We start from the raw sequence: 115343 nt of genomic DNA, 5'->3' as shown, positions 1-115343 counted from the left end.
AGCTGATGGAGCTGCGCAAGGCCGAACCGTTCGGCATTCTCGATCATCATCACCGTAGCGTTCGGCACGTTGACCCCGACCTCGATGACCGTGGTGGAGACAAGCACCTGGATCTTCCCGGCGGCAAATTCTTCCATGATCTTATTTTTCTCTTTTCCCTTCATCTTCCCGTGAAGGTACTCCACCCGGATCCCCGGCAGATTCTGCCTTAAGATCTTCGTGTAGTCCAGGACGTTTTCTGCATCGATCATCTCGCTCTCCTCCACCATCGGGCAGATCACGTAGGCCTGGCGGCCATTTTTTACCTCGTTTTCGATAAAACGGTAAGCCCGCGGGCGGTAGCTCTTGTCCACCACGCAGTTCTTGATGGGAAGACGGTTTGCCGGGAGCTCGTCGATGACGGAAATATCGAGGTCCCCGTAAAGGATGATTGCCAGAGTCCTCGGGATTGGGGTGGCGCTCATGACCAGCACATGAGGCATCTGTCCCTTGTTTCCAAACATCTCCCTCTGGGCGACACCGAACCGGTGCTGCTCGTCGGTGATGACGAGGGCAAGGTTATCATAGACTATCTTCTCCTGGATCAGGGCGTGGGTTCCGATGATGATATCCGCTTCATGGGAGGCAACTTTCTCGTAGGCGATCCGCTTTTCCTTTGCCGTCATGGAACCAGTGAGCAGGATCACCTTTTTGTCCACACCATGCTTCTCAAAAAGTTCCGTCACAGACTCGAAGTGCTGTCTCGCGAGAACTTCTGTCGGCACCATGAGAGCGCCCTGGTATCCGTTCTCGCAGGCTGCCAGGAGCGCCAGAACGGCGATGACCGTCTTACCGGAGCCAACATCACCCTGGATCAGCCGGTTCATGACGGAACCGCTCTTGAGGTCCTTCAGGACTTCCTCCAGCGTCCTCAGCTGGGCGCTCGTGAGCCTGTAAGGCAGATCCGCCAGAAGCTTCCAGCATTCATCCTGTTTTTCCATATGGAATGGGCTCTGCACATTCTGACGTTTCTCCTTTAAATGACGCACTGCCAGAAGGAAGAAGAAAAATTCATCGTACACGAGGCGCTTCCTCGCAAACTTCAGTTCTTCCTCATTCGACGGAAAATGGATGTGCTCGATAGCAAAGTTGTACTCCGCAAGCTCGTTTGCGATCCTGAGACCTGCCGGGAGATAATCCCTCTCCAACGTCCGGAACGCAAGTGCCTGCTCGACTGCGGAAGTGATCATCTTATTTCCCAGACCCTTCGTCTGGGCATAGACCGGGCGCATGCTGGATAAAAGTTCCTCGTAGGCCTCCGGCTTAAACATCTGGGGCTGTTCCATCGTGAGTCCGTTCTTTTTGCGGATCACACGGCCCCGGAAGATAAAATGACTGTCCGGCCGCAGAGTGTTCTTTAAATACGGCATGTGATACCAGACGAGACGAAGTTTTCCGGTCATATCGCTGATGGTCGCCTGGACGATGGAAAGACCGTTTACGTGGACTCCTGCGGCCCCGCTCTTTAAAAAGCCCTCCACGGTCCCGGTCTCATCCTCAGAAAGCTCCCCGATGGCTTTCGGCTCCCCGTAGGTATCATAGCCCCTCGGATAGTAGTGGAGCAGATCGTCGATGGTGCGGATCCCGACTTTTTCAAAAAGCTTTGCCGTTTTTTCTCCGATTCCTTTTAAGGTCTCTATGGATTGGTCGTTTGCCATCGTTTTCACGCTCCTTTTGTCTTATCCTGCGGCGCAGTCTGCAGCCTACTGAGAACATACCGGAAACTTTCCGCTTTTTGTCTCATGGAAAAAGCTGCCTCATCGGGTCTTCTGACCAAAGGGAGCAGCTTTTTCTATCGTTATACATTCGCCGGGGCGCCAGGCGCCTCTGGCATCTCCCCGCTTACTCTACGGAAAGCAGGTAATAATAGATCGGCTGACCGCCGTCGTTTAATTCAACTTCACAGTTCGGGAATGCCGCCTGCACTTTTTCTACAAGTGCTGCCGCATCTTCCTCCGTCACGTCCTCACCGGAGTAAACGCTGATCAGCTCGGACTCGTCATCCACCAGGTGCTTTAAGGTCTCAAGAACGGTTTCATTTACATTCTGGCCTACAGCGAGCATGCCAGAATCACCGATTCCCATGATATCACCCTCATGGATCTCCATTCCGTCGATATTTGTGTTGCGGACCGCGTAGGTGATCTGGCCTGTGTGGATCCGTCCCATCTCGGATGTCATGTTCTCAAGGTTTTCCTCCGGTGAAAGATCCGGGAGAAAGTTGATGAGAGCCGCGATACCCTGCGGTACGGTCTTGGACGGAACAACGAAGATCTTCTTATCTTCCACAAGACTCTTAGCCTGTTCAGCGGCAAGAATGATATTCTTGTTGTTTGGAAGGATGTAGATCACGTCCGCATTTACCTTCTCGATGGCATTTAGCATATCCTCGGTACTCGGGTTCATCGTCTGTCCGCCCTCGATCAGGTAGTCAGCGCCAATTCCCTTGAAGATCTCACCGAGACCTTTACCGATGGAGACAGCGATGAAGCCGTACGGTTTTCTCGGCTCGTTGGATGCCGGAGCTTCCTCTTTTTTTGCCTCAGCCGGAGTTTCCGGAGTCTGGGCAACATTGGAAGCGTTCTGGATCAGACGCTCGTGGTGCTCCTCGCGCATATTGTCGATCTTCATTCTGGAAAGGGAACCGTAAGTCAGACCTTTCTCAAATGCAAGACCCGGATGGTTCGTGTGGACATGGACTTTGATAATATCGTCATCGGAAACTACAACGACGCAGTCACCGATGGACTCCAAATATCCTTTGAATTTCTGCTCCTCATCCATATCGTAGGTTTTCTCCACGTTTACGATAAACTCGGTGCAGTAGCCGTACTTAATATCGGAAGTAGAAAGCTCATCACTTCCTGCAGCCACCTTCGGTTTTGCGGACTCTGTGTTTGCGGCTGCCGGAGCAACGGCATCAAACGGAATCCCTCTTCCTAAAAGACCGTCGAGACCGCCCTTCATGACCTGCATAAGTCCCTGTCCGCCGGAGTCAACAACACCAGCCTGTTTTAATACCGGGAGCATTTCCGGAGTCTGGCTTAATACATAGTCGCCTTCCTCGATCACCTGTGTTAAAAATTCGATCACATCATCTGTCTGTGTCGCAAGATCAACGGCCTTCTCAGCCATTCCTTTTGCCACAGTGAGGATCGTACCTTCCTTCGGCTTCATAACAGCCTTGTAGGCAGTCTCAGTTGCGCGGGTAAAGGCATTCGCCAGGCTTGTCACTGTAATTTCATTGGATTCCTTGATCTCTTTTGTGAAACCGCGGAATAACTGGGATAAGATAACGCCGGAGTTACCGCGGGCACCTCTTAAGGAACCGGATGAGAGAGCCTTCGCGATGGACTCCATTGTCGGATTCTCGATCGCAGCCACCTCTCTTGCTGCGGCCATGATCGTCATGGTCATATTCGTACCCGTATCACCGTCCGGAACCGGGAATACGTTTAATTCGTTAATCCATTCTTTTTTTGCCTCAAGGCCTTTCGCTGCGGCCAGAACCGCTTTCTGTAAGAGAGCGGCATCTACGGACTTTAATTCCATGGATTTTACTTCCTCCTTAATCTATCACTCGAACACCTTCAACAAAGATATTGATCTTTTCAACCGGCATTCCCGTGAACTCTTCTACTTTGTATTTCACACTCTCGATCAGGTTATCCGCTACGGTCGAGATGCTGACGCCATAGGATACGATTACGTGGAAGTCGATTTCAATTGCATTATCATTGATCGTAACATTGATTCCGTGAGTCAGGCTTTCTCTCTTTAATAGCTTTACCAGACCGTCTTTCATACTTACTGCAGCCATTCCCACGATTCCAAAGCATTCTACCGCTGTCGTGCCGGCATAAAGAGCGATAACATCGGTGTCGATCTGGATCTGTCCCATTTTATTGTTAATACATCCCTTCATACGCTAAGCCTCCATTCCTACTGATTATAAGCGCCGTATCCTGATAAAAAAGGCGCAAACGCCAATGATCCAGCCGTTTCATAACAAAGACCACCCGGATCATTCGCATAAAAGTTCCTTTATAATTGAACTTTAATAATCCTAATATACCATATCAAGTTTTCTCTGTCCATGGGATTCCACTTATTTTTCAAAAAAATGTGAAATTTCTAAAAATTTTGCTTGCAAAATATTTAATCTTCTGCTATGATATCCATGTTATGGATTTTTGCATCCAACCGTATGAATGATTAAGGAGGTGGAATCATGGCTAAATGTGCTATTTGCGAAAAGGCGGCTCACTTTGGTAATGGAGTAAGCCATTCCCATAGAAGATCCAATAAAATCTGGAACGCGAATGTAAAATCTGTAAAGGTTAAGGTTAACGGCGGCTCCCGCAAGATGTATGTATGCACTTCCTGCTTAAGATCCGGTCTCGTTGAGAGAGCTTAATCCTCCTTTTACAAGATAGGGAAATGAAATGAAGGCATCCTCATGTGAGGGTGCCTTTTTCATGTAACAGGAAATGCCTCGGAATTTCCTGTTACATGAAAAGGCACTGACGTGCCAAAGATGCGCACTCGCGCGAAGGTGTAGACTGTCGCAAGCGACCGCGCGAGGCGCGAGAATGTGCCAAGGCACATTCTTTTTTATGTGCCCGCATATTTTTTCATTCAAATCTGATTTTCCAACAGAATGATTCAGATACCTTTTCCAATAAAATTTCCGACCAGCTCTCCAAGCAGCGAAGCAGCCGTAAGGCCCACTACTCCTCCCACAAAAACTTTTTTCGAGATCCGCTTTGGTTCCGGCCCGTAAAACAGGGCAAAAATCAGTGAGATCATCACGATTCCCGGGAGTCTCAGTTGATCTGACAGCCAGGGAATATCCGCTAAAAGCTCCGAAACAATGATTGCTATCACACAAAACCACCCATCGCCCTCAAAATTGGTCCCATAAAAGTCCTCCTCTCCGTCTTTATGCCTCCGTGTTTACATTATATCAAAAACATTCCTATATATCAAACGTCTGCTCTGCGTCTTGATAAAAATTTTTGGCACACCTGCTCATCACGAAAGTAACAAGAATGCGGTGTGCCGTTTTTCGACTCCTTTGCCCGAAAAATCAGAATTGCAGATCCGGTATCACTCATCTGTCCTGTTTTACCCGCAAAACAGATTATATCCCACGATCATAAGCGCTGCCGCCGTAATCACAAGAAAAAAGGTTGTCGGCAATATCAAGGCCCAGGTCATGCCGAAACCCACGCAGAACAGCATGAGACCGCATAATCGCTTCATATCCATTCTCCCTAAACAAGATAGGGAATCGAAATAAAGGCATCCTCAAATGAGGGTGCCTTTATTTTTCGTATCTATAAAACTTCTGTGAGCATCTATTATTAGTAGCTCGATCTTTTTATTCATTCTTTACCAGTATTCGCGACTTTCCATCGCAAAACCTATTATATTATCCGAAGGATATATGATATACTCTTGTTTCTGCACTCATATCCGAGTTATTGTCAGGCATTCCCTTACTTTTCTTTTTTTGCTTGGAGCATTAACGGAAATATTTCTATGCAGTATACTAATAACGGAAATATTTCACACATTTTCGTTGGAAATCCTTTATAATATAATAATAAACATGCTATCGATACACCAAAAGTGAAAAACAGAAGTTTTCTTTGATATTGTAGAAGTTCTATCCATAAAAAAAGCGCTATTAATATTATAGTTGCCATATAACCACTAGGAATATCCTTATCTAAATATAGCATATATGGAATTATTGTACCAAATAATATTAGAAAATACGAAAACCATTTAGTACGATTTGCATATATCCGTTTCCATATCATCGTCTGTATAATTTCTTGAAGCAATACAATTATAATTCTCGTTATTGTGAACTTTGTTTTTGCAAGCAAGAAATGGACAATAGGTGTGATTATTAATAAAAAAAGCATGTATCACCTTCTTAATTAGATTTAGAAAAACTGATTTTTGCTTTAATAGCCTTCATAGAAAACTAATATCATATCAGTAAAACACGTCCTCCTTTATCTTTTTCATCTATATAACGTCCAAATGAGACTTTAGGGACATGTCAATTACAATAATTTATATTTTCCACAATTTTGAATACTTCATTAAATGGAAGTTCTGTGACAACGCTTATCAGCCATTCCCCTTCCTTAATCACACACATTCGGACTCCATCTTTTTCCCAATATAATACATTTTTCTCTCCGGTCATACATGACTTTATTTCTGAATTCTCCGTATTATAATTATTTGACCCATTCCCAGGTGAAACTTGTATTGTAATACTGGTATTTTCTGAATTTTTATATCTGAATTTTTTCATTAATGGGAGATTGCTCTGATATACCAATTGATATCCATCTGGAATATAGTTAATCTGGAAAGAACCTAAATTATTCCCTTCCTCTATGACATGCTTATTTTGTATACCTTCCAACCCGATTTTAGAATACTTCGGATATGTCTCCACGATCCATTCCAAAATTTTTCCACGAAATTCCGCATTTGTGACCATTGCTGTTGAAAATCCGAGAGAAATCGCAAGAAAAACAGCTGCAGCCCGCAAAATTCCACGAAATAAATGATCTGTCGGTTGTTGTGTAATATGGATTTTCCGTAATTGTTTTCTGAAACGTCTAGAATACACATGTTGGATATCCTCTGTTGTATTTATCTCAGCCATTAGCTTTGTCAGTGATATTGTGCATATCTGAGAAATGCTTTCTGGACATGCAAATATTTCTGGAGTACTTGTCCATTTTTGAAGGTAATTCAACATACTAATCCGCATTCCATGAGCATACGGAATCATGAGAATTTCATTAATCTGCGAGTCATCTAAGTGAAAAGCATAATAAAGATGAAATACAGCCTGTTCCGGGAATGGGAGTGCAAGAATTTTATTTGCTGCCTTATCCAAAATGTTTTTTCTAATTTCCCCTTCGTCAATCAATTTACTTTCTTTTGACATCACATTTTTGTAATTATCTAGACTCTTATCAGCTTGTGCCCACTCTTGATTCAATCTTTCTCGACAAACTTCTCTTAAAATACTTGTCACTTTTTACCTCTCAATTTCTTCCAGTTTTTTCTTCAGTTTTTTTATTGCCCGCTGGCTCCTCTTTTTAGCTGTCTCTTCCGAGATTCCCATCAGCACTGCGATATCTTTTAATGACATGTTACGACCAAATCGAAACATAAGAAGTGTTCGATCATTTTCTTCTAAATGTTCTAATGCCACCGCCAACTGCTCCTTCTTGAATTTTTCAAAGAAAGCTTCTTCTACTCCAGAATCCGTCCTTGTTTCATAAAACTCTTCCACCGGAATCATCTTTTTCTTCTTACGAAGAATATCATAGGATGCATTCTTTGCAATAATAACACTATAGGGAATCTGGTCGCGGCGTGGTAACTGGCTGATTTTTTCAAAATGTTCCATTATATTTAAAAATGCCTGTGCAACAGCGTCTTCCGCGTCTGTTTCTGATTGAAGCAACTGATAAGAAACTTTATATAAAAGGGTGTGATTTTCATTAAATAATTGTTCGATCCAAACCTGCTCATCTTCTGAAAAGGTGCATAATACTAAGAATAGCATAAATCCATCTCCTGTGCTTCTTGTTATTTATTTAATATATAAGGTGCAGTGCATTCAACAAGGGACAATATTTTGTTTGGTTTTTATGTCGACAAAAATAAGAATCTAATACTAACGGGCTTAATATTTTTACCCACAAAACAGATTATACCCCACGATCATCAGCGCCGCCGCCGTGAGTACAAGGAAAAATGTCGTCGGCAGCACTAACGCCCAGGTCATACCGAAACCTACGCAGAACAGCATAAGACCGCATAATCGCTTCATACCCATTCTCCCAAAAAGGAATGTCTATGACAGATTATGCGGTCTTTTAGATAATGATTCGCAACAGTTCTGTATCTTTCCAGTAATCATGAATTTCACGAGTGAATTTTCTTTACCAGACAGCGTTTCTTATAGAAAGAAATTCCATAGCAGAGAACCTGATCATAGCTGTCTTTAAACTCTTTTGCATACATGCGTTCATCGATCTGGCGCAATGCCGTTTCACAGCTTTCTTCCATTTTCTCAAGTGCGGCAGAACACTTAACCTCAAAGACAGCGAGCCGTCCGTTTTCCGAATCGCATACGATCACATCACTCCGTCCCTCACCGTGTTCTCGGTTGGATTCCACCATATACCCCGCACCGGCGAAGATTCCGGCAAGGAATGCATGATAAAAATCTTCTTTATAATCATGATAGATGATGGTCATTCTGAGCAGCGTGCTCATCTCACGCGTCAAAAGTTCACTGTCACCATTCCATACTGCATGGAACAGAGTTCTTCGGTCAGTTCCTTTCGCTTTGTCCTGAAACCACTTTACGACAGTCGACTCGAAGATCTCCCGGATCTCCGCGTTCGGAATCATAAGTTTTGTAGTCTGATCTTCTCCGCGAACCCCTGTCAGATAGCCGGTCAGATAAAGAATGCTCCACAAATTTTCTTCTGAGGAGTGCAGAAGATCGTATGTGAGGTTTTCTTCAACCTTCTGTGAGATCGTTCCTCCCGCTAACAATGTTTCCAGTTTTCCGGTAATACTGCTCCCCGAATAATCGATAAAGGAGCGGATGATTGCGTTATCGCTCGTATTCTTCCAGTAACTCGCAGGTCTTGCCTTCGGATCGTTCGAAAGATCAAACAGGTAATTCATCACATCCCACGGACAATATACATCAAAATCGCCAAAATGATATCCGTCATACCAGTATTTCATCGCCTCTGCATGATCTTTGGCATCCGCATCCTGTAAAATCCTGTCTACATCATCTTGCGTAAATCCAAAGTATTCATTCAGCCTGGAAGAAGTGATCGTATCTGACACGAAATTATTTGTTCCGGTGAAAATACTCTCTTTCGCGATCTTCAGGCAGCCGGTAATGATTGCAAATTGAAGGGCATTGTTGTCTTTTAATGCAGTGCTCATCATTGCTTTCACTACTTCTAACATTTCCTGATAATAATGGTGATTGCTCGCCTTGGCCACAGGAACATCATACTCATCCAGCAACAGCACCACTTGTTTTCCATAATGATCACTCAGCATTCGTATGAGAAGAGAGAGACTTTTCTTGATTCCGGTCGTACCGGCTTCGCCTTTTAAGATACGGCGAAAAGCTTCTTTGTCATAATCATTTACATTTTCGCTGTCCAGAAGGTCTGTATATTTTCGAAATAATTCAGCAATCGTTGCTTCCAACATTCCGTAGGCACTATCGAAAGTCAGGCCATCCACATCTTTAAACGAAAGGAAGATCGTCGGACACTGATTCATCCATTTCTGACAGAGCGCCGAAGCATTCATGATCCCCAGTCCCTGAAACAATACCGCACTGTCTTTTCGGATACTAAAGAAATTTTCCAGAGTACTCATCCCCAATGTCTTTCCGAATCTCCTTGGACGGGTAATCAGTGTCACTTTTACTGCCTGAGCCTTTAATACCTCGGCAATAAGGCCTGTCTTATCGACATAATAATATCCGTTCTGCCGGATCTCAGCAAAATCAGAAATTCCTACCGGGATATTTAAATGTGTCACGCTTATTCCCTCCTCTCATACCCCGAAATCGTTAAAACCATTTTATCATAAATGGCGTTCAGATACAACAATTCCCCGGATCACTCCGAGGAATTGTGTTCATTTCTCTTTCTCCATCTCAGCTGCCATCTTCTCCGCTTTTGCCGCCGCGTCCGGAGTAATATCATTGCCGCCGGTGAAGCGGTTTACGATATCCGGGACCATGTCGAGGACTTTGGTGACTGCATCCTGATGTTTGATATTGACGAGCTTTGTCATGCCGTTCTGGATCACAAGGATAGCGCTGGGGCTCATCTTCGCGCTCATACCGCCGCCGCCATTTGTCTTTGCTGATTGTGCAAAGGAACCGGCTGCCATGCCGCAGGTCACATCCACAAGCGGGATGATCGTCGTGTTCTCATCCACCTTCACAGGCTCGCCCACAACGGTTTTTGATGTAATGAAATGATCCATCCCCTTAAACAGTGCGTCCACGGTAGATGGAAACTGATTTTCTGCCATACCGATTCCTCCTAAATCTATGCTTTTTTCGTCCCAGAATCTCTTTTCCTCAAGAAACGAAGTAATCTTCTGAAATCTTTACTGATAAACAGTCTTGCTGCCGTCCAGAGCGGATACCACAGGGCGATCCGCCCCTTAAAATGAAGTTCTCCGTCAAGCGCCGTTCCGGTGAAATCCGGCTCCAGAGTCAGCGTTCTGGCGTATAAGCCGTAAAACGGACTGACCGCCGCGAGAACCTGCCCCGTATCGTAGGGATCATCGAAACCGAAGCGAATCCGTCCCTGCACCTTTTTCGGAAGAACGTAGCGGACAAGTTTTTTTGTGCGCTTCCAGACAAGGTGAAACGCTTTCTGGTTCTGCCCGTCGTGCCAGAACATCGAGATGCTGTTCCAGGTCTTTTCCAGAGAAATTTTCTTCTTTGATATCCCATCGGCCAGCTTCCGGATCTTTCCGGGCAGTTCCCGGATTCTATTCCAAAGAGTTCGGGCTTTTTTTATAAGCCGAGCCAATTTTTCTTTGATCTTCGCACCGAAACAGTTCTTAACCTTCTCCACACGCTCCTCTTTCTCAAAGGGTTCCTTAAAATTTTCCTTTGAGGAGTTTTTCAAAGCACCCGCCGGCAGTGCGCTGGGAGAAGAAGATTCATTCGATCCTGAAACAAGCTCCGTTGCATGGACAACAAGTTCATCATCTTCCGCAGGGACAGCCGTCCTGTCATCCCCGGCAGTTTTTTTCTCTTCCGCTTTCGATGTCTCCGCAACTGTTTCCAAAGGTATTTCCTGCTGCTCGTTTTCAGTTAAAACAGATACCTCTGTGTTTCTGATTTCAGAATCATTTTCTGACAGTACCGGTGTTTTTTCAAAGTCCGCAAAAACCGGCTCCGTTTCTGATTTTGTTTTTTGTTCTTCCTCATCCTCCGGCGGCCACAATCTCACATCAAACAGCTTAAACCACAGCACCCGCCCGGATACATCCGCGTGTTCGTGATAACTCACCCGGATCCGCACGAGATGTAGAAGCCAGCTCACCGCCGCCTCCCCGTCCGGTTTTCCTTCAAATAAGACATCCGCCCGGTACCGGACCGGAACAAACAGGATGAGCAGAACTGCTGTGAGCAGCAGTGCCAGGATCACCAACAGGATGATCCCGATGACCTTTAAGATCATCAGCAATATATGGATCACTCGCAGCACCCCTTTCCGAAAAGAAAGGAGTTCACATCATACCCGCCGGTCTTTTTGTATGCCTCGCAGATGATCCGCCCCGCAAGCGCCGCCGCATCCTCAAAATCCGCAGCGATCCCTACGATCAGAAGATCCTGCTTTTCATAGTAAGGAAGCTTTAATGTCAGCGCCGGATAGATATCTAAAAGGTTCCGCTCCCCAGCCGCCGGAGTCAGGACATAAAAGCCCATTGGTCTTCCATTTCGGACCGCCTGGATCGTTTCGTATCTGTGCTTTTTCGCTTTTTCCCCGACATACAGTTTTTCATACCAGCGCATGATTCACCTGCTCATCCCTTAATATTTATGACCAGGTCACGCCTGGACCCGGTCTACTGTCTGGATCTGATGATCATTCTTCTCAAAAGGTCCAGCGCCGTGACCGCGGCATGTTCCCGGATCTCCTGTCTTGTACCGTTGAAGTGGCATTCCTCCACAATCACTTCGTCCTTCATGCAGCAGGAAACGTATACGAGTCCCACCGGCTTCTCCTCTGTTCCACCGTCCGGACCAGCAAGCCCCGTTACAGCAACACAGGCATCCGCATCAGCCGCGAGAACACCGCCGAGTGCCATCTCCCTTGCAGTCTGCTCACTGACTGCCCCGTATTTTTTTAAAGTTGCCTTGCTGACATCGAGGATCTTTCTCTTTGATTTGTTCGAATATGTGATATAACCCTGATCAAATACGTCAGACGCACCTGGCACGTTGATGATCTTTGCAGCCACCATGCCGCCGGTGCAGGACTCCGCCGTTGTCACCGTGAGTCCGTACTTTGTGAGGAGGCGCACAACGGTCTCTTCCATCGTCTCATTCTCTTTCGTGGAATAATACATGTCGCCCAGTGCCTTTTTGATCTCCTTGGCAACAGGTTTTAACGCCGCCTTGGCGGACTCCTCATCCTCCGCCTGTGTCTCCGCGAGAACATGGACATCTTTTCCGCGGCGTCTCGTGTAGATCACGACAGCGCCGCCGCACTTTAAGAGGTCCTGAAGCTTTTCCTTTACTTCCGTCTCGCTTTTTCCGTAAATTTTAAATATCTGGGCATAACCCTGTTCTGTTCGAATCATCACATTTTTCCTTCCGTAAGAACGCCGGCGTTCTTCACAATGTAGTCAACAAGTGAAATTACTGTCAATGCAAGAGCGATCCAGACAATGATCGTCGTCAAAGTTGACAACGCCGGAATATTAAAGATCAGAAGAACCACCCCGATCATCTGGAATGTGGTCTTAAATTTTCCCCAGTAGCTCGCTGCGATGACAACACCGTTGTCGGATGCCACCAGACGGAAGCCGCTGATAATGAACTCACGGCTGATAATGATGATGACCATCCAGGCCGGAAGCTGACGAAGCTCGATCATACAGATCAGTGCGGAGCAGACAAGCAGTTTATCCGCCAACGGATCCATAAATTTTCCAAAATTTGTTACCAGATTATACTTTCTCGCGATCTTTCCGTCCAGCATATCGGTCAGGCTCGCGATGATAAAGAGCGCCGCCGCCACATAACGCATGTTCTGGTTTGCGCCGCCGTCATAAAGAAGCGCGGCTACGAAAAACGGGATCATGATCACTCGTAATATTGTCAGTTTATTCGGTAAATTCATCCTCTGCCTCCCCTATCAGATCGTATTCGGACGCGCCTGTGACGCGTACCTTAAGGAAATCTCCGGACATCAGGGAAAGTCCGGTGTTTACAAAGATAAGCCCATCCACGTTCGGACTGTCCATATAGGTACGTCCAACGTAGGCATTCTCGTCAGCAACCTTGCCCTCGATCATCACTTCCAGGGTACGTCCCTTCATCGCCTCGGACTTCTCGAAAGCGATCTCCTGCTGGAGTTCCATGATCTCATCGCGGCGATCCTGTTTTACCTCCTCCGGAACCTGGTTCTCAAAGCTGAAAGCCGGAGTATCTTCCTCCGGGGAGTAAGCAAATACGCCGAGACGGTCAAATTCCATATCATCGACAAACTGCATCAGGATCTCGTGGTCTTCCTCCGTCTCACCCGGGAATCCGGAAATCAGGGTGGTGCGGAGCGCGATGTCCGGGATCTCTTTTCTGAGTTTCGCGATCAGCCCTCGGATCTCTTTGTTGTTGGTTCTTCTGCCCATCCTCTTCAACACAGCATCGCTTGCGTGCTGGATCGGGATATCCAGATAGTTACAGACTTTTTCTTCAGTTTTGATCGTCTCGATGAGCTCGTCGGTGATCTCCTCCGGGTAGCAGTACTGGAGGCGGATCCACTGGATACCGGACACGGCCGCCAGACGTCTTAAAAGCTCTGGAAGCTTCTTCTCGCCGTAAAGGTCTTTTCCGTAAAGGGTGGTCTCCTGCGCAACAAGGATCAGCTCTTTCACACCTTTCTCCGCGAGTTCTTCCGCCTCTCTTACAAGCTGTTCCATCGGAACACTGCGGTATTTTCCGCGAAGATACGGGATAATACAGTAGGTGCAGCGCTTGTCGCAGCCCTCCGCGATCTTTAAGAACGCATAGTGCCCACCTGTTGTGATAAGGCGCTCCGTAGCCGTGCTCACCGGTGCATCGATGCTTTCAAAGATTTCCGGTGTCTCGCCGTCCATAACCTCCCTGATCGCTGCTCCTACAGCCTCATAGGATGTCGTTCCGAGTATCGCGTCTACCTCCGGGATCTCATCGATGATCTCCTGCTTGTAGCGCTGCGCGAGACAGCCTGTGACGATCAGTGCCTTTAAACGACCGTTTTTCTTTAACTCCGCCATCTGGAGGATCGTGTTGATGCTCTCCTCTTTTGCGTCTCCGATAAAGCAGCAGGTGTTTACAACAACGATATCTGCCTCATTCTCGTCATCGACAAAGGAATATCCCTCTTTTCCGAGGATTCCCAGCATTTTTTCCGTATCCACAAGGTTTTTATCACAGCCCAGTGATATGAAAAGTAAATTCATTCTGTTCGTATTTCCTTTCTGTGCGTAACTGCCGCCAGAACCGACCGGCTCATAAACTCCGGACTGCCAGCGAAAAAAAGAGGAAACTTAAGCCCGATTCAGCCGTTTTCCTCCTTTTCTTTCATATTTCCGGCCATGGCCGGACTGAAAGCCGGACCACAACCGGGAACCTGTTTATTCCTCAGCGTACTCTTCTTCTTTTTTGATCTCTTCCGGAGTTCTGTCTTTTACTTCGAAATCTGTCTCGATCTCCGGCTCCTCATCCTCTGTGAGGATCTTTACCTTCTGCTCATAGAGCTCCTGAACAGCGGTGGAGAGCGGTTTCTTTCCTGCAGCGCCTGCAACTAACGGCTCGTCACCTGCGATGAGCTGTCTCGCACGCTTGGATGCTGCGATAACGATGGAATAGCGGCTCTGGACTACCGGCTGCTCGCCCGGCTCAACGTCGCTGTTTACGGCTTCAATTAAGTCTGTATAAGACGGATGTAACATAAAATATGCCCCTTTCAGATCATGAAATTAAAAAGTTCTTAAATATCTGAAGTATCCGGTTTTACACATGGTATTTTTCGGATACATTCTTTTATTTTGTCATATCGTGCAGCTCCTGCTTCATTCTCGCCACAAGGTCTGTGTTCGCGGACTCTTTAAAGTGGCTGGAACGGATCAGGCTGTGAAGGTCTTCCACACAGGTGTCCACATCATCGTTGACAACGATATAGTCGTAGGAATCCATTCCATCGGACTCCTCCGCGGCACGGCGGAGACGTTTCTCGATCACTTCCGCACTTTCCGTTCCGCGTCCGATCAGGCGTTTCTTTAAGTCTTCTGCGGTCGGAGGAACGATAAATACGAGAAGGGCGTCCGGGAATTTCTTCTTGATATTCAACGCCCCCTGAATCTCGATCTCAAGGATCACGTCTTTTCCCGCAGCCATCTTTTCTTCCACATACTTCTTCGGTGTTCCATAGTAATGGTCCACATAGCGCGCGTGCTCGATCAGCTCGTCGTTTCTGATCATATCCTCAAACTGGGATTCTGTGAGGAAGAAATACTCTCTTCCGTTTTCCTCACCCGGTCTCGGGCTTCTTGTTGTGGCCGATACAGATAGCGCGTAGTTATCATATTTTTCTAAAAGCGCCTTCATCACGGTTCCTTTTCCGGCTCCTGAGAACCCGGAAACTACAACAAGGACTCCTTTTGTCTGCATTACAAATGCCCCCTGATCATTCAATATTCTGGATCTGCTCTCTTACCTTTTCGACCTCAGTCTTTAAGAGGATCGCGCGGTCAGAGATCTCAAGATCCGTAGATTTCGAGAGGATCGTATTTGCCTCCCGGTTCATCTCCTGGGCGATAAAATCGAGCTTTCTTCCGACACTGCCGCCGGCCAAAAGTTCTTTCTTCATTCCCTCGATGTGGCTTCTCAAGCGGACGGTCTCCTCATCCACACAGATCTTATCGGCAAAGATCGTAACCTCTGTCGCGATCCTGGAATCGTCCACAGAGGCGGAAGCGAGAAGTTCTTTCACCTTGTCCTCTAACTTCTGGCGGTACTCCGCGATCACCTTTGGGGAACGCTCCTCGATAAAATCAACTAATTCCAGCATATGGTCAAGCTTTCCGATCAGGTCGTTCTTTAAATTCTCTCCCTCGCGGATCCTGGACTCCACAAAGCCCTCGCAGGCCTTAAGTAAAGCATTCTTTAAGAGTTCCCACATATGCTCTTCGTCCTCCGGAACCTCCTCCATCGTGAGGACCTCCGGACACCTTGCCAGCATAGACACTTTTACGTCGTTGTCGATGCCGAAATCATCGGACATCTTTTTAAAGCTGTCCATATATTCCTGCGCAAGGGATCTGTTATATTTGAGGAATACCTTCGCATCGGTATAATCCTCGTAGGTTACAAATATATCTACTTTTCCCCTCTGGATATGATCCTTTAAGAGGGTACGCATGGATGCCTCGAAGTAATTGAATTTCTTCGGCATCTTAATTCCCAGATCCAGATACCGGTGGTTTACCGCCTTTATCTCTACTGAAATCTTACACTCGTCCGTCACCATCTCGTGGCGGCCGAATCCGGTCATGCTCTTAATCATCAGACATGCCTCGCTTTCCCATAGATAACTTTTATTATACGGCAAATAAAAAATACAGTCAACCAGATTCTGTAAATCAAAAGATTTATGAACGGGGACCTTATGAACAGGAAAACACCCCGGAGATCCGATCGAAGCTCCGGGGTGTTTGAAAAGAGGGTAGTTTGCAGCCGTCTGTGGGGTAAGAAGAGCGGCCGCTCAATTCTATCTGAATTCAAGAAAATTGTCGTTTATAACGGAAGGATTCCGATCAGTACTGCAAACAGCATGCAAAGGATCGAGAAGATCCATACATAACCGAAGCTGGACTTGATGTGATCCTTGATGTCCACATCGGCAAGTCCGATACCAAGCAGAGTTGCCGGTACCATCGGGCTGATGAAGGTTGCGCAGTTACGGCAAACAACCATTGCAACGGCGATCGGGAATGCCTCAACTCCGAAGGAAGCACCGATTGCGATCATGACCGGAAGCATTCCATAGAAATAGGAATCGGTATCAAAGCAAAGTGCAAGCGGAACGGAAAGGATACCAATCACAAGCGGTAAGTGCTGTCCAAGTGCTGCTGGGAGGATCATGGAAATGATGCTGGCCATGTTAGATACAACGGAGGTCTTTATCATCTCTACGCCCGGCTTTGCGATCGCAGCGGCACCGCTTGCGTTAAAGCCATATACAAGGACACCCATAAGGACTGCAGCGCCCATCAGAGTGGAACACATCATAAGCGCCGGACCCGCATGGCGGTTGATCATCTTCTTCTGAAGCTTGATCGGTGTATAATTTACAAGAAGAGCTGCCGCTACACCGAGCATGAACGGGAAATAGCTTGGGAACTGATCCCATACAAGCATAGCGATAACTGCGATGGTCAGGCAGATATTGAAAGCGAAAAGCTTCGGTCTTGCGTACTCATTCTCGTCCTTCTGATGCTGTACTTCTTCTGTAGCGTCCTCAGAAGCTGCTTCCATTGCAAGCTTTCCGTTCAGACCGGCTCCTCTCTTTTTCTCCTGAATACCTGCAAACACCGCATGTGCCAGGCAGAGAATGATTCCAAAGATCTGGATCGGGATCAGACCGCCCCAGAGCTGTCCTGCCTCCATACCGAGAACAGATGCTGCACGCATGGTCGGACCGGCCCATGGCATCAGGTTTAATACACCCATTGCAAGAACAGCTACGCGAAGGAGTGTTGTCGGTCTCATATGCATCTTTTTGTAGACCGGAAGCATGGACGGAACAACGATCAGGAATGTGGATGCTCCGCCGCCGTCAAGATGACCGATCAGGGCAATAACCGCTGTCATGACGGTCACACCGATCACATTGTCACCGACGTACTTCATAAGCTTGTCGATAATTACATCAAACATACCGGCATCTGTCATGATTCCGAAGAACAGGACAGAGAACACAAACAGGGCTGCGGTCGGGCCGGTGCTTTTAAATCCCCCTTTGATTAGGTCTCCGATCTCTCCGATGGTATAATATCCACCAAGGACAAGAATGAGACCAAGGATCGAAGGGAAAATGATAAATGCCATACTTGGCATGGTCTTGCTCTTAAAAAGGGTTATAACAATCGCAACGATACAGACAAACCCTAAAATACCTACTGTTAATTCTGACATATATATGATCCTTTATATTATTATTATTATTTGTCCGGCCGGAATCTGAAGCTTCCGGCCGATGTTCCACAGGCTGCAAAGTGTTCCCCCACGCTTTCCAGTCAGAGCAAGCTGACAGATCGCTCTCTGAGTCACTCTACATCTGTTGTAAACTCATAATCCTTAATCTTTCTGACTACATCAATGATGGTGCCGTCACGGGCCTCGATGACACCGACCACGCGGTCATCAAACTGTACCGGATCCGGAGTTCCGACCATGGCGTATGCCTTGTCACGAAGCTCCTCGATCGTACAGAACGGAAGATCAACATCCTTCATGCACTCGATGAGGTCCTGTCTTCTCGGGTTGATGGCGATTCCGTAGTCTGTGATGACAACGTCAACGGACTCACCAGGGGTCGTTACCGTCGTAACATTTGTACAGATTGCCGGGATTCTTCCCTGAAGCAGCGGAGCAATGACGATCGTACACTTCGCTCCCGCTGCCGTATCCGGATGTCCGCCCTGGGCACCTGTGATCATGCCGTCGGAACCGACAACGACGTTACAGTTAAAGTTTACGTCAACCTCAAGAGACGCAAGGATCACGAAATCCAGCTTATTGACATAAGCGCCCTTGTTGAACGGGTTCGCGTACTCGGACGCGGAGATCTCGAAGTGGTTCGGATTTGTCTTGATGGACTCGATGGCACCCTGATCAAAATCCTGGGTATCAACGAGCTTGTTTACGAGGCCTTTCGCCAACAGCTCACACATCGGAGTTGTGATTCCGCCGAGGCCAAGTCCCATATGGATGCCTCTCTCTTCCATGATCTTTCCGAGGGAGATCGTGGAGGCGATGGAAGCTCCGCCGACACCTGTCTGGTAGGAGAAACCTTCCTTGAAATACGGGGTATTGACAACAAACTTTGTGCAGTAATCCGCCATCATGATCTTTCTGACATCCGTCGTCGGTTTTGCAGCACCTGTCGCGATCTTTGCCGGATTTCCAATCTCATCTACGACACAAACGTAATCCACATCTACCATGGAGATGCTTGCCGGAATGTTCGGGAACGGAACGAGACAGTCTGTCACAGCAACAACCTTATCTGCATACCGGGCGTCGACCATCGCGTAGGATAATACGCCGCAGTCGCTCTTTCCGCCGTTTGCGCGCATGTTTCCGTACTCATCACATGTCGGAGCGCCGATGAAGGCGATATCGATATGGACTTCGCCAGACTCAATGGCGCGGACACGTCCGCCGTGGGAGCGCATGATCGCAAGGTTTTTTAACCGTCCTGTGGAGATCGCCTCACCAATCTTTCCGCGGACACCGGAGGACTGGATTCCTGTGATGGTGCCATCCTCAATGTACGGAACGATCGGATCGTGAGCTTTTCCTAAGGAGCTTGCACAGATCGTGATGTCCTTGATGCCCATCTTATGGACCTCTTCCATGACCATATTTACCACATAGTCACCCTCGCGGAAATGATGATGGAAGGAAAGGACCATGCCGTCCTTAATGCCGCATTTTACGAGGGCATCATGGATGTTCTCGACAAGCTTGCTTCTTGTCGGCTCGTTTAATGTACGGACGGTCGGAGCCGCCTTTGTATATTCGTAATTATCGTAGGCATAGACGCCCTTAAACGGCTCCTTGCCTGTTGCTTTTAAGACCTCTTCGGGAATTTCTCTTCCAACTGCATTGATCATCTTATAAATCCCCCTTATAAACGCCTGCTGCTTTCGCCATGGCGAGTGTTCTCTTTGCTCCGTCGTAGAATGCGATGTCGATCATCTTTCCGTCAACGGTGAAGACTCCGATTCCCTTTGCCTTCTTGTCATCGATCTCGCGGACAACCTTCTCCGCAAAGATGATCTCTTTTTCCGACGGTGTGAAGACCTTATGGACGATGGCGATCTGTCTCGGGTTTACGAGAGACTTTCCGTCGAAGCCCATCATCTTGATCATTCTTGTCTCATTCTCGAAACCTTCCATGTCGTCAAGGTTTGTGAACACTGTATCCCAGCACTGGACACCTGCCGCTCTCGCCGCCATGATCATGTGCTGTCTCGCTCCCATAAGCTCCACTCCGGTACCGGTGATCGTTGTCTGAAGGTCCTTTGTGTAATCGCCGCCGGATAAAGCGATTCCGATAAGTCTGTCAGAGGACTGACATACCTCCAAGGCATTTAAAACACCTTTGCAGGACTCTAAGGCTGCCATTAGGAGTGTGCTTCCCTCCGGGCGTCCAAACTCTTTCTCTGCCGCAAGGACATGTTCCTCAACGGTCTTAACATCCTGTGCTGTCTCGGTCTTTGCGATACGGATCGTATCAGCACCTCCGGCAACACAGACACGGATATCCTCTTTCCAGTGCGGGGTATCAAGACCATTGATTCTTACGACTCTCTCAACACCGCGGTAATCGATCTCCTGAAGTGCATGATATAAGGAATATCTTGCTGCGTCCTTCTGGTTCTCGGCAACTGCGTCCTCAAGGTCCAACATGATGGAGTCCGGTTTATAGATGTACGGATCCTTGATGAGACCCGGCTTCTGACAGTTTAAAAACATCATGGATCTTCTTAAGCGTTTTTTATTCGGATGCATTATTTGATGACACCTCCCCACGGAAGATTTTCGGTGATGCCGTTGGAACGGTAGACCGCACACTCAACTCTCGCCTTTAAGGTACAGTCGAGAGCTCCTTTATCGAAGATCGTGACCTTCGCGTTGTCAACACCGAGACGGTCCAGTGTCTCTAATGTGACTTTTCTGATCTGTCTGCCGTACTGGTGGATCACGCTGCTCTCGATCGTGAGCTCGATCTTTCCTTCGCCCGGCTCCACGGTTACCTGGGCGTCACTGGATTCCAGTGTGCCGGCCATGGCTGTCTTCTTGATTTCCATTTAATCCCCTCCTGTGATCATTCACGGTCGGCAGCCATTTTTCAGACGGCCGCATGGTCCGCTGTTGTCATTCCTATGTATATCCCGCTGCCGGACCTTCCGTTTTTCTTTTTATGCAGGATACACAAAATCACTTTTGTTTCCTGCCTTAGTTCTATGACTTTCTATGGCTTTACTATATCACTTGTATTTTTTTTAATCCAATACATATCCGTCTATAAGGAATATAGGAGAATTCTTATGGGGAGATACGTGTCTTTTTCCGTGCGTTGAATTTTTAAGGAAGATATGTTAAAATATAGGGACGCAAACGATCCCGTATCGTTCCGGTTCTGGAAAGGAGTGCCCCACATGAATGAAAAACATATGCAGTATGTACTGACCGTCTTAAAAGAAGGCAGCTTTACGAATGCGGCAAAGAAGCTCTATGTCTCCCAGCCCTCTTTGAGCCAGATCATAAAGACGGCAGAAAGCAATCTCGGCGCTCCGATCTTTAACCGTTCTACCGATCCGATCACCCTGACGCCCGCGGGACAGCTCTATGTGGAAGCAGCAAGACAGGTCACAACGATCTCCACGAATCTTGTAAAGCAGGTCGAAGAACTCAGTAATGAGGAATTCGGAAAGATCCGTCTTGGTATCTCTGTTCAGCGCGGCATGGAGCTTTTACCGGAATTATATCCGCGTTTTAAAAAACGATTCCCCCATGTGGAGATCGAGCTTCACGAGCAGGGGTCCGCGACGATGGAAAAAAGTGTTCTGGAGGGGGAGGTCGGAATCGCACTCCTGACCACGTTTCCGAAGCATGCGGATCTATATTATGACCTGATCCAGGAGGAACAGCTCGTTCTCATCGTGAACAGAGACTGCGCACTCGCAAAACGGATCCGGCCCGGAACGCCTATCGATATTATAGAGGCAAAGGATGAGACCTTTGTCTCCAGCCGCCCCGGACACTCTGTCCGGTCGATTCAGGACACTCTCTTCATCACAAGAGATATGAAGCCGAAGATCGATCTTGAGACGATCAGCATTGAGATTGGAAAGCATGTAGTAGCGTCGAGCCCCGTTGTTATGGCGTGTCCGGACGCCTATGTGGATACGTCCAACTCCGCAGAATCCCCTTACTTTTCCTATCCGATCCTCGGAGTAGAGAATCCACGGCACTTTTATGCCTGCTACCGGAAGGACATGTATCTGACAAAATATATGAAGGGATTTCTCGAGATCCTGCACACGCTCCGCAATCCGGCAAAAAACACTTAACGGATCCTGCACGGAGTCTCCGCATTTTCAGAATTTGAGGTTTTTATGGAACATTTTTTATTGAGTGATACAGAAAAAGAAGAATTAAAACAGTTTATCGGTGCGGAGGCAGAACTGCCGGATATGCTGAATGCCAGAGAGCGGCGTGTCTGGGTACAGGAGAAACTTCTCGCGGAATATTCAGGAGTTCTCGTCTCCTTCACCCTGAATATTCCGGGTCCTGTGAAGGTCCTGCCCTATGTGCCGGAGACCTTTGAGCTTGCGTTGAAGGAGATCCTTCAGGCGTTATCCGATTCCGGTATCCCGGTCTTAAAGCGCAGTCTGATCCTGGATCGGACAGGTCCGGAGGCCTTCTTATGCGTGGACGCGGATGCCCTTGATGTAAAGCGTCTGCTGGTGCCGTTGGAGGACGCGTCAAAGCTTGGACGTCTTTACGATATCGACATCATCGGACGGGATGGGAAAAAGATCTCCCGAAGTGATATCGGAAAACCGGGACGGACCTGTCTTCTCTGCGGACGCCCTGCGAGGGAGTGTTCCAGAAGCCGGACACATTCCGTGGCGGAACTGACAGCCGCGATCGAGAAGATTTTTAAGGAAAACTTTGCCGGATAATGTTCCACCAGAAATCGGTTAAGGCCTTATCTCCTTCCTTGTCCGGCATTCCATATTTTGTACAAAATCGTAACTATTCAGTACCTTCATAGTTACACGCAAAAATCCATTCCAGATCAGCTTCGCTGATGGGATTTTTGCCCTCAAGCCTATGTTTTCTTACGGTCAGCGCAGCAAGTGCGCAGACCTACTGAACAGTTACACAAAATCTATATTGAGACAGCAGATTCCACAGTCACGGCTTTTGACATTTCAGACGGAGCTGTTGTCAGAAAGGAACCACCACAACAATGGCATTTGACGGAATTGTGATCGCGAATCTGGTCCGCGATCTGAACGATAAGATCGTCTCCGGCAGGATCTCAAAGATCGCCCAGCCGGAAAAGGACGAATTACTTTTTACGATAAAAGGAAACCGGGAGAACGTGCGGCTGCTCGTCTCAGCCAACGCCAGTCTCCCGCTTCTCTATTTTACGGCAAACAATAAACCGAGCCCCATGACGGCCCCGAACTTCTGTATGCTCTTAAGAAAGCATATCGCAAATGGCAGGATTATCTCTGTCACCCAGCCAGGGCTGGAGCGGATCGTCCGGATCGAGGTGGAGCATCTTGATGAGATGGGCGACCTCAGAAGAAAGTTCATCGTGATCGAGCTCATGGGAAAACACAGCAATATCATCTTCTGCGATGAGAATAACGTGATCTTAGACAGCATCAAACATATCTCAGCTCAGGTAAGCTCTGTCCGGGAAGTACTCCCGGGAAGAGATTATTTTATCCCCCACTCCGGTGAGAAGAAGAATCCGCTTACGATCACGGAAACGGAATTTAAAGAGCTTCTGCACAGCACACCGCAGAATCTTTCCAAAGCGCTCTACATGGATCTTACCGGCTTAAGTCCCGTGGTTGCCGCTGAGATCTGCCATCTGGCATCCTTAGACGGTGATATCTCCGCAAAAGAATTTTCTGACGCGGAACTCACCCACCTCTTCCACGCGTTCAACTGGATCATGGACGATATCCGCGAGGGCAATTTCACCCCGAATATTATCTACGAGGGAGAAAAACCCATCGAATTTGCCGCTGTCCCGCTGACGATGATGGAAGGTGGAAATTACAGGACTGTGAAGTTTGATTCCATCAGTGAACTCCTCGAGCGTTACTACGCGGAAAAGAATACGGTATCACGGATCCACCAGAAGTCCACGGATCTCAGAAAGATCATCTCCAATGCGCTGGAGCGCAGTGTGCGAAAGCTGGATCTTCAGACAAAGCAGCTCAAAGACACTGAAAAGCGGGAAAAATACCGGATCTACGGAGAACTTTTGAATACCTACGGATATGGTCTCTCCGGCGGTGAAAAAAGTTTCAAATGTTTAAATTATTACGACAATACGGAAATTACGATCCCGCTGGATCCAACGATGACGGCGCAGGAAAACGCGAAGCGGTATTTCGATAAGTACAATAAACAGAAACGTACCTACGAGGCCGTCACGGAACAGCTTTCGCAGACGAAGGCGGAGATCGACCATCTGGAATCCATCAGTACCTCCATGGATATCGCAAGGCTGGAGGAGGACCTTGTACAGATCAAGGAAGAACTTACGGAGTACGGCTATATCAAACGCCATTACACCGGCGGGAAAAAGGTAAAGATCACAAGCCGCCCGTTCCACTACCTTTCCAGCGACGGATTCCATATCTATGTCGGAAAAAACAACTACCAGAACGAAGAACTCGACTTCAAGTTTGCCAACGGCGGTGACTGGTGGTTCCACGCAAAGGGGATCCCGGGCTCCCATGTCATCGTAAAGACCGAGGGAAAGGAGCTGCCGGACCGCGTCTTTGAGGAAGCCGGAGCGCTGGCCGCCTATTACTCCAAGGGACGGGGAAACGAGAAGGTGGAAGTCGATTATATCCAGAGAAAGAATCTGAAAAAAGTTCCCGGAGCTGCTCCCGGTTTCGTTGTGTATCACACGAACTACTCCTTGATGGCTGTACCGGGGATCACGGTGCAGGAAGTATAATTTTATCGTACAAATAGAAAATGCCCCAGAGCAGCACCGAATGTGCAAAGCTCTCAGGCATTTTTCTATATCTGTATTCCATCGTATATTCTTTTATCTTCCGCCAGCTTCATACAATAGCGCATTGCAGATCGCCGCCGCGATATTGCTGCCGCCTTTCCGCCCTCTCGCGACGATGGCCGGAACATCTGTCCTTAAGATCAACTCTTTTGCTTCCACCACATTGACAAATCCCACCGGGACTCCGATAATGAGCGCCGGGCGGATCTTTTTCTCTTCGATCAGCTCATAAAGGCGCATCAGGGCCGTCGGTGCGTTGCCCACCGCGTAGATGCATTCCGGATAACATTCTGCGGCTTTTTCGACACTGACCGCCGATCTCGTCATGCCGCTCTCCTTCGCTTTTACCTTCACATCCTCATCTCCGATAAAACAGTGCACCTCGATCCCGAATTTTCCTGCCGCCGTTTTATTGATCCCGGATGCAGCCATCGTGGTGTCCGTGATGATCGGAAGTCCGCGTCGGATCGCTTCCTTTGCCTTTTCGACAGCTCCGTCGGTGATCGTCAGGGTGTCCCTGTAGGAAAAATCCGCCGTCGTGTGGATCACCCTGCAGAGGAGCGGCAGTGCATCCGCCGGATAAGAGGAAACGAACTCGTCCCCCAGCTCTCCCTTTATGATCTCAAAGCTCTTCTTTTCGATCTCCATCGGGCGGGTCGTCAAAAAATCGATGCCCGTCCGCTTCTTTAATTCTTCTGTCCAGTCGAGTCCGCTCATCCTCTCACATCCTCTCGCTCTAAGATCCGGTAGATCATATCCATATCGAGATTTTCCCGGATGATCTTTGCCATTTTATCGTACTGTTCCTCTTTGTATTTCGCCATGGAAAAGGTCACTCCGCTCTCATATTCTTCCGGACGGACACCTTTCTGTTTTGCAAGGAAGTTACGAACTGCCGTCTGCATCTCCTCCGTATCGAAAACGCCGTGGACGTAGGTTCCGAACACATTTTTGTATATGCAGCCATCCTCTTTTGTATCGGCTGTGTGTCCGCCAGTTCCATCACTGCAACAGATTTCCGAGAAATTCCTTCCACCATCCCGGATCGTCTCACCCATATGGATCTCGTAGCCGGAGATTTTAACCGGTTCGCCGTCCTCCGAAAATCTCGCCGTGCCGGTTACTCTCGTTCTCGTTTTCTTCTCCGCGAAGATCGTCCGGATCGGTAAGAGCTCCATTCCCCGCATGGTCCCGCCCTCCTCGACCCCATGAGGATCGTCGAGACTCGTTCCGAGCATCTGGAATCCACCACACACACCGATAACAGGAGTTCCCTTTCCTGCCATCCGTGTGATCACTGCCTCCAGCCCGTTCTGGCGGATCCATTTGAGATCACCCATCGTATTCTTTGTTCCGGGTATGATAATGAGATCGGATCCTGTCAGTTCTTCGGGCCGGCTCACATAGGAAAGAGCGATTCCCGGAAGGCGCTCAAGGGAATTGAAGTCCGTGAAGTTTGAGATCCGCGGAAGTTTTACCACCGTGACCTTTGCAAACGCCTCATGGCCGGATCGGTCGAGAAGCGGCCCTGAGCAACATTTTCCGGTCAGTCGCTCCGAGAGACTGTCCTCATCGTCCACATCCACATCCATATATGGGATCACACCCGCGAACGGGATCCGGATCCGCTCATAGAGCATGGCAAGGCCCGGTTTTAAGATCTCCTTATCGCCGCGGAATTTGTTGATCACAAAGGCCCGGATCCGCCTTCTCTCCTCCTCTGTCAAAAGTGCCGCGGTTCCGTAAAGCTGGGCGAAGACCCCGCCCCGGTCGATATCTCCCGCAAGAAGGACCGGTGCGTCGAGCATCTCTGCCAGTCCCATGTTCACGATATCGTTCTCCCTGAGATTGATCTCTGCCGGACTTCCGGCACCCTCCACGACGATCACATCGTACCTGGATGCCAGAGTGTTGTAAGCGTCCATGATGTCCGGAATCAGGCTCTTTTTCATCTTAAAATATTCCGCCGCCGGATAATTTCCCCTGACTTCTCCGTTTACGATGAGCTGGGAGCCCATGTTGGAGGTGGGCTTTAGGAGGATCGGATTCATCGCCGCCTCCGGTTCGATTCCCGCCGCCTCCGCCTGCATGACCTGAGCACGGCCCATCTCAAGACCGTCCTTTGTGATGTAGGAATTTAATGCCATATTCTGGGATTTGAACGGGGCGGTCCTGAGTCCGTCCTGTTTAAAGATCCGGCAGAGCCCCGCCGCGAGAAAGCTTTTCCCAGCATTCGACATCGTTCCCTGGATCATGATTACTTTTGCCAATTTGATTCCTCCGTAGTGCTGCAGCCGTTTTAACACAATTTATAATCGTATATACTCTGCATTACGACTGCTGCCATATCCTGTTTTTATGCCTCTAAACCATCTTTACAATAAATTGAGAACCGTTTCTACCACTGCACAGAGTCCCATAAGGGTCCATGATGTCCGGTAAAGAAGCTTATTCGCCCGCGGAATATCCTCGATCTCTACCGGCCGCAGATCATCCCCAATGTATTTCTTCTTCACAAGTTTTCCGAAATACCAGGCATCTCCCGCAAGGCGGATCCTGAGTGATCCGGCGCAGACCGATTCCGTCTGGGCGGAATTTGGGCTCGCGTGGTTGAAACGGTCCCTTAAAAAGATCTCCTTCGCATGGGAACCGTCAAATTCATGATCTTTTGATGGCAGATAGGAGGCGAAGATCATGACCCAGGCGCAGAGTCTCGCCGGTATAAAGTTCAGGAGATCGTCAAGCTTTGCCGCCGCCCTTCCAAGATAAAGATACTTGTCGTTCTTATATCCCACCATGGAATCCATGGTATTGACCGCTTTGTAGACCCAGCCGAGGACCGGGCCGCCGAGAGCCATATAAAAAAGCGGGGCTGCGACACCATCCGAAGTATTTTCCGCTACCGTTTCCACCGCCGCTTTCGTGACTCCCGTCATGTCGAGACGTTCCGTATCACGGCCCACGATCATGGAGACCGCGTACCGGGCTGCCGGTAGATCATCTTTTTTCAATTCCCGGTAGACCTTCATGCTCTCAACTTTTAAGGATCTCACCGCAAAGAGCTGATAGCAGAGGATCACCGAGACCAGAAATTTAAGCCCCGGGGAGATCCTCCCGCAGGCATAAAGAATGCCGCCGGATATGACCGCCGTCGTCCCCGTCACAAAAAGAACAAGTACGACGCCGCCCGCAAGCAGCGCCCGTTCCCCGTCTCCGAAGATCTTCCGTATTCCTTTTTCCAGAAAACTGATATATGCCCCGATCAGCCGCACCGGGTGATACAGCCAGTGCGGATCGCCAAGGACCTGATCCATCAGAAAGCCAAGCGCGATCACCGCCAGAAGTTCCATTCTGTCTATCATGTAAATTCTTCCTTACCTGCCGTAATTTTCCTGTTTTCAGCTGCACAAACGAAACTATATTTCCATACGCATGTGAGCCTGTCGTTCTTTTCTCCCGCAGACAAAAAATTCAGGAATCATCACAACCTCTATTTCAAATATTTTCCGTTATTCTTATATGCCATGATGATAATAACCACCGTCAGTACAAGAAATGCCGCCAGCCATAAAACTGCCGGAAATACGCTGCATCGGTACATGACAAAGAATGCCAGATCCAGCCCCCAGAGCATCTTTGTGACTCCCTCTGTGTGGCACCATTTTGCCCGCTCTTCGTCCTCCACAAGGATCTTTGAGCTGATCGGCGTGTAGATGCCGCTTACAACCAGCGCACCGTAGATCAGAAATCCGATGCTGCATACAGATAATAAAAGTATCATGTTTTTGTTCTCCCTTCATCTTTTCCTTTACACGTTTCGTTATCGGTTATTTAGCTTTAATGATCCGCGCGTTGCGGATCTGTCCATCTGACGCATCCATTTTTCCCAAAACGCCTTCCCCGTTCCCAACCTGCCAATCATAGTAACTTTTCTTTTCCTCCGAAAACGCCTCCATGACTGCCATGATCGTTCCTCCATGAACGACAAAAACGAGTGTCCGGTCAGCCCCCTGTTCAGTCTGAGAAGAAATTTCCTTCCATACTTCCTGAAATGCCTCCACTGTCCGGGCTTTAAACGCCTCCGTGGTCTCCCCGCCGGGAAATCCCTCTCTCCCCAGCGTGTCGATAAAATGCTGATACTCCGCATCCCCGGAAAGTTCCAGATAATTCTTATACTCAAAGGTTCCAAAATCACACTCGGAGAGTCCGGCTTTCTGGATTCTCGGAACATGTTCATATAGCTTCTCCGGGAACAGAATTTCTGCCGTCTCAAGACACCGCTTCATCGGGCTTGTGATGATCGCTGCCACGTTTCCTGAAATCTCCCGAAGCTTCAGTGCTTCTTCCTTCAGATCCGACACTGCCTGTTCCGTCAGTCCCTCATCAGTCCGGCCCACATACCGTTTTTCCAGATTCCCGGCCGTTGCCCCATGCCGGATCATGAAAAGTTTCATCCGATCACCGCCTTCCCGATCACGGTCGCAAGGAGGATCCCAAGCTCACAGATCTGCAGGAAAAATCCCGCCAGATCTCCCGTGACCCCACCGAACTCCTTCACTGCCATATGCCGGTAGTAGAAAAAGATCAGGATCGATGCTGATAGAATGATTCCCCCAATTCTGCCACCCAGAAAAAGTTCCAGAACTGCTGCCGCAAGGAACAGGATGACCATCCAGACCGCCACCGTCTTCTTTTTCGCGTCCTTCATAAAATCTGCCAGCATCCCATGTTTTCTCGCCTCCGGGAATGTCACCGTGGAGAGTCCGCTTAAGGATCTTGAAATCACAAAACCGATCGAGACAAGCACCGCCGTCTCCCGGTCAAGCTCCATACACGCCGCCGCATAAAGGATCAGATACAGTGCGCCAAAGATCACAGCGAACGCCCCCGTGTGGGTATCCTTTAAGATCGCGAGTTTCTTCTCCCTGTCTCCGTAGGACGCCCTTGCATCACACGTATCCATAAATCCATCCATGTGGATTCCGCCTGTTATGAAGATCGGAACTGCGAGAAGGATTCCCGCTGCCAGAAAGCTTCCCGGAAGAAGCCATGAGAGCAGCAGGAACATCCCGTAAAATACTGCCCCGATCACCATGCCGATGGCCGGGAAGAAACACATGGCATATTTCATGTCCTCCTCTTTCCATTCGAACATCGGCATCGGGATCCTGGAATACATGGAAAAAGCGATAATTGCCGCCCTCATGGCCGCTCTCCTTTCTCCTGATAGTCCACGTACTGTTCCACAGAGATATCAGAAAATGTGCTCATCTCCTCATATACCTTTGCACCCATCCTGAGAAGCGGGATCATGGCAACCGCCCCGCTTCCCTCGCCGAGATGCATTCCCATGTTAAGAGGTGCCGGAAGATCCAGCATCTGAAGGATCGCCGCCCCGGCCGGTTCTGTGGAGATATGGGACGCGAGCATATAGTCCTTCGCCTCTTTCCTGATGAGAACCGCCATAAGGCCAGAGACGGTGGAGAGGAATCCATCCATCAAAACCGGGATCTTTGCCGCCGCTCCGCCGAGGAATAGCCCCGTCATTCCAGCGAGATCGAAACCGCCAAGCTCTGCAAGCACCGTCACAGCGGACAGCTCTCCACTCTCATATTGTTCTTTTGTTCCATTCCGGTATTCCGGATATTTCTCATAGAAACGGGAAACTGCCATCTCCACTGCCTTTTTTTTCTTCTCAAGTCCCGCGTCAGAGAGTCCGGCGCCCCGGCCGGTCGCCTCTTCAGGTGAGAGCCCCGTGAGCACTGCGCTCATGGCGGCAGCAGGAGTCGTATTTCCGATTCCCATCTCCCCGGCGGCAAGAATTTCGTATCCCATCTCTTTCAACCGGAATGCGAGATCTATGCCGGAAAGAAGTGCCTGAAGACACCCGGTTCTGCTCATCGCCGGTTCCCTCGCGATATTTCCGGATCCTCTTGCCACTTTCCGGTCCAAAATCCGGTGCATGTCAGGCTCTTTCTGCCCGGTCGGCTCACAATCCATTCCCATATCCACCGGATAGAGGTCAGTTCCAGAGATCCGGCACATCTTGGAGGTGGATGTCTCGCCTTTCGTGAAGTTTTCCGCAACGATCCTCGTCACATCTTTACCTGTCTGGGAAACCCCTTCCGCAACGACACCATGATCCGCGCACATGACTGCCAGTGCGGACCGGTCCAGTTTCATTCCCGATGCGTTCCCGCGGATCCCCGCGATCTTTATAATATCCTCCTCCAGAATTCCGAGACTTCCGATGGGTTTTGCCACAGAATTCCAACGCTTTTTCGCAAGCTCCATGGCAGTTCGATCTGCCGGTTCAATCTTATTCAGATATGCTTTCCAGGTCTTTTCTACTGAAGTTTTTTCTGTCATATTTATTTTCATTCTGCTGTCATATTTCATTTCACTACTAGATTTTTCTTTTTCCACGTTTCTGCACATTTAATAAAATTCTCAGCAATTTTCACATTACTGTAAAAATACAAGTGCGGGAAGCCTGCATAAAAGCTCTCCGTTGTATATCCGCAGTCCCAGCCCCGTGTTCCCACCGGCTTTTTTGCTGCGAAATCCGTCCCGTTCTCCTCCGAATCCCAGTGGTGGAACTCATGGGCGCGGAATTCAATTCCCGCAGGTCCTAACAGTCCCTCTTTCTTTGAGGTAACAGTAATATACCCAAATCTCCCAAGCTTCCCCGTGTCACGGCTGCTGCCCGGCAGCACACCTGCCATTGGCCATTCCACGCCGTCTGGATCCACGATCGAATCCTTCAGGTACAGATATCCGCCGCACTCCGCGATACACGGCACCTCTTCCATCATCGCCTGACGGATCGCATTCCGCATACTGATATTTCCTGAAAGTGCTTTCGCGTGAAGCTCCGGATAACCGCCGCCAAGATAGACTGCGCAGGTTCCCTCCGGAAGGTTTCTGTCGTGGATCGGGGAAAAATACTGTATTTCCGCTCCAAGTTTTCTCAGAATATCCAGATTATCCTCGTAATAAAAGCAAAAAGCTTCATCTTTGGCGACTGCAACTACTGTTTTCTTAATACCTGTCCCGCAATCCACATTACAAAACTGCCTTACAGCTCCTGGCAATTTCACTTCTATCTCTGCCGCTCTCCCAGCCTCCTCAATAATCCCATCCAGATTGATTCCCACTCGAACCTTTTCTTTGATCAGATCCAGCCGCTCCCGGATCCCCAAAATCTCCTCTGGCATCACAAGCCCCAGATGGCGGGATTTCAGAGTCAGATCCTTTAACTCCGGCACATACCCGAATACCCGGATTCCAAGCTCCCGCTCTGCCCGCTCCTTTAATCCCGGATACAGCATCGGTGACAGCCGGTTAAAGACTACCCCTGTCACATGGCTCTTCTCCTTATAATCAAGAAATCCCTTGATCGACGCCAATGCCGAAAGACTCCGCCCCTTCATATCCACCAGAAGGATCACCGGCGTATCCGTAAGGTCCGCCACCTCCCAGGCACTGGACCGCTCCGAGACACCGCCAAGCCCGTCATAAAAGCCCATGACGCCCTCCAGTACAGCGATCCGGCTTTCCGGAATTTTCTTCATTTCGAGGACTTCCCTGCCGAGCAGATATCTCAGCGTATCCCCGTCCGCAAAAAAGCTGTCCAGATTTCTCGACGGGATCTCCAGCACCGTCCGGTGAAACATCGGATCGATATAATCCGGCCCGCACTTAATCGCCCGCACCGCCTGGACCCTCTCCTTCAAAAGCGAAAGCAGTGCACAGGTAAACAACGTCTTCCCCCCGCCGCTCTTTTCTGCCGCGATCATGATCCGGGGAAGGTGGACGGAAACTGCCTGAGAATCCTGATCCCAACACTTCATTCGACCCTTATCCATATTTTCCACTCCTTCATAATCGCTACATTCTGCTGACACAGATTTTTCCCTCAAACGTCACGATCCACACCGGATTCTGCCCCATCATCAGATGACTGGAGCCGACTTTTTTAGACCTCGCGGCAGTCAGCGTCACAAGATCCGGTTCTGTCACCGGGAGAGTCTTTGCGGCCTCAAGGACTGCTGCCAGAGACTCAGGAGTGATGAGGTTTACAACAAATCGTGTTTTAGGATTTTTCTTAAGGCATAATGCGATAACCTCTTCCATCTGTCCTCCGCTTCCGCCAATGAAGACATGGGTTGGCGCCGGAAGATCTTCTAACGCCTCCGGCGCTGTTCCCGCTATGATCTTCACATTTGTGAGGGCGAATTTTTTCCGGTTTTCATAGAGAAGCTCCACGGCCTCCGGATTCTTCTCGATAGCGTAGACTTTCACCGAATCAGAAAGGCCTGCACACTCCACAGAGACAGATCCTGTCCCCGCCCCCACATCGTAGAGGACTGAGTGTTCCGTGAGTTCCAGCTTTGCCACGGACACGGTGCGGACTTCCATCTTCGTCATCGGAACCTTCCCGCGGGTGAACGCCTCATCGGCAATACCGTGGGATAAAGGTCTTCGGGGCCCGGTCCATTCCGCATAGAGGACGGCCAGTGAAGGTGCTTTCCTGCCCTTTATTTCCTCTGGAGTGGAGGTGAAGATCTGTTCGTCTTCAAGTGTCAGGTTTTCCCCGGCAAAGAGCTTTGTCTCCTGCATCCCAAGATCGATGAGCTGTCCGCAGATCTTTTCATAAAAATCCGCTCCGCCTCCTAAGACAAAGGCACTGCCAGAGCGCTTTAACTCTGAGGCAAAATTTGCCGCCTGCCCGTGCATGCTGAAGAGTTTCGCGTGATCCCAGGGACGCCGGATCTTCGCGAAAAAATATCCAACGGAAGAGATCCCCGGAATTACTTCCACGGTATAGTTTCCGCGGCGTTCCAGCACTGCACCGAGTTTTTCCGCTGCGCTGTAAAATCCGGTATCACCGGACATGGCTCCACAGATCACCTGTACCTCCGGGTGGGCATCCAGATAGTCCGCAATTTTTTCCGGCTGGTATGCCTCAAAAACAGGTTTGTGGAAACTTTCCAGCTGTCTCACACAGCGGCTTGCGCCGACGATCAGATCACATTTATCGAGGCGTTTTTTTGCCTCACCGGTTAGATAGGATTCGCTTCCGGGTCCTGTGCCGATAAGGAATACCTGGCGTTTCCCGGAATTTTTAACTGACCTTCCCAGAGCAAAATGCTCCTCCAGATAAGCAATTCCTTCTTCTAACGAGATTCCTTCTTCCACCGGTCTTCCGATCACGACAAGACCGACACCTGCTTTTTTCGCCGCGCTGACCTTTTCCTCGAATCCGCCCGCCTTTCCGGACTCCTTCGTCACCATCCACTTCGCATGGACCGCTTTCATCATTGCAACATTTAAGTCTTCCGCAAAGGGTCCCTGCATTGCGATCAGATGGCTGCCGTAAAAGCCCATATCGGCGCAGGTCTTTACCACCTCCGGCATGGAAAGAACTCTCGCGTAGATTCTCGTCTCCCAGTCCGGGAGAGCTAAAAATGCGGAGAGCTCCTTACTTCCCGTCGTGACGAATACCGGACCTTCCGTGGTCTTTAAAAAGTCCACTGCCGACTGAATATTCTCCACCGTGATGATCCGGCAGTCTGAACCGTCTGAAATGCCTTCCGTTTCTGTCCAAGCACTTTCTCCGGGCATTTCCATATCTGCTTTTGTGTTCTTTTTCTTCTGGTTGTCATCTTCAAAAGTACGGGGTCCGTTTTCAGCAGTGAAAACATTTGTTCTCTCACCGTTTTTATCCCGCAGGATCCTTAAAAGCGGGGTCCCTGTCTTTTCTGCCGCCTCCCTGATATTTGCCGTGACCACCACCGCAAAAGGATGGGTTGCATCAAGGATCAAGTCATACTTCTTTTCCTGAAACAGTTTCTCCATCTGGATCTCATCGACACGCCCGTCATGGACCTGAAGATTCTCAGCCTTCGGGATCTCCTCTTTTCCATATTCCGTCGCAACAAACACATCAGCCGCTACCTGACTTCCGGCAAGGCGGGATGCCAGAACCCGTCCTTCCGTTGTCCCCGCAAAAACCGCAATTTTCCCTTCCGCTATCTTCATATCCGGTATCCTCTCGGTGTGACCATCCAGTTCTGTCCGCCAAGGACGGACTTTTCGGTCCGGCTGTTTCCAATAAACACGGTGGTGAACATGTCCGCCTCGTAATCTTTCAATTCCGCTAACGTCATGACCTTCTTCGTCTCCCCGTCTCTTCCGATGTTCTTTACAATGCCGCAGACGGTATTCGAGCTCTTGTACCGTAAAAAGATCTCACACGCACGCTTTAAATAGTCCGCCCGCTTCCTGCTGGACGGATTATAGAGGCAGATGGAAAAATCAGTCTTCGCCGCCGCGTCCAGGCGATTCTCAATGGTCTCCCAGGGTGTTAAAAGATCACTTAAGCTGATCACCGCAAAATCATGCATCAGCGGTGCCCCGAGGACAGCGCCGCCGGAGAGAGCCGCCGTGATCCCCGGGATCACCTCGATCTCCACCTCCGGGTACTTTTCCCCCAGTTCCAGGATCGGTCCCGCCATTCCGTAGATTCCTGCGTCCCCGCTGCAGATCATCACGACAGATCTTCCTTTTTCCGCCTCCGCAAAAGCCATCTCGCAGCGCTCGATCTCCCGTTTCATGGGGGTCGTCAGAAATTCCTTATCTGGAAAGTACGGCTTCGCGAGATCCACATAGACCGTGTATCCCACGATCACATCGCAGGTGTTAAGCGCCTTTACGGCACGGAGCGTCATGGATTCATATTCTCCAGGTCCCATGCCGACCACTGTCAGCTTCTTCATATGTCCGTCCCCTTTCTGAATTCCGTGGAGAAGTCCGGCGCATAGAGTCTTGACTCCTCGTAACCGTTTGCCTCTCTCGTGCCGAATACATCACCGATAAAGATCATTGCCGTCTTCTTAATTCCGTTCTCCTCTGCGGACTTCGCCAGCGTAGAGACGGTGCAGCGGACGATCTTCTCCTCCGGCCATGTCGCCTTGTAGATGATCACCGCCGGCGTGTCCGACTCATATCCGGCTTCCGCAAGTTCCTTTTCCATCTGTGACAACAGTCCCGTGCTTAAGAACACCGCCATGGTCGCATGGTGAGCCGCCAAGGAACGGAAACTCTCCCGCTCCGGGACTCCGGTCCGCCCCGCCATTCTCGTGATGATCACGGACTGGGACACGCCAGGCAGCGTGAGTTCCGCATGGAGACTCGATGCAGCGCCGCAGAAGGAGCTGACCCCCGGGCATACATCGTAAGCAATCTTTTTCTCATCCAGCCGGTCCATCTGCTCCCGGATCGCGCCGTAGATCGCCGGATCACCGGTGTGAAGCCGCACCATCATTTTTCCCTCACGCTCCGCTTTCTCCATGGCACGGATCACCTCGTCAAGAGTCATGTAGGCACTGTTTAAGATCTCACACCCCGGCTTCGTCTCCTTTAAAAGCTCCGGATTCACAAGGGATCCCGCATAGATCACCACGTCCGCCTCCCGAAGGAATTTCTGTCCCCGGACCGTGATCAAGTCCGGCGCTCCGCTTCCGGCTCCCACAAAATGTATCATGATGGTTTTCCTCCTGTTTTTCGAATCTTCATGACCGTCCATGCATGGTCTCTCATGTCATACTCCCGCTTGCAGTACGGGCAGTGACGGATCTTCATCGCGTCAAAGCTTGCCCCGCAGCTTTCACAGGAGACCTGATGGATCGAGTATCCCGGGTCCTGCGGGATCTGGATATTCTTTCCGACGATCATCCGGATCCTGTCGTTTTTCTCCTTCATCGAACTTCCCCTGTCATATGTATCGCAGAAGTACAGATCGATATCCGCATACACATACGGGCCTTCCTGCCAGCAGTTCCCCACCGACATAGCTCCCCTGTATACAATGTCCGTGATGTTCTGGAAACTTTCCCCATCCCAGGGACCGCGGATAATAGAAAGGTCCTCTCCCGGCTCGGAAAAGATAATATTTTTTGCCAGAGCAATGACCTGGTTTGCAAAGTTTTCATAGCCAAAATCCGGCTCGTAATTCTTCATGAACCGGATCAGCCTGTTTTTGCTGCCAGAAGTGGCAAACAGAAGTCCAAGGCTCTGCATCGCCCGCCAGAAAGTATACCCAAGTGTTTTTAAGGCAAACAGCATATATCCGCCGAAGGCTCCGATCACTGGACACCCGATCAGCGGGCAGATCATGGAATATAGTGTCAGAGGATCACCGGTCTTTGCCCTCTCCCATGCCAGGTATGACAGCATGAACACCGTGAAGATGACTGCCCCTCCGCCGCACCAGGGAGTTAATGTTCTCTTGATCTCTTCCGTGGAATAGCTGAGGTCTTCAATGGAATAAAAATTCGCGACCTTCGGATACAGATCCTGCATCAGAAATCTTGTGTGGCAGTATGGGCAGCCTTCAAACAGCGCCTTGATCTGGCTCACCGCTCCGCAGGACGGGCAGGTACATGGCTCCGTTCCGTCTACCGTCGCCTCATTCGCGAAGGTGATCGTCTGGTATAAGATCTCTTTCTTCCGGAATTTTCCGATGATCCGTCCACCCCTGGAATATGTCGTATTTCTCTGCGCCGTGCGGAATTCTATCACATTCGTATATTTCTTTCCGACCTTCGGCGGGATCGCGCCGGCTGAGGCCAGAAGACCCCGAAGTTCTATGGATGAATCTCTGTGAAGTCCGCGTTTTTCCAACCGCTTCCGCTGCTGGCCCAGAAAATACTTTATATCCTGATTTCCGGTATCCGGGATCGGTCCGCCGGAAAGCCACTCGTTGTATTGTTTCAGGAAGCGGTTATACATCATGGATGCCTTTGTGTCATGGACGCTCCCGTAATTTTTCTGCCTGTTTTCCATAGTGTTTCCTTTAATTTCGATGAATGATCAGAGACCGTAACTTTCATGCGTTGTTCCAAAACTTATTGTTTCAGTTCTTTCAGCGCTAAGTGGAAGCTTATTGATCCAGCTCTTTCAACGCTGACCGCAGAATCGCGTCCGCGCCTTCCGTCTCTCCCAGATACTCCCCCTTTGTCCCGAAGACGATCATTCCCGTCCTCACCTCGTCCCTGGATCGATGGGTAAGGTGCCAATCGGCACGCTTTAAGAATACGTTTATCGTGTCCTCTATGATTCCCGCCTGTTTTAAGTGATCCATCGCCTCATCCGTCGTGTTGGATCTCTGGATCTTTCTAAGGAGTTCCAGGTCCTCGGTTCCGGCAGATAACGCGCAGGACAGCATCGTGTCCATGCGACCATCCGCCTCCCTGGAGTGGGTGTTCATGATCCCGTTTCCGATCTTCACGAGTTTTCCCATGTGACCGGCGATCAGGATACCGGAAAAGCCCAGTTCCGCGGCAAGGTCAATGGTCTTGCCGACGAAGTTGCTCATGGTGACGAGGGAATTCATAAATCCTTCCAGAAGTGATGGTTCTGTTCCCGTTGATAATTCTCCATAAGCCATCTGTTCTGCCTCAACAGCAGCATCCGTGTCCGCCGCGTTACTCCCTTGATGAGCATCGGTACAGAATTTACCATGTTCTACGAGATACCTCTCTAAAAATCCCGCGCCCATATTTCCAGGCACTGCGATCACCCATTTTCTGCCCTCTGCCTTTAAGACATTTAGATGGGTGCGGATCGTCTCGACAAGCGCTTCCTCACTCATGGGCTCCACAATCCCGCTGGTCCCGAGAACGGAGATCCCGCCCTCGATTCCCAGAACCGGGTTGAAGGTCTTCTTCGCGGCTTCTACGCCTGCAGGAACCGATATTGTGATCGATACCAGGCGAAGCTCTCCGGCTTCCTCCAAAAGCTCGTAGACAGCGTCCTGGATCATCTTACGCGGCACAGAATTGATCGCTGCAGCGCCTACTGGCTGATCCAGACCGGATTTTGTGATGCGACCGATGCCGATGCCGCCGTCGATTCTGACAAGCGACTCAGGAAGTGCCTCTTTCTGATGAGCGGCATTCGCTTTTTTCTGCTGTTTCTGGTTTTCTGGACTCAGACCAGGTTTTTCTCCTGCAGCTCCGAACCCGGAACTTTCCAGATGTGACATCTGAACCTTTTCATAAAAGTTTTTATCTTTCACAAACTCCGCCCGCGCATACACCAGGATCCCGTTCGTCACATCATAATCGTCCCCTGCGTCCTTCCTGACCGCGCACTCCGCCCAACTATCCCCGGAAGTTTTCTCTTCCAGCGATACGCACACCGGAATCCCCTTCGGGGTCATGATCTCCTCCGTCTCCTTCCAGGATCCTGTGAGCAGAAATCGCACCGCCCCCTGAGCCGCCAGAGCCGCGCAGGTTCCTGTGGTGTATCCGCATCTTAACTTTTTATGGTCTTTGTATACAAAGGTATCCATGTTTACCTCGCGATCTCGTTTCTGTCCGCCAGCAGCACCTCTAAAATTCCGTCCGCTGTATAGTCGGAAGCTGTCAGGGCATTCTTCACTCCGTATTCCGCAAGGACTGCCGCTGTCACCTTTCCGATGCAGACTGGTCTCACCGTCTCAAACAGAGATGCCGCTTCCGCCTCACGTCCCGCGAAGAATCCTCGGACGCCGGAGCCGCTCTCAAACGTGATATAGTCGGCAGTTTTAAGTCTCGCAAGCTCCGTCTGCTCCACCAGGATATCATAGATTGGAATATCCTCAAACGCATATCCCTGTTCCGCCAGTGTCTCCGTGAGGACCTTCGAGCCCTGCTTTGCCCGCGGGATCAGAAATTTTTCTGCCTCTGCACACGGACAGACATTTTCTGAACTGGAAATGCTGTAGGCTACATTGGCGGCAGCAGTTTTTGCCCCAGAAGTCTCTCCATTCTCCTTCAGGTATTTGACAAGTCCATCCGCCAGCGCTTTCGTCGTGTATTCCTCCGGGATAAAGTCCGGCGTGATTCCGACACTCTCCAGATACTCTCCTGTTCCGCGCCCGACGGCAGCAAACTTAAGTGAGCCGAGTTTTCTGAGATCCACACGTCTCTCTCGCATCCGGTCAAAGAAGATCCGGACTGCATTCCGGCTCGTAAAAATCACCCATCTGTAACGGGAAAGGTCCGCAAACGCCTGATCCAGCCGTTCCATGGACTCCCGTACCACAAGGGATTCCCCCGCGCGGACCGTCTTCGCACCCTCATCGGACAGGCGGCTTATGATCCGTCCTCTAACGGCCTCTGTTCCGGTGACTCCCACCGTGATTCCGGTAAGCACGCCCGGCACCATAGATGTAAAGTGGAAGGCACAGACCTCACCCACAGCGATGATTCCGGGAGGCGTAAGTCCCGCTTTTCTTACAGCCTCAGGCAGATCCTTTAAGGATGCCCGGACAACGCGCATTCGGGACAGTGTTCCGTCCGTCACAACGGCTGCAGGCGTCTCCCCGTCTTTTCCGCCATCTATGAGACGTTTCACGATCTCCTCAAGGTTCGAGAGTCCCATAAGGAAGATCAGGGTTCCCGGAAGCTTCGCGTACAGGCTGTAATCCCCGGAGAGTCCCTCACCGCCTTCGTGGGAGATATGTCCCGTAAAGACATGGAAATCTCTCGCGATATTCCGGTGGGTGACAGGGATTCCAGCTGCCTCCAGTGCCCCGATGGCTGAGGTAACGCCGGGGATCACTTCATAGGGGATTCCTGCTTCTGTGAGCGCCTGGATCTCCTCTCCGCCGCGCCCGAACACAAAGGGATCTCCACCCTTTAACCGGATGACGCGCTTTCCTTCCAGTGCCTTCTCCACCAGGATCCGGTTGATCTCCGACTGCTTTTTGATGTGGTGCCCGGCCTCTTTTCCAACATAGATCCGCTCACAGTCCTCCGGCACCAGAGTCAGCAGTTCCTCGGAGCCAAGACGGTCGTAGACAAGGACCTCCGCAGCCTTTAAGATCTGCTGTCCTTTTACCGTGATAAGTCCGCCGTTTCCGGGGCCTGCTCCCACAAGATAAGCTTTCCCTGCCGGAAGCTCCCCTTCGGTCCCCTTCTTTACGAGAAGCTCCGCGAGTTTCATGGAATCCTCCGGCGCTCCGGAGATCTTCCTGCGGATGAGTCCATTTTTTGTCTCCCGCATGAGTCCCATCCAAAATGTTCCATTCTCTTCCTTCGCGTACACGCCTACCGCTGCGGTACAGCCTGCACCTAAAAGGCGCAGCACTTTTCTCTCCGCGAACAATGCCCGCTCCGCTTCTTTATCATTCAGTTTTTTGAGGATCTTTAATACCTCACTGCCCTTTTTCGCTTCCACTGCGATGATCCCCTGACCTCCTGCCGGGATAAACATTTCCGGTTCCAGAAACTCAAAGGAAAATCTCGGATCATTAAAAAGACCCAGACGATTAAGACCAGCCGCAGCCAGAATGATCCCATCGTACTCTCCCTGATACAGCTTTTCCAGTCTCGTATCAACGTTTCCGCGGAGCAGGCGGCATTCCACATCCCCGTGCTCCATGATCTGCACCTGACGTCTCGGACTTCCCGTTCCGATGATCCTGGGACTCCGCTCCGGAGTACGACCCTTTACCGTCACAAAGACATCCCTCGGATCTTCCCGCTTTAAGACGGCACCGATACAGAGCCCGTCGCTCAGATCCATCGGCATGTCCTTCGCGCTGTGGACCGCTAGATCAATATCCCCGTTTAAAATGGACTGCTCAAACTCCTCCACAAAGGCCCCTTTTCCTCCAAAAGCAACAAGAGAGGTCTTTAAGATCTTATCGCCCTTTGTCATCAGGGGAACCAACTCACATTTTACCTCCGGGCATGCGGCCTCGATTGCCTCCGCCACCATGTTTGTCTGCACAAGCGCCAGCCTGCTCTTTCGCGTTCCGATCCGGACCGTCCGGCGTTTTATTGCTCCCATCCTTTACCGTTCCTCCCTGTCTTTTGCGATAATAAGGGAATAATATCCCGCGTCCTCCGGGATATCCGCGGCACTCCGTATCAGCCGCTCACCCTCCATCCCACAATTTTCCACCATCCAGGCAGGACACTCCGTGAGAAGAAGCTCCCGCTTCACATCCGCGATCTTTTTCCCGGATTTCATCAAGATCTTTGTCCCTGAAAGCTTCAGCCCATCCTTCACCGGATAGGAGCCCGGCAGGATATGGATGGACTCCGCCTTCTCCCCCAGAGAGATCCCGAGCTTTGCCGCCGCCGCGCAGAAAGACGGGACTCCGTTAATCAGGACAGACTCGTATCCCAGAGCCAGAAGCTTTTTATGGACATAGCCATATGTGGAATAGACCGTCACATCCCCCAGTGTCAAAAACGCCACGGTCTTTCCCTGATCCATGAGGGCTGACAGGCTCTTCACCGCCGCCTCATGGCTCTCCTTCAGCACCGACTCGTTCTTCGTCATCGGGAATACCACAGGGATGATCTCCTTTTCATCGATCTCAGGGACCGCCCCCAGAGCGATCTGATATGCGGTACATGTCTCCTTTTCTTTTCCAGGAATCGCGATCACATCCGCCTCCCGGAGCAGGCGCGCTGCCTTTAATGTCATGAGTTCCGGGTCCCCCGGTCCCACTCCGATTCCATAGATCTTTCCCTGCATGTTGTTCTCCTTTATGTCCTGTTTCTTCAATTCTGTGCAGCCTTACCAGCCTTTCCGGCTGACATGCAATCTGCCTTCAGATTCTGCCGCACATCTCTATTCTCCGTTAAAATTCCCCTGAAAGATTTCCGGCATCGGTCCTTTTCCTCTCAGGTATGTAAGCAGATCGCTTAAAAGTTCTGCTCCTTTAGGGACTGCCTCATTAAATTCACGCTCCAGGTGGTCTGTGATGGCCTCACAGCCCGGCGTTGGCTGTTTCCTCATAAACATGCCGTGAATGACCCCATAGCTTCCTGTAAAACGCAGGAGGAAGCAGCAGAGCCTTTTCGTCCTCTCACTCGAGTTGATAAACAGACGGTTCATGGTCCGAAAACTCATGATCGCCTTTGCCACCTTGATGGGATCTTCATCGAAAAGCCTCGATGAGGCCCGCACGGTCTGGGCTGTGATCTTTAAATGACAGGTGAGGTTCGAGTGCAGCGGGCGCATATGTTCCCGCTCCAAAAGTCTTCGCTCCAGTTCCGTCTCGATCTCCGCGTGGGTGATCCCGGTCCGTTTCTCCTCTGCATTCACGTAAGCGTGGACGCGGTTGTCGAGGCTGAAATGGCAGGCGACACCCATGAGATACGCGATCATCTCGTCTCTCTCGTCCTTTGTCTCGGCCTCTCGTACCAGCATCCGGCCACGTTCCATGAGCTTTGCAGCAGGTTCGCCGTGCATCCGCACGCCTTTCTGGTTTACCTTGTTTTTTCCAAGTGCCTTGTAAAAGAACAGGATATCCGGCCCGTGGACCCCTAAAAGGAAGCAGTACCGCTCCTTCTTTATGATCCGTTTAATGACCGGATCAGCCTCCATATATACTTTTCTCCCGTATAGATCATGCGCAAATGCTGCCGGCATGGATCTCATCTCCTTCGTAATATGCTCTGCGTGACAAAAATCCCGGTTATTCTGTCAGTTTCCGGATCTGTCCTGCAACTGAAAAAGCTGTGACAATATGAATCGCCACAGCTTTACAAATCCTTATTTATTTGATCTCTGTCTTTCCGCCCATATACGGTCTTAATACTTCCGGAATTCTTACAGAACCGTCTGCCTGTAAGTTGTTCTCAAGGAAAGCGATTAACATTCTCGGCGGGGCTACAACTGTGTTATTTAAGGTATGTGCGAAATATTTCTTTCCATCCGGTCCGTTTACACGGATTCTTAAACGTCTTGCCTGAGCGTCACCAAGGTTGGAGCAGCTTCCTACCTCAAAGTACTTCTTCTGTCTCGGAGACCAGGCCTCAACGTCAACAGATTTAACCTTCAGGTCAGCAAGGTCACCGGAGCAGCACTCTAAGGTACGAACCGGGATATCCATGGAACGGAACAGATCTACCGTGTTCTGCCATAACTTGTCGAACCACATCTTGGATTCTTCCGGCTTGCAGACAACGATCATCTCCTGCTTCTCAAACTGGTGGATACGGTATACGCCGCGCTCCTCGATGCCGTGCGCACCCTTCTCCTTACGGAAGCACGGAGAATAGCTTGTTAAGGTCTTCGGAAGTTCCTCTTCCGGAATGATCTGGTCGATGAATTTACCGATCATGGAGTGCTCACTTGTACCGATCAGGTAGAGATCCTCACCCTCGATCTTGTACATCATAGCGTCCATCTCAGCGAAGCTCATAACACCTGTAACAACATCACTGCGGATCATAAACGGCGGTACACAGTACGTGAATCCACGGTCGATCATGAAATCTCGCGCGTATGCGATCACTGCAGAGTGAAGTCTCGCGATATCACCCATTAAATAGTAGAAACCATTGCCGGCAACTCTTCTTGCGGAATCAAGATCGATGCCGTTAAATTTCTCCATGATCTCTGTGTGGTACGGGATCTCAAAATCCGGAACGACCGGATCACCGTACTTCTGAACTTCTACGTTCTCGCTGTCATCTTTGCCGATCGGTACGGACGGGTCGATGATATTCGGGATCGTCATCATGATCTTCTTGATGCGCTCCTCGAGATCTTTTTCTTTCTCCTCCAGCTCAGCAAGGTGGTCGGAAGCTGCTGTAACCTGTTTCTTAACTTCCTCAGCTTCTTCCTTCTTGCCCTGTCCCATCAATGCACCGATCTGCTTGGAGATCTTATTTCTGCTCGCGCGGAGGTCATCAGCCTCCTTCTTTACTTTTCTGTTCTCCTCGTCCAGTTCGATCACTTCGTCTACTAACGGAAGCTTCGCGTCCTGGAATTTATTCCGGATATTCTGCTTTACGATTTCCGGATTTTCTCTTACAAATCTTAAATCTAACATGAGCTTTTCTCCTTATTGCCGTGTAAAAACACGCTTTGGTAAAAATATATCATATTTTGCTGAGAAAAGGAAGGGGATTTCTCCTACTTTTTTATCAGTTTACCAAGAATCTTCTCAAAACAAACACCGTTCGCGTGAGGGATCTGCTCCTCATCGGAGACTTTTATGCACTCTTTTACGAATCCTGCTGCCTGGCTCACCGCCTCCGGGAGGGACTTCCCGTTTAATAACGCGCCCGCCACAACAGAGGAAAATACATCTCCGGTTCCCGGACGCTCTCCACCGGAGGACCTTGTCCGGATAAATTTTGCATCGTACTGTCCCTGCTCCAGAACCACATTGGTGTAGCAGCTTCCCTCCCGCACTCCTGTGATGACCACAGATTTCGCGCCCATGAGCCGCAGCATCATCGCCATATTTAAGAGTTCTTTTCTCGTCCAGTTTTCCTCCCTGTATGGAGTATCCGTGAGGATACAGCACTCCGTCACATTCGGAAGAACAACATCCGCCATGCAGACAAGTTCCTTCATCTGCTCGCACATCTCCGGTGTATAAGTCTCATAGGCATGTCCATGGTCTCCCATCACCGGATCCACAACAACAAACGTTTTCTCTGCCTTTAATTTCTGAACGATCTCCATGACGATCCCGATCTGGGCCTCCGACCCAAGAAATCCCGTTGCGATCGCGTCAAAGGAAAGTCCAAGTTCTTTCCATTTGTCCGTATACGTGGTCATTTTTTCCGTATAGTCATCGAAAAAGTAAACCGGAAATTCCGTATGGTTTGAAAGGATCGCCGTCGGTATCGGACAGCACTGATGACCCATCGCGGATAAAACAGGAATAGCCACTGTTAATGAACAGCGGCCATAACCTGAAAGATCATTGATCACAGCAATTTTCTTCTGCATGAATTTATCTTCCAATCTTCCTGCTTCCGCAGTATATTTGCTGCTCACAAGTAGAATTTTTTATTGTCCACATGCGATACAGCAACATCTATGTTACACTGCAGAATTTATTTTTCTTAGTTTTAAAATCCATCCCAAATCGACTGCGTCGATGGGATTTTTGACTTCCAGCCTATTCTTTTTTTACGGTCAGCGCAACAAGTGTGCAGACCTACTGAGCAGCTAAAAAACCAGCTCGTTTTAACGCCGGGCGAAGCGCCGCATAAAGGACGACTGCAATCACGGAGTTGATCACCGCGTTGATGATCGTGGTGTACGTTGTGATCGCTATCAGCGCTTTGATCGCAGATGCTGCTTTATCAGCGTTCGGGAATAATAAGGTATACCATACATACTTTAATGCCGGCTCAAAGAAGCAGTTAAAACCGAGACCACAGACAGCCGCGATCGCAGACCAGCGGATCACATAGGCATGGTCATGTTCATCGGAAAGCTTTGCGATCCTGTGGGCAACGAAGCCTACGATGAGACCGATCACAAGCTTTGTGATAAAAGTTCTCGGTGCAGATGCCGCATAGCCGCCAACGATATCAGCAATGGATAAGCCAACAGCACCGGAAAGTCCACCGTAAACGCCGCCGAGAAGATATGCGGAAAGCACAACAAATGCGTTTCCGATATGGATCTTCGTTCCGCTGGCTGAGATCGCCGGGAACACGGCATATCCGATATAGCAGAGCGCCGCCATCAGGCCAGCCTGCGCAATTTTCATTAACTGCCCATTCTTTTCTTTCATAAGTAAAATCTCCCCTCGTGTGTTATTGACAGGCAGAACCGTTCATATTTTCATAATCGGTTCAAGGATTTCTGAATGGATCATCCGGAAAGCCTTTCCGTCATCCTGATACCCATGGTAGCATGCGAGTGGATTGTATGAAATGTCCAGTTTTGTTTTTTTTATACAGTCCAGTCTGTTTTCCTCGCCGCAACATTGCAGACTGCAACGTATATCATCCTTCTTTTTTGCTTTTTCACGCTGATATTTTCACGCGGTGTTCTCTTTAATCTCTTGACTCCACGCAGATCAGGATCCCTTTCCGGAATGTGATCTTTGCCCGCTCCCCTGGAATCTCATTGCTGACACAGAGACTGGGATCCTTTAAGATCGAGATGTCCTTATTGTGCAGCGGATATTTAAATCCATCCAGCGTGATTCCAAGAACGGTCTCCGTAAGCGGAAGAAAGGAGACATATTTCCCGTAGATCCGGTCTTTCAAAAAAACGGAATATTCCTCATCATCCGGTGTCAGGAGAAAGATACGGTTTTTTGCATCATAGATCTCCATGAAAAGTCCTGCATCCTTCGCCGCCCGCATCAGATGGATATTGGAAAGCTCATGATCCAGCCTGCCCCCTGTGGCTCCCAGAACATGGGCGGTATGAAACCCTGCCCGGAGTGCGGAGCGGACCGCAAGATCCGTGTCCGTCTCATCCTTCTCCGGCTTATGGACATCCGTCGCCCATCCCTCTTTCTTTCTGAGTTCTTCCATCCGTTCCAGCCCGAAGGTATCAAAATCGCCCACCGCAAGGTCCGGCACAAGCCCCAGCTCCTCGCAGACGGCAAGACCCGCGTCCACTGCGATCACATAGGGATATTTCCGATTTTTCACGAATTCCGCAGCAAATTTCCGGTCCGTCGGTCCGCCCGACACGATCAGGCAGGTATCCGTCATTTCTCTTCTGTCTGCATTCATATTATCTGCCTCTCCCCTATCCATGGCACATCCTCACGCCGGGTGCGGTCCCTTATCTTGCGGAATACTCCTCAAAGATCTTCAGGAACTCCTTCGTATTCGCTGCCGCATCGTTCTTAAACACCGCGGAACCCGCAACGATCACGTTCGCGCCTGCATCGAGAACCTCTCTGACATTTGCCGCATTCACGCCGCCGTCCACCTCAATATCGGTGGTGAGTCCGGCCTCATCTAACATGCCGCGGAGCTTTTTGATCTTCTCTAACGTATACGGGATAAACTTCTGTCCTCCGAATCCCGGATTTACGGACATAATCAGAAACATATCTGCTTCTTTTAAGATACAGGAAAGTGTCTCGACCGGAGTTGCCGGGTTTAACGCAACAGCTGCTCTGGCACCGGTCTCCTTGATCTGGTTGATGGTACGGTCCAGATGAAGACAGGCTTCCTGATGGACACAGATGATATCCGCGCCGGCCTTTCTGACATCATTTACATATCTTCCCGGCTCCTCCACCATCATATGGACATCAAACACACGGTCTGTTGTCTTTCTGAGGGATGAGATCACCGGCATACCGAAGGAAATGCTCGGGACAAACGCTCCATCCATCACATCCAGATGGATGTACTGCGCTCCCGCGTCAGAAACTGTCTTTACATCTTCACCAAGTTTTGAAAAGTCTGCTGAAAGAATCGATGGCGCTAATATATACATGATCTTAATATCTCCTTTTACTCTTCAGTTCTTCATAGATCAGCCGATAATTTTCATACCGGGAATCCGCAATCTTTCCTGCTTTTACGGCCTCCTTGACGCCGCACTCCCGTTCTCCCACATGGACACAGCCCAAAAACCGGCATTCCGGCTCGTAGGCCTCAAATTCCGGAAAGAAATCCTTTAACTCTTCCGGCTTCATATTGTCGACAAAGATGGAGCTGAAGCCCGGCGTGTCCATCACGAAGGTCTCCTTCTCGACGAAGAACAGCTCCGAATGTCTTGTGGTATGGCGACCCCTGCGGATCTTCTCACTGACGGCCCCCGTCTCCATCTCCGCCTCCGGCTGGATTCGGTTTGTCAGGGATGATTTTCCAACACCGGACGGGCCGGCAAGTGCCGTTGTCTTCCCCCTTAAGAGGTCATGGATCGCCTCGATCCCTTCCCCCGCCAGAGCACAGGACAGATGGACATCATATCCGGCATCCCGATAGATTCCAGCAAGTCGTTCTGCCTCACCCTCTTTTCCGAGATCTGTCTTATTAAAGCAGATCACCACCGGAACATTCTGGGCTTCCATCGTAACCAGAAAGCGGTCCAGAAGGTTTAAATTCGGTTCCGGGTCAGCGACGGCAAACACGATCATTGCCTGATCGATGTTCGCCACTGCCGGACGGATCAGGGAGTTCTCCCTCGGAAGGATCTCCACGATGTTTCCGAGGCTCTGCTCCTCAGAAAGCACGTCGAACTCCACATTGTCGCCCACAAGGGGCTTGATCTTCCGGTTCCGGAATACGCCCTTTGCCTTACACTCGTATACTTTGGAAACGCCGTCATGTACGTAATAGAATCCGGCAATTCCCTTTATGATCTTTCCAGTCAACCGTCAACCTCCGTAAATGTCACATTATAGGATGTCAGTACCACGTTGTTCGTGAGGTCCACGATCTCCACCTCACCGGTCTGTACGCCGTCCGCGCCGCGGATCCTGTCTAACTTGATATTCAGGGTTGTGTCCGCGCTGTAAGACTTTGGCTCCGCAAGCTTCGTATAGGTCACTTTGCCGTTCACCGTCTGCTTTAAACGGATCAGGATCTGGATCTCGGAGGATGCTGCCCCCGGTCCATAGGAGACCTGAAGCGGATAGCTTGCATCCAGAGACGCGATAAACTGTTTTTTCGGAGCTTCCGGCCCAAGGCTCAGAGTGTAATCCACGGTATCCCCAGGTGCTACCTGAGTTCCTGCCTCAACGCCCTGACTGATGACGTGACCGGCCGAGATCGTGCTGTCGTACTCCTTTGAAACCTCTCCGGTCACAAGTCCTGCCGCGGAAAGAAGTGCTGCCGCCTCCGCGTCCGTCTTTCCATAAAGATTCGGTACAGGAACGAATTCCTCCTCCGGTCCCGTACTCACATATAAGGTTACGGTACTTCCGAGGGCCACTTTTTCCTCCGGTTCATAGCGGATGATCGTTCCGGAAGCCACCTCCTCGCTGGCTTCCTCCCGAACATCTGCTTTTAAATTCTTTCCCTCCAACAGGCGGACCGCCGTTTCCAGTGTCATTCCGGAAAGGCCAAGTTCTGAGAGATCAACCTTATCAGAACCCGCGCTGATGACAACGGTTACCTTGGAGAAACGCGGAATCACGGTATCGGGCTCTTCCTTCTGTGAGATGACGATGCCTTTTTCCACTTCATCCGAGTTTTTCTGCTCTACCTGCATGGTGAGATCGAGTCCCTGTAAGATCTTCTCGGCTTCCTCCTCGGAGTGGCCCACAAGCTTCGGCATATAGACTTCCTTCTGGCTGATAACAGTCTCCGATGCCGCAGTTGTCTTCGCTTCTTCCGTCATAGATTCCTCAGAAACGGTTTTTGTCGGATCCTCCGGAGTGCTGCTTCTGAACAGACCACCAAGCTTCAGGACAAACACGATCACAACCGCGACAATGACGATGGCTGCCGCCACGCCCAGGCCTGTCAGGATCTTTTCCAGTCCTGTGGCTTCATCATCCACTTTATTCTTTTTCGGTTCCTTCTTCGCGTTGTCCGTCTGATCATACCGCTTTTCCAGATCCCGCCGTTCCCTGCGCTCACGGATCTCTTTTACCGGCTTTGACTCCCGGATCCGTTCCCCACTTCTCGTCTTGATCAGATTCAGTTCTTTTGGGCTGATGACGATGGTATCGGAGCTGTGGTCTTCCTCTTTAACGGCGCCGATAGTCGGGTCATCATCATTTAAGAGTGCTCTTCTCAGGTCACTGATCACAGCCGCCGCGTTCGGGTATCGGCGCTCCGGTCTCTTTTCCGTACATTTTAAGATGATCCTCGCAAGACTTGGGGACACATCCGGATTCAACATTCTGGGATCCGGCATCGGTTCTTCCAGATGTGCCAGCGCGACCGTCACCGTGTTGTCCCCCTCAAACGGAACATGGCCGGTGACCATCTCAAACATGGTGATACCTAAGGAATACAGGTCGCTCCGCTCATCGCTGTATCCGCCTCTCGCCTGTTCGGGGGAGATATAGTGGACAGATCCCACAACTGTCGCCGCATTCATGGTCTGGGACGACACAGCTCTCGCAATTCCGAAGTCCGCTACCTTCACCTTTCCATCCATGGAGATCAGCATATTCTGAGGCTTGATATCACGGTGAATGATATGCTGTTCATGGGCTGCTTCGATTCCGGAGGCTACCTGGATCGCGATCCCGATGGCTTCCTTTACATCCAGATGACCTTTTTTCGTGATATAGCTCTTTAAGGTGATTCCCTCTACGAGCTCCATAACGATAAAGTGGATATCTCCCTCATCCACGACATCATATATATTGACAATATTCGGGTGTGAAAGTCCGGCCGCTGCCTGAGCTTCCATCTTAAATTTACTGACAAAGGTCGCGTCGGAAGTAAACTCCGATTTCAGTACCTTGATTGCGACCAGACGGTTTAATTTATGGCATTTTGCTTTATAGACCTCTGACATTCCGCCGGAACCTATCTTTTCCAGAATCTCATATCGGTCCTGCAGCATCGTTCCAGGGTATAAAATCATAGCTTCACCTCACTTATCTGAGGTTCTACAAGGACAATCGCAATGTTGTCCTTTCCTCCGTTCCGGTTTGCCTCGTCAACCAGCGCTTCCGTCTTCTCCTTCAGCGTATCCGTTGTCTTTAAGACCCGGCTGATCTCGGCATCATCCACCATGTTCGTCAATCCGTCAGAGCAGAGCAGAATACAGTCACACTCAAGAAGCGGCACTTCAAAGAAATCCGCCTCCACCCGGTTCCCGATTCCCATGGCGCGGGTAATAATGTTCTTCTGACTTCGGTAGGACTCGCTGTCCCGCTCCATTTTTCCTCTCGCGACCATCTCTTCCACAAGGGAATGGTCTCTCGTGATCTGTGCAAGACTGTCCCGCAAAAGATAAAGTCTGCTGTCCCCCACATTTGCCACGTACATCATGTCGTCCTCGATCGTAGCGGCAACCAGAGTGGACCCCATTCCTTCCCGGTCCGGGTTTCCCTGAGCTTCCTCAAAGAGCCCCTGATTCGTCTTCTCCAGAGCTTTTCTGAGGATCATCACAGGACTGGCCAGATCAGAATTTTCAATATATTCTTTCATATGTTCCACGACATACCGGGACGCGAAATCCCCGGCCTTATGTCCGCCCATTCCGTCTGCCACGATGAACAGATTCGGAAGCGGTCCCACCGGCTGATCCGCTGCAAACAGGAAATCCTGATTGGATCTTCTCACAAGACCGGTGTCTGTCTTCGCGTAAGAGATCATGACGATTCCTCCTCACTCAGATAGCTCTTTCTAAGCTGTCCGCAGGCACCGCCGATATCGCGGCCCATCTCCCTGCGGATCGTAACGTTGATGCCGTGTTTTTCAAGATAACCCCTGAACGCGTCAATGGCATCCCGATTGGACTGTTTGAAGTCGCGTTCCTTGATCGGGTTTACCGGAATCAGGTTCACGTGCCCCTGCATATCCTTTAAAAGCGCAGTCAGGCGCTTTGCCTCGTCAAGGTTATCATTGACGCCCTGTACAAGACTGTACTCAAAGGTCAGGCGTCTTCCTGTCTTTTTATAATATTCCTTACATGCCGGAAGCACCTCCGATAAGGAGTAGCTGTTGGCGATGGGCATCAGAGTCTTTCTCGTCTCATCGTCCGGCGCATGAAGGGAAAGTGCCAGAGTAATGGAAAGACCTTCCTCCGCAAGCTTTAAGATCTTTGGTACGATCCCGCAGGTGGATACTGTGATGTTTCTCTGACTGATATTCAGACCGTTTTCATCGGAAAGAAGCCTGATAAACCGGATCAGGTTATCATAGTTATCCATCGGCTCACCACTTCCCATGACCACAACGTTGGAGACACGCTCTCCCGTGGATCTCTGGATCCGGTAGATCTGATCCAGCATCTCCGAAGGACGTAAGTTTCTTGTGAGTCCGTCCAGAGTGGACGCACAGAACCGGCAGCCCATGCGGCAGCCCACCTGAGAGGAAATACACACAGAATTTCCGTGGTGATATTTCATCAGGACACTCTCGATCACGTTTCCGTCATCGAGACCGAACAGATACTTTCTTGTCCCGTCGATCCCCGATTCCAGCATCTTTACGGTCTTAAGGGACGTGTATGTACTGTATTCCGAAAGCTTTTCCTTAAGCGACTTCGGAAGGTTCCTACATTCGTCTAAAGACTCGGCTAATTTTACATGCATCCACTGGTATAACTGTTTTGCCCGGAACGGTTTTTCACCCAGCTCCTTCACGAACTCTGTCAGTTCTTCCAGTGTCATTGATTTCAGGTCTTTCTTTTCCATTCTCGATTCTCCAAAAACCTTGGTTCTGTCATGTTTCCACATAAATCCGTTTTTAACGGATCCGCAGGCAGTCATGTCCGCGGATTCAGAACCTGCGCAGTATTATTTCTTCTTTTTGAACACAGAGATAAAGAAGCCGTCGCAGGGATGGAGTCCCGGAAGAAGCTGGATCCTGTTCTCCTCGCAGGAACTCTTAAGAGCCTCCGGCAGGAGATCTGCAATCCCCTTCTTTTCAAACGCCAGATGCTTCTCGATCCAGTCCGCGTTTTCTTCATTCTCTTCCTCAGTGATCGTACAGGTACTGTAAACAAGCGTTCCACCAGGTTTTACATACTGAGTCACCACAGAAAGGATCTCCCTCTGCAGCTTCGCGAGATTTTTGATCTCATCTCTCGTCATCCGCTCTTTGATATCCGGTTTCTTTCCGATAATTCCGAGACCGGAACATGGGAGATCTGCCAGAACCACATCTGCCTGCTCCACCATAGACGGATCCAGAACTGTCGCGTCCCAAACGTTCGTGCGAATGTTCCGGAAGCCGCAGCGCATGATATTCTCCTCAATGAGATCCGTCTTTCTCCCGCTCACATCTCTCGTTTCCACCATGCCGGTACCTTTTAAAAGATCTGCCGCATGCATGGCCTTTCCTCCCGGAGCTCCGCACACGTCAAGAACGAAATCTCCCGGGGCAATAGATGCCATCTGTGCCGCAAGGGAGGAGCTTGGATCCTGAACTGTGATCTTTCCTTCCGTGAACGCGCACACCCGGTCTAAGTAGTCGAAGCCACGGATCGAAGCGATCCCCGGAAATATCCCGGACTCCTCCACCGTAATGCCATGATCTCTCAACTCTCCGATCGTTTTCTCCGCCGGGGAGATGCTCTCATTAAAGCGCACCGTAAGGGGGCGTTCTTCTAAAAATGACGCAGCAATGGCTTCAGAAGTCTCTTTTCCATACATTTCCTCCCACATGGATAACATCCACCGGGGAATCGAATAGCGCTCCGAAGCGTCCTTCCAGACAAGTTTCTCTTTTTCTCTGGAGACCGTCCGCAGGACACCGTTCACAAATCCGGAAAGACCTTGGAATTTTCGTTTCTTTGCAAGCTTTACCGCCTCATTGCAGACCGCGGAGTCCGGTACACGCTCCATATACAGAATCTGGTAGACCGACATTCTGAGGATCTCCCGGATCACCGGCTTCATTTTTGCGGTCTTCACCTTCGAAAAGCGGTCAAGCACTGCATCGATCTGGATCCGGTACTCCAGAGTTCCCTCCACGCATCTTGTGATAAACGCGCGGTCCTGACGTTCCAGAAACAGGTACTTTTCCAGTGCCTGCTTTAAAACAATATGGCTCAAATTATGGTTTTCGAGGACTTCCAGAAGGACGTCAAGGACGACCTCCCGGATATTTGTCGTATTATCTGTCACGTCTGTTTCTTCCTCCAAAGAGAATTATGAGACGGAGAAGCTGTAGGATCGAAGTCGCTGCTGCCGCCACATAGGTCAGTGCCGCCGCGTTCAGTACTTTTCTCGTCCCGTTTACTTCCTCGCCCGCGAGAATGCCCTGTGCATCCAGAAGTCTTACCGCACGGGCAGACGCATTGTACTCTACCGGAAGTGTCACAAGCTGGAACAGCACCGCCAGAGAGAACATTAAGATTCCGATCTCCACCAGCGGAGAACCAAGTCCGCCGAACACAAGTCCTAAAAGGATCAGCGGCCAGGAAAGACTGGAGCCGAAGTTTGCCACCGGAACGAGAGCACTCCTGAACCGTAACGGTGCATATCCCTCATTGTCCTGCATCGCGTGGCCGCATTCGTGGGCGGCAACACCGATAGCCGCAACGGAAGTCGCTCCGTAAACGGACTGGGACAGGTTTACGGTCTTCGTCCGCGGATCATAGTGGTCAGTAAGTTCACCGGCGATCTGCTGGACCGTCACATCGTAGATTCCCTGCGCATTTAAAAGGCGTCTCGCCGCCTCCGCGCCTGTCATGCCAGTCATGCTGCGGACTCTGGAATATCTCGAGAACGTGGAATTTACACGTCCCTGAGCCCAGAGAGAAAGGGCAACTCCGATCAATACAAGGATGATCGTCGGATCAAGGCCATAACCATAACCGTAACCATACATTCCGTACATAAAACATCTCTCCTTTCGATCTCGTTTCTGTCGTCCCGGCAGCCGGCTTTTCAGCCGGATTTTTCAGGACCGCCCGCGGCATCACCCGCGAAGCTTACCCGCAGAAACTTCCGTCTTCCATCTGGAAACCGCGCAGGAAGGAAGCTGTATCCATCCGCTTCTTTCCCTCAAGCTGAAGCTCCTTTACATCAAGGACACCCTCTCCGGTCTCCAAAAAAAGCCGGTCCTTTGTCACATGAATCTTTCCCGGAGCTCTTTCTCCCGGAAGATCCGTAACCTCTGCTGACCAGATTTTCATCGTCTTTCCGGCATATGATGTATATGCGCTTGGCCACGGATTTAAGCCGCGGACAAGACGCTCAATGGACACCGCGTCCTTCGTCCAGTCGATATGTCCCATTTCTTTCGTGAGCATCTTCGCGTAGGAAGTACCGGACTCTCCCTGCGGAGTTCTCGTGATCGTTCCGTTTTCCAGTCCCTTTAAAGTGGATAAGATCATGGATCCACCGAGGGCAGAGAGCTTGTCAAACAGGCTTCCGCCAGTCTCTTTCTCATCTAACGGGATCGCTTTCTGTTCCAGCATATCGCCGGTATCCAGCCCCACATCCATCATCATGGTCGTCACTCCGCTCTCCTTCTCACCGTCAATGACCGCCCACTGGATCGGGGCAGCCCCGCGGTATTTCGGAAGCAGGGACGCGTGTACATTCACGCAGCCGTATTTCGGAAGATCCAGAATGGACTTCGGAAGGATCTGGCCAAATGCGACGACAACGATGGCATCCGGTGCCATCGTTTTTAAAAGCTCCACAAATTCCGGATCCCGCACCTTTACCGGCTGGTATACCGGGATTTCATACTCGATCGCTTTTTCCTTTACAGGAGTCATAAGGACGGCTTTTCCGCGCCCCTTCGGCTTATCCGGCTGTGTCACCACAGCCACAACTTCATGTCCGCCCTCAATGAGAGCAGTCAGCGTCGGAACCGCAAAGTCCGGCGTTCCCATAAAAACAATACGCATACTATTCCTCATCCTCTCCGGCTGTATCCTGAAGTTCGCCTTCTACGAGATCGACGTAAAGTTTTCCATCCAGATGGTCGCACTCGTGGAGAATGCATCTCGCGAGAAGTCCGTCTGCCTCGATCTCATACTCTTCCATATTCTCATTGAGAGCTTTTGCCTTTACATGATCCGCGCGGGTCACCTGTCCGCATTTTCCCGGAACACTTAAGCAGCCTTCCTGACCGGTCTGGCTTCCGCTCGTCTCGAGGATCTCCGGGTTGATCAGCACATACTGGTTTCCGTCCTCCACATCGATAACCACGACGCGCTTGCGGACACCCACCTGCGGTGCGGCAAGGCCGACGCCGTTATTCTCATACATTGTCTCAAACATATCTTCGATGAGCTCAAGGGTCCTCTCATTCATTTCCTTTACCGGCTTACACTCTTTTGTAAGGATCTCATCTCCGATGGTTCTGATCTGTCTGATTGCCATTTTATCTTATTTCCTCTCAATTTTTTATCGAAAACTACTAAGTCAGATCGTACTGGACGAACACATTCCGGAAAAGATCCGGGATGTTCTCCCGCTTCCGGGCGCAATTTCTGACTTTTAATAGTATATCATAACTTTCATGTTTCATATATAAAATTTTTCTGTAATTATCATTAAGTTTGTAGGGGGAATCCTCCACCGGACCGATGACCTTCAGTCCATCCAGTGCATATTCCCTCAGAATGACCCGTTTCATATCCTCTGACGCACGGATCACATCCGCCTCCCTCTTTGAGGAAAGTCCGATGGTCAAAAGTCTTACAAGGGGCGGATATCCCATCATCTTCCGGTACAGAAGCTCCTGCCGGTAAAACTGCAGATAGTCCTGCTCTGCCGCGGAGGATACTGCATAATGGTCCGGCGCATATGTCTGGATCACCACATCTCCCTGAAGCTCCCCGCGCCCGGCCCGCCCGGATGCCTGAGTCAGGAGCTCAAAGGTACGCTCTGCGCTCTTATAGTCCGGTGCATAGAGGGAGAGATCCGCTGCCATGACACCCACAAGGGTCACATTCGCGAAGTCATGACCCTTTACGATCATCTGGGTCCCAATGAGAATATCCGCCCCGCCCTCTGCGAAGGTGGCGAGGATTTCTTCATGAGCTCCTTTTTTTGCCGTGGTGTCCGCATCCATTCTTAAGATCCGGGCCTTTGGAAATTCCCTTTTTGTAAATTCTTCCAGTTTCTGGGTCCCCGTCCCAAAGGGCGCGATAAACGGGGAACCGCAGGACGGACAGCGATCCGGCAGCGGCCGTTCAAATCCGCAGTAGTGGCATTTTAACCGTCCGTTTCTGTGGTATGTAAGACTCACATCACAGTGCGGGCATTTCATCGCCTTTCCGCAGGAGCGGCAGGACACAAAGCCCGCATATCCCCGCCGGTTCATGAACAGCATCACCTGCTGCCTGTTCGCCAGCCGGTCCTCGATCAGCCCTTTTAATCTCCGGCTGAAGATCGAGCGGTTTCCCTCTGCGAGTTCTTCCCTGAGATCCACAATGTGGACCCCTGCCAGACGGCTGTTCTCCTTTGCCCTCTTTGTAAGGGTCAAAAGCTTATACTCGCCCTGCTCTGCCAGATAATAGCTCTCCACAGACGGTGTCGCAGACCCTAAGACCACGGCTGCCCCGCTCATATCAGCCCGGACCTTTGCGACCTCCCTGGCATCGTACCGCGGCGCCGTCTCACTCTTATAGGCTCCCTCATGCTCCTCGTCGATGATGACGAGTCCCAGATCCGGAAACGGCGTGAAAAGAGCGGAGCGCGGACCGATCATAATATCAATCTCCCCGTTTGCCGCCCTCTCCGACTGCTCGTAGCGCTCCCCAGCCGAAAGTCTGGAATTCATGATCCCAACCCTGTTTCCAAATCGCCGGTAAAAACGCATCACAGTCTGGTAAGTCAGGGAGATCTCCGGGATCAGGACGATGGCCTGTCGGCCTTTCCGGAGGACGTGGTCGATGAGTTCCATGTAGACCTCCGTCTTACCGCTTCCCGTGATTCCGTAGAGCAGATAGGTATTACGCTGTCCGGAATCATAGTCCCGGATCACGGTCTCTGCCGCGTTCTTCTGTTCCTGATTCAGGGCGACAGGTCCGGTCTCTGGAAATCTGTTTCCTGCTCCCGGTTCTTTTTTGACTGTTTTCAGGTCCACGATCTCTTTTTCTACTAACGGTTTCAGCATCGCGGCCGTGATGCCGAGCTTTTCGGATGTCAGCTTCAAGGGCAGCTCCCCGTTTTCAAGAAGTGCCCGGTAAAGCCTTATCCGTGCCCGGTATTTCTTCTTTTCCGCTTCTATAAGCAGCGTTTCGATCTCATTCTTCGGTTTTAAGGAAACGATCACACGTTCTTCCCTCGGCATCACCTTCGCCTTTACGGGAAGAACCGTCTTCAGTGCCTGATTCATCGTGGTGGAATAGCGGTCCTTCATCCAGAAGGCGAGGCAGATCATCTGAGTACGGATCGGGACAGCGCCTGTCTCCACATCCAGGAGCTCTTTCATTTTTTCAGGGTCATAATCTGTCTCTTTTGAGAGACCTACCACGATCCCTTTCCGTTCGGTATTTCCCTTTCCGAAAGGGATATTCACCTGAACTCCGGGCTTTACAAGCTCTTTCAGATGGTCAGGGATCCGGTATTGGAAGATCCGGTCCACATTTTTTACGGAAAGATCAATGATGACATCCGCATACGGTTCCATTTCGGATCCCTCCCTTCTCAAAACTTCCGTCCATTCCTACCTTCCGGCCATCTCCACGAATTGATCTGCCACAGCAGACAGTCCCATGGAGTTGGATCCCTTAAAGAGAACGCAGTCTCCGTCCCGGATCTCCGTCTCCAGATATTTCACCATCTCCCCGCAGTCTGAAAATTCCACCACCGGGATCTCCTTTACCGCACGGACGCCTTCTGCCAGACTCCTGCATGCCTCGCCCAGCGTCACAACAAGATCCACGCCGGAATTGGCCGCGTACTCGCCCACCTCCCTGTGGTAGGCCAGATAATTCCCGCCAAGCTCCTTCATATCCGCAAGGACAGCAATATGGCGTTTTCCCGTGAGTCCCTGAAACACATCGAGAGCCGCCTTCATGGATGCCGGACTCGCGTTGTAAGAGTCATCCATCACCGTAAATCTTCCGTCGGCATAGACCTGCTGGCGGTGTTTGAATCCATGGAAAGTCAGAAGACCCTCCGCGGCTTCTTCCATCGTCATACCGCGTTCACAGCAGACCGCAATGGCTGCCAGAGCGTTCATCACATTGTGTGTGCCCATGACGTTCAAGAGGACTTTCTGGGTTTTTCCCGCATGAACAGCCGTAAACTCCGTTTTTCCGTCCATGAGGACGATGTCCACTGCGCGGTAATCACAGGTTTCCCCGGTGCCATAGTAGACTGTCTTCACACCGGCCTTTCCCCTGGTCCTGCAAAGCATATCATCGTCGCCGTTTAAGATGAGGATGCCGCCATCGGAAAGTCCGTCCTGGATCGTCAGCTTCTCCCTGTAAATATTCTCGCGGGATCCAAGCTGCTCGATGTGGGTGATCCCGATGTTTGTGATCACTGCCACATCCGGCTTCGCGATCCGTGCGATCACGGTAAGTTCACCCGGCTCGCTCATTCCAAGCTCCAGAACACCCACTTCATCTTCTTTTGTGATCTCGGACACGGTAATCGGAACTCCTACCTGACTGTTGCTGTTGCCCGGAGTCTTGTATACATGAAACCGCGCAGAGAGTGCCGCCGCGATCATTTCCCGCGTTGTGGTCTTTCCGACGCTCCCTGTGATACCGACAATGGGCAGTGTCAGACGTTTTCTGAGGTAACGGCCTACGGCCTGAAGTGCTTTTTTCGTGTCATCCACAGCGATCCAGGTACAGGAGGTCTCCGCCATTTCTTCCGTTTTTTCCTTATGCTCACTTGTAAGCACCGCACCGGCTCCCTTTTCGGCAACCTGTTCCAGAAATTTATGTGCATCTACTTTCTCGCCGATGATCGGCACGAAAAGATCTCCGGTCTCAACCTGTCTGGAATCCAGGCGGATCTTGTTTAACATGACACCGTCATCTCCGGAGAGCAGTACGCCTCCGGTGGCAAGGACGATATCCTGAACGCTTACGTTCTCCATTCCTTTCCAATCTCCTTTACTGCTGCAGTCTGCGTCCCTCTGCGGACGATCATACATTATTTACCGCCTCTTCCACGACTTCCCGATCCAGAAAATGATGTTTCACACCTTCGATCTCCTGATAATCCTCATGGCCTTTTCCGATAATGGCGATCATGTCACCCTCCTCGGCGTTCCTGATCGCGTAAAAGATTGCTTCCCGTCTGTCCGGGATCACAAGATATGTTCCGTCCGTCTTCGCAAGGCCCACCTCGATGTCCTTGATGATGTCCTCGTTTTTCTCAAAACGCGGATTGTCGGCCGTAATGATACAGAGATCCGCCATCTTTCCACCGATCTCCCCCATTGAATATCTGCGATCTCTGGCGCGGTTTCCACCACAGCCGAATACACATACGAGACGCTTCGGATGATAATCCCGGAGTGTTGTGAGCAGACTTTCCATGCTGACCGCATTGTGGGCGTAATCCACGATCACACTGCACTTTTTCGATACGTGCGCGATCTCCATGCGACCATCCACGCGGACCTTCACGAGGGATCCAAGGATTGCCTGTTTTGTATGATCATCAAGCACCCCGCTTCCACCGGAAAGCGCCAGAGTGCAGACCGCCAACGCCGCCAGAGCATTATCCGCGTTGAATTTTCCCGGCATCCCTACGCGGACTCTTCCGTCAAGCATGCCGTGGATTGTGAATTCAATTCCCACAAAATCGTGATTTGATGCATAGTGAATGTCATCACCCATGAAATCCGCGTTTCCATTCAGGGCATATGTAAGAAGTCTGCAGGTCGCATCCTTTACGACCTCATCGTAGTGGTCTGTCAGACGATTCACGATCCCCGTTTTGCAGACAGTAAGAAGCCTTGACTTATAAAAAAGATACTCTTCAAAGCTCTTGTGTTCCTTCGGCCCGATATGGTCCGGAGAAATATTTGTGAACAGACCGTAGTCGAACATGATCCCGCCGACCCTGTGAAGCATTAAAGCCTGAGAGGAGACCTCCATCACACAGCACTCACAGCCAGCTTCCACCATTTTATGGAAATAATCCTGCACCACATAGGATTCCGGTGTCGTATTGGAGGTCGGGAATTTCACATCCCCGATGACTGCGCCATTCGTTCCGATGAGACCGGTCTTCTTTCCGGCTGCCTCAAGGACCGCCTTGATCATATAGCTCGTCGTGGTCTTTCCCTTCGTGCCGGTGATCCCGATGGTGATCAGTTTCTCTGCCGGATAACCGAATCTCGCCGCAGAAAGCTCCGCCAGCGCGAGTCGTCCGCTCTCAACCCGGATCACAGTCACATCCGCCGGTACTTCCACTTCTTTTTCTACCACAAGAACTTTACAGCCAGCCCTTAATACGTCCGGAATAAACTCGTGGGAATCCCTGGTGCTGCCCTGAATGCACACGAATACGGAATCCGGTCTTGCCTTTCTCGAATCATAGATCACTTCATCTACGTTCTGGTCCAGACTGCCGCAAACCAGATCGTATTTCATGCGTTTTAACCAATCTCCAATTACCACTGTCGTCATCCTTTCTCATAACCCACACAGGCGGGAACATATGCGCCCGCCTGTGAGTTTTCTTACTGCTTTTTTAGAATAATCCTATGATCTTTCCGTTCTCGTCCACGTCAATATTGTCCGCTGCCGGTTTCTTCGGAAGTCCCGGCATAGTCATGATGGAACCGGTAAGCGCAACCACAAAGCCTGCGCCCGCGCACACATACGCATCGCGCACAGTCAGGTCAAATCCTTCCGGACGGCCAAGCTTCTTCTGGTCATCGGATAAGGAATACTGGGTCTTCGCCATGCAGACCGGAAGATCGCCAAAGCCCATCTCTGTGATCTTCGCGATCGCCTTTTTTGCCGCCGGTGAGTAGCTTACGCTGCCCGCGCCGTAGATCTCCTTCGCAATGGTCTCGATCTTATCGGAGATTCCCATCTCATCCGGATATAACGGAGCGAAATCACTCGTCTTTTTCTCCAGGGTGTTTATTACCTTCTCTGCGAGTTCAATTCCGCCGTCTCCGCCTTTTGCCCATACCTCGGACAGCGCAAACTCACAGCCCCTCTCCTCACAGAAGTTCCGGATAAATTCATACTCTGCCTCTGTGTCCGTGAGGAAGGAGTTTAAAGTAACGACAACCGGCACATGGTATTTCTGGATGTTCTCGATGTGTTTCTCAAGGTTTACGATACCTTTCTTCAATGCCTCAAGATTCTCCTCGGAGAGCTGGTCCTTCGGAACACCGCCGTTGTACTTTAACGCGCGGACAGTAGCCACGAGAACAACGGCATCCGGACGGATCCCCGCCTTGCGGCACTTAATATCAAAGAATTTCTCTGCGCCGAGATCTGCGCCGAATCCTGCCTCTGTGATCGCCACATCCGCAAGCTTTAATGCGGTTCTTGTCGCCATAACGCTGTTGCAGCCGTGGGCGATATTCGCAAACGGTCCGCCATGTACAAGAGCTCCCGTGTGCTCTAAGGTCTGTACCAGATTCGGTTTGATGGCATCCTTTAAGAGAGCTGCCATGGAGCCGACCGCGTTGAGATCCTTCGCTGTCACCGGCTCACCCGCAAAATTATACGCTACAATGATCCTTCCGAGGCGCTCCTTCAAGTCCTTCATATCCGTTGCCAGACAGAGGATCGCCATGATCTCGGAGGCAACCGTGATCACAAAATGGTCTTCGCGGACGAAACCGTCTGCCTTTGCGCCGAGTCCCACTACAATGTTTCTCAGCACACGGTCGTTCATGTCAAGACATCTCTTCCAGAGGATCTGTCTCGGGTCGATTCCAAGGGTATTTCCCTGCTGAATATGGTTGTCAAGAAGTGCTGCCAACAAGTTGTTCGCTGTCGTGATCGCATGGAAATCACCGGTAAAATGAAGGTTTAAGTCCTCCATCGGAACGACCTGGGCATATCCACCGCCGGCTGCTCCGCCCTTGATTCCAAAGCACGGTCCGAGGGATGGCTCACGGAGAGCAAGCATTGCTTTCTTTCCGCACTTTGTCATCGCCTGTGCAAGTCCGATACTGGTTGTGGTCTTTCCCTCTCCTGCCGGAGTCGGGTTGATCGCTGTCACCAGAACGAGTTTTCCATCCGGTCTGTCCTTGATCTCCTGCCAGAGCTCATTGGAGATCTTTGCCTTGTACTTTCCGTAAAGTTCCAGATCGTCCTCAGTAATTCCATACTGGGACGCAACGGTGGTAATCGGGAGCATCTTCGTCTCCTGTGCAATCTCGATATCGGTCTTCATAATCGGTATCCTCCTTTTGTAGTAGCATATCATTTCTCTGGATCTGCGGATTCCGCAGCCGGCAGCCATTTCAATTTCAACAGCCGCAGGCTTTAGTACCCCGCTTCCAGGAATTCTTCGAACTCTTCCATGGACATCAGGATCTTCCTTGGCTTCGTTCCTTCCTCTTCCCCTACAACACCGGCCTCGGCAAGCTGATCCATGATCCGGGCAGCACGGTTAAAGCCGATCTTGAACATTCTCTGAAGCATGCCGATCGACGCTTTATCCTTCTCGATAATGAACTTGCCCGCATCGGTAAACAATGCGTCCCGCTCATTCTGTCCGCCCGCTCCTCCGGCTAAGGAGGACTGGGTCAGTTTTTTCTCGATTTCCGTGTTATATCCTGTATCCTCGTTCTGTTCTTTTAAGAACTCGGTTACATTTGACACCTCGCCGTCCGATACAAAAGCGCCCTGCACACGGAGCGGCTTCGGATAACCGGACGGGTAAAACAGCATATCGCCGTTTCCTAACAGTTTCTCTGCGCCGTTCATGTCGAGGATCGTTCTCGAATCCACGCCGGACGCAACAGAGAACGCGATCCGTGACGGCACGTTCGCTTTGATCACACCTGTGATGACATTGACGGACGGACGCTGGGTCGCGATAACGAGATGAATTCCCGCTGCCCGGGCAAGCTGTGCCAGACGGCAGATCGCGTCCTCCACCTCGTTTGAGGCAACCATCATGAGATCCGCCAGCTCGTCGATAATGATCACGAGCTGCGGCAGTTTCTTCGGAATCTGGTCCGCAGGGATATCCCCGCTCTCCGCCAGAGTCTGCACCTTCGCGTTATACCCTTTCAGGTCGCGGACATTCGAGGAAGCGAACTTATTGTATCGTTCCATCATCTCTGCAACTGCCCAGTTGAGGGCACCGGCCGCCTTCTTCGGGTCGGTGACTACCGGGATCAGCAGATGTGGGATTCCGTTATAGACGGAAAGTTCAACCACCTTCGGATCGATCATAATGAGCTTCACATCATCCGGGGATGAGCGGTAGATCAGGCTCATGATCATCGTGTTGATCCCTACTGATTTACCGGAACCAGTCTGCCCGGCGATCAGAAGGTGCGGCATCTTTGCGAGGTCTGCAATGACTACCTGTCCGCCGATGTCCTTACCCACCGCAAAAGCCAGTGTCGATTTATGATTTTTAAATTCCGGGCTCTCTAAAAGGTCACGCAGATAGACCATGCTGTTGACCTTGTTCGGCACCTCGATTCCCACAGCTGCTTTTCCGGGGATCGGCGCCTCGATACGGATATCTGCCGCCGCAAGGTTTAACTTGATATCGTCCGCCAGCGACAGGATCCGGCTCACTTTTACCCCCTGCTCCGGGTGAAGTTCGTACCGGGTAACGGTCGGCCCACAGCTGATATTCGTAACAGTGACTCCGACACCAAAGTTTCTTAATGTCTGCTGGAGCTTGATCGCCGTATCCTTAAATTCCTGTTCCGACTGCCCCGTCAAGGGAGCGCCTTTCTTTAAGAGGTCAAGCGGCGGGATCATATAAGGTTTCTTCGGTTTTTCTTCCGTCTGCCGGATCTCCTTTAATACCTCGTTTCCTGCCTCTTCCCTCTCGGCTGCTTCCCGCTTTCTTATTTCCGCCTTTTTCTTTATAATCTCTTCTGTATCTGTTTCAATGACTTTTCCGGACGCGGTCACGACCTGACGGTGTTGGTGTTCTTCGGACGGTTCCTTAGCGGCAGGAGGTTCAGGGGATTTCACGTTGCTGCCGTGTGTCACCGCATACGCGCGGCTTCCCGGCTCTGCTGCCTGAATCCAGTAGTCCTCATTTTCCACATAAGGTTCTGTGTCGAGAAATTCGTCATCTGAAAGATCGCTCATGGATCCTTCTCCGGATACAGGAATTCCGGCCGTCTTTTCATTTTCTTCCGTCTCCGGGAACTCGGTTTTTTCCTCCTCTGCCGTCTTCGAAGTCTCTGCAGTTTCGTCTGGCTCTGCAATTTTGTCTGGTTTGGCATTCTCTGCACGGAGTCCGTCCGCTCTTCTCTCCGTGTCCCTTCTCATGGACTCAAAGATCTCGTCATCGTCCGCCGCGGGCTCATCTAACGGGATATCCGGGATATTGGATAAGACGGACACCTTCGGTTTTTTCTCCCAGGCCTTTGTCTCCCTTTTCTTTTCGTCCGGGAACATATCCTCATCATCAAAGGCACTCTCCCCATGACTGATAAACACGTCCTCATCCTCATGGATTCCGGCCGGGACAGCATCTTCCTCAAACGGAACGCGTTCCACATCCTTCATCGCGTCTTCTCCGGACCGGCCTTCCTTACTCTGATCCTCACTGGAAGACTCCGGATTTTCTACCGGCCTGCCTCCCATCGTGATCTTTCCTTTAAAGATATCTGCAGGATCCGGCTGCATACTTCCTGTCTCCGCCTTCGGATCCGCCGTTTCTTCTTTATATGTATCGGAAACATCTATTTCCTGTTTCGTCTCATCTGCCTCGGACACAGCCTCAGCATCCACAACGCCCATATAGCCACCGGCAATTCCACCGAAATCCGGAGTTCTCGAGAGATCGGTCGCAGCAAGATCCACGCCCTGAACGCGCTGCTCTTCCCGGAGTCTGCGTTTTTCCTCCTGACGTTCCTCGTGGAGCTCTTTTCTTCTGCTGTAGTCTTCCTTTGCATACCGATATGCCTTTCCACTTCCGCTCTTAACAGCGGACACGAAGGATTTTTCCGTGATGCACACCAGTGAGATGATCATAAATACGAGAAGGACCACATAGGCCCCGATGGTTCCCACCGCTGTGTGGAGAACCATAACAAGGACACCGCCGATCACGCCGCCGCCAAGTCCACTTACTCCGGCGGACTTATAGATGTCGAGGATCGTCTGACCTTCCCGGTATCCGCCGCCGAACACAAGCTGCGCAAGACCACAGAGCACGATCAGAAGGACTTCCACCGCGATCATCTTGTAGACTGCCCGGATATTTCCCTTATTCGAAGCGTAGAATAACAGTTCTGTGAACAACAATAACGGAGCCAGATAACCGATACAGCCGAACACGCCCAGCATGATCCGGCTGAAAAAGTCACCGAGGAATCCGCAGATATGGAAGTTGCTCAAGAATAACAGCACACATACCGCGAAGGTGCCGAGGATCACTGCCTCAGACTGTAAGAATCCGGTATCTTCCTCATACTGCGGTTTCGTTTCTCTTCTCTTTTCGGAAGCTCTCGCCCCTGTCCTTGTTGTCTTATTCTTAGGCGTCTGTGCAGATTTCTGCGTTGTCTTTGATGTGGTTTTTGTTCTCGCAGACGCCTGTGATTGTTTTGTCGTTTCTTTTTGTTTTCTGGTTCCAGCCAAGTGCTTTTCCCCCTTTAACTTTACGGGGCAAGTACCCCAAAATATAGTATACAAAAAAAAATGCCAAAATGCAACCGTAAGAAATTATAAGCCGAACATATTTTCGGTCAGTCGTTTTTTATCAGCGCATTCAGCTTTTCGATGGCGTCCCTGATTCCGCCTTCTCCGTCGATCAGTCCGCACTCCACCGCCTCTTTTCCGACCAGAACCGTCCCGAGATCCTTCGTCAGCATCTTCGTATTGTGCATGAGCCGTTTCAGTTTTTCCCGATCGATCCTGCTGTGCTCTGATACAAAGCTTATGATCCGTTCCTCGATCATTTCAAAATATTCGTAGGTCTGTGCCGTCCCGATCACCACCCCGCTCATCCGTACCGGATGAACCAGCATGGTCCCGGTGGGTACGATGAAGGAATAATCTGACGCCACCGCCAACGGCACACCGATGGAGTGGCTGTCCCCGATGACTAAGGAAACCGTCGGCTTGCTGAGGGATGCGATCATCTCCGCCAGTGCAAGCCCGCAGCTCACATCCCCGCCGATGGTATTCACAAGGATCAGGACCCCTCCGATCTTCTCATCGCTCTCCACCTTCGCAAGTTCCGGCAGAATATGTTCATACTTTGTAGTCTTCGTACTCCCGGATAGATTGTCATGCCCTTCGATCTCCCCGATGATAGATAAGAGATGGATCCTCTTACCGTTCTCTTCCAGCGTCACCTGTCCGTTCTCCCGGATCCGCTCCTCCTCCGCCTTTGTCTCCTTCTGTTCCTTTTCATTCATAACAAAAAAACTCCTTTCTGACATGCCAGGTACACCCAGTATGTCCAGAAAGGAGTTCTCATATCCATTTTTATCACAATTTACCCGATCAGGACCTGTTTCCAATTACATCCACGATGCACACCGGAGTTCTGTAGTTCCAGGTAGAGATCTTGATTCCGCTTCTTCGGCTCGCTGCGTGGATGATCTGTCCATTGCCGATGTACATGGCAACATGGTTGATCCTTCCGCGGCTGCTTCCGTAGAAGATCAGGTCGCCCGGCTTCATCTGGCTCGACTTGATCCGTTTTCCGCTGTTCGCCTGGGAACCGGAGTAATGCGGAAGAGAAATCCCGAAGTTTTTCATAACCGACATGGTAAATCCGGAACAGTCAGCGCCTCTTGTAAGGCTCGTACCACCCCAGACATATGGATTGCCCAGGAACTTCATCGCGTAGTTTACGATCCGGCTTCTTAAGGAAGCACTTTCTTCCGTCGGTGAGAATTTGATCGCCTCAGACAGGGCATATCGTACTTCCACAAATTCTGAAGAAACATACGCGGAAGAAATCTCATCATTTCCATCGCCTTCTCCGCCCTCATCAAATTCGATCTTTACCCATCCGTCAAGCTGCTCCGCGACATGATACCGCTCATTCTCGGAGATCTGGGTCCAGATTTTCGCGTCGGTGGACGGCTCTGTTCTCGCGTTTAAGCGGTCCGCATGGACGATCGCCATAAGCTCCGCATGGCTCATGGCTGCTTCCTTCGCTGCGTCACCGGTCAGGATATATTCACTCTTTACATATCCGGTAATTCCACCGGAACTGATCTTATACCAGCCGTTGGCGTCCTCTAAGATCTCACATCCGGCATAGCTCGGGAGCTTTCCGATGATCTTTTCGCTCTCACCGGCGCCCGCACGGATATTTAAATAATTGGAAACATTGGATACGCCCGGGCGGTCATAGAAATTTAAGACCATCGCCTTCATATCCAGCTTGTTTGCCTCGTTCATACAGAACCGTTTTTCCGCGTAATCCGCAGAGATATAACCGCCGGAGATCTGATACCATCCATCCGTCTCCCCAAGAAGTTCATGAAGCTCGCCCTGAAGGCACTTTCCAACGATGTTTCCGTCCATAGAAGGTGTCTCACGGATATTTAAATTGTCTGCGGTAATATATACACGTTCCTTTACAAGGTCTTTCGCCGCGGTCTTTGCTTCATCCCCGGTCAGGATATATTCCGCGCTGGCATATCCCTCGACCTCGCCGGAGCTGATCTTATACCAGCCCTCCAGAGTCTCCAGGATCTCGCAGGCACTTCCATCGGAAAGTGTTCCGATCACATTCGCTGCCTCATTCGGGTCTTTCCGGATATTTAAGTAGCCTGTGACCTTCGCGATACCAAGATTCGAGTAGGAATCGATCACTTCTTTAATCTTTGCATCCGTTTCCGCCGACTCGGATTCGATCTCTGCACGGCTCTCCTCCTCTGCCTGAAGAGAAGCTTCCTCCGCACTCTCGCTCTCCGAGGCGGACTCAGATGCAGCCTGCGCCGCCGCCATTTTTCCTTTTACGGCGTTCATGGCTTTTCCGCCAAATACCACCGCCACAACGATCACTGCAAGAACAGCCGCTCCGATCACAAGGATTCCGTACTGTTCCCAGAAAGACGGTTTCCTTCTCCGCTTTCTGCTCGCCTTGTTGATAGAATCCATATAGTTTACTGTATCTTTATCATCATTCATGTGTTTATCTCCATTACTGTTTTCCGTCTTCCTGTACGATACATACGAACAATAGTGTAACATATTTGTAATAAAAAATCAAAATTTTTTCTATTAAAAAAGTATGAACGGATCCGGGGCGATTTTGTATTTTATTTAACACAATTTCAATTCATAATTGATAATATTGCCGGTTTTCTGTATAATATTTTTAAATATTTGTCCATATTGCTGTAGTTTTCCACCACCTGCAGCACGTTTCAAGACAAAGCAGCAACCCGTCCACCTCTGCATAAGTCATCAAGACTTCTCTATACCCCGGGAGGTACCAGCTCATGAAGCACTACACAAGTCCCCGCATCCAGAGAGCGCAGCTATTCCTTATGAAAGTCTCCTCCTATCTGGAGATTGTCTGCGCCCTGATCCTGATCGTCGCGATCCTGATCGCCTTTGTGCCGGTTCCCCACAACCTGTACAGCCTGTATCTCGACAATGGCTTCGATCTTTCCGATTTCATGAAGAAAAGCTTCGATCTCGTCATTGGCGTAGAGCTTTTAAAAATGTTCTGCCGCCATGACATCGACTCCATCGTCGAAGTCCTTCTCTTCTCCGTGGCAAGACAGATGGTCATCGACCACCTTGCCATCAAAGAAGCTCTTATCGGCTGTGTTGCCGTTGCGATCCTCTTCGCTGTCCGCAGGTTTCTCTTCGTACCCATTCTGGATAATCCGGATGAGCAGGAAAGAAAATTAGAAAAAGACCAGTACATCAAAGAACGGATCGCGGACGCGATCGCAGCCTACAAAAAGGAGATTGGCGCAACCTCTTTACGGGAACGCGCAGAATCATCCATCAACACAGCCGCTGCCGACCCGCTGAACGAGAAGGAAGGAAGCGAGTAGAGGAAATTCTCCTCTGCCCGCTTCCTTTTCTTTTTCTGTATGATGCCATCCGGTTCTTTCCCCGCAAGGCCGTTTTTCTCCTGCGTTCTCCCTACATCAACGGTGCGATCAGCCGCATCGCCTTTCCGCAGAACTTATGCAGTGCCGGAAGCGCCTCTACGCTCTCTTTTGTCATACGCACGCATTTCGGCAGCGTCTCATCAAAATCTTTTTTGATCTGCTCCACCACCGGATTCTCATAAATATAAACGCCGCACTCAAAATTCAGATACTGGCTTCTGAAATCCATATTGACGGATCCAACCACAGCTTTCTCCCCATCGCTGACAAACGTCTTTGAGTGGACAAACCCCGGCAGGTACTCATAAATCTTTACCCCCGCCTCTATCAGCTCCGTATAGTAGGAATGAGCCAGCATGAACGCTGACTTTTTATCGGGAATATGAGGCATGATGATGACCGTGTCCACCCCGCGCTTTGCCGCATAGGTCAGGGCTGTGATCATATCATCATCGAGCACCAGATAAGGAGTCATAATGTACACATATTTCTTTGCCTGATAGATAATATCCAGATAAAGCTGGTGCCCCACCGGTTCCCCATCGATCGGGCTGTCAGAAAACGGGATTGAAAATCCATCCATGTCAAGCTCCGGAGAATGGAAATAATCCCCGGTATCAAGATATGGGCCGTAATCAAAATCAGAATCCGGCTTTTTTGAGCAGACGTCCCACATCTGAAGGAACATCACCGTAAAGTTCTTCACGGCGTCTCCCTTCAGGCGGATCGCATTGTCTTTCCAGTGGCCAAACCGGACTTTCCGATTGATATACTCGTCCGCGAGGTTCACGCCGCCGGTGTAGGCGGTATGACCATCGATCACAAGGATCTTTCTGTGATCACGGTTATTCTGGCTTGTAGAGATCGCCGGGCGGATCGGATTGAAGATCCGGCAGCGGATTCCCTTTGCCTCCAGCTCCTTCGGATAGTCGTGGGGCAGGTTGGAAAAGGAGTTCATGCCATCATAGAGGATTCTTACCTCTACGCCCTCTTTCGCCTTCTGCTCAAGGATCTTCAGGATCGAATCCCACAGGATCCCTTTTGAAATAATGAAATATTCGACAAAAATATATCTTCTGGCCTTTTGGAGCTCCTGAAGGACATCCGTATAGAACTCATCTCCCAGCGGAAAATATTTGAAGTTCGTGCGGTCCCAGGTAGGATAGCCGCCGCTTTTCTTCATATAATGGCTGAGATTCGCATTTCTCCGGCTCCTGCGGCTAAGCCGTTCATAGACAGCCGTGTCCTGCTCCAGAAAGTGGTCCGTCCTCTTCTGAACCTCGGCGATCCGTTTGGCGAAGATCTTCGTCTCCATCTGAAGCTGGACAAACACGTAGAACAAGGTTCCGAATACCGGAAACAACAGGACAGGGATCAGCCACGCCATTTTAAAGCTGGCGTTCTGCTTTTCGTTCAGAATATGGATCGTGAGGATCGCACTGATCAAAGCGAAAGAACCGTATCCCCAGGCCTGATATTTGTTATCCAGCCATACATAGATCCAGAAGAAAAACGCCAGCTGCAGCGCGATAAACAGCAGGAAGAACATAGTTCGTCCGAATACGACTCTTAAAAGACCACGCTTTCCTCTTCCCTTCATTTCATCCATTTCGATCATAAATTATGCCTCATATCTTCTGTTAGGCCTCCAGAGACTGTTTCCCCGGCGGCTTCTTGTCATCTGGTCCTCAACACAGCCTGCACATCAGGAGCATTTAATCTTCCAGTGCCTGTCTTAAATCTTCAATAATGTCATCCGCATCCTCAATTCCAACGCTGAGCCGGATCAGGGACGGATCAACTCCCGCCTCCACGAGCTGCTCATCGGTAAGCTGGCGGTGGGTATGGCTTGCCGGATGGAGAATACAGGTTCTCGCATCGGCAACATGTGTGACGATGGCAACGAATTTCAGTTTGTCCATGAACTCTCCTGCCGCCCGTCTTCCGCCCTTTAATCCAAAAGAGATCACGCCGCAGCTTCCGTCCGGCATATATTTTTCAGCCAGAGCATGGTACTTATTCTCCTTTAAGCCTGGATAATTGACCCATGCCACGTCCTCTCTCGCAAGCAGCCACTCCGCAACCCTCTGGGCGTTCTCGCAATGCTTCGGCATTCTCAGGTGCAGGGTCTCAAGACCAACATTTAAAAGGAAGGAGTTCATCGGGGACGGGATCGATCCGAGATCGCGCATAAGCTGCGCGGTCGCCTTTGTGATATAGGCTTTCTTACCGAAGCGCTCGGTATACACGATTCCATGATAGGATTCATCCGGTGTGGTAAGTCCCGGAAATTTATCCGCATGGGCATTCCAGTCGAAGTTTCCGCTGTCAACGATGCAGCCTCCGACAGTCATCGCATGTCCGTCCATATATTTTGTGGTAGAATGGGTCACGATATCCGCGCCCCACTCGAACGGCCGGCAGTTGATCGGTGTCGCAAACGTGTTATCCACGATAAGCGGCACCCCATGTCTGTGGGCAAGCCGCGCAAATTTCTCAATATCGAGAACGACAAGAGCCGGGTTCGCGATCGTCTCACCGAATACCATTTTTGTATTCGGACGGAACGCCTTCTCGATCTCCTCCTCCGGTGCGTCCGGATCCACCAGAGTCACATCAATCCCCTGTTTTTTCATTGTCACTGTAAACAGGTTGGAGGTTCCGCCGTAGATCGTCGCTGCGCTGATAATATGGTCACCCGCATTGCAGATATTAAAAGCCGCATAGTAGTTCGCCGCCTGTCCGGAAGATGTGAGCATCGCAGCCACTCCGCCTTCCAGCTCACAGATCTTTTCCGCTACCGCATCATTCGTCGGGTTCGCAAGTCTTGTATAGAAATAGCCATCTTCCTCCAGATCGAACAGTCTTCCCATCTGCTCGCTCGTCTCATATTTAAAAGTTGTGCTCTGATAAATCGGAAGAACTCTCGGCTCTCCGTTCTTTGGTTTCCATCCGCTCTGGATACAGATCGTTGCCGGTTTTCTCTTTTCTCCCATGATCGTTTCCTCCATTATGTCTGACATATGGACTGCGCAGGAAGCGCAGACCTGCTGAATGCTTCTATCATAGCACACTTTATCTTTCGCATCAACCTACTAAAGTCCTATAATTGTTCTGCGGTTACTGTATGCGGGCAGGAATTTTCCGATCTGAAAATTCTGTACAATACAGCGGTGGCATTGGATTTTTCCGCCGCTTCATGAATCTGGCATTGGAAATTGACTTTTTCTTCTAAAAAGATTAGAATAGAGACAATATATCGCCGCCTTTTAAGGCGGCCGTACCAATCCACTTTCGAAAGGAGTTTATTGCAATGGCATTTTTTACAGATATGAAACGCAGCCTCACCGAAACCGGGAAACAGGTTGCCCAGAAGACAAAGGAGCTTTCTGACACGGTCCAGTTAAAGACGCAGCTCTCAAGGGAGAAGGAGGCGCTGAACCGCCAGTATGCGCAGATCGGCAAAAAGGTATTCGAAGCCGCAAATGAAGCAGATGAGGAGGCCTACACCGCAGAATTCACCCTGATCCGCGAAAGCTTAAAGACCATCGACGAGCTTCAGGACAAGCTCTCCACCTTAGAAGGATTTATCCACTGTCCGGAATGCGGTGCAAAGATTGAAAAGACCTCTGCTTTCTGCAGCAAATGCGGCGCAAAGATCGCGGAGGCAAAACCGGAGGGCGACGATATCGATGTTGTCGATACAGCCGAAGCGTCTGAAACCGCCGGAGAAGAAACGACTGCTGAGACCTGCACCTGCGAGGCAGTACCGGATGAGAAGTTTGAGACCGAAGCTGCTGAGACAACTGTGAACGTTACAGAGGATCAGGAATAAGCTATTTCGCAATGGCGGGACCGGTCCTGTGGGACCGGAACTAATAAATCGAGTAAAAAGACCGTCTGTGGGCATAGGATATCTTTCCTATCATTTCCCGCAGACGGTCTTTTTTATTTACCGCTCGCCCACAAATACCGTAATGAAAGCCCCGGCAGCCATGAGGACGATTCCAAATAAGATCTCCCACAGTGACAGGGAGCCGAGCTTCGATACAAGTCCCGTGTTGATAAAGATTGCGATCGGGGACGAGATCACGAGGCCTAAGATCGCGCAGAATGTCTGCACGCCGTACTTTTCAAAGAGGAACGTGATCAGCTTTGCGATCAGAAAGATTCCCAAAACCACGCCGATCCCGAACGGCGCCAGGAGCAGGATCCCCTCCTTCATGCCCGCAAGGTCAAAGGCGCGGAGATTGTCAAGGAATGTCTTGATCGTATTGATGATCGCGTAATAATAGCCGAAGATCATCAGCATCATGGAGCCGGAAACACCCGGAATTACCATTGTGGCAGAAGCCACAATACCGAGGATAAATAAGATCACCATATTTCCCGGAGTCACCGCAATCACCGTGAGGGCGTCCTTGCTCTCCTTTAAAAGCGGCATGCCGCCGGAGATCGCAAAGGCGATCACAAAGGCAAGGATTCCAAACACACCGACCCCGCCCGAAGATACCTTTGCCCTCATGGACGAAAAGATCGCCGGAAGTCCACCGAGGATCAGGCCCACAAATGCCATACAGGTAACGAAGGTATGCTTATCGAGCAGGTATTCGATGGCGTAGGTAAAACCCACAATGCCGATTCCGGCGCCGATAATGATCGGGATCAGAAACAGGATACTCTTTTTGAATTCCCGAAACAGGCCGGAGATCGAACCGATGAGCCGGTCATAGATACCGAGAGACACCGCCATTGTTCCTCCGGAAACGCCCGGAATGATGTTCGCGATGCCGATCATGATCCCCTTTATGATATTTCCAAAAAATTCCATGATAAACCTCCGATTTTTCTATCCATATTTCAGATTCAGGAAACGGCAAAACCCGGCAGTTCCCTGCCAGGTTTTTCCTCTCCTATTCAGACTTGTTCGATTATACATGATATTCGTTGATCTATCAATCGTTTTTCATCACTCCGATGCCTTTTCTAACATATTTTGTACTGATTTTACTGTAATTTAACGCTTTCTCAATACACTCCGGAACCGTATCTCCCATGATCCGGTAGACCCGTTCATCCACAGTTCCATTTCCGAAGGAAAAGGCGCTGTCGGGTTTTATGGACACATCGATCTCGATTCCCATCTCATAGGTGCAGAGGCGATTTCTGTCAAGCATGATCTCCGGCGCACTGGCGGAAAGAATCTCCTCGATCTTCCTTCGGTTCTCCTCCGACCCGTCATTTACGATGGTGAGCATCTTCTGACCGCCATAAGAAACAGCCTTCAATTCCGTTTCTGCCGTCACTCCCCCGCTTTTTTCGCTGATCGGGACGTCCTCTCCTGTGACCGCATTCTCCCCGGCTGCAGTACTCTCATACTCCGTCGGATACAGGATCTTTACCTGTGTGACATCATCCGCAGAGAGCTTCGCTGTCACATCCGTGCCCGCCTGCTTTAAGAGGGCAATCGTCTTTGTAAAGGACGGATAGACCGGAACAAAGTTCACTATCTGCATATCTTCCATCTGGAATCCCTGGGAAGTATAGCCTCTCTGGCTGCTGATCGCGCCGAGATACTCATTCTCCGCCTTTGTGAGAAATCTCAGTGCTGCCACCGGAACCTCGACGGCTCTCTCATTGATGGTGAGCCCTGCCAATTCCTCCTGATACGCCGCGAGGATCTCCGCGCGAAGTGTGTCATCCGCACTCACTTCAAGGATACCACGGTCTGACAACCAGTAGATCCCCGTGATATTCTCCGGCTGATAGGACATCACCGGATATGTGCCGTCCTTGTACTCCTTCGTCGCATAGATCTCATCCAGGGTACTGCCAAGAACGGAACGGGTGATCCGGTAAGAACGATAAACCGTCTTTCCGTTTTTCTGCCGGTAGCCTGCCTTAACATAGATCATATAGCCGCCGTCATCGCGGTAGCTGTAGGAGCCGTCGCCTTTTATCTGCTGGTTTCTCTGCTGCTTCGCGTTCTCTACCGCCTTTTCCGCAAAGGCACGGACAACAGCGTAATCGGTAAGCTTCATATTTGCGTCCGCGTAATCACTTGAATTCATATAGCGCCAATTATAAGAATCACCGCTCCGGTACGGAAGCCCGCAGTCCGGCTCATTGTCAAGGTTCAGGTCGATGGATGCGGATACGAAGTCCTTTTCGTCCGGAATATAGGAATCATATCCAAAAACGTCCATCCAGAAGGCCCCCACCACCAGAATAGCTATGGCACCTCCGATCACCGTCTGGACCGGATTTGCAAAAAGCTTCGTGAAATCAAAATGATAAATGATCTCGATGAGGCAGCTCGTAAGTACAAGTCCAAGTACAAAGCCGACCGCTGCCCATACGCCGCTGTAGTAGATGCTCCATAAGAATACTGTCGTGGTCACGGTCATCGGAATGAGAAGCAGAATCTTGATCGGCGCCTGAGTCTTCTTAAATGACATGGCCTTTCCCGCCGCCTCCGACGGTCGGATCCTATAGAGGACCAGTGCGATCCCGGTGAGGATCACCGCCGCAAAGATCCCGAGCCCGCAAAGCTTTAAGAGCTCTGCGCCGCTGTCAGCGGTACTCTGCAGCTCCATCTGGATCCTGGAAAATCCATAGTCGATATCGTCATAAAACTGGTCTGAGTGGAACGCATCAAGCCCCGCGCCTGCCAGTTTTGTGAAATAGCCGATGGGGGAACCGTATTTTGCAAGCCAATACACATCGCCTTCTCTTCCCCGTGTCACAAAGAACAGGGATTTTAAGCCCTCGATCAGCAGGGAGACCGCCGGCAAATATCCGTACAGGACGCCTGCGCCGAGGATCGAGATAAAGAGATTCCCTGTGAGAAGCACCGCGATCACCATCACCACATAGATCAGGAGAAATCCGATCATATTGACCGCGAAGGAAGCAAACATCACCTTGAAAAGATCGCCCGCCGCGATCCCGTTTCCGCAGAAAACTCCAAACGCCGCAAACATATTGATCAGGTAAGCGGCCAGGATGATCAGAAATCCGTCAAAGAATTTCACGGTAAACAGCATCTCCCTCTTCACAGGGAGGCTGTTGTAAAAATCGATCTGTTTCTTTGAGTGGAGATACAAAAATCCTGTGAGTCCGAGAATCATCGCCGCGGCTCCGACCACCATGAAGAGGGCATAATTTTCAAAACCCAGGATCTCACCGGCAAGCCGCAGGATCTTCGTCTGACGCAGTGCCTCCGGCACCATATTCTCGTATCCGGTTCCGGAGATCAGCCATTGCTTGTACTGGTTTCCGATCTCTCCGATCCCCATGGCTGCCGCCATCGGCATCGCAAAAAACAGCGCCAGAACCGAAAAACCAATGGCCCAGAGTCGCCGCTTCAGGTCCTCCTTCATAAGTTTAAAAAATAAGTTTCTTGATGTCATATCCTGCCACCTCCGTTTCACTGATAAAGATCTCCTCCAAAGACAGCGGGATCAGCTCGAAGAACAGCGGTTCGCACGCCGCCATCTGCCGTTCTACATTCTCCCTCGAACCGCGGACGGTGATCGTCGCAAGACTTCCCCTGTATTCTGTCTTTAAGATATCAAGCTCCGTAAGATCTTCCACTTTTATGCCGGGTTTTAAGACACACTGGATCTTGTGAATGTTTAACTTCATATCGTCCAGATCCTTAGAGAGCAGGATCCCGCCTTTGTGTAAAAGGCCGACATGATCACAGATATCCTCCAGCTCTCTCAGGTTGTGGGAGGCGATGATCGGAGTCAGATTCCGCTCCGCCATATCGCTCGCGAACAGGCTCTTTACCGCCTGACGCATCACCGGATCCAGACCGTCAAAGGTCTCGTCGCAGAAGATATAGTCCGTTCCCGCGCAGATTCCGTAAATGATGGAAAGCTGTTTTTTCATTCCCTTTGAGAATGTGGAGATCTTTCTCTTTTTGTCCAGATCAAAGGACTGTAAGAGATGGAAAAATCTTGGCTCATCAAAAGCCGGGTAGATAGACTTATAAAATTTCATAAGCTCCAACGGGGTTCCGTTGGCGAAAAAATACTGGTCATCTGAGATATAAAAGAATCTCGATTTCACCGCCGGGTTCTCGTACACGTTTTCACCATCGATCAGCACTGCTCCCTCATCCGGTTTTAAGATTCCGCTGACCATGCGCAGAAATGTACTTTTTCCGGCACCGTTCGTTCCGATCAGTCCGAACACACTGCCGTCCCTGATCTTCGCGCTGATGTGATCGACCGCCAGAATATCATCAAACCGTTTTGTCAATCCACTTGTCTCAATCATGCTTCTCCACCTCCGTTCCTCTTTGCCGCTTTATACTGGATCTCTACCATATTTTTGATCTCATCGCCGGGAATTCCCACCCGGATCGCCTCATCGATCATGTCACTCACCTGAAGGAGAACTTCCTTCTTCCTGTTTTCCTTCATCACTGTATTATCTGCCACAAAACTTCCCTTCCCCTTCACTGTGTAAATATACCCCTGCCGCTCCAGTTCCACATAGGCGCGCTGGATCGTATTCGGGTTGATGGACAGGTCCATCGCAAGAGCCCGCACCGATGGCAGCGGTTCATTCTCTTTCATGACACCGAGCAGCATCAGCTCCTCGAGCTTTGAAACCACCTGTTCGTAGATCGGGCGGCGGTCTTTGTAATCTAATAGAATCATAGGCATCCTCCTTTCTATGCAGCTTGCGACTTTGATGTGCAGCCCTGTACAAAAAGCGCTTATGCAAGCAAGCTTACAGCACACTTTTTCGCACATGTCCGTTCATGTCTCAACTGTATGAATACTCTTAATACACTTAATATAGTAAAAAAGACCCGTAATGTCAATAAACATCACCGGTCTTTTCTCTTACGGAATTCTTACGATACAGTACAGTCTCGTACATGCACAAATTTTCACCAGCTGCCCACCGGCAGTTTCTTCCGGGCACACCGCAGCGCAAAAAGACCCCGGCCACAGCTGAAGCTGTTCCGGGGTCTTTCATGATTCTGTTAATTATTTCTCATCGTAGAGTGTAACTAACTTCTCAAGGTAAGCGTACTTATCTTTAGCGTTCTGCTCTGCCTTAGCAAACAGCTTCTCAGCTCTTGCCGGGTTCTTAAGTGCGAGGGATGTGTAACGAACCTCACCCTTGATGAACTCCTGGTAGTCAACGGTAGCCGGCTTGCAGTCAAGGCTGAACTTCTTGCCCTCAGCTGCCGGGTTGAATCTGAAAAGGTTCCAGTAACCGGACTGAACAGCAAGTTTCTCCTCTGTCTGAGCCTTTGCCATACCTTTCTTGATACCGTGGTTGATACACGGAGCGTAAGCGATGATCAGGGACGGTCCCGGATATGCCTCAGCCTCAGCGATTGCCTTGATGGTCTGGTTCATATCAGCGCCCATGGAGATCTGTGCAACGTATACATAGCCGTAGCTCATAGCGATTGCAGCAAGGTCTTTCTGCTTAACTTCTTTACCGCCTGCAGCGAACTGAGCAACAGCACCTGTCGGAGTAGCCTTGGAGGACTGTCCGCCTGTGTTGGAGTAAACCTCAGTGTTGAATACCATGATGTTGATATCCTTGCCGCTTGCAAGTACGTGGTCAACGCCGTTGAATCCGATATCGTAAGCCCAACCGTCACCACCGAAGATCCACTGGGACTTCTTAGCCAGGAAATCTTTGTTCTTGACGATGTCCTTGCATGTCGGGCAGTCAACGTTCTCAAGAGCAGCTACGAGTTTGTCAGTTGCAGCACCGTTTGTAGCACCGACACCGAATGTGTCTAACCACTCCTGGCATGCAGCTTTTACTTCTGCTGTAGCGTTCTCGTTTGCAGCAACTTCCTCAACTTTAGCCTTTAAGCCATCGCGGATTGCCTGCTGAGCGAGTAACATACCATAACCAAACTCAGCGTTATCCTCGAACAGGGAGTTAGACCAAGCCGGTCCTTTGCCTGCCTTGTTTGCTGTGTAAGGTGTGGACGGTGAAGAGTTACCCCAGATAGAAGTACATCCTGTTGCGTTTGCGATGTACATTCTGTCACCGAATAACTGTGTGATCAGTTTTGCGTACGGCGGCTCACCACAACCAGCACATGCGCCGGAGAACTCAAGGAGCGGCTGTTTGAACTGGCTGCCCTTTACAGTTGTCTCTTTGAATTTATCGATTACATCCTGCTTGATGTCAAGTGTCTGGCCGTAGTTGAATACTTCCTGCTCTGCTGCGTTGCCTTCAAGCGGAACCATGGTAAGAGCCTTCTCACCCTTCTTGCCCGGGCATACATTCGCACAGGAACCACAACCGGTACAGTCAAGTGCGGAGATCGTCATAGCGAACTTGTACTCCGGCATACCTGTCATCGGGATTGTCTTTGTACCAGCCGGTGCGTTAGCAGCCTCAGCCTCTGTCATAGCTACCGGACGGATTACTGCGTGCGGGCAGACATAAGAACAGAAGTTACACTGGATACAGTTGTCCGGATTCCAAACCGGTACGTTTACTGCGATACCACGTTTCTCGTATGCAGCAGAACCGGACGGAGTTGTACCGTCAACATACTCTTTGAATGCGGATACCGGGAGGTTGTTACCTTCCTGAGCGTTTACAGCAGCCTGGATGTTGTTTACGAAGTTGATAACATCCTCGCGGCCCTCTGTAGCGTGAACCATGTCAAGACCTTCGTCTGCGCAGTTCTTCCAGCTCTCCGGAACTTTCACTTCTACAAGTCCCTTAGCGCCTGCATCGATCGCTGCCCAGTTCTTCATAACAACGTCTTCACCCTTACGACCGTAAGTAGCCTTTGCAGCTGCTTTCATAAGCTCGTTTGCTTTGTCAGCCGGGATGATCTTTGTTAATTCGAAGAATGCGGACTGAAGGATCGTGTTGATACGGGTCGGGCCCATGCCTGTCTCGATACCAAGTTTAACACCGTCGATGGTGTAGAATTTGATGTTGTGATCAGCGATGAACTTCTTAACCTGTCCCGGTAAGTGTTTCTCAAGACCCTCAGCATCCCACGGGCAGTTGAGGAGGAATGTACCGCCGTCAACAAGCTCCTGAACCATGTTGTACTTGCGGATGTATGCCGGGTTGTGGCATGCAACGAAGTTTGCTTTGTGGATCAGGTATGTGGACTTGATCGGAGTATGTCCGAAACGTAAGTGGGACATTGTAACACCGCCGGATTTCTTGGAGTCATAATCGAAGTAAGCCTGAGCGTACATGTCTGTGTTGTCACCGATGATCTTGATGGAGTTCTTGTTGGCACCTACAGTACCATCAGCACCAAGACCCCAGAACTTACAGTTTGTTGTTCCTTCCGGAGTTGTAACGAGCGGAGCACCTAACTGTAAGGAAAGGTATGTCACATCATCGTTGATACCGATTGTGAATCTCTTCTTCTCTGTGTTCTCGTATACAGCAACGATCTGTGCCGGTGTTGTATCCTTGGAACCAAGACCATAACGGCCTGTGAATACCGGAACCTTATCGAACTTGGAGCCCTTTAATGCTGCAACAACATCAAGGTATAACGGCTCGCCGATGGAACCCGGCTCTTTTGTTCTGTCGAGTACGGAAATCTGCTTAACAGTATCCGGAATTGCCTCGATCAGGGCTTCTGTGCAGAACGGTCTGTACAGACGAACTTTGACAACGCCGACCTTCTTGCCCTGTTTTGCAAGGTAGTCGATCGTCTCCTCAATTGTATCGTTTACGGAACCCATAGCGATGATAACGTGCTCAGCGTCAGCAGCTCCGTAGTAGTTGAACAGCTTGTAATCTGTACCGATCTTAGCGTTTACTTTATCCATGTACTCCTGTACGATTGCCGGAAGAGCATCGTAGTACGGGTTACATGCCTCTCTTGCCTGGAAGAAGATATCCGGGTTCTGAGCGGAACCTCTCTGTACCGGATGGTTCGGGTTCAGAGCGTTCTTACGGAATGCATCAATGGCGTCCATATCAGCCATTTCTTTTAAATCCTCGTAATCCCATGTCTCGATCTTCTGGATCTCGTGGGAAGTACGGAAACCGTCGAAGAAGTTGATGAACGGAACTTTACCCTTTAATGCTGCAAGGTGTGCAACCGGTGTTAAGTCCATAACCTCCTGTACGCTGGATTCGCAGAGCATTGCGCATCCGGTCTGACGACAGGCGTAAACGTCGGAGTGGTCACCGAAGATATTTAAAGCGTGAGTTGCTACACAACGAGCGGATACGTTGAATACGCCCGGAAGCTGCTCACCAGCGATCTTATAGAGATCCGGGATCATAAGAAGAAGACCCTGAGAAGCTGTATAAGTTGTTGTTAATGCACCTGCTGCAAGGGAGCCATGTACGGCGCCGGCAGCACCTGCCTCGGACTGCATCTCGGTGATCTGTACCGGCTGTCCGAACATGTTTGTTCTTCCATCAGTTGCCCATTCATCGGTAGCTTCCGCCATCGGAGAAGAAGGGGTAATCGGGTAGATGGCTGCTACATCCGTAAATGCATAGGAAGCATGAGCGGCTGCATGGTTACCATCCATGGTTTTCATTTTTCTTGCCATAGTTGATTTCCTCCTGTAAAGTGTATAAATATGTAAATATTTATTTAACTAGCTTGTGTCCTGCATACACAGAACATCTATAGATTATTATAGCAATTTTTCCCTAAAATGCAAATCAAAAACACTGGAATCATGTACCAAATCATAAACAATATTAAAATTTCCGTACCATCTTTCCACATTATGGAATATTATCCGCATTGTGAGAATAGTTATTTGGTTAGTTCTAAGAAACTAATATTTCAGCTCCGAGTTAGCTTTGGCAAACCAATACATCAATAAAGACCTTTCATTTTGATATGTATTTCCTTTAAATAAAAAGTGGCGATCCAGGAAATGTATTTTATTCCTGTTCACCACTTTTTTATATAAAGTAAGGATTTAATTTTCCATGCACTCAGCTGACCAGTTTTTTCAGCCACGGATAATCCGTTCTATGTGACAGACTCGGTCTCTTACCGGCAAGTGAAATCCTCTTCTGTCTCTTACTGCCCATTCGGAGAAATCAGCCCCATGTCAGATGGTGCCTGGTTCGTCTCCGCCGCAGCCGCCGTCGTGGCCTCGTTCACATATCCTGGACCATAATTCTCGCCCGGGGATGGCACTGCCGTTGTCGGCGCAGCTGTTGTCTCCAGTGCCGTCGTCGCCGCCGCTGTTGTCTCTGCAGGTGCTGCTGCCGTTGTCTCTCCCGCTGCCTCAGAGGACGCAGCCGATGCATCGGCAGATGCAGATTCTGTCGCTGCCACAGTACCGGAAGTGTTGCGCTTGATGGTCGCCGCCTTTCCGGTGTAGGTGCTGTTGTGGAGAAGCACATCGCTCACAACCTGTCCGTTCTTCTTCGTGATCAGCTTTGTCTGCCATCTGCTGCCCGGAGTTGCCGCTTTCGCAACGACCTCTACACCCGGCTCCAGTGTTGGATCCTCGACGTAGGTCGGTGTCGGCGGATCCAGCTCCTTAATCTTCTCAGAATGCATGGAAACAGTCACGCCGTCCTCCAGAATCGGATTTCCGTAGATGGATACCGTCAGTGTCTGGTTGGAGTATGCCGCCTTGATTCCCACTGCAGTCTTTGAGTTGTTTACAAACCGCAGATCCGGACCGGCATAGCCGTCGTAGCTGACCATTGCATCCTCACCGGGAGTTACATAGGACGGCTCGTAGGTATGGGCATGGCGCTCAGTGGTCTTGAGACCTGCGAATACGACCGCATTGTAAAGAGTCGAGGACACCTGGCAGACACCGCCACCCGGTTCCTGTACCACAACGCCGTTTGAGTAGGCGCCCGCCGGTTTGTAACCTTTTTCCGTTGTACGGTTTCCCGTCATCTTATTGAAGGAGAATTCCTCGCCAGGCTTAATGATCGTTCCGTTGATCGCCGCGCAGGCAAGACGGATATTCTCATTTCTGTCCTTGTTTGTCGTTGTCTTTGTCGTGTAGGTTCCGATGCGCTTAAAATTTTCCCGCGCCTGGGCCTCCGTGATCTCCGGCTGGACCTCGTCTGCTGTCGCCGTGATCGTCTTATTGTACTCTCCCGCCTTCATAGCAGAGAGAATATCGGATGTGAGTTTCTCCTGATCGATCTTCTTTCCGGTCTGGGCACCGGCAAATGTGAATTTATCGGATGCCTTATCATAAGTAGAGATCGATCCATTCTTCGGCTCCACATCCCATTTTGCGGCAAGCGCTTTTACTTCCACCTGAACCGCATCATCGAGACCGTCAGTCTCCACGGTATAATCCCCGGATTCCTTCTTCGCAAATGCTTTTTCGATTACAGCGTCCACATTCGCTTCCATCAGGTTCGGGAGATCCGCGGTCTCATCGCCGAAGGAGACCTTCATCTCCCAGCCCATATCTTCCAGGACCTTCTTGATCGCCTCTGTTTTTGTCAAACCATGGACCTGGACTCCGTTCACAGTGATCTCCGCTGCCATCTCTGTCTCAGGCTCTGTCGTCTCTGTCTCCGATTCACTTTCCACGCTGGTTTTATCGTCTTCGGACCGCGCGCAGCTCTGAAAGCCCACCGCCGCACAGATCAGTAAGATCAGAACTCCGATCACGATCAGTACGATCTTTGCCATATCCGGTCCCTGGCGTCTTCCGCGCCGTCTTCCGGAACCTCCTCTTCTGGATCCGGTTCCCCGGCTTCTCGCATTCTGGACTGCCATGATGCGGTCCGCGCTGCTTGACTGGCGGGAACGTCTTCCGCCCGCTCTACTGTTTCTGTATGTGTCACTCATTTCTTCTCACCTTTTATCTTAAACCATTGATGTTCTCTGCTCCGTCAGTTCAGTATTTCAAGGGTGCAGATATGCAGGTACTAGTATAGCATAATTTATAGAAAATGGAATAACAGAAATCTTAAATTTTATTCACAATTTTGTCTCAAATATGTTAAACTAGGTAACAGTTGGAAATTATTTCGGAAAGGATATTTATTATGAAATTAATAGATCTTCACATACACTCCACCGCCTCCGACGGCTCCTTAACTCCCACGGAGGTCGTAAACCGCGCCAACGATCTCGGTCTCACCGCAATGGCCCTCACGGACCATGATACCGTCGCAGGAATCGACGAGGCCCTTGAAGCCGCAAAAGATCTTGACATGGAGGTCATCCCGGGAATTGAGGTCTCCTGTATCTATAAAGGAAAAGAGATCCATATCCTGGGGCTCTACATTGATCATAAGGATCCGAAGCTGCTCTCCTTTCTAAAGGAAGCGTCCAGAAAACGCTATGACCGCAATATGGAAATGTTGGCCGCATTTAATAAGGATGGATTTGAGATCACTGAGGAAGATCTCCTCTGCGGAAATCCCGGAACCGTCATCACCCGTGCTCATTTTGCGAGAGCGCTCTTAAAGAACGGATATGTAACTTCCGTTGACCAGGCTTTTAAAAAATATTTAAACCCGGACCGCCCATATTACCGCTCCAGGGAACTTATCACCCCGGAGGAAGTTCTCGCGACACTTCTCGGCTCCGGCGGTTTCCCGGTTCTCGCCCATCCGCTCCAGTATAAGCTCGGCTGGGCCGGCACGGAGGAACTCGTCTCCATGCTCACTGACCATGGTCTCCGCGGTCTCGAGTGTTTCCACTCTTCCAATAACCAGGATGAGAGCGGAAAGCTCCGCAAACTCGCAAAAAAATACTCCCTCGCCCTCACTGGCGGCTCTGACTTTCACGGTGCCGCAAAACCCGATATCGAGATCGGTTCCGGCCGCGGTGGGCTTCGGGTTTCGGCGCTTTACCTGGATGATATCAAACTTTCTATGTTCATGGCTGGAATGGGCAGAAGCTAAACAGCTATTGTTCTCAATATTTGCCGTACCGCCGCAGAGATCTTCGCCGCCAGCCTATGATCTCCCCCGCCGGAAGTTATTCCGACAACCGTATCGCCGTCTTTCGCGATTCCCGGAAAATAAAAATCACATTGATCCCGGTTTGACGCATTGTTTACCGGGATCTTTTTTTTGCGGCAGTCACAGACTATCTTTTCATTTACCTCCGGGGCTGCTGCTGCAAGAACAAATATAAATCGAGAAGCTTCTCCCACATTTCCCAGACTTTCAAGGTCCGTCTCATCATATCGTTTTTTCTTCCAGAGAACCTTTTCCCGCAGTTCCTCACATACTTCCGGAGATACAACAGTGATCTCGCACCCGAACTCCAAAAGCGTCCGCACCCTCCTCATCGCGATCTTTCCGCCGCCGACTACAAGCACTTGCCGCCCCTCAAGGTCCACAAACAATGGAAAATATGCCATTTTTTTCGATCCTTTCCCAGTTTTTGGTACATTTTCGACAGTCCGCCCTGCCTCCGCCAGATCTTTCCCATAAATTCCATAAAAATCCAGTTTAGATTGTTAAAATTTTATCCATTCCGTCGATTGTTTTTTCCTTACCCATCTGGTAGAATTCAAATCGTTAAAAGAAAAACGAAGTGACAAAGCAAAACAAGCGTAACTGGAATGAAAACAGGATTCGTAACAGCTGCCATGTATCCGCCCGGAGAACTGTCGGAGACAGCTTTCACAGGCAATGGCACTAAGAAGTTACAGCCAGTTACAATCACCTTTTAAGGAGGTAACGAATTATGAAATTAAAAATGAGAAACATTTCCAATCTTGATACATTTTTCAAAGTCATCAACCAGTGTGACGGCGCTGTTGAATTAAGTCTTCCGGAGGGCGGAAGCGTAAACTTAAAATCCAAGCTCAGCCAGTACTTCTCAATGGCTACCGTATTTTCTAACGGCAGTATCAAGGAGTTAAGCCTCACCACTCACAACGATGAAGATTCCAAGCGCCTGATCCAGTACATGGTTCAGGGCTGCTAAGCAGATCACAATAAAGCTGTCCCCACCGCGCCAAAAGGCAGCGGCAGGTTTAGCCCGCCGCTAGTCGGCCATAACAAACCCTCTGGCAGCCAGACTGGAGAGCAATTCTTCCTTCCTTGCGAAGAAAGTTCCCTGTGCCATCTGGCTGCTGCCCCCGCCTCTCCCGGAGAGTTCCCCATTTAATTCCTTCGAGAGAGCGCGCATATCCTCGCTCTGGCTCCCCAGAACATAAGAGAATCCCCCATTCACACTTTCTGACAGAGCGAGGACAATCCCCCCCTTCTTACCTTCCAGCGCGAAATTCACAAAATGGCGGAGTTCCGTCATATCGAGTCCGTCTTCTATCCAGCAGATCTTGCTATTTCCACCGTTTAACTGATCCGCATAGATCTTCATGAGTTTTCTTGACATCTCCGAGCACTTTGCCTGCGTCATCGTCAGCTCATTTTTTACCTTTTCCACAGCATCCGCAGTCTTTCCAGCCTTTGCGGATAAAAGAACAGAGATCTTCTGAAGCTCTTCTCTCTTTTTCTCATAATCCATAACTGCAGCCTCACCACAGAGCAGGGAAATTCTCACGCCGCCCTTGTAGTGGATCATGGTCAGGAACTTTACAAGTCCGATCTCCCCCGTCGTCTTCACATGGGTACCACAGCAGGCACAGGTATCACCGCCAGGGATGCTGACAATACGGATAGCACCGGTGAGTTCTTTTTTGCTCCGGTAATCCATATGGGCAAGTTCCTCAGCAGACGGGAATCCCGCATAGATCTCCCGGTCCTCCCAGATAATTCTGTTTGCCTTCTTCTCAATCTCCATGAGATCTTCCCACTCTAACAGGCCATTGAGATCGATGGTGATCTCCTCAGTCCCCATATGGAATCCCACATTGTCATACCCATACTTCGCGTGAATCAGCCCGGACACAAGATGTTCGCCGGAATGTCCCTGCATATTCTGGAATCTTCTGTCCCAGTTGATCTCACCTGTCACAGTCTCACCGACCGCAAGCGGCGCATCCGTATAGTGGACGATCTCTCCCTTTACATCATGGACTGCCGTTACATGCGCTCCGCCAAGAATTCCTGTATCATATGGCTGTCCGCCGCCTTCCGGATAGAATGCGGTCTGGTCCAGAGCCACCTCATATCCTTTTTTCCCTTTTTCGCAGGAAAGTACTTTCGCCTCGAATGTGCGGATATATGCGGAATCATAGAATAGTTTTTTCATAATTCGTTTCTCCTCTTATATTTCTGCTAGTGTACCCAGGCGCCGCTGCCGTCCACACGATATCCATCCGGAGCCACCGTGTTGGTCAGCAGGCTGCCATTTTCATCTGAAAAGTACCACTGGTCTCCAATTTCAAACCATCCTGTCGCCGCATAGCCGTCCGCGTTCAGATAGCTCCAGCCGGCACTGTCCGATCCTTTCCATTTATATAGACAGAAAGCTGCTGGATCTTCGCGGCCGCCAGTGACGGAAACGCAGAAGCTCCAATGCCAAGAAGTGCAGCTGCACCGATCATTCGTATCTTCATCGTGTTTTTCATACTTTCTTCCCATCTCTTATAAAAATTGCTGCGGGTATCTTTGCTGACTTTTCACTTTCCCATCATACCACATGAAGCAGCAAAAGTACACTCACGTTCGGTCCATATAGAATTTTTCCTTCAGCAACTGCTTCTGCCGGGAATGAACTGCAACATTTTTCATCTTCAGAGTGAAAGTCTGACATGCCATGATGCATATACTGGAAGTGTAAAGATAATTCCGGAGGAATTAACATGAGTGATTTAGCTGCTACAAACTGTGGATGTGGATGCGATGCTCCGGCATCAGGATGCGGCGGATGCGGCAACAACATGATCTGGATCATCCTGCTCCTGTGCTGCTGCGGCGGATACGGACATAACGGCGGTGGATGCGGATGCGGCAACGGCTGCGACAACAGCTGTATCTGGATCATTCTCCTTCTCTGCTGCTGCGGCGGATGGGGAAATGGATGCGGTTTCGGCTGCTGACCGAACCGGCATCTCAAAAGACTGCGGGGCGGCTAACGGCCGCCCTTTCTGTTCGTTCTCTCTGTATTTTCTCCTTTCTGAGGTCTGTTTTCCTTTCTTCTCCTCTCGCACTCCTCATCGATCTCGTAGACAGCATTTCCATCTATGACAAGTCTTCCCACGTTTTCTCCTCCCTGGGCTGGAGCCCCTTTCCCTATATTTTATTCCCCTGTCCTCTTTTCCGTGCATTTTTCGCATGAATCCGCCGGTCCTCTCATATATTGTCACATGCAGGAGGTCCCAATATGAGTGAAAAAGATTTAAAGCTGACCGACCTGGACTATGCCACAGGTGATCATCACTTACAGATGATGAAGGCCGCTCTTCCCTATCTGGATATCAGACGGCAGCGGTCTCTCTCCATGTTCATCCGTGCCAGGGAGATGATGCACACCATGGAATTTTTCCGGGAGAACGATGACGGGATGATGAGCGTATGTTCCCTGGAGTCCCCGAACCCATCCGTCGAAGATATGCTGAGTGCAGTCCGCCCATATGCAAATAAGGCGGAACAGGATACCATCGATATGATCTCTCGCTTTCTTGCCAGCCGCCGCGGACGATCCGGTTCCGGGCTCACTCCGGAACAGCTGTTTTCCATTCTTCCCCCGGATATGCAGGCACAATACGAAACCCTGCAGTTAGTCATGCAGAGTTTTGCCCCAGGAGGATCTGCCCATGGAACAACATGATCAGGAAAGATCCTGGAAATCAGATCCGCGGCTCCATCACATGGATGCGAAAAAGATCGCTTTACTGGCTTCCTTCGCCGATGAACTGGCCGCAGCCCCAGAAGCTCAAAGAATGAATCTATTTTTAGATCTGCACAGGAAGATGCGGCAGTCCAATCTGGTTTTTTCCAGCGAGGAGCGGGATCTGCTCTTTTCCATCCTGACAGAAAATCTGTCACCGGATGGCAGAAAGAAGGCAGAAATGATCCGTCGCCTTGCCGGACAGTTCCCGCCAAAATAAGGCGTATCCTGTTCCAGCAAAATTTTGAAAAGTCTGCTGCGGGTAAAGCCATCAGGTGCATATAGTCAAAAAGATCCCTGGAATTTCGCCACCAGTGTGTGTGATTTCAGGGATCTTTTAAATTTCGTTTTACTGAAGCATAACTCCGGCCATATCCGCAGGTCCCTCTGCGAAACGGTACGTCGTTCCATCTATCTTCCGCTCTCCTGTCACCATCGCTTCGGAGGCGTCGAGATAATACCATCTGCCTGTGCCTGCATCCTGATACCAGCCGGTGATCATATATCCACCTTTGTCAAACTGGTACCAGATTCCGCCTTATATGCCACAGTCCACTTCGCGGTTCCATCCGCAGTCCACACAGGGTCTAATGGAACACCGATGCTGCGGTTTAGCGGAGCCATATCCACGCAGAGTCAGATCACTTCTTTATCGTCGTAATCGCTGGACTCATAACGGTAAAAATCGGAACCTTTGAGGTCAAAATACGATTTTCCTTTTTTGCGGAATTCGTAACCGTCATCAGCCGTCAGTTCGATCTGGAGGCGGGCACAGTAGGAAGAATTCCAGTTGTCGATATCACTGTCGTTGATAATCTCGCAATCTACCACAGAATATCCGGTTCCAAGATTCGTGATCTTCACATATCCATCTTTCGGACGAAACGACTCAAATTTCAACTTTACACGTTCGATCTTCACCGGATCGCTCTCTGCCGCCAATGCGGTAAATGACCAGATCGCACAGAGACATACAGCCATTAAAAGCCTTTTCCATATCTTCATCAGAAATCCACCTCTATGCTAGTTTTTCCTTCTTTGACAATAAATTTAAAAAATAGTGAAAGACTCCCCGCGGGGAATCTTTCACCTTACTTTTACATTCCTTCCAGTTCTTCCACCTCACCGGCGATCATGATTCTCGTTCCGGAATCCATAGACTGAATCAGCATTCTCACATAGGACTGGGCAAGCTGAATCCCGCAGAAAGACTTATTCTTTGCGCCGGATTGCTGGCAGTTGACCACAAGAGCCGGGTATCCTTCAGAACCTTCCTCCGGTTTCAGGATCATGCCAAAGTTTGAGAACGCTCGCATCTCCTCCAGATTCACATACTGGTTCGACAACAAGCCAGACGGCTTCTTTGCGGTGATAACACCGAATCCATCCGCTTCCGGATCTGTGATCCAGTAATCGTCCGATGTCAATTTATGATACGGGACGAGACTTCCCGGATCATTTTCGTTTCCAAAGGTGCTTTCCAGGCGGTAAACGCCGTAAATATCGGAATCTTCTCCCTGTGCGCCGGAAATATAACAGTTGACAGAGAAATTCTCCTGCCAAACCCCGTTTTCCGTTCTGGAGAGGTAGAGCATTCTCGAATTCCCCGGCAGCTGTTTTCTTTTCACTTTTACAACTTTATCGCTGGAACCATTTCCTGTATTTGTCTTTACCGTGTCAGTATCATTTTCTATATTATTTATGATCAGAACCAGGCTGTTCACATCATCTGCGATTCCCATCTTGTCGATCCAGCGTCCCTTGTCCTGCTGAGTCTTCCATCCAAGATCCACCGCAACCTCGTCATCTGCCGTCTGTGTCTCCAATGTGATTGTATCTACCTGGGTAGTTTTTGCCGCACCAAACACCGTTCCGCCGGAAATTCCGATCGCCGCTGTCAGCGCAAGAAATATCGCATATAAGCGTTTTCGCATGCAAAAATCTCCTTTTAAAATCAAATTCCGCACATAGGTCAAAAAGACCCACGCTTATATGTATAGTACCATACTTTACACCGCTTGTCACCGAAAAATGCATACTGACGAAATTTTGCCACAAAAATCCCCCGGTCAGCCGCATTTCTGCTGCCAGCCGGGGAACTTCTTATATCTTCAGTCTGCAGGTGCTGCCGCGCCCTGCCTTCTCTTTACTTCAAATACTTCTCAAACCACTCCATCATCTCCGTCATTCTGCGGATTCTGTGCTTCGGCTTACCGCTTCTTGAAAGTTCATGGTTCTCGCCATGGAAGAGGCACATGCGGGCTTCAACGCCGAAGTATTTTAACGCGGAGAACATCTGGATCGCATCGCCCATCCAGCAGCGGTAGTCTTCGTCCGACTGGATAAAGAGGGTCGGAGTCTTTGCCATGTTAACGTATTTTAACGGGGAGTGCTGCCACATCTTTTCCGGGCTGTTCCACGGATCCGCCTTGATCTGGTCCATATTGAAGTAATATCCGATATCGGTGGTCATGCACTTGGATACCCAGTTGGAGATACTTCTCTGGGAGCAGGCTGCCGCGAATCGTGTGGTATTTCCGATTACCCAGTTTGTCATAAATCCGCCGTAGCTTCCACCCATAACACCCAGGTGCTTCTCATCAACCTGCGGATAGCGCTTCAATACCTCGTCTGTGAGTGCCATACAGCATTCAAAGTCGATTCCGCCATGCTTTCCTGTAATATCCGCGAACTCATTTCCACGTCCGTCACTTCCAAGCGGGTTTGTGAAGAATACGAAATATCCGGCATTTGCGAATACCTCGCTCTCGTGGAAAAAGGTCGGACCGAAGGTCGCGCGCGGACCGCCGTGGATCGTTAAGATACCAGGGTACGTCTTATCAGGATCAAAGTTTACCGGTTTGATCACATATCCGTCCAGTTCAAGGTCCTTGTATGTAAAGGTAAACTCCTCTACCGGGCATACGCTTCTCTCTGCCATCACTGCGTCGTTAAAGGAAGTGAGCTTCGTCTCCCCGTTTCCGTCAAACGCGTAGCACTCGGTGAGCCCCATATCGCGCATACCGGTAAAGTATACGGTATTGCCGGACTTCGCCAGTGTGTGGACACTGCCCTGGCGGTCCAGAATCGTCTCCATATTGCCCTCAGCGTCGAAGGTCCGGATCACGCTCTGTTTTCTTAAAGTCGCGATAAAGTAGATCTTATCTTCATCATGGATCGCAGAAGCTCCGTCCGCGAACTTGCAGTCACAACAGATCGTGTTGCGGATACTGTCATCATAATCGGATAGAAGTTCCACTTTCCCGTCCTCTACTGTATACAGTTTGTCATTCTCGTTGAACCCGTATTCCTTCATATAGGAACCGAAGAAGGTCACTTTTCCTTTGAGGATGCACGCGTAATCGATGCTCATGTCCTTCTGCTCTACAAGGGTCTTGAGCTCGCCAGTAGAGATCGTGTACTGCTTTAAGCCCTGATATACGTCCTTTTTATCGGTATAAAGACTGGAGACATAGAGGATCGTATCGTCTCCCTCTACCCAGGAATTCTCCACATTTTCATAATCAGGTGTCACGATCTCGCAGGAACCATTCTCCGGATCGTAAACCGCCAGTCTCGTTCTCTTCTTGTTTACGATTCCCTGACCGTTCGCCCAGAACGGAAGCTCGTCGAATACCTCGTAGTCCTTCTCTTCCTTCCAGGCCTTGAGAGCGGCCTTCTTCTCCTCGCCCTCTTCCATATGGGAGAGATCCGGCTTATTGTAATCATATTTCACCGTGAGGACAAGTTTCTTTCCGGCTTTTTTCATCTTCACTGCCTTATACGGAACAGCGAAAGCGAACTGTGCCTCGCCACCGTGGATATTCAGGGTGTAGAAGCAGGTCCAGTCTTCCTCGTTCTTCGCCTTTTCCTGATAAGTCTTCTCACGGTCCGCAATAAAGAGGACAGTCTCGGAATCCATCCAGATAAACGTGCGCTCTTTCTTTCCGCTCGTCAGTCTGGACGTTTTCTTTGTCTCCATATCATAGAGCCATAAGCAGGACTCATAGCAGTTGTCCTTCTCGTTGGCATCCACCACCGCCATCACCGCGTGCTTTCCATCCGGTGCCGGGGTAAAGATCGTAGGATAATGATAATTTGTAAAGTCTCTGATATCGATCTGTTTCATGGTTCCAGGTCCTCTCTTTCCTATTTATATATGTAGTTTTATCGCAGGAGCATTTCCCTGTCAAATTTAATATACTTACGTATCTGTTCGATACCATCACAGCCCTGCACAGCATAAACCACGTCAGCTCTGTCGGCAGTTCCGATTGCAGAGCAAACAATCATTTAAAACAGTATACCCCCGCCAGATACCGGCGGGGGCATATGAATGTCTCCTTATTTGCCTTCCGTCAGATGGCATGCCACGAAATGATTCGGTTCGATCTCGCGGAGTACCGGTTCCTCGCTTCTGCAGCGGTCTGTCGCATACGGACAGCGGGCAGCAAAACGGCAGCCGGGCTTCGGGTTGATCGGGGAAGTGATCTCGCCCTTTAAGATGATGCGCTCTCTCTTCTTTTTCAGGCTTGGTACCGGAATTGCGGAGAGCAGAGCCTGTGTATACGGATGGGTCGGCTTATCGAAAAGCAGCTCAGACGGAGCTTTCTCGATGAGCTGTCCAAGATACATAACTGCAATATCATCCGCAAAGTGGTTGACAACGGAAAGGTCGTGTGTGATAAAGATATAGGTTAATCCCATCTGTTCCTGAAGATCCTGCATCAGGTTTAAGATCTGCGCCTGAATGGATACGTCAAGGGCAGAAACCGGCTCGTCGCAGACGATCAGCTTCGGTTTCATCGCAAGCGCTCTCGCGATACCGATACGCTGGCGGCGGCCACCGTCAAGCTCATGCGGGTATGTATTGATCAGGCGGTCTGCAAGACCTACGACCTGCATCAGCTCACGCACTCGGTCCATACGGGCTTTCGGGTCCGTAATAAGCTTCTGGAGCTTTAACGGCTCAGCAATGATCTCACTGACTGTCTTTCTCGGGTCAAGGGACGCGTACGGGTCCTGGAAGATCAACTGCATGTCACGTCTTAAGAGACGGAGCTCATTTTTATTCTTTTTACATACATCCTCACCATCGAAGATGACCTCACCGGAGGTCGGCTCGATGAGACGTAAAATCGAACGTCCTGTGGTGGACTTACCGCATCCGGACTCACCTACGATACCGAGGGTTTTTCCACGTTCCAGAGTGAAGTTCACGTCATCGACCGCATGGAGCAGTCCCTTTGGAGTGTTGAAATATTTTTTCAGGTGTTTTACTTCAAGGATCGTATCTGCCATTACTGCTCACTCCTTTCAATGGAAAATCCCGGCTCTTCGTAGCGGACGCAGCGCACATAGTGCGTATCGCTCGCCCACTTCTTTTCCGGTCTGTCTTTTTTGCACGCTTCTGTGCAGTACTTACATCTCGGGGAGAACGGGCAGCCCTTCGGAAGGTTTGTCGGATCCGGCATCAGGCCCGGAATCGGCTGAAGTCTCGCCTTGCGGTCCTCAATGTTCGGAAGAGAACCGAAAAGACCTTCTGTGTATGGGTGCATGGTGTGGTTGAAGATATCTTCCAGAGTTCCATGCTCTACGATCTGTCCGGCGTAGACAACGGACACCTCATCACAGACCTCTGCGATAATTCCCAGATCATGGGTGATCATGATCATCGCGGAACCAAATTTCTTTCTTAAATCCTTCATCGTCTCGAGAACCTGTGCCTGGATCGTCACATCGAGAGCGGTTGTCGGCTCATCGGCAAGAAGGAGCTTCGGATTGCAGGCAAGAGCCATAGCGATCACGACACGCTGCTTCATACCACCGGAAAACTGGTGTGGATACTCGCCGAAGCGTTCTCTCGGGATACCTACGACTTCCAGCATATCGCCGGCCTTCTGCTCAGCCTCTTTCTCACTGATCTTATCATGAAGTTTGATAACCTCGGCGATCTGATCACCGACGGTGAGCACCGGGTTTAAGGATGTCATCGGATCCTGGAAAATCATGGAAACGATATTTCCACGGATCGCCTCCAGCTCCTTCTGCGGCATATTTAAGATATCTTTTCCGTCGAGGAGGATGGAACCGTTTTTAATAACTCCCGGCGGGTCCGGAACGAGACGCAGGATCGAAAGAGCGGTCGTTGTCTTTCCGGATCCGGTCTCTCCTACCAGTCCTAAGGTTTTTCCGTGCTCTAGCTGGATATCGATGCCGTTTACCGCCTCTACAACGCCGTCATCGGTCTCATAATGGATCACAAGATCCTTAATATCAAGAATTAAGTTTTTGTTATCTTCCAATATTTTGTCCTCCCTACTTCTTCAGTTTCGGGTCTAACGCATCACGAAGACCATCGCCTAACAGGTTCAGGGAAAGGATCGTAATGATGATCGCAATACCCGGGAATATGGTCAGGTGCGGAGCGTTTCTTAAGTAAGCACGTCCGCCGGAAAGCATTGCGCCCCACTCCGGTGTCGGAGCCTTTACGCCGAGGCCCAGGAAGCTTAAGCCGGATGTGGAAAGGATCGCGGATGCAACCTTTAAAGATACCTGAACGATGATCGGTGCCATACAGTTCGGGAGAATATGGGAGGAAATGATCTCGAAGTTGTTTGCTCCGATACATTTCGCCGCCTCTACGAATTCCTGATCCTTTACGGTAAGGACGGAAGCCCGGACGATTCTCGCATAGCCAGGCACGGAAGAGATCGCGATGGCAAGCATTAAGTTGAAGATGCTCGGTCCAAGTGCGGATACGATCGTGATGGAAAGAAGAAGGCTCGGCACTGCAAGGAAGATATCCATGATACGCATGATCACGTTATCGATCTTTCCGCCGTAGAAGCCTGCGATCGCTCCTAAGGATCCGCCGATCAGAAGTGCGATGGATACAGCTACAACGCCGACGCTTAAGGATACTCTTGATCCGTGAACGAGACGTGCCAGAATATCTCGTCCGAACTCATCTGTTCCGAGCCAGTGAGCCGCGCTCGGGGTCTGGAGACGGATAGCTGTGTTCTGTTTGATAACAACGGTATTGTAATCGAACAGGAAATCCGCAAAGATAGAGATCAGTACGAGGAGAGCGACGATTCCAAGACCGATCATTGCCATTTTATTCTTTTTTAAGCGGCGCCAGATCTCTTTAAACTGACCGCGCTTCTTTACAGCCGCGCCGGATGCCGCTTCCTGATTCTTTGATGTTCCCATACGCTTTCCTCCTTATTTTTTCTTATACTGCGCTTTGATACGCGGATCAATGAAAGCGTAGAGAATGTCCACGCAAAGGTTTACGATACTGAAGGTGATGGTCATCATGATAACGCCGCCGAGGACTAACGGGGCATCCTTACTCTTGATGGAGTCTACCAGGAGACGGCCAACGCCCGGCCATGCAAATACGGTCTCGGTAAGAGTCGCGCCGCCAAGAAGGGAACCGAACTGAAGTCCAATAACGGTAACGACCGGGATCAGCGCATTCTTTAATGCGTGTTTCCGGATCACCATTTTCTCCGGCACACCCTTCGCTCTCGCGGTACGGATATAATCCTGACGGATAACCTCAAGCATGGAGGAACGCGTCATACGGCAGATCAGCGCTGCGTCGCCGGTACCAAGGGTGATCGCCGGCATGATGTAGTTCTTCCAGGATCCCATACCGCCGGATGGAAGCCATCCAAGGTTTAAGGAGAATACGATGATGAGCATCAGGCCCAGCCAGAAGTTTGGCGTCGCGACACCCAATAGGGCGGCGACCATACCCACATTATCGACCATACTGTACTGCCGCGTGGCACTGATGATACCGATCGGAAGTGCGATGGCTACCGCTACCAGAATCGACCAGAACGCAAGCTTTGCTGTATTCGGGAATGCAGCCATGATCGTCGGGAAAACGTCACGTTTTGTCTTGTAGGATTTACCCATATCACCGTGAAGAAGGTTCAGCATATATTTTCCGTACTGAACGATAACCGGCTGGTCCAGTCCAAGATCTTTTCTTGTCGCTTCGATCGTCTCCGCGTCTGCCGACTCACCTGCGATCATCGCTGCCGTATCGCCTGGTGAAAGGCTTAAGATGAAATAAACCATGAATGTCACGCCGATCAGTACCGGGATCAGCATCGCAAGTCTCTTTAACACATATTTGCTCATGCACACCATCCAATCTACCGCGTCCCGCGGCTGTTTTTTTGTGTTTCCGAAACCCGTCTGTCGGGGCCGAAGTTCCGGATCCTTGTCTCAGGGTTTCTGGAATGTTTTCCGGGCTTTCACCGGATTCTGGAAATGGGTACGGATCCCTTTTCGTGACCCGTACCCTGTTTTTGCATGGACTCTGTCCTCTTTGCGGATCAGATATTATTTTTCGTAATGGCAGTTGCCAAGGTAATGCTGTGCGCCTTTGTGAAGCTTGAAGCCCTTTAAGTCTGCACGGACACCGACGTTATCGTATTTGTAGTATAACGGGCACCACGGGGAGATCTCGTGGAGACGATCCTGAAGCTCCTTGTAGAGTCCCATACGCTTGGTATCATCGCTTTCCTTCTGAGCGGCGATGATAAGTTCGTCGACCTTCTCATCTGTTAAGAATGCACGGTTGCCGGTCGCACCATGGTTCTCAGAGTAGAATAACTGGTAGGTGCTTCCGTCTGCGTCAAAGCTTGTGTTGGACCATCCGAGGATGAACATCTCGTGATCACCTGCATTTAAGGAATCCAGCAATGCACCCCACTCATATGTAGAAATATCAACGGTGATTCCAACTTCAGCGAGCTGTGCCTGAACGATCTGCGCGGAACGTGTACGAACGTCACCGTTTACATAGAGGCTGCACTCAAATCCATTCGGATAACCTGCTTCCGCAAGGAGCTCTTTTGCCTTTTCCGGATCGTACGGATAAGCTTCCTCCTCTTCAGACCAGCCCGGGATCGTGGAGTTGATATAGCTGTTTGCCACAGTACCGCGTCCCTCAATGATCGTATCAACGAAGGTCTGTTTATCCAGCGCGTAGTTGACTGCCTGACGGACTCTCTCATCGGAGAACTTCTCTTTTGTCGTATTCATTCCAAGGTACTCGATGGAAGAAGACGGCTGGGAAAGAAGCGCTACGTCGGAGTTTGCTTCCACGTTCGCACAGTCTGTCGGGTCAACGTTCCATACAAGATCGACCTCTCCTGCCTCAAGAGCGATCGTTCTTGCACTTCCCTCCGGGATTACGCGGACGGTGATGGAAGTTGCGATCGGTTCTGTACCCCAGTATTTTTCGTTCTTTGTCAGGGTGTAGTGATCGTTCGGAACCCACTCCGTAACCGTGAACTCACCGGATCCGAGTACATTCTCCACATCGCCGTAAGCATCGCCTGCTGCTGTAACAGCTGCCTCAGAAACGATACTTAAGTTTGTCTGGGTAGTGATCGTCTTGAACGCTGCGTATGGCTGTGTGAGCTTGAAGGTCACGTGGTAATCATCGTCCGCGATAACCTCTGCGATCTTTGAGGTGTTGGACTTTGTCTTCGGCATATCCTTCGCGCGGTCATACGTAAACTTGACATCCTTCGCTGTTACCGGTGTTCCGTCTGAGAAGCATGCATCCTCACGGAGCTTGAAGGTATACTCTGTATCACTCTTCATCTCATAGCTCTCAGCGAGGTCCGGAACAAGGTTTCCTTCCTCATCGATATCCATCAGAGTGCTGTATACGTGATGGATCAGTACTCCGGATGTGGTATCCTGCTGTCCTGCCGGATCCAGTGTGACAACGTCTGCGCCCATAGCCACAACGATATCTGTCTTTGTGATCTCGCCGCTTCCGCCGTTATCGGTAGCTGTCTGTGCGCTGCCGCCCGCCGGTGCGTTTGTAGACTGATCAGTGTTTCCACCTCCGCAGGCTGTAAGGATCATAGCTGCTGCCATTGCCATTGCTGTTGTTCTTGCAATACCCCTTCTTTTCATTCACAAATTCCTCCTGTTATTTTCTTCCGCTCCCCACAGCGGTCGCACTTCATAACGGTAATATGTGTCAGTATTCACTATACCCGTCATGTAGTACTTAGTTCGATCTCATGAACCAATGATAACAGTTTTGAACAAATTTGTCAATAATTTTCAATTTGTACGAGGTTATTTTAGCAATTTTCATAAATTATTGTGATCTTTTTTGTATTGTATTTACTATACTCCTATCACACTGATGGGTTGACCCCTTTCCGAAGATCCGCCCTATAAACCGTCTTTAACGAAGTCGGTGCTGCCGATTGCACTTCTCACTTCCGAGAGGCGTCCACGGCGTTTATTCGTCTCCTCCGGATTATCCATGGCAGAGAAATATATCAGGGCGTTCGCCACAGACATATATCCCATCACGGAATTATAAAAGAACAGGTCGTGGTTATTGCAGGTAAAGACGGTCGTTCCGTAGGACGCGATCGGTGAAGTTCTCTGATCCGTGATGGCAATCTGCGGGATCTTCTTCTTATCGAGATATCTTGCGGTATTCACGATATGTTTCGCGTATCCGGGTGCGGAAAAGATGATCGCGCAGTCCTCCGGTGTAGCGTGGGCCAGGTAATTATTGTAGAGAGCCCGGCTCAGATTCGAGAGATCGAGCGCCTCCAGCCCCAATGTCAGGAGTCTTCTCGTCGTGTAGGCACAGAGTCCGGTCACCAGCTCGCTTCCCACCACATAGATCGTCCGGGACTGTCTGATGATCGCCACTGCGGAGAGGATATCCTTTAAGGAGACCTGTTCAAAGGTCTTCGCGATCACATTTTTCTCGTTCGCGACGAACTCCTGGAACATTTTTTCCTTATCGTGGTCACCGAACCGGATCCCACCCACATGATCCGCGATCCTGTTTAAACCGTCCCCATGGACCAGTCTCGTCTGCAAATGCTCCCGAAGACGGTTCTTCATCTCCACGAAGCTCTGGGCCCCAATCTTCTTTGTGAACCTTAATATGGTCACCTCCGTCACACCCAGTGTCTCTGAAAGCTCTTTCAAGGAGTAAAAGCAGACCTGATCCGGATATTTGAAGATAAAATCCGCGATCCTTTTCTGAACCGGGCTGAGTTTTTCATAGCTCGCATTTACTTCTTCGAGAATTCCCATGCTCATCTCCTCCTGTTTTACTATTCAGCCCTATCCCTATTTTATCAGCGAATTCTCTGAATAGTTATAATTCACTATACATCGCACTATACATGATAGTGACATTATAACCGAATATCTCATGCAATTCCAGTATTTTTTGTGTAATTTTCAAAAATGTATCCTGACACCTTCAGGCGGCCAGCGCGGCCGCTTGCGGCGATCTGCATCTTCGCACGGTTGCGTGTCGTTGAAAAGGGGGCAGACACCTTCATGTCTGCCCCCGTCTTTCACATTTTAAATATTATCAATCTTCATAGTGGCAGTTGCCAAGGTAGTGCGTTGCGCCCTTGTGAAGCTTGAATCCCTTTAAGTCTGCGCGGACACCGACATTGTCATTTTTGTAGTATAACGGACACCATGGGGAGATCTCGTGGAGATATACCTGAAGCTCTTTGTAGAACTCCATACGCTTGGTATCGTCACTCTCTTTCTGTGCGTTGATGATCAGCTCATCGACTTTGTCATCGGTTAAGAAAGCACGGTTACCGGTCGCTCCATGGTTTCCGGAATAGAATAACTGGTAAGTACTTCCATCCGCGTCAAAGCTTGAATTCGACCATCCGAGGAGGAACATCTCATGCTCACCTGCATTTAAGGAATCGAGAAGAGCGCCCCACTCATAGGTAGAGATATCAACCGTGATTCCAACCTCCGCGAGCTGAGCCTGAATGATCTGGGCGGAACGGGTACGAACGTCGCCGTTTACATAGATCTTGCATTCAAATCCGTTCGGATAACCGGCTTCCGCAAGAAGCTCTTTCGCCTTCGCCGGATCATACGGATAAGCTTCCACTTCGTCGGTCCAGCCCGGGATCATCGAGTTGATGTAGCTGTTTGCTACACTTCCCCGGCCCTCAATGATCGTATCAACAAATGTCTGTTTATCCAGCGCGTAATTGATCGCCTGTCTGACTCTCACATCCGCGAATTTCTCTTTTGTCGTATTCATACCGAGATATTCGATGGAAGAGGACGTCTGGCTCAACAGCGTCACATCCGGATTTGCCTCGATGTTCGCACAGTCTGTCGCGTCAACGTTCCATACAAGATCGACCTCTCCTGCCTCAAGGGCAATGGCGCGGGCGCTTCCCTCCGGGATCACACGGCAGGTGATCGTTGTCGTGATCGGCATCTCACCCCAGTATTTTTCGTTTCTTGCAAGGGTGTAGTGATCATTCGGAACCCACTCGGTAACCGTGAACTCTCCGGATCCGAGAATATTGTCAACATCGCCGTAGGACTCTCCCGCCGCTGTGACCGCCGCCTCGGAGACGATGCTTAAGTTGCTGTTTGTAATGATCGTCTTAAAAGCTGCATACGGCTGTGTCAGCTTAAAGGTAACATGGTGATCGTCATCCGCAATAACCTCTTCGATCTTGGAGGTATTGGATTTCGTCTTCGGCATATCCTTCGCGCGGTCAAATGTAAACTTTACATCCTTCGCTGTAACCGGCGTGCCATCGGAGAAGCATGCGTCCTGTCTCAGAGTGAAGGTATATTCCGTATCACTCTTCATCTCGTAGCTCTCTGCCAGATCCGGAACAAGGTTGCCATCATCATCGATATCCATCAAGGTACTGTACACATGTTTCATAAGTACAGATGATGTGGTATCCTGCTGTCCTGCCGGATCCAGCGTGACAATGTCTGCGCCCTGAGCAAAGACGATATCTGTCTTTGTGATATTTCCGCCGCCGGAGCTTTCCGCTGTCGCCTGAGTCTCACTGCCTCCTGCCGCCTCGGTCGTTGCCGCCGCATTGTTTCCGCCTCCGCACGCTGTCAGCACCATCGCTGCTCCGACAACGGCTGCCATCGATCTCGCTGCTGTTCTTTTTCTCATTCACATGCCCTCCTTCAAATTATTTCTGTTTCGTCAGAGTGTTGTTGGTAATCGTTGAATGTAAATATTTACTATACCCATATATACACTCTTTTCTGAATTTCATGATTAAAGAATATCATTTTCTAATATTTTTGTCAATATAGTTTTTCTTTCTGCGTATTTTTTGTTCATTTTGTTTATTTTATTTAGTTTCAGTCTTTCTATCGCCATAATCTGTTTACAATTTGTTCAAAATTAACAAAAGGAGATTTCCTGCATGTATAGTAAATACTAACTCTTTCCGGCCTGCGTATCTTCAGATGGATCGTTTTATCCTTTATTTTCTCAAAAGGGCGGGATCAAAAAGATCCCGCCCAAAATTTCTCTGAATATTTATATTATCAGAAATTTATTAAACGATTTGAATGCTCCTGATTTCGCTGTATCTATTCTTCGTAATGGCAGTTACCAAGATAATGCTGTGCGCCTGCATGAAGAGTAAATCCCTTTAAGTCTGCGCGCACACCAACGTTATTCTCTTTGTAGTATAACGGACACCACGGAGATTCATCATGAAGTACAAACTGGAGTTCTTTGTAAAGTTCCATACGTTTTGACTCTTCGCTCTCCCGCTGTGCAGAAAGGATCAGTTCATCCACCTTGTCATTTGAGAAGAATGCGCGGTTTCCGGTTGCACCATGATTTCCGGAATAGAATAACTGATAGGTACTTCCGTCCGGATCAAAGCTCGTGTTGGACCAGCCAAGAAGAAACATTTCGTGTTCGCCTGCATTTAAAGTATCAAGAAGGGCACCCCACTCATATGTGGAAATGTCAACCTTGATTCCTACATCCGCAAGCTGAGCCTGTAGAATCTGTGCAGAACGAGTACGGAGATCGCCATTTACAAAAATCGAGCATTCAAATCCATCCGGATATCCGGCTTCCGCCAACAATTCTTTCGCTTTTTCCGGATCATACGGATAAGCTTCCACTTCATCGGTCCATCCCGGGATTGCTGCATTGATATAGCTGTTTGCTACAAGACCGCGTCCTTCAATGATCGTGTCAACGAAGGTCTGCTTATCAAGGGCGTAGTTGATAGCCTGACGGACTCTCTTATCAGAAAACTTTTCTTTCTGGGTGTTCATTCCCACGTAGTCAATACCTGTTGACGGCTGCGAAAGAAGTTTTACGTCAGGATTTGACTCTACATTTGCGCAGTCTGTCGGATCTACGCTCCAGACAACATCAATCTCTCCTGCTTCAAGAGCGATCGTGCGGGCACTTCCCTCCGGGATCACACGACAGGTAATAGAGGTTGCGATCGGCATCTCCCCCCAATAATTATCGTTTCTTACAAGAGTATAATGATCGTTTGGCACCCACTCTGTTACCTTAAATGGCCCTGATCCGAGAAGATTATCCACATCACCATACGAATCTCCCGCTTCCGTCACGGCTTTCTCTGAAAGGATACTCAGGTTGTGCTGTGTTACGATTGTTTTAAATGCTGCATACGGCTCTGTCAGTTTAATCGTTACCTCATGATCCCCATTTACGGTAACCTCCTCGATCTTTGAGGTATTCGACTTTGTCTTCGGCATTCCCTTCGCGCGATCCAGAGAAAATTTAACATCCTGAGCTGTCACCGGAGTGCCGTCCCAGAAGCAGGCATCTTCACGGAGTTTAAACACATACTCCGTGTCGCTCTTCATCTCATAGCTTTCTGCCAGATCCGGAACCACCTTTCCTTCATTATCAACGTCCAAAAGCGTACTGTACGCATGTTTCATCAGCACACCCGAAGTCGTATCCTGTTGTCCCGCAGGATCAAGCGTAACAATATCCGACGCCTGACCGACAACGATATCTGTTTTTGTGATCTTCCCGCTTTCTGCACTCTCAGAAGCTGTCTGAGTCTCTCCTCCGGAAGAAGCACCTGTCGTAGGAGCTGTAGTGTTTCCACCTCCACAGGCTGTGAGCACCATTGCTGCTCCCATAAGTGCCGCCATCGACCTCGCTGCTGTTCTTTTTTTCATTCGCATATCCTCCCTCTTATTTTCAGACAGGTATCTCATCTGCACTGTCCTTCTCTAAATTTATGAAATAAGAATATCACCATTTGTTACTTATTGTCAATTAAATTCGTTATTTCACGATTATTTTGTTTATTTTGTATAATTTATTTTCTGTTTTTTGACATTATGTACATGCACGAGGAACATATGTCTTTATTGACTCACAGAAGCAAAAAAGGCACTGAAAGCCGTTTCTGCTTAGAAAGCGACTTTCAATGCCTCAATCTGACGCAGCAGGTCCCAGTCTCTATCACATGTCTGAACTGCTGCTCTTATTTATCGTAACTGTTCACTGCATTCAAGCTTATGCTTTACTGCAATCAACGCAGCAGATGCGCAGACCTGCTGAATCATTACTTTTTATTTTACAACAAGATTTACGATCTTCTTCGGAACATAGATCTCCTTCACGATGTTTCCGGTAATCTTTCCTTCTACCGCAGCTTTACCCGCAGCGATCGCGTCCTCTTTTGCGATGTCAGCCGGAACCATGATGACCGCTTTGACCTTACCGTTTACCTGTACAGCAACCTCGATCTCATCGTCCTTCATGGCTTCCTCATCGCACTCCGGCCAGGTCGCGTGGAATACGCTGTCTGTACCGCCAAGCTCTCTCCAGAGTTCCTCGCCGAGATGCGGAGTGAACGGAGCCAGTAAGATCACGAAGGTCTTTAAGGTCTCCTTGTCGATTCCGCCTTCCTTCTTTGCAACATCTGTGAGCTTGTTGCAGTACTCCATGAATCCGGATACTACGGTATTCAGGCTGAACTGGTTGAAACGTGTCTCGATATCGTAGACAAGCTTGTGGCGGAGCTTCACCATCTCCTTTGTCTCCTTGATATCCTTGTCCTTGCTGTCCATCACAAGATTGTAGAAACGATTTAAGAATCTGGCAACGCCCTCGATTCCTCTGTCGTCCCACTCGGCATCCAGCTCCGGCGGACCAACGAAGAGCTCGTACATTCTCAACGCGTCACAGCCGTAATCTCTTACAAGATCATCCGGGGAAACGACATTTCCTTTTGACTTACTCATCTTGATACCGTTCTTGCCGGTGATCATACCCTGGTTGAACAGTTTCTTAAACGGCTCGTCAAAATCTACCACTCCGATATCATATAAGAACTTCGTGTAGAATCTGGAGTACAGGAGGTGAAGGACAGCATGCTCAACACCGCCGATATACATATCTACCGGAAGGTACTTGTCTGCTTTCTCTTTGGAGACGAGTTCCTTGTCATTCTTGTTATCCACATAACGTAAGAAGTACCAGGAAGAACCAGCCCACTGCGGCATGGTGTTTGTCTCACGTTTTGCCGGTGCGCCGCAGCACGGGCATGTCGTGTTGACCCAGGAATCGATCGCCGCAAGCGGGGACTCACCGGTACCGGTCGGCTGATAGCTCTCAACCTCCGGAAGCTTTAACGGAAGCTGATCCTCCGGGACCGGAACATTTCCGCACTTCGGGCAGTGAACGATCGGGATCGGCTCGCCCCAGTAACGCTGACGGGAGAATACCCAGTCACGGAGCTTGTAGTTCACAGTCTTCTTACCGATACCCATCTTCTCGATGATGTGCGGAGCTTCTTTCTTTAATACGGAGGATTCCATGCCGTTCCACTCACCGGAGTTGATCATAGTTCCCTTCGCGTCTGTGTAAGCTTCTGTCATATTCTCAATCTCTTTGCCGTCCTGAGCGATGACCTGAATGATCGGGAGACCGAATTTCTTTGCGAATTCGAAGTCACGGTCATCATGGGCAGGTACGCACATGATAGCGCCGGTACCGTAATCAGCAAGTACATAGTCGGACAGCCAGATCGGAACCTCTTTTCCGTTTAACGGGTTGATTGCGTAGGAACCCGTAAATACGCCTGTCTTTTCCTTGCCCTGGAGACGGTCTACGTTGGACTTCATGGAAGCGTCGAAGATGTACTTCTCTACTGCTTCTCTTGTCTCGTCTGTCGCCAGCTCTTTTGCGAGCTTGTGCTCCGGGGAGAGAACCATGAAGGTCGCGCCGTGGAGCGTATCCGGTCTTGTTGTGTAGACAGTGATCTTCTCGTCGCGTCCCTTTACCGGGAACTCAACTTCTGCACCGTAGGATTTACCGATCCAGTCTGTCTGCATCTTTTTAACCTTCTCCGGCCAGTCGAGCTTGTCGAGGTCGTCTAAGAGGCGGTCTGCGTACGCTGTGATCTTTAACATCCACTGGCGGAGGTTCTTCTTTGTAACCGGTGTGCCGCAGCGCTCGCAGCAGCCGTTTACGACTTCCTCGTTCGCAAGACCTGTCTTACAGGACGGGCACCAGTTAATCGGGAATTCCTTCTCGTATGCGAGTCCTTTTTTGAACATCTGTACGAAGATCCACTGGGTCCATTTATAGAAGGACGGATCTGTCGTGTTTACTTCCATATCCCAGTCATAGAGTGCTGCGATCTGGTTGATCTGGCGTTTGATATTTTTGATATTTGACGCTGTGGAGATTGCCGGATGAACCCCCATCTTGATCGCATAGTTCTCAGCCGGAAGGCCGAACGCATCCCAGCCCATCGGGTGGATCACATATTTTCCCTTTAATAACTGATAACGGCTCCATACATCGGAGATTACATAACCTCTCCAGTGACCTACATGAAGTCCGCTGCCGGACGGATACGGGAACATATCCAGACAGTAATACTTCTCTTTCTTTCCATCATTGACATTGATCGGATTCTTTTCCCAGTTCTCACGCCACTTGCTCTCAATGGCGGTGTGGTTATACTGTGCCATGACGCTTTTCTCCTCCATTTCATATCGTTGAAGGCGGTGCAAAAATACGCTCCGCGGATTTCGCCCGCCGCCGCTGCATTTACCGGAATCCGGGAACTCCCAGACCCTGTTCGATTGCCTGACCGCTTTTCCGGTTTCCGGGCAACAAAAAAGTCCCTCTATCTCTATCATAATTTTATAGAGACGTGGGGGACTTAGATTCTCACGCGGTACCACTCTATTTCATACAGGGCTTTCACCCGTATGCACTCATTTTCCGATAACGGCGGAAACCGGCAATGCCTATCTGAGGATATCCGCAGACAGCGTTTCGTTTTCCCGCTGCTCTGCCCGCTCTTTCAGCATGCTGCTCCGAGGCGAGTTCGGAAAGCTTCTGGACTCTGCCTCGCACCGCCCGGCAGTTCTCTGTACCCCGTCTTCTCTCTTACTGTTCCTCTTCGACGCATTTTAACTCAATAAATTTACCATAGAATCCCGGTTCTGTCAAGGTGTCATGCATGGTTCGATTCTATCAGGAATGCGCTCCTGCCGGAAAACCGGTTGACTTTTTGAGAGTTCTTATATAGTATGGAAGGACAGGTCTCAACCTGAATTTTATCAGAAAAAGCGGCATTGCAGCATTTTTTCATCTGCCCGCCGCAAAAATACAAGGGGGATATCCATGGAATACATCCATAATCTGATCTGGCTCTGCCCGCTCCTCTTCATTGCGGGATTTATCGACTCTATCGCCGGAGGAGGCGGCCTGATCGCACTTCCGGCTTATATGATGTGCGGAATGCCGATCTACTATGTTTACGGCTGCAACAAGTTCCAGTGCGCCTTCGGAAGCACCGTGGCGGCATGGAAATACTTTAAAAACGGCTGTCTCGACCTTAAGATCACGCTGATCAGCGCAGTGACCTCGTTCCTCTGCTCCATGCTCGGAACAAGGATCATCTTTTACCTCAAAGAGGAACAGATCCGCTCGATGTTAATGGTACTGCTTCCACTCACCGCGGTCCTCGTGATCTTTATGAAGAACGCCTGGAACTATACCGATACAAAAAAGCCGCTGATCCTGCCGAATGTACTCCGCGCCCTCTTTATCGGAATGACCATCGGCCTTTACGACAGCCTCTACGGACCGGGCGGCGGCACAATCGCCATGCTGCTCTTCACGTTTCTTTTAAAATACGATGTCCGCACTGCCTCCGGAAACGCGAAGCTCACATTGATCGTTTCCAACTACACAGCGCTTCTCTCCTATATCCTTTCCGGAAATGTGTTCTACATGATCGCGATCCCGTGTGCCGTAAGCAACGTTCTCGGAAACTATATCGGTGCCGGCTTCGCCATCAAAAACGGTGCGAAGATCATCCGGCCGGTGATGATCTGCGTAGTGACGGTGCTGATCGTGAAAATTGTTCTTGGAAAGTAAAACAAGTGAAAACACGTTTCGCGAGTTTCCCCTTGTTATCGCGACATTCGCCAAGGTCTCACGCATGCGCGGACTTTGGATCGTTGTTCGCGTAAATTATACGAGTGTGCTTATTTTACATAGGCACGCTCGTTTACTATCATCCATTCAGCCGTATCTTTTTTCCCTCTGTTTCCTTCTTTGCCACGCCGGAAACTACCCGCTCTTTCCGTACCGGTTTCCGTCCTCTGTCACAAACCAGCCGTCCGGAGTCCTGCGGTTTACGTAGAGGATGCCTTTTGTTCCGTCCGGGATCGGGTTGAAGTAGTACCACTTTCCATTGATCTCGATCCATCTCCCGGCATTTAGTTAAATCCGAAAAACTTCTGCGCGATCTTATATCCCGCGATGGAGAGGGATCTTCCGCCTCTTCCCGGAAGGTTCATGCCCTGTCCCAGGAAGCCCCAGCGGAGTCGCAGGTAGAGCGCCGGATTGAATTTCTTTAACTCTTCCCACAACGCTTTTTTCTTTTCCATATTCTCCTCGCTGCCGGACTTGATCGCAAGGATCGAGCAGACGACCATCATGATCTCCAGATAGCGGACCATATAGTGGCGGAGCTTCCGGTTCTGGATCTTTGTCACATCATAGTAGCCAAGCATCAGCTTCGTCACACGGATCTGCTGATCGATCCTTCCGATCATGACCTGTTCGTTGACAGACTGGTCCGAGCGGCCGATAAAATAGCGGTAGAAGTTCACATTAAGATAGTACATCGTATGTACATGCGGGAGCGGCTCGTAGACAAAGATATTATCCACATAGAACGTGTGCTCCGGGAGTTCCAGCTTACAGTCCCTTAAGAGCTCGGTGCGGTAGATCACGGAGTGCATCAGGATATACTGTCCTGCTACGAATACCTTCACATCGTTCCAGCTAAAGAGCTCATCTTTCGGAAGTGCCAGCTTGTAGCTCATGACCTTCTTGTGTCTTGCGCCCTGTTTCTCATAGACAAAGTTTGTGATCAGCATATCGAGGGTATCTTTTCCATAGACGAAGCGGCGCAGGGTGTCAAGCACCTGTCTGTATGCCTGCTCATTGACCCAGTCATCACTGTCCACGACCTTAAAATAGATCCCGGTAGCGGCCTTTAATCCCGCGTTTACCGCAGCGCCATGTCCGCCGTTCTCCTGATGGATCGCTTTGCAGATCCCCGGATATTCTTTCTCGTAGCGGTCAGCGATCTCGGCCGTATTGTCTTTTGTGGAACCGTCGTCCACGATCAGGATCTCCACCTCATTTCCGCCCGGAAGCAGAGACTTGATACAATTTTCCATATACGCCGCTGAATTGTAGCACGGAATTGCTATCGATAACAGCTTCAAAATTGTTTCCTCCTTAAATTCCCCCTGTCGGGGATCTTTCGTTCCTGTCTGTGCCAGGCACAGACAGGAACGTTTTTCGACTCAGTTGTTCTCATTTTATCATAAATTATCTGAAAAAGCAAAAAATTATTTCTTTCGATTCTCTTTCGTTCCAGTACAGGATTCATTCGCTAATCTTCTGCTTCCGAAGAACCCTGCGAAATTTTCAGTTCAAAATTTTTCTACCTGGGTCCCATCATAAAACTTCGAGTTTTTTCTTCCATAATCACTTAAAATATGGTAAAATATCTGAAAATACATAAATGCAGGCCGCTTTCTACCGGTCCGCGGAGAAAACTTATCCGCGGCTCCCCTTTAAGCAGATCTGCCCCAACGATATCGGTATGTAATAGAAATGAGGGATTCGATATGGCAAAGAAAAGACTTGTTTTAGCACTTGGACATGATGCTCTCGGAACAAACCTTCCGGAGCAGAAAAACGCCGTTACAAAGACGGCGAAAGCCATCGCCGATTTTATTCAGGACGGCTGGCAGGTTGTGATCACCCACGGAAATACTCCGCAGCTCGGTATGATCCACACCGCGTTAAATGAATTTGCGAAAAATCATGAAGGTTACACTCCGGCTCCGATGTCCGTCTGCTCCGCAATGAGCCAGGGATATATCGGCTACGATCTCCAGAACGCTCTCCGCTCCGAGCTTATCAAACGTGGCATTTACAAAGCTGTATCTACGATCTTAACACAGGTTACAGTTGACCCGTACGATGAGTCCTCCTACACTCCGCTGAAGGTGGTTGGACGTGTGATGAACGCCGAGGAGGCAAAAGAGGAAGAGGCAAAGGGTAACTTCGTTGTGAAGGAAGGCGACGGCTACCGCCGTATCGTTGCGGCTCCGAAGCCGGTCGCAATCGTTGAGATCGACGCGATCCGCGCTCTCGCTGATGCTGACCAGCCGGTGATCGCTGCAGGCGGCGGCGGAATCCCGGTTATGGAACAGGGCTCCCACTTAAAGGGTGCCAGCGCTGTGATCGAGAAAGACCGCGCAGCCGGACTTCTCGCGAAGGAACTTGACGCTGATGTCCTGATGTTCATCACAGGTGTTCCGAATGTCGTATTAAATTACGGCAGTGATCACCCGATCAACATCGATAAGATGACAACGGCTGACGCAGCCCGCTATGCCGAGGAAGGCCATTTTAAGACAGGTTCCATGCTGCCGAAGGTTGAAAGCTCCATCGACTTCATCAACGCAGGAAAAGGACGGCGCGCGATCATCACTTCCCTTGACGGTGCAAAGAGCGCTTTAGCCGGTAAAGGCGGCACAACGATCCAGTAGGCAATATATTCTGATTTGACCCCGGTCAATCTGATTTAAACCCAGAACAAACAAAAGCATAATCCCAGGGAATTCTATATGAGAACTTCTCTGGGATCTTTTTTCAAATACTCCTCTCCCAACTGTCCTGATCATACAAATCTCTTTAGCGAAAATAATAAAGAATGCGCCAAGGTGCAGTCTCCTACGACAATCTACATCTTCACGCGAGTGTGTATCATTGGCTCGTTAGTGCCTTTTGTGTAATAGGAAATTCCGCGTAATCTCCTATTGCACAAAAAAAGACCCGCCGGAAAGCATTTCTGCCTTCCGCGGGTCTTTTCTATATGTTGTTACCCAATCAGATAATAACATGTGCCGGGCACTTCGCCGCGCACTTGCCGCAGCCGGTACACTTTGTGTAATCGATCACAGCAACGTTGTTATCCATATGAATCGCATCGAATTCACACTGCTTTGTGCAGAGCGTACATCCGATACAGCCTGCCTCGCAGACCTTCTTGACAGCCGGTCCTTTGTCGTGGGAGCTGCACTGTACAAGGTGGTTTGCCTTGTACGGAACGAGCTCGATCAGGTGACGCGGACAAGCCTCTGCGCACTTACCACAGGCAACGCACTTCTCCTTGTCGACAACGGCAACACCGTTTACAACATGGATCGCGTCAAACTGACATTCCTTTACACAGCTTCCGGAACCGAGACATCCAAAGGTACATCCCTTGGAGCCGCCGCCCGGAACTGCATCTGCGATCTTGTGGCAGTCGTCAATACCATAATAGTTGTATTTCACAGTTGCCTTATCGCAGGTACCTTTACATTTTACGAATGCAACTTTCTTCTCAGCGGAACCAGCTTCAACGCCCATGATCGCAGCGATCTTTTCTCCTACCGGAGCGCCGCCGACCGGACACTGGTCAACCTTTGCCTTGCCCTCTGCAATTGCTTTTGCAAGAGCGTCACAGCCTGCGTAACCGCAGCCGCCGCAGTTGTTGCCCGGAAGCTCTGCACGAACCAGAATTTCCTTCTCGTCTACTTCTACTTTAAACTTCTCGCTGGCGATTCCAAGGAGTACGCCGATGACGATACCGACGATACCGACAACCGCAGCAGCGATGATAATGCCTGTCATGTTCATCTCTCGTTCCTCCTTAAATCATTCCGGAAAATCCGAAGAGAGCGATCGACATTAAGCTTGCTGTGATCAGAACGATCGGAGATCCCTGAAAAGCGTGCGGCACATCATTGTGCTCGATCTTCTCACGGATACCTGCAAGCAGGACGATGGCGATCAGGAATCCAACGGAAATACCGATACCGTTTACGACACTCTGAATGAAGTTGTAGCTCTTCTGTACGTTTGTCAGCGCAACACCGAGAACCGCACAGTTTGTTGTAATTAACGGAAGGTATACGCCGAGTGCCTCATAAAGGCTTACCATGTTCTTCTTTAAGAACATCTCAACGAACTGAACCAGAGCCGCGATTACAAGGATAAATACGATCGTCTGTAAATACTCGATATGGAGCTTTACGAGAACGAAATCATAAACAAGGCTTGTGCAGGCAGACGCGATCGTAATAACGAATACGACTGCAGCGCCCATACCAGCTGCTGTCTCTGTTTTCTTGGATACACCAAGGAACGGGCAAAGACCGAGGAACTGGCTTAAAACAACGTTATTCACCAGGGCAGAACCGATGGCGATCAATAAAAGTTCTTTCATTTCTCCATTTCCTCCTTAATTTTCTTTGCCGGCGTCTGCTGCTTCAGTCTTAGCTGCCTCTGCCGCTTTTGCAGCCTCAGCTGCCTTCTTAGCTGCGAGAGCCTTCTCTGCCGCTGCCTTCTTTGCTGCCGCTTCCTCTGCCTTCTTCTCAGCGAGAGCAGCATGGTTTGTCATGCTGACACAGCCCGCACAGCTTGCGCAGTTACCACCGCATACAAGGTCAGACTTCGGTGCGTCGCCGTTTGTCGCGCATGGAAGACGGAGCTTGTTCTGGATCGCGGAAAGCATAGCCAGAGTGAACAGAGCACCCGGTGCAAGGATGATGATGGAAATGTGGTAAGCTTCCGGAATAACGGTGTGTCCGAAGATCGCACCTGCACCGAAGAGCTCACGGCACATACCGATGACGGTAAGGGAAAGAGAGAATCCAAGTCCCATACCAAGACCATCGAAGAAAGATTCAACCGGACCGTTCTTGCAGGCATATGACTCTGCACGGCCAAGGATGATACAGTTAACAACGATAAGCGGGATATAAATACCCAAAGATGCATACAGGGACGGAACGTAGCCCTGCATTAAGAGCTGTACGACTGTAACCAGGCTGGCTACGACTACGATGAAGGCCGGAATACGGACTCTGTCCGGAATGATCTTACGCAGTGCAGAGATCAGCAGGTTGGAAAACATCAGTACGGCTGTTGTGGAAAGTCCCATGCCGAGACCGTTGATGGCAGATGTTGTCGTCGCAAGAGTCGGACACATACCTAACATCAGGATGAAGGTTGGGTTTTCCTTGATAATACCGTTATATAAACGTTCTACGCATTTATTCATGAATGCCCACCTCCTAGTTTAAGCAGTTATGCAGATAGTATAAAGCTGCATTGACTGCGTTTGTTGTAGCGTTTGATGTGATGGTGGCACCGCTGATGGCATTGATCTCAGTGTCGGACGCGGAACCGGACTTTGTTACGCTTAAGCTCTCGCAGTTCTTGCCAACGTACTGATTTCTGTAGTCATCATCTTTCGCCTTTAAGCCAAGACCAGGAGTATCGCTTGTCTCACGGATACCAACACCTGTGATGGCGCCGTCCGCATCAAAGCCGATAGAGAGCTTGACAGCTCCGCCATAGGAGTCGTTAGACAGGGAGTTGATCACATGTCCTACGACTGCTCCGCTCGCGTCCTTTGCCTCGAGAACGGACTCGATCGCAACGCCGCCGAAGCCGAGATTTGCGATCTCGTCTGCTGTCTCAGCGATCTTTTCTGTGGAACCTTCCACATCATCGAAGCTCTCTGCCTCCGGAAGGACCTGTTTGTAGGTTGCGTTGTTGGCTGCGATGGTAGCCGCCTCGATCGGAGCTTTTGTCACATCATAGACAACGCCGAGACATAAACCGGAAACCAGGGTGATCGCACAAAGGATCAGGGCATCTTTCATAAATCCAGACTTACTTGCTGCCATTTTTCTTACCCCCTTTTCCGAATGCTGTCGGGAGAGTTACCTTCTCAA

102 protein-coding genes, 1 pseudogene and 1 other annotated feature (2 of these 104 cut by a window edge) are annotated in these 115343 nt (G+C 49.9%); of the genes and pseudogenes, 13 read left to right on the top strand and 90 right to left on the bottom strand.

All coding sequences use genetic code 11. The annotated features are described in order from the left end of the window. The 3 genes from recG to ABCW45_RS09030 form a co-directional block, all read right to left on the bottom strand. Positions 1 to 1697: the 5' portion of an ATP-dependent DNA helicase RecG gene (gene recG, locus ABCW45_RS09040; RefSeq protein ID WP_343220693.1), read on the bottom strand. The gene continues 358 nt to the left of window position 1, outside the view; 1697 of the gene's 2055 nt are visible here — the first part of the coding sequence; it begins with the start codon at positions 1695 to 1697; its stop codon lies off the left edge, out of view. Between the two features lie 184 nt (positions 1698 to 1881). Beyond that, positions 1882 to 3591: a DAK2 domain-containing protein gene (locus ABCW45_RS09035; RefSeq protein WP_343220692.1), complete on the bottom strand. Its 1710-nt coding sequence runs from the start codon at positions 3589 to 3591 to the stop codon at positions 1882 to 1884. Between the two features lie 16 nt (positions 3592 to 3607). Beyond that, positions 3608 to 3964 carry an Asp23/Gls24 family envelope stress response protein gene (locus ABCW45_RS09030; RefSeq protein WP_015554579.1) on the bottom strand — a complete coding sequence of 119 codons (357 nt, stop codon included), beginning with the start codon at positions 3962 to 3964 and terminating at the stop codon, positions 3608 to 3610. A gap of 306 nt (positions 3965 to 4270) precedes the next feature. On the opposite strand from ABCW45_RS09030, the gene rpmB reads away from it, so the two are divergent. Continuing rightward, positions 4271 to 4456: a 50S ribosomal protein L28 gene (rpmB, locus tag ABCW45_RS09025; protein WP_015554580.1), complete on the top strand. Its 186-nt coding sequence runs from the start codon at positions 4271 to 4273 to the stop codon at positions 4454 to 4456. 248 nt (positions 4457 to 4704) lie between these two features. Here the strand turns inward: rpmB and ABCW45_RS09020 are convergent, their stop codons facing one another. From ABCW45_RS09020 to citD, 19 genes are all read right to left on the bottom strand, one after another. Beyond that, on the bottom strand, positions 4705 to 4926 hold the full coding sequence (locus ABCW45_RS09020) for a hypothetical protein (RefSeq protein WP_343220691.1): 222 nt from the start codon (positions 4924 to 4926) through the stop codon (positions 4705 to 4707). Positions 4927 to 5166: 240 nt separating this feature from the next. After that, positions 5167 to 5304: a hypothetical protein gene (locus ABCW45_RS09015; protein WP_021904979.1), complete on the bottom strand. Its 138-nt coding sequence runs from the start codon at positions 5302 to 5304 to the stop codon at positions 5167 to 5169. A gap of 811 nt (positions 5305 to 6115) precedes the next feature. Then, a complete protein-coding gene (locus ABCW45_RS09010) occupies positions 6116 to 7114 on the bottom strand; it encodes a DUF4367 domain-containing protein (RefSeq protein ID WP_343220690.1) in 999 nt (332 codons plus the stop codon). Positions 7115 to 7117: 3 nt separating this feature from the next. Then, the gene (locus ABCW45_RS09005; protein WP_117469642.1) at positions 7118 to 7651 is read right to left on the bottom strand and encodes an RNA polymerase sigma factor; all 534 of its coding nucleotides are present in this window, start codon (positions 7649 to 7651) and stop codon (positions 7118 to 7120) included. Between the two features lie 129 nt (positions 7652 to 7780). Further along, complete coding sequence (locus ABCW45_RS09000) at positions 7781 to 7918, bottom strand: hypothetical protein (RefSeq protein WP_166462275.1); 138 nt, start codon at positions 7916 to 7918, stop codon at positions 7781 to 7783. A 95-nt stretch (positions 7919 to 8013) separates the two neighbouring features. Then, positions 8014 to 9672, bottom strand: coding sequence for an AAA family ATPase (locus tag ABCW45_RS08995; protein ID WP_343220689.1), 1659 nt, complete (start codon positions 9670 to 9672; stop codon positions 8014 to 8016). A 99-nt stretch (positions 9673 to 9771) separates the two neighbouring features. Continuing rightward, positions 9772 to 10173, bottom strand: a complete 402-nt coding sequence (locus ABCW45_RS08990) for a GerW family sporulation protein (RefSeq protein ID WP_015554583.1) — start codon at positions 10171 to 10173, stop codon at positions 9772 to 9774. A gap of 17 nt (positions 10174 to 10190) precedes the next feature. Then, positions 10191 to 11357, bottom strand: coding sequence for a DUF2953 domain-containing protein (locus tag ABCW45_RS08985; RefSeq protein WP_343220688.1), 1167 nt, complete (start codon positions 11355 to 11357; stop codon positions 10191 to 10193). Further along, positions 11354 to 11674: a hypothetical protein gene (locus ABCW45_RS08980; RefSeq protein WP_117469646.1), complete on the bottom strand. Its 321-nt coding sequence runs from the start codon at positions 11672 to 11674 to the stop codon at positions 11354 to 11356. The genes ABCW45_RS08985 and ABCW45_RS08980 overlap by 4 nt, the downstream gene beginning before the upstream one ends. A gap of 53 nt (positions 11675 to 11727) precedes the next feature. Then, entirely contained in the window at positions 11728 to 12465 is a 738-nt protein-coding gene (locus ABCW45_RS08975) for a nicotinamide-nucleotide amidohydrolase family protein (RefSeq protein ID WP_021904975.1), read from the bottom strand. Beyond that, entirely contained in the window at positions 12465 to 13007 is a 543-nt protein-coding gene (gene pgsA, locus ABCW45_RS08970) for a CDP-diacylglycerol--glycerol-3-phosphate 3-phosphatidyltransferase (protein ID WP_117469647.1), read from the bottom strand. The genes ABCW45_RS08975 and pgsA overlap by 1 nt, the downstream gene beginning before the upstream one ends. Then, positions 12991 to 14328, bottom strand: coding sequence for a 30S ribosomal protein S12 methylthiotransferase RimO (gene rimO / locus ABCW45_RS08965; protein ID WP_117566586.1), 1338 nt, complete (start codon positions 14326 to 14328; stop codon positions 12991 to 12993). Before rimO ends, pgsA begins: the two co-directional genes overlap by 17 nt. 174 nt (positions 14329 to 14502) lie before the next feature. After that, the gene (rpoZ, locus tag ABCW45_RS08960) at positions 14503 to 14820 is read right to left on the bottom strand and encodes a DNA-directed RNA polymerase subunit omega (protein ID WP_015554588.1); all 318 of its coding nucleotides are present in this window, start codon (positions 14818 to 14820) and stop codon (positions 14503 to 14505) included. 91 nt (positions 14821 to 14911) lie between these two features. Beyond that, positions 14912 to 15538: a guanylate kinase gene (gene gmk / locus ABCW45_RS08955; RefSeq protein WP_343220687.1), complete on the bottom strand. Its 627-nt coding sequence runs from the start codon at positions 15536 to 15538 to the stop codon at positions 14912 to 14914. A gap of 16 nt (positions 15539 to 15554) precedes the next feature. Further along, a complete protein-coding gene (locus ABCW45_RS08950) occupies positions 15555 to 16433 on the bottom strand; it encodes a YicC/YloC family endoribonuclease (protein ID WP_343220686.1) in 879 nt (292 codons plus the stop codon). A gap of 230 nt (positions 16434 to 16663) precedes the next feature. Continuing rightward, positions 16664 to 18064 (bottom strand): CitMHS family transporter, encoded by a 1401-nt coding sequence (locus ABCW45_RS08945; protein ID WP_343220685.1) that lies wholly within the window; start codon positions 18062 to 18064, stop codon positions 16664 to 16666. A 131-nt stretch (positions 18065 to 18195) separates the two neighbouring features. Then, the gene (citF, locus tag ABCW45_RS08940; protein ID WP_343220684.1) at positions 18196 to 19767 is read right to left on the bottom strand and encodes a citrate lyase subunit alpha; all 1572 of its coding nucleotides are present in this window, start codon (positions 19765 to 19767) and stop codon (positions 18196 to 18198) included. 1 nt (position 19768) lies between these two features. Then, positions 19769 to 20668, bottom strand: a complete 900-nt coding sequence (locus ABCW45_RS08935; RefSeq protein WP_021904969.1) for an aldolase/citrate lyase family protein — start codon at positions 20666 to 20668, stop codon at positions 19769 to 19771. After that, entirely contained in the window at positions 20668 to 20967 is a 300-nt protein-coding gene (gene citD / locus ABCW45_RS08930) for a citrate lyase acyl carrier protein (RefSeq protein WP_343220683.1), read from the bottom strand. The genes ABCW45_RS08935 and citD overlap by 1 nt, the downstream gene beginning before the upstream one ends. Positions 20968 to 21318: 351 nt before the next feature. Between citD and ABCW45_RS08925 the strand changes: the two genes are divergently transcribed. The 3 genes from ABCW45_RS08925 (at position 21319) to ABCW45_RS08915 (ending at position 24878) form a co-directional block, all read left to right on the top strand. Then, positions 21319 to 22233, top strand: a complete 915-nt coding sequence (locus tag ABCW45_RS08925; RefSeq protein ID WP_343220682.1) for a LysR family transcriptional regulator — start codon at positions 21319 to 21321, stop codon at positions 22231 to 22233. 45 nt (positions 22234 to 22278) lie between these two features. Further along, the gene (gene citX / locus ABCW45_RS08920) at positions 22279 to 22848 is read left to right on the top strand and encodes a citrate lyase holo-[acyl-carrier protein] synthase (protein ID WP_117483706.1); all 570 of its coding nucleotides are present in this window, start codon (positions 22279 to 22281) and stop codon (positions 22846 to 22848) included. A 290-nt stretch (positions 22849 to 23138) separates the two neighbouring features. Then, on the top strand, positions 23139 to 24878 hold the full coding sequence (locus ABCW45_RS08915) for an Rqc2 family fibronectin-binding protein (RefSeq protein ID WP_343220681.1): 1740 nt from the start codon (positions 23139 to 23141) through the stop codon (positions 24876 to 24878). A gap of 93 nt (positions 24879 to 24971) precedes the next feature. Here the strand turns inward: ABCW45_RS08915 and ABCW45_RS08910 are convergent, their stop codons facing one another. The 36 genes from ABCW45_RS08910 to ABCW45_RS08735 form a co-directional block, all read right to left on the bottom strand. Next, entirely contained in the window at positions 24972 to 25655 is a 684-nt protein-coding gene (locus ABCW45_RS08910) for a precorrin-8X methylmutase (protein ID WP_343220680.1), read from the bottom strand. Further along, a complete protein-coding gene (locus ABCW45_RS08905) occupies positions 25652 to 27208 on the bottom strand; it encodes a cobyric acid synthase (protein WP_343220679.1) in 1557 nt (518 codons plus the stop codon). The genes ABCW45_RS08910 and ABCW45_RS08905 overlap by 4 nt, the downstream gene beginning before the upstream one ends. Before the next feature lie 105 nt (positions 27209 to 27313). After that, positions 27314 to 28300 carry an adenosylcobinamide-phosphate synthase CbiB gene (cbiB, locus tag ABCW45_RS08900; RefSeq protein WP_343220678.1) on the bottom strand — a complete coding sequence of 329 codons (987 nt, stop codon included), beginning with the start codon at positions 28298 to 28300 and terminating at the stop codon, positions 27314 to 27316. Positions 28301 to 28428: 128 nt separating this feature from the next. Continuing rightward, the gene (locus tag ABCW45_RS08895; RefSeq protein ID WP_021904962.1) at positions 28429 to 28719 is read right to left on the bottom strand and encodes a hypothetical protein; all 291 of its coding nucleotides are present in this window, start codon (positions 28717 to 28719) and stop codon (positions 28429 to 28431) included. 46 nt (positions 28720 to 28765) lie between these two features. Beyond that, positions 28766 to 29392 (bottom strand): histidine phosphatase family protein, encoded by a 627-nt coding sequence (locus ABCW45_RS08890; protein ID WP_343220677.1) that lies wholly within the window; start codon positions 29390 to 29392, stop codon positions 28766 to 28768. After that, positions 29389 to 30144 carry an adenosylcobinamide-GDP ribazoletransferase gene (cobS, locus tag ABCW45_RS08885; protein ID WP_343220676.1) on the bottom strand — a complete coding sequence of 252 codons (756 nt, stop codon included), beginning with the start codon at positions 30142 to 30144 and terminating at the stop codon, positions 29389 to 29391. Before cobS ends, ABCW45_RS08890 begins: the two co-directional genes overlap by 4 nt. Next, positions 30141 to 31307, bottom strand: a complete 1167-nt coding sequence (locus ABCW45_RS08880; RefSeq protein ID WP_343220675.1) for a nicotinate-nucleotide--dimethylbenzimidazole phosphoribosyltransferase — start codon at positions 31305 to 31307, stop codon at positions 30141 to 30143. Before ABCW45_RS08880 ends, cobS begins: the two co-directional genes overlap by 4 nt. A gap of 26 nt (positions 31308 to 31333) precedes the next feature. Beyond that, the gene (locus ABCW45_RS08875; protein WP_343220674.1) at positions 31334 to 32806 is read right to left on the bottom strand and encodes a cobyrinic acid a,c-diamide synthase CobB; all 1473 of its coding nucleotides are present in this window, start codon (positions 32804 to 32806) and stop codon (positions 31334 to 31336) included. A 22-nt stretch (positions 32807 to 32828) separates the two neighbouring features. Continuing rightward, positions 32829 to 34982: a precorrin-6y C5,15-methyltransferase (decarboxylating) subunit CbiE gene (cbiE, locus tag ABCW45_RS08870; protein WP_343220673.1), complete on the bottom strand. Its 2154-nt coding sequence runs from the start codon at positions 34980 to 34982 to the stop codon at positions 32829 to 32831. Next, a complete protein-coding gene (cobJ, locus tag ABCW45_RS08865; protein WP_343220672.1) occupies positions 34979 to 35719 on the bottom strand; it encodes a precorrin-3B C(17)-methyltransferase in 741 nt (246 codons plus the stop codon). Before cobJ ends, cbiE begins: the two co-directional genes overlap by 4 nt. Beyond that, complete coding sequence (cobM, locus tag ABCW45_RS08860) at positions 35716 to 36486, bottom strand: precorrin-4 C(11)-methyltransferase (RefSeq protein WP_343220671.1); 771 nt, start codon at positions 36484 to 36486, stop codon at positions 35716 to 35718. The genes cobJ and cobM overlap by 4 nt, the downstream gene beginning before the upstream one ends. Then, positions 36483 to 37787, bottom strand: coding sequence for a hypothetical protein (locus tag ABCW45_RS08855; protein ID WP_343220670.1), 1305 nt, complete (start codon positions 37785 to 37787; stop codon positions 36483 to 36485). The genes cobM and ABCW45_RS08855 overlap by 4 nt, the downstream gene beginning before the upstream one ends. A 97-nt stretch (positions 37788 to 37884) precedes the next feature. After that, positions 37885 to 39297: a cobalt-precorrin-5B (C(1))-methyltransferase CbiD gene (gene cbiD / locus ABCW45_RS08850; RefSeq protein ID WP_343220669.1), complete on the bottom strand. Its 1413-nt coding sequence runs from the start codon at positions 39295 to 39297 to the stop codon at positions 37885 to 37887. A 2-nt stretch (positions 39298 to 39299) separates the two neighbouring features. Next, positions 39300 to 41783 (bottom strand): uroporphyrinogen-III C-methyltransferase, encoded by a 2484-nt coding sequence (gene cobA / locus ABCW45_RS08845; RefSeq protein WP_343220668.1) that lies wholly within the window; start codon positions 41781 to 41783, stop codon positions 39300 to 39302. A gap of 3 nt (positions 41784 to 41786) precedes the next feature. Beyond that, positions 41787 to 42479, bottom strand: coding sequence for a precorrin-2 C(20)-methyltransferase (gene cobI, locus ABCW45_RS08840; protein ID WP_343220667.1), 693 nt, complete (start codon positions 42477 to 42479; stop codon positions 41787 to 41789). A 96-nt stretch (positions 42480 to 42575) separates the two neighbouring features. After that, the gene (locus ABCW45_RS08835; protein ID WP_343220666.1) at positions 42576 to 43379 is read right to left on the bottom strand and encodes a zinc dependent phospholipase C family protein; all 804 of its coding nucleotides are present in this window, start codon (positions 43377 to 43379) and stop codon (positions 42576 to 42578) included. 127 nt (positions 43380 to 43506) lie between these two features. Continuing rightward, positions 43507 to 44787 (bottom strand): serine--tRNA ligase, encoded by a 1281-nt coding sequence (gene serS, locus ABCW45_RS08830; protein WP_015554613.1) that lies wholly within the window; start codon positions 44785 to 44787, stop codon positions 43507 to 43509. Positions 44788 to 44870: 83 nt separating this feature from the next. Next, positions 44871 to 45698 (bottom strand): pyridoxamine kinase, encoded by an 828-nt coding sequence (locus ABCW45_RS08825; protein WP_015554614.1) that lies wholly within the window; start codon positions 45696 to 45698, stop codon positions 44871 to 44873. A gap of 211 nt (positions 45699 to 45909) precedes the next feature. After that, complete coding sequence (locus ABCW45_RS08820) at positions 45910 to 46494, bottom strand: ECF transporter S component (protein ID WP_015554615.1); 585 nt, start codon at positions 46492 to 46494, stop codon at positions 45910 to 45912. Positions 46495 to 46759: 265 nt separating this feature from the next. Then, a complete protein-coding gene (locus ABCW45_RS08815; protein WP_343220665.1) occupies positions 46760 to 47452 on the bottom strand; it encodes a thiamine diphosphokinase in 693 nt (230 codons plus the stop codon). Between the two features lie 52 nt (positions 47453 to 47504). Further along, positions 47505 to 48170 (bottom strand): ribulose-phosphate 3-epimerase, encoded by a 666-nt coding sequence (gene rpe, locus ABCW45_RS08810; protein WP_117552410.1) that lies wholly within the window; start codon positions 48168 to 48170, stop codon positions 47505 to 47507. Positions 48171 to 48174: 4 nt separating this feature from the next. After that, positions 48175 to 49053, bottom strand: a complete 879-nt coding sequence (gene rsgA / locus ABCW45_RS08805; protein ID WP_117469667.1) for a ribosome small subunit-dependent GTPase A — start codon at positions 49051 to 49053, stop codon at positions 48175 to 48177. After that, positions 49050 to 51224 (bottom strand): Stk1 family PASTA domain-containing Ser/Thr kinase, encoded by a 2175-nt coding sequence (pknB, locus tag ABCW45_RS08800; RefSeq protein ID WP_343220664.1) that lies wholly within the window; start codon positions 51222 to 51224, stop codon positions 49050 to 49052. The genes rsgA and pknB overlap by 4 nt, the downstream gene beginning before the upstream one ends. After that, positions 51221 to 51961: a Stp1/IreP family PP2C-type Ser/Thr phosphatase gene (locus tag ABCW45_RS08795; protein WP_117469668.1), complete on the bottom strand. Its 741-nt coding sequence runs from the start codon at positions 51959 to 51961 to the stop codon at positions 51221 to 51223. The genes pknB and ABCW45_RS08795 overlap by 4 nt, the downstream gene beginning before the upstream one ends. Next, the gene (gene rlmN, locus ABCW45_RS08790; protein ID WP_343220663.1) at positions 51958 to 53004 is read right to left on the bottom strand and encodes a dual-specificity RNA methyltransferase RlmN; all 1047 of its coding nucleotides are present in this window, start codon (positions 53002 to 53004) and stop codon (positions 51958 to 51960) included. The genes ABCW45_RS08795 and rlmN overlap by 4 nt, the downstream gene beginning before the upstream one ends. Positions 53005 to 53106: 102 nt before the next feature. Beyond that, positions 53107 to 54438, bottom strand: coding sequence for a 16S rRNA (cytosine(967)-C(5))-methyltransferase RsmB (gene rsmB / locus ABCW45_RS08785; RefSeq protein WP_343220662.1), 1332 nt, complete (start codon positions 54436 to 54438; stop codon positions 53107 to 53109). Further along, positions 54428 to 55153 carry a zinc metallopeptidase gene (locus tag ABCW45_RS08780; protein WP_015554621.1) on the bottom strand — a complete coding sequence of 242 codons (726 nt, stop codon included), beginning with the start codon at positions 55151 to 55153 and terminating at the stop codon, positions 54428 to 54430. The genes rsmB and ABCW45_RS08780 overlap by 11 nt, the downstream gene beginning before the upstream one ends. A 94-nt stretch (positions 55154 to 55247) precedes the next feature. Continuing rightward, positions 55248 to 56174, bottom strand: a complete 927-nt coding sequence (gene fmt / locus ABCW45_RS08775) for a methionyl-tRNA formyltransferase (protein ID WP_343220661.1) — start codon at positions 56172 to 56174, stop codon at positions 55248 to 55250. 1 nt (position 56175) lies between these two features. Beyond that, a complete protein-coding gene (gene def / locus ABCW45_RS08770) occupies positions 56176 to 56652 on the bottom strand; it encodes a peptide deformylase (RefSeq protein WP_015554623.1) in 477 nt (158 codons plus the stop codon). A 37-nt stretch (positions 56653 to 56689) separates the two neighbouring features. Beyond that, positions 56690 to 58909, bottom strand: coding sequence for a replication restart helicase PriA (gene priA / locus ABCW45_RS08765; protein WP_343220660.1), 2220 nt, complete (start codon positions 58907 to 58909; stop codon positions 56690 to 56692). A 36-nt stretch (positions 58910 to 58945) separates the two neighbouring features. Continuing rightward, on the bottom strand, positions 58946 to 60334 hold the full coding sequence (locus tag ABCW45_RS08760; RefSeq protein ID WP_343220659.1) for a UDP-N-acetylmuramoyl-tripeptide--D-alanyl-D-alanine ligase: 1389 nt from the start codon (positions 60332 to 60334) through the stop codon (positions 58946 to 58948). Between the two features lie 49 nt (positions 60335 to 60383). Then, a complete protein-coding gene (locus ABCW45_RS08755; RefSeq protein WP_343220658.1) occupies positions 60384 to 61877 on the bottom strand; it encodes a UDP-N-acetylmuramoyl-L-alanyl-D-glutamate--2,6-diaminopimelate ligase in 1494 nt (497 codons plus the stop codon). 64 nt (positions 61878 to 61941) lie between these two features. Continuing rightward, positions 61942 to 63612 (bottom strand): formate--tetrahydrofolate ligase, encoded by a 1671-nt coding sequence (locus ABCW45_RS08750; RefSeq protein ID WP_015554627.1) that lies wholly within the window; start codon positions 63610 to 63612, stop codon positions 61942 to 61944. Between the two features lie 92 nt (positions 63613 to 63704). Further along, a complete protein-coding gene (locus ABCW45_RS08745; RefSeq protein ID WP_343220657.1) occupies positions 63705 to 67001 on the bottom strand; it encodes a DNA translocase FtsK in 3297 nt (1098 codons plus the stop codon). A 107-nt stretch (positions 67002 to 67108) separates the two neighbouring features. After that, positions 67109 to 67783, bottom strand: coding sequence for a ClpP family protease (locus tag ABCW45_RS08740; protein ID WP_343220656.1), 675 nt, complete (start codon positions 67781 to 67783; stop codon positions 67109 to 67111). An 88-nt stretch (positions 67784 to 67871) separates the two neighbouring features. After that, positions 67872 to 69515 (bottom strand): C40 family peptidase, encoded by a 1644-nt coding sequence (locus tag ABCW45_RS08735; RefSeq protein ID WP_343220655.1) that lies wholly within the window; start codon positions 69513 to 69515, stop codon positions 67872 to 67874. Positions 69516 to 69829: 314 nt separating this feature from the next. Between ABCW45_RS08735 and ABCW45_RS08730 the strand changes: the two genes are divergently transcribed. Then, on the top strand, positions 69830 to 70396 hold the full coding sequence (locus ABCW45_RS08730; RefSeq protein ID WP_117469678.1) for a hypothetical protein: 567 nt from the start codon (positions 69830 to 69832) through the stop codon (positions 70394 to 70396). 91 nt (positions 70397 to 70487) lie between these two features. Here the strand turns inward: ABCW45_RS08730 and cls are convergent, their stop codons facing one another. After that, positions 70488 to 72074, bottom strand: a complete 1587-nt coding sequence (gene cls / locus ABCW45_RS08725; RefSeq protein WP_343220654.1) for a cardiolipin synthase — start codon at positions 72072 to 72074, stop codon at positions 70488 to 70490. 97 nt (positions 72075 to 72171) lie between these two features. Continuing rightward, complete coding sequence (locus ABCW45_RS08720) at positions 72172 to 73452, bottom strand: O-acetylhomoserine aminocarboxypropyltransferase/cysteine synthase family protein (RefSeq protein WP_117483688.1); 1281 nt, start codon at positions 73450 to 73452, stop codon at positions 72172 to 72174. Positions 73453 to 73769: 317 nt separating this feature from the next. Between ABCW45_RS08720 and ABCW45_RS08715 the strand changes: the two genes are divergently transcribed. Continuing rightward, a complete protein-coding gene (locus ABCW45_RS08715; RefSeq protein WP_117483689.1) occupies positions 73770 to 74291 on the top strand; it encodes a zinc ribbon domain-containing protein in 522 nt (173 codons plus the stop codon). Positions 74292 to 74408: 117 nt separating this feature from the next. On the opposite strand, the gene ABCW45_RS08710 is transcribed toward ABCW45_RS08715, so the two are convergent. The 6 genes from ABCW45_RS08710 to ABCW45_RS08685 form a co-directional block, all read right to left on the bottom strand. Next, positions 74409 to 75287 carry a DUF368 domain-containing protein gene (locus ABCW45_RS08710; protein ID WP_117483690.1) on the bottom strand — a complete coding sequence of 293 codons (879 nt, stop codon included), beginning with the start codon at positions 75285 to 75287 and terminating at the stop codon, positions 74409 to 74411. A 124-nt stretch (positions 75288 to 75411) separates the two neighbouring features. Beyond that, complete coding sequence (locus ABCW45_RS08705; RefSeq protein ID WP_117566561.1) at positions 75412 to 77868, bottom strand: DUF6449 domain-containing protein; 2457 nt, start codon at positions 77866 to 77868, stop codon at positions 75412 to 75414. Continuing rightward, entirely contained in the window at positions 77843 to 78742 is a 900-nt protein-coding gene (locus ABCW45_RS08700; RefSeq protein ID WP_117552403.1) for an ABC transporter ATP-binding protein, read from the bottom strand. Before ABCW45_RS08700 ends, ABCW45_RS08705 begins: the two co-directional genes overlap by 26 nt. Further along, a complete protein-coding gene (locus ABCW45_RS08695) occupies positions 78739 to 79128 on the bottom strand; it encodes a GntR family transcriptional regulator (protein WP_117552402.1) in 390 nt (129 codons plus the stop codon). Before ABCW45_RS08695 ends, ABCW45_RS08700 begins: the two co-directional genes overlap by 4 nt. 336 nt (positions 79129 to 79464) lie before the next feature. Beyond that, on the bottom strand, positions 79465 to 83001 hold the full coding sequence (nifJ, locus tag ABCW45_RS08690; RefSeq protein WP_343220653.1) for a pyruvate:ferredoxin (flavodoxin) oxidoreductase: 3537 nt from the start codon (positions 82999 to 83001) through the stop codon (positions 79465 to 79467). A gap of 485 nt (positions 83002 to 83486) precedes the next feature. Beyond that, positions 83487 to 85241, bottom strand: a complete 1755-nt coding sequence (locus ABCW45_RS08685; protein WP_117483692.1) for a VanW family protein — start codon at positions 85239 to 85241, stop codon at positions 83487 to 83489. A gap of 200 nt (positions 85242 to 85441) precedes the next feature. Between ABCW45_RS08685 and ABCW45_RS08680 the strand changes: the two genes are divergently transcribed. Further along, on the top strand, positions 85442 to 86305 hold the full coding sequence (locus ABCW45_RS08680; RefSeq protein ID WP_117566559.1) for a PHP domain-containing protein: 864 nt from the start codon (positions 85442 to 85444) through the stop codon (positions 86303 to 86305). Here ABCW45_RS08680 and ABCW45_RS08675 read toward each other — a convergent pair. Beyond that, positions 86302 to 86769 (bottom strand): precorrin-2 dehydrogenase/sirohydrochlorin ferrochelatase family protein, encoded by a 468-nt coding sequence (locus ABCW45_RS08675; RefSeq protein WP_343220652.1) that lies wholly within the window; start codon positions 86767 to 86769, stop codon positions 86302 to 86304. The two genes, ABCW45_RS08680 and ABCW45_RS08675, sit on opposite strands and share 4 nt — an antisense overlap. Before the next feature lie 329 nt (positions 86770 to 87098). On the opposite strand from ABCW45_RS08675, the gene ABCW45_RS08670 reads away from it, so the two are divergent. Further along, positions 87099 to 87341: a hypothetical protein gene (locus ABCW45_RS08670; RefSeq protein WP_015554641.1), complete on the top strand. Its 243-nt coding sequence runs from the start codon at positions 87099 to 87101 to the stop codon at positions 87339 to 87341. 60 nt (positions 87342 to 87401) lie between these two features. On the opposite strand, the gene ABCW45_RS08665 is transcribed toward ABCW45_RS08670, so the two are convergent. Continuing rightward, positions 87402 to 88571 carry an alanyl-tRNA editing protein gene (locus ABCW45_RS08665; RefSeq protein ID WP_015554642.1) on the bottom strand — a complete coding sequence of 390 codons (1170 nt, stop codon included), beginning with the start codon at positions 88569 to 88571 and terminating at the stop codon, positions 87402 to 87404. 26 nt (positions 88572 to 88597) lie between these two features. After that, positions 88598 to 88903, bottom strand: a complete 306-nt coding sequence (locus tag ABCW45_RS08660; protein WP_117483695.1) for a hypothetical protein — start codon at positions 88901 to 88903, stop codon at positions 88598 to 88600. Positions 88904 to 89124: 221 nt separating this feature from the next. On the opposite strand from ABCW45_RS08660, the gene ABCW45_RS08655 reads away from it, so the two are divergent. Beyond that, positions 89125 to 89361, top strand: coding sequence for a chorion class high-cysteine HCB protein 13 (locus tag ABCW45_RS08655; RefSeq protein WP_117469690.1), 237 nt, complete (start codon positions 89125 to 89127; stop codon positions 89359 to 89361). 32 nt (positions 89362 to 89393) lie between these two features. On the opposite strand, the gene ABCW45_RS08650 is transcribed toward ABCW45_RS08655, so the two are convergent. Further along, positions 89394 to 89522 carry a hypothetical protein gene (locus ABCW45_RS08650; RefSeq protein WP_343220651.1) on the bottom strand — a complete coding sequence of 43 codons (129 nt, stop codon included), beginning with the start codon at positions 89520 to 89522 and terminating at the stop codon, positions 89394 to 89396. 123 nt (positions 89523 to 89645) lie between these two features. On the opposite strand from ABCW45_RS08650, the gene ABCW45_RS08645 reads away from it, so the two are divergent. Beyond that, positions 89646 to 90092: a hypothetical protein gene (locus ABCW45_RS08645; RefSeq protein WP_015554644.1), complete on the top strand. Its 447-nt coding sequence runs from the start codon at positions 89646 to 89648 to the stop codon at positions 90090 to 90092. Beyond that, the gene (locus ABCW45_RS08640) at positions 90079 to 90372 is read left to right on the top strand and encodes a hypothetical protein (RefSeq protein WP_117469691.1); all 294 of its coding nucleotides are present in this window, start codon (positions 90079 to 90081) and stop codon (positions 90370 to 90372) included. The genes ABCW45_RS08645 and ABCW45_RS08640 overlap by 14 nt, the downstream gene beginning before the upstream one ends. Before the next feature lie 129 nt (positions 90373 to 90501). Here the strand turns inward: ABCW45_RS08640 and ABCW45_RS08635 are convergent, their stop codons facing one another. The 13 genes from ABCW45_RS08635 to leuS form a co-directional block, all read right to left on the bottom strand. After that, entirely contained in the window at positions 90502 to 90684 is a 183-nt protein-coding gene (locus tag ABCW45_RS08635; RefSeq protein WP_425518599.1) for a hypothetical protein, read from the bottom strand. 104 nt (positions 90685 to 90788) lie between these two features. Further along, positions 90789 to 91157 carry a hypothetical protein gene (locus tag ABCW45_RS08630; protein WP_343220649.1) on the bottom strand — a complete coding sequence of 123 codons (369 nt, stop codon included), beginning with the start codon at positions 91155 to 91157 and terminating at the stop codon, positions 90789 to 90791. Positions 91158 to 91249: 92 nt separating this feature from the next. Next, complete coding sequence (locus tag ABCW45_RS08625) at positions 91250 to 92086, bottom strand: hypothetical protein (RefSeq protein ID WP_117469692.1); 837 nt, start codon at positions 92084 to 92086, stop codon at positions 91250 to 91252. Positions 92087 to 92298: 212 nt separating this feature from the next. Next, positions 92299 to 94281, bottom strand: a complete 1983-nt coding sequence (locus ABCW45_RS08620; RefSeq protein WP_343220648.1) for an alpha/beta hydrolase family protein — start codon at positions 94279 to 94281, stop codon at positions 92299 to 92301. A gap of 215 nt (positions 94282 to 94496) precedes the next feature. Further along, positions 94497 to 95453 carry an ABC transporter ATP-binding protein gene (locus ABCW45_RS08615; protein ID WP_117469694.1) on the bottom strand — a complete coding sequence of 319 codons (957 nt, stop codon included), beginning with the start codon at positions 95451 to 95453 and terminating at the stop codon, positions 94497 to 94499. Continuing rightward, a complete protein-coding gene (locus ABCW45_RS08610) occupies positions 95453 to 96457 on the bottom strand; it encodes an ABC transporter ATP-binding protein (protein WP_117483697.1) in 1005 nt (334 codons plus the stop codon). The genes ABCW45_RS08615 and ABCW45_RS08610 overlap by 1 nt, the downstream gene beginning before the upstream one ends. Before the next feature lie 13 nt (positions 96458 to 96470). Beyond that, a complete protein-coding gene (locus tag ABCW45_RS08605) occupies positions 96471 to 97367 on the bottom strand; it encodes an ABC transporter permease (RefSeq protein ID WP_117469696.1) in 897 nt (298 codons plus the stop codon). Between the two features lie 12 nt (positions 97368 to 97379). Then, positions 97380 to 98312: an ABC transporter permease gene (locus ABCW45_RS08600; protein WP_118531963.1), complete on the bottom strand. Its 933-nt coding sequence runs from the start codon at positions 98310 to 98312 to the stop codon at positions 97380 to 97382. Positions 98313 to 98516: 204 nt separating this feature from the next. After that, on the bottom strand, positions 98517 to 100109 hold the full coding sequence (locus ABCW45_RS08595; RefSeq protein WP_117566554.1) for an ABC transporter substrate-binding protein: 1593 nt from the start codon (positions 100107 to 100109) through the stop codon (positions 98517 to 98519). Between the two features lie 267 nt (positions 100110 to 100376). Then, positions 100377 to 101264: a MurR/RpiR family transcriptional regulator gene (locus tag ABCW45_RS08590; protein WP_181968295.1), complete on the bottom strand. Its 888-nt coding sequence runs from the start codon at positions 101262 to 101264 to the stop codon at positions 100377 to 100379. 286 nt (positions 101265 to 101550) lie between these two features. Further along, positions 101551 to 103146, bottom strand: a complete 1596-nt coding sequence (locus ABCW45_RS08585) for an ABC transporter substrate-binding protein (RefSeq protein ID WP_117483699.1) — start codon at positions 103144 to 103146, stop codon at positions 101551 to 101553. A 428-nt stretch (positions 103147 to 103574) separates the two neighbouring features. After that, the gene (locus tag ABCW45_RS08580; RefSeq protein WP_158553059.1) at positions 103575 to 105170 is read right to left on the bottom strand and encodes an ABC transporter substrate-binding protein; all 1596 of its coding nucleotides are present in this window, start codon (positions 105168 to 105170) and stop codon (positions 103575 to 103577) included. A gap of 399 nt (positions 105171 to 105569) precedes the next feature. Then, the gene (gene leuS / locus ABCW45_RS08575) at positions 105570 to 107981 is read right to left on the bottom strand and encodes a leucine--tRNA ligase (protein WP_117483701.1); all 2412 of its coding nucleotides are present in this window, start codon (positions 107979 to 107981) and stop codon (positions 105570 to 105572) included. Between the two features lie 176 nt (positions 107982 to 108157). Next, positions 108158 to 108431, bottom strand: a binding site (T-box leader). 211 nt (positions 108432 to 108642) lie between these two features. On the opposite strand from leuS, the gene ABCW45_RS08570 reads away from it, so the two are divergent. Next, positions 108643 to 109401 (top strand): sulfite exporter TauE/SafE family protein, encoded by a 759-nt coding sequence (locus ABCW45_RS08570; protein ID WP_015554655.1) that lies wholly within the window; start codon positions 108643 to 108645, stop codon positions 109399 to 109401. Between the two features lie 195 nt (positions 109402 to 109596). On the opposite strand, the pseudogene ABCW45_RS08565 reads toward ABCW45_RS08570, so the two are convergent. Beyond that, a pseudogene (locus ABCW45_RS08565) lies at positions 109597 to 109737 on the bottom strand (hypothetical protein); the annotation flags it as partial. A gap of 8 nt (positions 109738 to 109745) precedes the next feature. After that, a complete protein-coding gene (locus ABCW45_RS08560; RefSeq protein ID WP_343220647.1) occupies positions 109746 to 110765 on the bottom strand; it encodes a glycosyltransferase family 2 protein in 1020 nt (339 codons plus the stop codon). A gap of 408 nt (positions 110766 to 111173) precedes the next feature. Here ABCW45_RS08560 and arcC point away from each other — a divergent pair, with 408 nt between their 5' ends. Beyond that, a complete protein-coding gene (gene arcC, locus ABCW45_RS08555) occupies positions 111174 to 112103 on the top strand; it encodes a carbamate kinase (protein WP_117566550.1) in 930 nt (309 codons plus the stop codon). A 340-nt stretch (positions 112104 to 112443) separates the two neighbouring features. Here arcC and ABCW45_RS08550 read toward each other — a convergent pair whose 3' ends face one another. The 5 genes in view from ABCW45_RS08550 to ABCW45_RS08530 are tightly spaced (at most 15 nt apart) and all read right to left on the bottom strand, a layout consistent with a single transcriptional unit that may run on beyond the window. Next, positions 112444 to 113238 carry an RnfABCDGE type electron transport complex subunit B gene (locus tag ABCW45_RS08550; protein ID WP_117566549.1) on the bottom strand — a complete coding sequence of 265 codons (795 nt, stop codon included), beginning with the start codon at positions 113236 to 113238 and terminating at the stop codon, positions 112444 to 112446. A gap of 13 nt (positions 113239 to 113251) precedes the next feature. Next, positions 113252 to 113827, bottom strand: coding sequence for an electron transport complex subunit RsxA (rsxA, locus tag ABCW45_RS08545; protein WP_117469707.1), 576 nt, complete (start codon positions 113825 to 113827; stop codon positions 113252 to 113254). Positions 113828 to 113842: 15 nt separating this feature from the next. Then, positions 113843 to 114664, bottom strand: coding sequence for an electron transport complex subunit RsxE (rsxE, locus tag ABCW45_RS08540; protein ID WP_343220646.1), 822 nt, complete (start codon positions 114662 to 114664; stop codon positions 113843 to 113845). A gap of 13 nt (positions 114665 to 114677) precedes the next feature. Then, positions 114678 to 115295, bottom strand: a complete 618-nt coding sequence (locus ABCW45_RS08535) for an RnfABCDGE type electron transport complex subunit G (RefSeq protein ID WP_117469709.1) — start codon at positions 115293 to 115295, stop codon at positions 114678 to 114680. Beyond that, positions 115282 to 115343, bottom strand: partial view of an RnfABCDGE type electron transport complex subunit D gene (locus tag ABCW45_RS08530; RefSeq protein ID WP_117566548.1) — the 3' portion only. It continues 883 nt past the right edge of the window; only the last 62 of its 945 coding nucleotides appear in the window; its start codon lies beyond the right edge, outside the window; its stop codon occupies positions 115282 to 115284. Before ABCW45_RS08530 ends, ABCW45_RS08535 begins: the two co-directional genes overlap by 14 nt.

Source organism: Pilosibacter fragilis (assembly GCF_032490495.1).
GTDB lineage: Bacteria > Bacillota > Clostridia > Lachnospirales > Lachnospiraceae > Pilosibacter > Pilosibacter fragilis.
Note: the sequence above shows the minus strand (reverse complement) of the source record. Positions and strands in the feature narration are given on the sequence as shown.

What these genes read in the sequence shown, in the direction of transcription:
- ABCW45_RS08890 (WP_343220677.1), bottom strand. Translation starts at nt 29,392, where the DNA reads ATGAAACTTTTCATGATCCGGCATGGGGCAACGGCCGGGAATCTGGAA.
- ABCW45_RS08925 (WP_343220682.1), top strand. Translation starts at nt 21,319, where the DNA reads ATGAATGAAAAACATATGCAGTATGTACTGACCGTCTTAAAAGAAGGC.
- ABCW45_RS08535 (WP_117469709.1), bottom strand. Translation starts at nt 115,295, where the DNA reads ATGGCAGCAAGTAAGTCTGGATTTATGAAAGATGCCCTGATCCTTTGT.
- ABCW45_RS09000 (WP_166462275.1), bottom strand. Translation starts at nt 7,918, where the DNA reads ATGAAGCGATTATGCGGTCTTATGCTGTTCTGCGTAGGTTTCGGTATG.
- ABCW45_RS08740 (WP_343220656.1), bottom strand. Translation starts at nt 67,783, where the DNA reads ATGAATGAAAAGGAACAGAAGGAGACAAAGGCGGAGGAGGAGCGGATC.
- ABCW45_RS09035 (WP_343220692.1), bottom strand. Translation starts at nt 3,591, where the DNA reads ATGGAATTAAAGTCCGTAGATGCCGCTCTCTTACAGAAAGCGGTTCTG.
- nifJ (WP_343220653.1), bottom strand. Translation starts at nt 83,001, where the DNA reads ATGGCAAGAAAAATGAAAACCATGGATGGTAACCATGCAGCCGCTCAT.
- ABCW45_RS08655 (WP_117469690.1), top strand. Translation starts at nt 89,125, where the DNA reads ATGAGTGATTTAGCTGCTACAAACTGTGGATGTGGATGCGATGCTCCG.
- ABCW45_RS08715 (WP_117483689.1), top strand. Translation starts at nt 73,770, where the DNA reads ATGGCATTTTTTACAGATATGAAACGCAGCCTCACCGAAACCGGGAAA.
- rpmB (WP_015554580.1), top strand. Translation starts at nt 4,271, where the DNA reads ATGGCTAAATGTGCTATTTGCGAAAAGGCGGCTCACTTTGGTAATGGA.
- citX (WP_117483706.1), top strand. Translation starts at nt 22,279, where the DNA reads ATGGAACATTTTTTATTGAGTGATACAGAAAAAGAAGAATTAAAACAG.
- ABCW45_RS08700 (WP_117552403.1), bottom strand. Translation starts at nt 78,742, where the DNA reads ATGATTGAGACAAGTGGATTGACAAAACGGTTTGATGATATTCTGGCG.
- ABCW45_RS08600 (WP_118531963.1), bottom strand. Translation starts at nt 98,312, where the DNA reads ATGAGCAAATATGTGTTAAAGAGACTTGCGATGCTGATCCCGGTACTG.
- rsxA (WP_117469707.1), bottom strand. Translation starts at nt 113,827, where the DNA reads ATGAAAGAACTTTTATTGATCGCCATCGGTTCTGCCCTGGTGAATAAC.
- ABCW45_RS09030 (WP_015554579.1), bottom strand. Translation starts at nt 3,964, where the DNA reads ATGAAGGGATGTATTAACAATAAAATGGGACAGATCCAGATCGACACC.
- ABCW45_RS08815 (WP_343220665.1), bottom strand. Translation starts at nt 47,452, where the DNA reads ATGAATGCAGACAGAAGAGAAATGACGGATACCTGCCTGATCGTGTCG.
- ABCW45_RS08705 (WP_117566561.1), bottom strand. Translation starts at nt 77,868, where the DNA reads ATGACATCAAGAAACTTATTTTTTAAACTTATGAAGGAGGACCTGAAG.
- priA (WP_343220660.1), bottom strand. Translation starts at nt 58,909, where the DNA reads ATGGAACCGTATGCGGATGTCATCATTGATCTTTCCGTAAAAAATGTG.
- citF (WP_343220684.1), bottom strand. Translation starts at nt 19,767, where the DNA reads ATGATCAATGCAGTTGGAAGAGAAATTCCCGAAGAGGTCTTAAAAGCA.
- ABCW45_RS08880 (WP_343220675.1), bottom strand. Translation starts at nt 31,307, where the DNA reads ATGACAGAAAAAACTTCAGTAGAAAAGACCTGGAAAGCATATCTGAAT.
- ABCW45_RS08915 (WP_343220681.1), top strand. Translation starts at nt 23,139, where the DNA reads ATGGCATTTGACGGAATTGTGATCGCGAATCTGGTCCGCGATCTGAAC.
- ABCW45_RS08755 (WP_343220658.1), bottom strand. Translation starts at nt 61,877, where the DNA reads ATGACGACAGTGGTAATTGGAGATTGGTTAAAACGCATGAAATACGAT.
- ABCW45_RS08680 (WP_117566559.1), top strand. Translation starts at nt 85,442, where the DNA reads ATGAAATTAATAGATCTTCACATACACTCCACCGCCTCCGACGGCTCC.
- rpe (WP_117552410.1), bottom strand. Translation starts at nt 48,170, where the DNA reads ATGTATATATTAGCGCCATCGATTCTTTCAGCAGACTTTTCAAAACTT.
- ABCW45_RS08730 (WP_117469678.1), top strand. Translation starts at nt 69,830, where the DNA reads ATGAAGCACTACACAAGTCCCCGCATCCAGAGAGCGCAGCTATTCCTT.
- ABCW45_RS08975 (WP_021904975.1), bottom strand. Translation starts at nt 12,465, where the DNA reads ATGATTCGAACAGAACAGGGTTATGCCCAGATATTTAAAATTTACGGA.
- serS (WP_015554613.1), bottom strand. Translation starts at nt 44,787, where the DNA reads ATGTTAGATTTAAGATTTGTAAGAGAAAATCCGGAAATCGTAAAGCAG.
- cobM (WP_343220671.1), bottom strand. Translation starts at nt 36,486, where the DNA reads ATGATACATTTTGTGGGAGCCGGAAGCGGAGCGCCGGACTTGATCACG.
- leuS (WP_117483701.1), bottom strand. Translation starts at nt 107,981, where the DNA reads ATGGCACAGTATAACCACACCGCCATTGAGAGCAAGTGGCGTGAGAAC.
- ABCW45_RS08585 (WP_117483699.1), bottom strand. Translation starts at nt 103,146, where the DNA reads ATGAGAAAAAGAACAGCAGCGAGATCGATGGCAGCCGTTGTCGGAGCA.
- rimO (WP_117566586.1), bottom strand. Translation starts at nt 14,328, where the DNA reads ATGAATTTACTTTTCATATCACTGGGCTGTGATAAAAACCTTGTGGAT.
- ABCW45_RS08685 (WP_117483692.1), bottom strand. Translation starts at nt 85,241, where the DNA reads ATGAGTGACACATACAGAAACAGTAGAGCGGGCGGAAGACGTTCCCGC.
- ABCW45_RS08735 (WP_343220655.1), bottom strand. Translation starts at nt 69,515, where the DNA reads ATGAATGATGATAAAGATACAGTAAACTATATGGATTCTATCAACAAG.
- ABCW45_RS08825 (WP_015554614.1), bottom strand. Translation starts at nt 45,698, where the DNA reads ATGCAGAAGAAAATTGCTGTGATCAATGATCTTTCAGGTTATGGCCGC.
- ABCW45_RS08895 (WP_021904962.1), bottom strand. Translation starts at nt 28,719, where the DNA reads ATGATACTTTTATTATCTGTATGCAGCATCGGATTTCTGATCTACGGT.
- ABCW45_RS08760 (WP_343220659.1), bottom strand. Translation starts at nt 60,334, where the DNA reads ATGGAGAACGTAAGCGTTCAGGATATCGTCCTTGCCACCGGAGGCGTA.
- ABCW45_RS08605 (WP_117469696.1), bottom strand. Translation starts at nt 97,367, where the DNA reads ATGGGAACATCAAAGAATCAGGAAGCGGCATCCGGCGCGGCTGTAAAG.
- ABCW45_RS08590 (WP_181968295.1), bottom strand. Translation starts at nt 101,264, where the DNA reads ATGGGAATTCTCGAAGAAGTAAATGCGAGCTATGAAAAACTCAGCCCG.
- ABCW45_RS08640 (WP_117469691.1), top strand. Translation starts at nt 90,079, where the DNA reads ATGGAACAACATGATCAGGAAAGATCCTGGAAATCAGATCCGCGGCTC.
- cbiD (WP_343220669.1), bottom strand. Translation starts at nt 39,297, where the DNA reads ATGGATACCTTTGTATACAAAGACCATAAAAAGTTAAGATGCGGATAC.
- ABCW45_RS08670 (WP_015554641.1), top strand. Translation starts at nt 87,099, where the DNA reads ATGAAATTAAAAATGAGAAACATTTCCAATCTTGATACATTTTTCAAA.
- ABCW45_RS08835 (WP_343220666.1), bottom strand. Translation starts at nt 43,379, where the DNA reads ATGCCGGCAGCATTTGCGCATGATCTATACGGGAGAAAAGTATATATG.
- arcC (WP_117566550.1), top strand. Translation starts at nt 111,174, where the DNA reads ATGGCAAAGAAAAGACTTGTTTTAGCACTTGGACATGATGCTCTCGGA.
- cobS (WP_343220676.1), bottom strand. Translation starts at nt 30,144, where the DNA reads ATGAGGGCGGCAATTATCGCTTTTTCCATGTATTCCAGGATCCCGATG.
- rpoZ (WP_015554588.1), bottom strand. Translation starts at nt 14,820, where the DNA reads ATGTTACATCCGTCTTATACAGACTTAATTGAAGCCGTAAACAGCGAC.
- ABCW45_RS08675 (WP_343220652.1), bottom strand. Translation starts at nt 86,769, where the DNA reads ATGGCATATTTTCCATTGTTTGTGGACCTTGAGGGGCGGCAAGTGCTT.
- ABCW45_RS08665 (WP_015554642.1), bottom strand. Translation starts at nt 88,571, where the DNA reads ATGAAAAAACTATTCTATGATTCCGCATATATCCGCACATTCGAGGCG.
- ABCW45_RS08580 (WP_158553059.1), bottom strand. Translation starts at nt 105,170, where the DNA reads ATGAAAAAAAGAACAGCAGCGAGGTCGATGGCGGCACTTATGGGAGCA.
- ABCW45_RS08855 (WP_343220670.1), bottom strand. Translation starts at nt 37,787, where the DNA reads ATGGAAAACAGGCAGAAAAATTACGGGAGCGTCCATGACACAAAGGCA.
- ABCW45_RS08935 (WP_021904969.1), bottom strand. Translation starts at nt 20,668, where the DNA reads ATGCATCCGAATAAAAAACGCTTAAGAAGATCCATGATGTTTTTAAAC.
- ABCW45_RS08630 (WP_343220649.1), bottom strand. Translation starts at nt 91,157, where the DNA reads ATGAAGATATGGAAAAGGCTTTTAATGGCTGTATGTCTCTGTGCGATC.
- ABCW45_RS08820 (WP_015554615.1), bottom strand. Translation starts at nt 46,494, where the DNA reads ATGAAAGAAAAGAATGGGCAGTTAATGAAAATTGCGCAGGCTGGCCTG.
- def (WP_015554623.1), bottom strand. Translation starts at nt 56,652, where the DNA reads ATGGCAATCAGACAGATCAGAACCATCGGAGATGAGATCCTTACAAAA.
- ABCW45_RS08550 (WP_117566549.1), bottom strand. Translation starts at nt 113,238, where the DNA reads ATGAACATGACAGGCATTATCATCGCTGCTGCGGTTGTCGGTATCGTC.
- ABCW45_RS08875 (WP_343220674.1), bottom strand. Translation starts at nt 32,806, where the DNA reads ATGGATAAGGGTCGAATGAAGTGTTGGGATCAGGATTCTCAGGCAGTT.
- citD (WP_343220683.1), bottom strand. Translation starts at nt 20,967, where the DNA reads ATGGAAATCAAGAAGACAGCCATGGCCGGCACACTGGAATCCAGTGAC.
- ABCW45_RS08910 (WP_343220680.1), bottom strand. Translation starts at nt 25,655, where the DNA reads ATGAGCGGACTCGACTGGACAGAAGAATTAAAGAAGCGGACGGGCATC.
- ABCW45_RS08780 (WP_015554621.1), bottom strand. Translation starts at nt 55,153, where the DNA reads ATGTACGGAATGTATGGTTACGGTTATGGTTATGGCCTTGATCCGACG.
- fmt (WP_343220661.1), bottom strand. Translation starts at nt 56,174, where the DNA reads ATGCGTATTGTTTTTATGGGAACGCCGGACTTTGCGGTTCCGACGCTG.
- ABCW45_RS08750 (WP_015554627.1), bottom strand. Translation starts at nt 63,612, where the DNA reads ATGAAGACCGATATCGAGATTGCACAGGAGACGAAGATGCTCCCGATT.
- ABCW45_RS08620 (WP_343220648.1), bottom strand. Translation starts at nt 94,281, where the DNA reads ATGAAACAGATCGATATCAGAGACTTTACAAATTATCATTATCCTACG.
- cbiE (WP_343220673.1), bottom strand. Translation starts at nt 34,982, where the DNA reads ATGAAGATAGCGGAAGGGAAAATTGCGGTTTTTGCGGGGACAACGGAA.
- pknB (WP_343220664.1), bottom strand. Translation starts at nt 51,224, where the DNA reads ATGATTTTATACCCTGGAACGATGCTGCAGGACCGATATGAGATTCTG.
- rlmN (WP_343220663.1), bottom strand. Translation starts at nt 53,004, where the DNA reads ATGGAAAAGAAAGACCTGAAATCAATGACACTGGAAGAACTGACAGAG.
- ABCW45_RS08615 (WP_117469694.1), bottom strand. Translation starts at nt 95,453, where the DNA reads ATGGCAGATACGATCCTTGAAGTAAAACACCTGAAAAAATATTTCAAC.
- ABCW45_RS08595 (WP_117566554.1), bottom strand. Translation starts at nt 100,109, where the DNA reads ATGAAAAGAAGGGGTATTGCAAGAACAACAGCAATGGCAATGGCAGCA.
- cobI (WP_343220667.1), bottom strand. Translation starts at nt 42,479, where the DNA reads ATGCAGGGAAAGATCTATGGAATCGGAGTGGGACCGGGGGACCCGGAA.
- ABCW45_RS09005 (WP_117469642.1), bottom strand. Translation starts at nt 7,651, where the DNA reads ATGCTATTCTTAGTATTATGCACCTTTTCAGAAGATGAGCAGGTTTGG.
- ABCW45_RS08695 (WP_117552402.1), bottom strand. Translation starts at nt 79,128, where the DNA reads ATGATTCTATTAGATTACAAAGACCGCCGCCCGATCTACGAACAGGTG.
- ABCW45_RS08980 (WP_117469646.1), bottom strand. Translation starts at nt 11,674, where the DNA reads ATGCGCTGGTATGAAAAACTGTATGTCGGGGAAAAAGCGAAAAAGCAC.
- ABCW45_RS08795 (WP_117469668.1), bottom strand. Translation starts at nt 51,961, where the DNA reads ATGATCTCTTACGCGAAGACAGACACCGGTCTTGTGAGAAGATCCAAT.
- ABCW45_RS08645 (WP_015554644.1), top strand. Translation starts at nt 89,646, where the DNA reads ATGAGTGAAAAAGATTTAAAGCTGACCGACCTGGACTATGCCACAGGT.
- ABCW45_RS08950 (WP_343220686.1), bottom strand. Translation starts at nt 16,433, where the DNA reads ATGATTAAGAGCATGACCGGATTCGGCCGCCACGAGATGGTGACGGAC.
- ABCW45_RS08710 (WP_117483690.1), bottom strand. Translation starts at nt 75,287, where the DNA reads ATGGAATTTTTTGGAAATATCATAAAGGGGATCATGATCGGCATCGCG.
- rsxE (WP_343220646.1), bottom strand. Translation starts at nt 114,664, where the DNA reads ATGAATAAATGCGTAGAACGTTTATATAACGGTATTATCAAGGAAAAC.
- ABCW45_RS08945 (WP_343220685.1), bottom strand. Translation starts at nt 18,064, where the DNA reads ATGTCAGAATTAACAGTAGGTATTTTAGGGTTTGTCTGTATCGTTGCG.
- cls (WP_343220654.1), bottom strand. Translation starts at nt 72,074, where the DNA reads ATGATCGAAATGGATGAAATGAAGGGAAGAGGAAAGCGTGGTCTTTTA.
- ABCW45_RS08720 (WP_117483688.1), bottom strand. Translation starts at nt 73,452, where the DNA reads ATGGGAGAAAAGAGAAAACCGGCAACGATCTGTATCCAGAGCGGATGG.
- pgsA (WP_117469647.1), bottom strand. Translation starts at nt 13,007, where the DNA reads ATGAATTTACCGAATAAACTGACAATATTACGAGTGATCATGATCCCG.
- ABCW45_RS09015 (WP_021904979.1), bottom strand. Translation starts at nt 5,304, where the DNA reads ATGAAGCGATTATGCGGTCTCATGCTGTTCTGCGTGGGTTTCGGCATG.
- ABCW45_RS08660 (WP_117483695.1), bottom strand. Translation starts at nt 88,903, where the DNA reads ATGGGAAGAAAGTATGAAAAACACGATGAAGATACGAATGATCGGTGC.
- ABCW45_RS08570 (WP_015554655.1), top strand. Translation starts at nt 108,643, where the DNA reads ATGGAATACATCCATAATCTGATCTGGCTCTGCCCGCTCCTCTTCATT.
- ABCW45_RS08625 (WP_117469692.1), bottom strand. Translation starts at nt 92,086, where the DNA reads ATGCGAAAACGCTTATATGCGATATTTCTTGCGCTGACAGCGGCGATC.
- cobA (WP_343220668.1), bottom strand. Translation starts at nt 41,783, where the DNA reads ATGGGAGCAATAAAACGCCGGACGGTCCGGATCGGAACGCGAAAGAGC.
- ABCW45_RS08990 (WP_015554583.1), bottom strand. Translation starts at nt 10,173, where the DNA reads ATGGCAGAAAATCAGTTTCCATCTACCGTGGACGCACTGTTTAAGGGG.
- cbiB (WP_343220678.1), bottom strand. Translation starts at nt 28,300, where the DNA reads ATGATAGACAGAATGGAACTTCTGGCGGTGATCGCGCTTGGCTTTCTG.
- gmk (WP_343220687.1), bottom strand. Translation starts at nt 15,538, where the DNA reads ATGCAGACAAAAGGAGTCCTTGTTGTAGTTTCCGGGTTCTCAGGAGCC.
- cobJ (WP_343220672.1), bottom strand. Translation starts at nt 35,719, where the DNA reads ATGAAGAAGCTGACAGTGGTCGGCATGGGACCTGGAGAATATGAATCC.